At 45.0% G+C, this 115,343-nt stretch carries 90 protein-coding genes, 2 tRNA genes and 1 pseudogene; 39 read left to right on the forward strand and 54 right to left on the reverse strand.

Annotated elements, in window-relative coordinates:
• Window positions 1–22: 22 nt before the first annotated feature.
• Window positions 23–961, forward strand: coding sequence for a flagellar motor protein MotB (gene motB / locus CPG39_RS05880; protein WP_096292487.1), 939 nt, complete (start codon window positions 23–25; stop codon window positions 959–961).
• 17 nt (window positions 962–978) lie between these two features.
• A complete protein-coding gene (locus CPG39_RS05885) occupies window positions 979–1,731 on the forward strand; it encodes a class I SAM-dependent methyltransferase (protein ID WP_231990408.1) in 753 nt (250 codons plus the stop codon).
• Window positions 1,732–1,749: 18 nt separating this feature from the next.
• Here CPG39_RS05885 and cysS read toward each other — a convergent pair whose 3' ends face one another.
• Window positions 1,750–3,129 (reverse strand): cysteine--tRNA ligase, encoded by a 1,380-nt coding sequence (gene cysS, locus CPG39_RS05890; protein ID WP_096294264.1) that lies wholly within the window; start codon window positions 3,127–3,129, stop codon window positions 1,750–1,752.
• Between the two features lie 141 nt (window positions 3,130–3,270).
• Here cysS and CPG39_RS05895 point away from each other — a divergent pair, with 141 nt between their 5' ends.
• The gene (locus CPG39_RS05895; protein ID WP_096292489.1) at window positions 3,271–3,855 is read left to right on the forward strand and encodes a peptidylprolyl isomerase; all 585 of its coding nucleotides are present in this window, start codon (window positions 3,271–3,273) and stop codon (window positions 3,853–3,855) included.
• A gap of 27 nt (window positions 3,856–3,882) precedes the next feature.
• Window positions 3,883–4,374 carry a peptidylprolyl isomerase gene (locus tag CPG39_RS05900; protein ID WP_096292490.1) on the forward strand — a complete coding sequence of 164 codons (492 nt, stop codon included), beginning with the start codon at window positions 3,883–3,885 and terminating at the stop codon, window positions 4,372–4,374.
• Between the two features lie 58 nt (window positions 4,375–4,432).
• Here the strand turns inward: CPG39_RS05900 and CPG39_RS05905 are convergent, their stop codons facing one another.
• From CPG39_RS05905 to CPG39_RS05980, 16 genes are all read right to left on the reverse strand, one after another.
• A complete protein-coding gene (locus CPG39_RS05905; protein WP_096292491.1) occupies window positions 4,433–5,611 on the reverse strand; it encodes an O-succinylhomoserine sulfhydrylase in 1,179 nt (392 codons plus the stop codon).
• A gap of 105 nt (window positions 5,612–5,716) precedes the next feature.
• Complete coding sequence (gene purF / locus CPG39_RS05910) at window positions 5,717–7,237, reverse strand: amidophosphoribosyltransferase (protein WP_096292492.1); 1,521 nt, start codon at window positions 7,235–7,237, stop codon at window positions 5,717–5,719.
• A gap of 110 nt (window positions 7,238–7,347) precedes the next feature.
• Window positions 7,348–7,854 carry a CvpA family protein gene (locus tag CPG39_RS05915; RefSeq protein WP_013646964.1) on the reverse strand — a complete coding sequence of 169 codons (507 nt, stop codon included), beginning with the start codon at window positions 7,852–7,854 and terminating at the stop codon, window positions 7,348–7,350.
• An 83-nt stretch (window positions 7,855–7,937) separates the two neighbouring features.
• Window positions 7,938–8,645: an SPOR domain-containing protein gene (locus CPG39_RS05920; RefSeq protein ID WP_096292493.1), complete on the reverse strand. Its 708-nt coding sequence runs from the start codon at window positions 8,643–8,645 to the stop codon at window positions 7,938–7,940.
• Between the two features lie 16 nt (window positions 8,646–8,661).
• Window positions 8,662–9,960: a bifunctional tetrahydrofolate synthase/dihydrofolate synthase gene (gene folC / locus CPG39_RS05925; protein WP_096292494.1), complete on the reverse strand. Its 1,299-nt coding sequence runs from the start codon at window positions 9,958–9,960 to the stop codon at window positions 8,662–8,664.
• A gap of 20 nt (window positions 9,961–9,980) precedes the next feature.
• Complete coding sequence (accD, locus tag CPG39_RS05930; protein ID WP_096292495.1) at window positions 9,981–10,850, reverse strand: acetyl-CoA carboxylase, carboxyltransferase subunit beta; 870 nt, start codon at window positions 10,848–10,850, stop codon at window positions 9,981–9,983.
• Window positions 10,851–10,877: 27 nt separating this feature from the next.
• Complete coding sequence (gene trpA, locus CPG39_RS05935; protein WP_096292496.1) at window positions 10,878–11,741, reverse strand: tryptophan synthase subunit alpha; 864 nt, start codon at window positions 11,739–11,741, stop codon at window positions 10,878–10,880.
• Window positions 11,742–11,947: 206 nt separating this feature from the next.
• Window positions 11,948–13,147 carry a tryptophan synthase subunit beta gene (trpB, locus tag CPG39_RS05940; protein ID WP_013646959.1) on the reverse strand — a complete coding sequence of 400 codons (1,200 nt, stop codon included), beginning with the start codon at window positions 13,145–13,147 and terminating at the stop codon, window positions 11,948–11,950.
• The gene (locus CPG39_RS05945) at window positions 13,144–13,761 is read right to left on the reverse strand and encodes a phosphoribosylanthranilate isomerase (RefSeq protein WP_096292497.1); all 618 of its coding nucleotides are present in this window, start codon (window positions 13,759–13,761) and stop codon (window positions 13,144–13,146) included. The genes trpB and CPG39_RS05945 overlap by 4 nt, the downstream gene beginning before the upstream one ends.
• Before the next feature lie 26 nt (window positions 13,762–13,787).
• On the reverse strand, window positions 13,788–14,585 hold the full coding sequence (truA, locus tag CPG39_RS05950) for a tRNA pseudouridine(38-40) synthase TruA (RefSeq protein WP_096292498.1): 798 nt from the start codon (window positions 14,583–14,585) through the stop codon (window positions 13,788–13,790).
• A 43-nt stretch (window positions 14,586–14,628) separates the two neighbouring features.
• Window positions 14,629–17,109: a FimV/HubP family polar landmark protein gene (locus CPG39_RS05955; RefSeq protein ID WP_231990409.1), complete on the reverse strand. Its 2,481-nt coding sequence runs from the start codon at window positions 17,107–17,109 to the stop codon at window positions 14,629–14,631.
• 271 nt (window positions 17,110–17,380) lie between these two features.
• Entirely contained in the window at window positions 17,381–18,493 is a 1,113-nt protein-coding gene (asd, locus tag CPG39_RS05960) for an aspartate-semialdehyde dehydrogenase (RefSeq protein WP_096292499.1), read from the reverse strand.
• Between the two features lie 149 nt (window positions 18,494–18,642).
• On the reverse strand, window positions 18,643–19,704 hold the full coding sequence (gene leuB, locus CPG39_RS05965) for a 3-isopropylmalate dehydrogenase (protein WP_096292500.1): 1,062 nt from the start codon (window positions 19,702–19,704) through the stop codon (window positions 18,643–18,645).
• 25 nt (window positions 19,705–19,729) lie between these two features.
• Complete coding sequence (gene leuD, locus CPG39_RS05970) at window positions 19,730–20,368, reverse strand: 3-isopropylmalate dehydratase small subunit (protein ID WP_013646953.1); 639 nt, start codon at window positions 20,366–20,368, stop codon at window positions 19,730–19,732.
• A gap of 60 nt (window positions 20,369–20,428) precedes the next feature.
• Window positions 20,429–21,847 carry a 3-isopropylmalate dehydratase large subunit gene (gene leuC / locus CPG39_RS05975; protein WP_096292501.1) on the reverse strand — a complete coding sequence of 473 codons (1,419 nt, stop codon included), beginning with the start codon at window positions 21,845–21,847 and terminating at the stop codon, window positions 20,429–20,431.
• Between the two features lie 80 nt (window positions 21,848–21,927).
• Window positions 21,928–23,073 (reverse strand): MFS transporter, encoded by a 1,146-nt coding sequence (locus CPG39_RS05980; protein WP_096292502.1) that lies wholly within the window; start codon window positions 23,071–23,073, stop codon window positions 21,928–21,930.
• Between the two features lie 479 nt (window positions 23,074–23,552).
• On the opposite strand from CPG39_RS05980, the gene CPG39_RS05990 reads away from it, so the two are divergent.
• The 3 genes from CPG39_RS05990 (at window position 23,553) to CPG39_RS06000 (ending at window position 26,566) form a co-directional block, all read left to right on the forward strand.
• On the forward strand, window positions 23,553–23,972 hold the full coding sequence (locus tag CPG39_RS05990; RefSeq protein ID WP_013646950.1) for a rubrerythrin family protein: 420 nt from the start codon (window positions 23,553–23,555) through the stop codon (window positions 23,970–23,972).
• Between the two features lie 111 nt (window positions 23,973–24,083).
• Entirely contained in the window at window positions 24,084–26,063 is a 1,980-nt protein-coding gene (locus tag CPG39_RS14925) for a DUF3501 family protein (protein WP_096292504.1), read from the forward strand.
• Window positions 26,060–26,566 (forward strand): CNP1-like family protein, encoded by a 507-nt coding sequence (locus tag CPG39_RS06000; protein WP_096292505.1) that lies wholly within the window; start codon window positions 26,060–26,062, stop codon window positions 26,564–26,566. Before CPG39_RS14925 ends, CPG39_RS06000 begins: the two co-directional genes overlap by 4 nt.
• A 110-nt stretch (window positions 26,567–26,676) precedes the next feature.
• Here CPG39_RS06000 and CPG39_RS06005 read toward each other — a convergent pair whose 3' ends face one another.
• A complete protein-coding gene (locus tag CPG39_RS06005) occupies window positions 26,677–27,084 on the reverse strand; it encodes a hypothetical protein (protein ID WP_096292506.1) in 408 nt (135 codons plus the stop codon).
• Window positions 27,085–27,134: 50 nt separating this feature from the next.
• A protein-coding gene (locus CPG39_RS06010; protein WP_096292507.1) for an IS3 family transposase occupies window positions 27,135–28,225 on the reverse strand; the annotation gives its coding sequence in 2 pieces (ribosomal slippage) (window positions 27,135–27,964 and window positions 27,964–28,225; 1,092 coding nt in all).
• 785 nt (window positions 28,226–29,010) lie between these two features.
• Here CPG39_RS06010 and CPG39_RS06015 point away from each other — a divergent pair.
• Window positions 29,011–30,384, forward strand: coding sequence for an ammonium transporter (locus CPG39_RS06015; RefSeq protein WP_096292508.1), 1,374 nt, complete (start codon window positions 29,011–29,013; stop codon window positions 30,382–30,384).
• A gap of 63 nt (window positions 30,385–30,447) precedes the next feature.
• Here the strand turns inward: CPG39_RS06015 and CPG39_RS06020 are convergent, their stop codons facing one another.
• Window positions 30,448–30,804: a winged helix-turn-helix transcriptional regulator gene (locus tag CPG39_RS06020; protein WP_096292509.1), complete on the reverse strand. Its 357-nt coding sequence runs from the start codon at window positions 30,802–30,804 to the stop codon at window positions 30,448–30,450.
• A 138-nt stretch (window positions 30,805–30,942) separates the two neighbouring features.
• Between CPG39_RS06020 and CPG39_RS06025 the strand changes: the two genes are divergently transcribed.
• Both CPG39_RS06025 and CPG39_RS06030 read left to right on the forward strand, forming a co-directional pair.
• Window positions 30,943–31,644 (forward strand): glutathione S-transferase family protein, encoded by a 702-nt coding sequence (locus tag CPG39_RS06025; RefSeq protein ID WP_096292510.1) that lies wholly within the window; start codon window positions 30,943–30,945, stop codon window positions 31,642–31,644.
• A gap of 198 nt (window positions 31,645–31,842) precedes the next feature.
• Entirely contained in the window at window positions 31,843–32,694 is an 852-nt protein-coding gene (locus CPG39_RS06030; protein WP_096292511.1) for an endonuclease/exonuclease/phosphatase family protein, read from the forward strand.
• A 141-nt stretch (window positions 32,695–32,835) separates the two neighbouring features.
• On the opposite strand, the gene CPG39_RS06035 is transcribed toward CPG39_RS06030, so the two are convergent.
• From CPG39_RS06035 to CPG39_RS06045, 3 genes and pseudogenes are all read right to left on the reverse strand, one after another.
• On the reverse strand, window positions 32,836–33,177 hold the full coding sequence (locus CPG39_RS06035; RefSeq protein ID WP_096292512.1) for a hypothetical protein: 342 nt from the start codon (window positions 33,175–33,177) through the stop codon (window positions 32,836–32,838).
• A gap of 470 nt (window positions 33,178–33,647) precedes the next feature.
• A complete protein-coding gene (locus CPG39_RS06040; RefSeq protein WP_096292513.1) occupies window positions 33,648–33,860 on the reverse strand; it encodes a hypothetical protein in 213 nt (70 codons plus the stop codon).
• 941 nt (window positions 33,861–34,801) lie between these two features.
• Window positions 34,802–35,116, reverse strand: a pseudogene (locus CPG39_RS06045) (transposase); the annotation flags it as partial.
• A 208-nt stretch (window positions 35,117–35,324) separates the two neighbouring features.
• Between CPG39_RS06045 and aroC the strand changes: the two are divergent.
• The 3 genes from aroC (at window position 35,325) to CPG39_RS06060 (ending at window position 38,338) form a co-directional block, all read left to right on the forward strand.
• The gene (gene aroC, locus CPG39_RS06050) at window positions 35,325–36,494 is read left to right on the forward strand and encodes a chorismate synthase (RefSeq protein ID WP_096292514.1); all 1,170 of its coding nucleotides are present in this window, start codon (window positions 35,325–35,327) and stop codon (window positions 36,492–36,494) included.
• 548 nt (window positions 36,495–37,042) lie between these two features.
• Window positions 37,043–37,684 (forward strand): PEP-CTERM sorting domain-containing protein, encoded by a 642-nt coding sequence (locus CPG39_RS06055; protein WP_096292515.1) that lies wholly within the window; start codon window positions 37,043–37,045, stop codon window positions 37,682–37,684.
• 261 nt (window positions 37,685–37,945) lie between these two features.
• Window positions 37,946–38,338, forward strand: a complete 393-nt coding sequence (locus CPG39_RS06060; RefSeq protein WP_096292516.1) for a DUF3579 domain-containing protein — start codon at window positions 37,946–37,948, stop codon at window positions 38,336–38,338.
• A 52-nt stretch (window positions 38,339–38,390) separates the two neighbouring features.
• On the opposite strand, the gene CPG39_RS06065 is transcribed toward CPG39_RS06060, so the two are convergent.
• The gene (locus CPG39_RS06065) at window positions 38,391–40,457 is read right to left on the reverse strand and encodes a di-heme-cytochrome C peroxidase (protein WP_231990410.1); all 2,067 of its coding nucleotides are present in this window, start codon (window positions 40,455–40,457) and stop codon (window positions 38,391–38,393) included.
• Window positions 40,458–40,936: 479 nt separating this feature from the next.
• Between CPG39_RS06065 and CPG39_RS06070 the strand changes: the two genes are divergently transcribed.
• Genes CPG39_RS06070 through CPG39_RS06080 form a run of 3 tightly spaced genes read left to right on the forward strand, consistent with a single transcriptional unit; the run spans window position 40,937 to window position 46,514 of the window.
• Window positions 40,937–42,196 (forward strand): TolC family protein, encoded by a 1,260-nt coding sequence (locus tag CPG39_RS06070; protein WP_331716189.1) that lies wholly within the window; start codon window positions 40,937–40,939, stop codon window positions 42,194–42,196.
• Window positions 42,193–43,347 carry an efflux RND transporter periplasmic adaptor subunit gene (locus CPG39_RS06075; RefSeq protein WP_096292519.1) on the forward strand — a complete coding sequence of 385 codons (1,155 nt, stop codon included), beginning with the start codon at window positions 42,193–42,195 and terminating at the stop codon, window positions 43,345–43,347. The genes CPG39_RS06070 and CPG39_RS06075 overlap by 4 nt, the downstream gene beginning before the upstream one ends.
• Window positions 43,348–43,349: 2 nt before the next feature.
• Window positions 43,350–46,514, forward strand: coding sequence for an efflux RND transporter permease subunit (locus tag CPG39_RS06080; RefSeq protein ID WP_096292520.1), 3,165 nt, complete (start codon window positions 43,350–43,352; stop codon window positions 46,512–46,514).
• A 62-nt stretch (window positions 46,515–46,576) separates the two neighbouring features.
• On the opposite strand, the gene CPG39_RS06085 is transcribed toward CPG39_RS06080, so the two are convergent.
• From CPG39_RS06085 to purL, 3 genes are all read right to left on the reverse strand, one after another.
• Entirely contained in the window at window positions 46,577–48,565 is a 1,989-nt protein-coding gene (locus CPG39_RS06085; RefSeq protein ID WP_231990411.1) for a M1 family metallopeptidase, read from the reverse strand.
• 67 nt (window positions 48,566–48,632) lie between these two features.
• Entirely contained in the window at window positions 48,633–49,862 is a 1,230-nt protein-coding gene (locus CPG39_RS06090) for a ChaN family lipoprotein (RefSeq protein WP_096292522.1), read from the reverse strand.
• Window positions 49,863–49,903: 41 nt separating this feature from the next.
• Complete coding sequence (purL, locus tag CPG39_RS06095) at window positions 49,904–53,890, reverse strand: phosphoribosylformylglycinamidine synthase (protein WP_096292523.1); 3,987 nt, start codon at window positions 53,888–53,890, stop codon at window positions 49,904–49,906.
• Between the two features lie 71 nt (window positions 53,891–53,961).
• On the opposite strand from purL, the gene CPG39_RS06100 reads away from it, so the two are divergent.
• A complete protein-coding gene (locus CPG39_RS06100; RefSeq protein WP_231990412.1) occupies window positions 53,962–55,521 on the forward strand; it encodes an NAD(P)H-hydrate dehydratase in 1,560 nt (519 codons plus the stop codon).
• A 177-nt stretch (window positions 55,522–55,698) separates the two neighbouring features.
• On the opposite strand, the gene CPG39_RS06105 is transcribed toward CPG39_RS06100, so the two are convergent.
• The 9 genes from CPG39_RS06105 to CPG39_RS06140 all read right to left on the reverse strand — a co-directional run bounded on the left by CPG39_RS06105 (window position 55,699) and on the right by CPG39_RS06140 (window position 68,204).
• Entirely contained in the window at window positions 55,699–57,606 is a 1,908-nt protein-coding gene (locus CPG39_RS06105; protein ID WP_096292525.1) for a GGDEF domain-containing protein, read from the reverse strand.
• 603 nt (window positions 57,607–58,209) lie between these two features.
• The gene (locus tag CPG39_RS06110; protein WP_096292526.1) at window positions 58,210–59,226 is read right to left on the reverse strand and encodes a ribonuclease T2 family protein; all 1,017 of its coding nucleotides are present in this window, start codon (window positions 59,224–59,226) and stop codon (window positions 58,210–58,212) included.
• A gap of 100 nt (window positions 59,227–59,326) precedes the next feature.
• Entirely contained in the window at window positions 59,327–60,382 is a 1,056-nt protein-coding gene (locus tag CPG39_RS14735) for a putative bifunctional diguanylate cyclase/phosphodiesterase (protein ID WP_231990413.1), read from the reverse strand.
• A complete protein-coding gene (locus tag CPG39_RS14740) occupies window positions 60,351–62,228 on the reverse strand; it encodes a cache domain-containing protein (RefSeq protein WP_231990414.1) in 1,878 nt (625 codons plus the stop codon). Before CPG39_RS14740 ends, CPG39_RS14735 begins: the two co-directional genes overlap by 32 nt.
• Window positions 62,229–62,239: 11 nt before the next feature.
• Window positions 62,240–63,685: a hypothetical protein gene (locus CPG39_RS06120; protein WP_096292527.1), complete on the reverse strand. Its 1,446-nt coding sequence runs from the start codon at window positions 63,683–63,685 to the stop codon at window positions 62,240–62,242.
• Complete coding sequence (locus tag CPG39_RS06125) at window positions 63,654–63,998, reverse strand: hypothetical protein (RefSeq protein WP_231990415.1); 345 nt, start codon at window positions 63,996–63,998, stop codon at window positions 63,654–63,656. The genes CPG39_RS06120 and CPG39_RS06125 overlap by 32 nt, the downstream gene beginning before the upstream one ends.
• Window positions 63,999–64,172: 174 nt before the next feature.
• Window positions 64,173–64,958 (reverse strand): PEP-CTERM/exosortase system-associated acyltransferase, encoded by a 786-nt coding sequence (locus CPG39_RS06130; protein ID WP_231990416.1) that lies wholly within the window; start codon window positions 64,956–64,958, stop codon window positions 64,173–64,175.
• A gap of 436 nt (window positions 64,959–65,394) precedes the next feature.
• A complete protein-coding gene (locus CPG39_RS06135; RefSeq protein ID WP_172424086.1) occupies window positions 65,395–66,630 on the reverse strand; it encodes a pyridoxal-dependent decarboxylase, exosortase A system-associated in 1,236 nt (411 codons plus the stop codon).
• Window positions 66,630–68,204: an acyl-CoA ligase (AMP-forming), exosortase A system-associated gene (locus CPG39_RS06140; RefSeq protein WP_096292530.1), complete on the reverse strand. Its 1,575-nt coding sequence runs from the start codon at window positions 68,202–68,204 to the stop codon at window positions 66,630–66,632. The genes CPG39_RS06135 and CPG39_RS06140 overlap by 1 nt, the downstream gene beginning before the upstream one ends.
• A gap of 198 nt (window positions 68,205–68,402) precedes the next feature.
• On the opposite strand from CPG39_RS06140, the gene gltX reads away from it, so the two are divergent.
• The 9 genes from gltX (at window position 68,403) to CPG39_RS06185 (ending at window position 77,868) form a co-directional block, all read left to right on the forward strand.
• Window positions 68,403–69,797 (forward strand): glutamate--tRNA ligase, encoded by a 1,395-nt coding sequence (gene gltX, locus CPG39_RS06145; protein WP_096292531.1) that lies wholly within the window; start codon window positions 68,403–68,405, stop codon window positions 69,795–69,797.
• Between the two features lie 54 nt (window positions 69,798–69,851).
• Window positions 69,852–69,927: transfer RNA gene (locus CPG39_RS06150), tRNA-Ala, on the forward strand.
• Between the two features lie 41 nt (window positions 69,928–69,968).
• A tRNA-Glu gene (locus tag CPG39_RS06155) sits at window positions 69,969–70,044 on the forward strand.
• A gap of 460 nt (window positions 70,045–70,504) precedes the next feature.
• A complete protein-coding gene (locus CPG39_RS06160) occupies window positions 70,505–72,928 on the forward strand; it encodes a BPTD_3080 family restriction endonuclease (RefSeq protein WP_096292532.1) in 2,424 nt (807 codons plus the stop codon).
• Window positions 72,925–74,171 (forward strand): IS3 family transposase gene (locus CPG39_RS06165; protein WP_231990417.1). Its coding sequence is split into 2 segments (ribosomal slippage): window positions 72,925–73,207 and window positions 73,207–74,171, totalling 1,248 coding nucleotides; the frame shifts between segments, so codons are not numbered across the junction. Before CPG39_RS06160 ends, CPG39_RS06165 begins: the two co-directional genes overlap by 4 nt.
• A 137-nt stretch (window positions 74,172–74,308) precedes the next feature.
• Entirely contained in the window at window positions 74,309–74,887 is a 579-nt protein-coding gene (locus tag CPG39_RS06170; RefSeq protein WP_197702903.1) for a hypothetical protein, read from the forward strand.
• Window positions 74,884–75,180, forward strand: coding sequence for a hypothetical protein (locus CPG39_RS06175; RefSeq protein ID WP_197702904.1), 297 nt, complete (start codon window positions 74,884–74,886; stop codon window positions 75,178–75,180). Before CPG39_RS06170 ends, CPG39_RS06175 begins: the two co-directional genes overlap by 4 nt.
• A gap of 4 nt (window positions 75,181–75,184) precedes the next feature.
• A complete protein-coding gene (locus CPG39_RS06180) occupies window positions 75,185–76,033 on the forward strand; it encodes a Bro-N domain-containing protein (RefSeq protein WP_096292533.1) in 849 nt (282 codons plus the stop codon).
• 2 nt (window positions 76,034–76,035) lie between these two features.
• Window positions 76,036–77,868: a site-specific DNA-methyltransferase gene (locus CPG39_RS06185; RefSeq protein WP_096292534.1), complete on the forward strand. Its 1,833-nt coding sequence runs from the start codon at window positions 76,036–76,038 to the stop codon at window positions 77,866–77,868.
• Window positions 77,869–78,011: 143 nt separating this feature from the next.
• Here CPG39_RS06185 and istB read toward each other — a convergent pair whose 3' ends face one another.
• From istB to yidD, 3 genes are all read right to left on the reverse strand, one after another.
• Window positions 78,012–78,821 (reverse strand): IS21-like element helper ATPase IstB, encoded by an 810-nt coding sequence (gene istB / locus CPG39_RS06190; protein ID WP_096291694.1) that lies wholly within the window; start codon window positions 78,819–78,821, stop codon window positions 78,012–78,014.
• Window positions 78,757–80,313: an IS21 family transposase gene (istA, locus tag CPG39_RS06195; protein WP_096292535.1), complete on the reverse strand. Its 1,557-nt coding sequence runs from the start codon at window positions 80,311–80,313 to the stop codon at window positions 78,757–78,759. The genes istB and istA overlap by 65 nt, the downstream gene beginning before the upstream one ends.
• Window positions 80,314–80,882: 569 nt before the next feature.
• A complete protein-coding gene (gene yidD / locus CPG39_RS06200) occupies window positions 80,883–81,122 on the reverse strand; it encodes a membrane protein insertion efficiency factor YidD (protein ID WP_096292536.1) in 240 nt (79 codons plus the stop codon).
• Between the two features lie 489 nt (window positions 81,123–81,611).
• Here yidD and CPG39_RS06205 point away from each other — a divergent pair, with 489 nt between their 5' ends.
• Complete coding sequence (locus CPG39_RS06205) at window positions 81,612–83,177, forward strand: amino acid permease (protein WP_096292537.1); 1,566 nt, start codon at window positions 81,612–81,614, stop codon at window positions 83,175–83,177.
• A gap of 105 nt (window positions 83,178–83,282) precedes the next feature.
• Here CPG39_RS06205 and CPG39_RS06210 read toward each other — a convergent pair whose 3' ends face one another.
• The 5 genes from CPG39_RS06210 to CPG39_RS06230 form a co-directional block, all read right to left on the reverse strand.
• Window positions 83,283–83,915: a DedA family protein gene (locus CPG39_RS06210; RefSeq protein ID WP_096292538.1), complete on the reverse strand. Its 633-nt coding sequence runs from the start codon at window positions 83,913–83,915 to the stop codon at window positions 83,283–83,285.
• A 161-nt stretch (window positions 83,916–84,076) separates the two neighbouring features.
• On the reverse strand, window positions 84,077–85,309 hold the full coding sequence (locus CPG39_RS06215) for an AI-2E family transporter (RefSeq protein WP_013646900.1): 1,233 nt from the start codon (window positions 85,307–85,309) through the stop codon (window positions 84,077–84,079).
• Between the two features lie 1,000 nt (window positions 85,310–86,309).
• The gene (locus CPG39_RS06220; RefSeq protein ID WP_096292539.1) at window positions 86,310–87,404 is read right to left on the reverse strand and encodes a lipocalin-like domain-containing protein; all 1,095 of its coding nucleotides are present in this window, start codon (window positions 87,402–87,404) and stop codon (window positions 86,310–86,312) included.
• Window positions 87,404–89,953, reverse strand: coding sequence for an FtsX-like permease family protein (locus tag CPG39_RS06225; protein ID WP_096292540.1), 2,550 nt, complete (start codon window positions 89,951–89,953; stop codon window positions 87,404–87,406). The genes CPG39_RS06220 and CPG39_RS06225 overlap by 1 nt, the downstream gene beginning before the upstream one ends.
• Window positions 89,950–90,615, reverse strand: coding sequence for an ABC transporter ATP-binding protein (locus CPG39_RS06230; protein WP_096292541.1), 666 nt, complete (start codon window positions 90,613–90,615; stop codon window positions 89,950–89,952). Before CPG39_RS06230 ends, CPG39_RS06225 begins: the two co-directional genes overlap by 4 nt.
• Window positions 90,616–90,908: 293 nt before the next feature.
• Here CPG39_RS06230 and CPG39_RS06235 point away from each other — a divergent pair, with 293 nt between their 5' ends.
• The 4 genes from CPG39_RS06235 (at window position 90,909) to CPG39_RS06250 (ending at window position 95,654) form a co-directional block, all read left to right on the forward strand.
• On the forward strand, window positions 90,909–91,190 hold the full coding sequence (locus CPG39_RS06235; protein ID WP_096292542.1) for a peptidylprolyl isomerase: 282 nt from the start codon (window positions 90,909–90,911) through the stop codon (window positions 91,188–91,190).
• Window positions 91,191–91,204: 14 nt separating this feature from the next.
• A complete protein-coding gene (locus CPG39_RS06240) occupies window positions 91,205–91,759 on the forward strand; it encodes a toxin-activating lysine-acyltransferase (protein ID WP_231990418.1) in 555 nt (184 codons plus the stop codon).
• 344 nt (window positions 91,760–92,103) lie between these two features.
• The gene (locus CPG39_RS06245; RefSeq protein ID WP_096292544.1) at window positions 92,104–93,531 is read left to right on the forward strand and encodes a calcium-binding protein; all 1,428 of its coding nucleotides are present in this window, start codon (window positions 92,104–92,106) and stop codon (window positions 93,529–93,531) included.
• A 398-nt stretch (window positions 93,532–93,929) separates the two neighbouring features.
• The gene (locus CPG39_RS06250; RefSeq protein WP_231990419.1) at window positions 93,930–95,654 is read left to right on the forward strand and encodes an ABC transporter transmembrane domain-containing protein; all 1,725 of its coding nucleotides are present in this window, start codon (window positions 93,930–93,932) and stop codon (window positions 95,652–95,654) included.
• Here CPG39_RS06250 and CPG39_RS06255 read toward each other — a convergent pair.
• From CPG39_RS06255 to CPG39_RS06280, 6 genes are all read right to left on the reverse strand, one after another.
• Complete coding sequence (locus CPG39_RS06255) at window positions 95,637–96,398, reverse strand: phosphorylase (RefSeq protein WP_096292546.1); 762 nt, start codon at window positions 96,396–96,398, stop codon at window positions 95,637–95,639. The genes CPG39_RS06250 and CPG39_RS06255 overlap by 18 nt on opposite strands.
• Entirely contained in the window at window positions 96,395–98,392 is a 1,998-nt protein-coding gene (gene shc / locus CPG39_RS06260) for a squalene--hopene cyclase (protein WP_096292547.1), read from the reverse strand. The genes CPG39_RS06255 and shc overlap by 4 nt, the downstream gene beginning before the upstream one ends.
• 127 nt (window positions 98,393–98,519) lie before the next feature.
• The gene (locus CPG39_RS06265; protein WP_331716190.1) at window positions 98,520–99,308 is read right to left on the reverse strand and encodes a VacJ family lipoprotein; all 789 of its coding nucleotides are present in this window, start codon (window positions 99,306–99,308) and stop codon (window positions 98,520–98,522) included.
• 415 nt (window positions 99,309–99,723) lie between these two features.
• Window positions 99,724–100,332 carry a MotA/TolQ/ExbB proton channel family protein gene (locus CPG39_RS06270; protein WP_096292549.1) on the reverse strand — a complete coding sequence of 203 codons (609 nt, stop codon included), beginning with the start codon at window positions 100,330–100,332 and terminating at the stop codon, window positions 99,724–99,726.
• Window positions 100,333–100,736: 404 nt separating this feature from the next.
• Window positions 100,737–101,174 (reverse strand): GNAT family N-acetyltransferase, encoded by a 438-nt coding sequence (locus tag CPG39_RS06275; RefSeq protein WP_096292550.1) that lies wholly within the window; start codon window positions 101,172–101,174, stop codon window positions 100,737–100,739.
• 249 nt (window positions 101,175–101,423) lie between these two features.
• Window positions 101,424–102,260: a CmcI family methyltransferase gene (locus CPG39_RS06280; protein ID WP_096292551.1), complete on the reverse strand. Its 837-nt coding sequence runs from the start codon at window positions 102,258–102,260 to the stop codon at window positions 101,424–101,426.
• A gap of 218 nt (window positions 102,261–102,478) precedes the next feature.
• Here CPG39_RS06280 and CPG39_RS06285 point away from each other — a divergent pair, with 218 nt between their 5' ends.
• From CPG39_RS06285 to CPG39_RS06295, 3 genes are all read left to right on the forward strand, one after another.
• The gene (locus CPG39_RS06285; protein ID WP_096292552.1) at window positions 102,479–103,183 is read left to right on the forward strand and encodes a TetR family transcriptional regulator; all 705 of its coding nucleotides are present in this window, start codon (window positions 102,479–102,481) and stop codon (window positions 103,181–103,183) included.
• Window positions 103,184–103,195: 12 nt separating this feature from the next.
• Window positions 103,196–104,254 carry a metal-dependent hydrolase gene (locus CPG39_RS06290; RefSeq protein WP_096292553.1) on the forward strand — a complete coding sequence of 353 codons (1,059 nt, stop codon included), beginning with the start codon at window positions 103,196–103,198 and terminating at the stop codon, window positions 104,252–104,254.
• A gap of 169 nt (window positions 104,255–104,423) precedes the next feature.
• Window positions 104,424–104,855: a hypothetical protein gene (locus CPG39_RS06295; RefSeq protein ID WP_096292554.1), complete on the forward strand. Its 432-nt coding sequence runs from the start codon at window positions 104,424–104,426 to the stop codon at window positions 104,853–104,855.
• Between the two features lie 755 nt (window positions 104,856–105,610).
• Here the strand turns inward: CPG39_RS06295 and CPG39_RS06305 are convergent.
• A protein-coding gene (locus CPG39_RS06305) for an IS3 family transposase (RefSeq protein ID WP_231990420.1) occupies window positions 105,611–106,779 on the reverse strand; the annotation gives its coding sequence in 2 pieces (ribosomal slippage) (window positions 105,611–106,497 and window positions 106,497–106,779; 1,170 coding nt in all).
• Between the two features lie 358 nt (window positions 106,780–107,137).
• Here CPG39_RS06305 and CPG39_RS06315 point away from each other — a divergent pair.
• Window positions 107,138–107,548, forward strand: a complete 411-nt coding sequence (locus CPG39_RS06315; RefSeq protein WP_013646882.1) for a nitrosocyanin — start codon at window positions 107,138–107,140, stop codon at window positions 107,546–107,548.
• Between the two features lie 797 nt (window positions 107,549–108,345).
• On the opposite strand, the gene CPG39_RS06325 is transcribed toward CPG39_RS06315, so the two are convergent.
• Window positions 108,346–108,936 carry a cytochrome P460 family protein gene (locus tag CPG39_RS06325; protein ID WP_096292557.1) on the reverse strand — a complete coding sequence of 197 codons (591 nt, stop codon included), beginning with the start codon at window positions 108,934–108,936 and terminating at the stop codon, window positions 108,346–108,348.
• Window positions 108,937–109,004: 68 nt separating this feature from the next.
• On the opposite strand from CPG39_RS06325, the gene CPG39_RS06330 reads away from it, so the two are divergent.
• On the forward strand, window positions 109,005–109,223 hold the full coding sequence (locus tag CPG39_RS06330) for a DUF1614 domain-containing protein (protein ID WP_096292558.1): 219 nt from the start codon (window positions 109,005–109,007) through the stop codon (window positions 109,221–109,223).
• 256 nt (window positions 109,224–109,479) lie between these two features.
• Here the strand turns inward: CPG39_RS06330 and CPG39_RS06335 are convergent, their stop codons facing one another.
• Window positions 109,480–112,521, reverse strand: a complete 3,042-nt coding sequence (locus tag CPG39_RS06335) for an EAL domain-containing protein (RefSeq protein WP_231990421.1) — start codon at window positions 112,519–112,521, stop codon at window positions 109,480–109,482.
• 410 nt (window positions 112,522–112,931) lie between these two features.
• On the opposite strand from CPG39_RS06335, the gene smbP reads away from it, so the two are divergent.
• Window positions 112,932–113,282, forward strand: a complete 351-nt coding sequence (gene smbP / locus CPG39_RS06340) for a small metal-binding protein SmbP (RefSeq protein ID WP_096292560.1) — start codon at window positions 112,932–112,934, stop codon at window positions 113,280–113,282.
• 308 nt (window positions 113,283–113,590) lie between these two features.
• On the opposite strand, the gene CPG39_RS06345 is transcribed toward smbP, so the two are convergent.
• Window positions 113,591–114,235: a helix-turn-helix transcriptional regulator gene (locus CPG39_RS06345; protein WP_096292561.1), complete on the reverse strand. Its 645-nt coding sequence runs from the start codon at window positions 114,233–114,235 to the stop codon at window positions 113,591–113,593.
• Window positions 114,236–114,456: 221 nt separating this feature from the next.
• Here CPG39_RS06345 and CPG39_RS06350 point away from each other — a divergent pair, with 221 nt between their 5' ends.
• Entirely contained in the window at window positions 114,457–114,690 is a 234-nt protein-coding gene (locus CPG39_RS06350; RefSeq protein WP_231990422.1) for a hypothetical protein, read from the forward strand.
• A 20-nt stretch (window positions 114,691–114,710) separates the two neighbouring features.
• Entirely contained in the window at window positions 114,711–115,139 is a 429-nt protein-coding gene (locus CPG39_RS06355) for a DUF2231 domain-containing protein (RefSeq protein WP_096292562.1), read from the forward strand.
• Window positions 115,140–115,343 lie beyond the last annotated feature (204 nt).

The following is a 115,343-nucleotide window of genomic DNA, read 5'->3' on the forward strand; positions in this document are numbered from 1 at the left end:
AATTTAATTTGCGAGAATATTTATGGCTGATGATCTTTCACAGCGCCCCATAGTCATTAAACGAATTAAAAAGGTGGCCGGTGGCCATCATGGCGGTGCTTGGAAAATCGCCTATGCGGATTTCGTAACCGCCATGATGGCTTTCTTTTTGCTGATGTGGTTATTGGGATCATCAACTCAGAGTCAATTGGAAGGTATCTCGGAATATTTTAAAACACCGCTAAAAATTGCTTTCATGGGTGGCTCGAGCATTGGAGAAAGCAATAGCTTAATCAAAGGGGGCGGCACCGATCTTACCCGTCAGCACGGTCAAGTTAAGAATGGAGAAATTATTACTAACGACAAAGCCAATAAGCAGGCAATAAAAGTTATTAAAGAACGGATTGAGTTGGAAAAGCTCGAAGGGTTAAAAAAGAAAATCGAGGAAGCCATTCAGGCCAACCCACAATTGCAAAGATTTGCAAACCAACTGCTGTTGGATATCACCACGGATGGATTAAGAATCCAAATTGTGGATGAGCAAAACCGGCCGATGTTCGCCCTTGGAAGGGCCGAATTGCAACCTTATACCCGAACCATTCTGCGTGAAATTGGCAAAATGCTGAACGAAGTAACTAACAAAATCAGTCTTTCCGGCCATACGGACGCTAAACCCTTTCCGTCCGGTGATAAAGGTTACAGTAACTGGGAACTTTCCGCCGATCGGGCCAATGCTTCCCGCCGGGAATTGATTGTAGGTGGCATGGATGCTAACAAGATGCTGCAAGTTGTTGGATTGTCTTCGGCCGTATTATTTGATAAGGACGATCCCCTTAATCCCATTAACCGCCGGATCAGCATCGTGGTAATGAATGAGAAAGCGGAGAAAGCGATTACTATGGATAATCCCACGGTTGATATCGATATGCAGGAAGAGCCCACGAAAGATTTATTGCAACATCCAGGAACAAACGCTTTATAAACTTATAATTGATGACTATGATGAAATTTCGGCATCCGGTTATTATCGCTTTGCTCACTCAGATAGTCACCTTGATAGGGGTTGGTTTCTTTATCGGAATCCAATCGGTAATCGTTTTAAATATTTTTGCATGGGCTATCGTGCAGGGATTGCTGGCTGGGGTTGTGAGTTATTGCCTCAGAATGCCGCTGTGGTGGATTCCGATCCATTTTATTTTTATGCCCTTAGCGATTGCTGTATTAGCGCTGAATATTTCACCCACATGGTTCTTGATACTTTTTCTCTGCTTATTACTCACATACGGCAAGACTTATAAAACCCAGGTACCGTTGTATCTTTCCAGCAAAAGCGTGGGTCGGGCACTGGCGACATTACTACCCGAGCATGATCGGTTTTCCTTTATTGATCTTGGAAGCGGATGTGGGGGATTAGTCAGCAATCTGGCGAATATTCACAAAAACGGTTCTTTTTATGGCATCGAATATGCACCCTTACCTTTTCTGATCAGTCAATTAAGAAGCATGTTTTCTGCTTCGACCAGTAAAATCGTATGGGGTGATTTCTGGAAACATGATTTCTCAAACTATGATGTTGTATATGCCTATTTATCTCCGGTTCCAATGGCTTCGCTGTGGCAAAAAGTCAGTCAGGAAATGCGTCCCGGAAGTTTTCTAATCAGCAACACTTTTATTATTCCTGATATTCCACCTGATAAATGTATCAAGCTTAATGATTTCTCGAATTCAACATTGTATCTCTGGAAAATTTAATGCCTTGATTTCAATCGCCTATGCACGACGCCACGTCGTTCCTTGCGAACTATCTTCAAGAATGATGCCCTGTTCCTGCAGTTGTTTCCGGATTGTATCCGCATCGGAGTAACGTCCCTCTTTACGAGCGTTTATACGCTCCTGAATCAATTGCTCGACATCGTGGGCTGAGGAATTTAATTCGCTGCTAGCCGCCTTATTTTGCAGATATTCTTGTGGATTCTGCTGCAAAAGCCCTAGCAAGCCACCGAGCGCCTTAAGTAATCCAGCATGTTCTCTTGACCCTGTTTTGTTGATATCGCTGGCAAGATCAAATAATAGAGCAATTGCATCCGGTGTATTAAAATCATCGTCCATTGCCCGTTTAAATTTTTGTGCATAGGGATAATTCCAATCGACCCTAGCAACACCAATGGGCTCAACTTCTTTTAGCGCAATATAAAGGCGATCAAGTGCCAGTTTGGTGTCTTTCAAATGTTGATCTGAATAATTAAGGGGACTGCGATAGTGCGCACGCAAAATAAAAAAGCGCACCACTTCAGGTTGGTATAACTTCAATATCTCACGAACAGTAAAAAAATTGCCTAGAGACTTTGACATTTTCTCATTGTCAACGCGAACAAAACCATTGTGCATCCAGTAGTTGACGAATGGATGATCATGTGCTCCCTCACTTTGCGCAATTTCATTCTCATGATGTGGAAACTGTAGATCCTGGCCTCCCCCGTGAATATCAAAATGCTCCCCAAGAAATTGCTCACACATGGCTGAACACTCAATGTGCCAGCCTGGCCGTCCTGGCCCCCAAGGGGATTCCCAGAATGGTTCGCCGAATTTTGCTGATTTCCACAATACAAAATCCAAGGGGTCTTTTTTGCTTGAATCAATATCTACGCGCTCACCTGCCCGTAGATCATTCAAAGATTTACCGGAAAGTTTGCCATAACCAGGAAAGTTGTGAACAGAGAAATAAACATCCCCATTGTGAGCTTGATAAGCAAGATTCTTTTCAACCAGCGTACTAATCATACCAATCATGCTTTTAACATGGTGTGTCGCACACGGCTCATGAGTTGGTGATGAAACGCCTAATGCCGCAGAATCCTCATTCATGGCTTGTATAAAACGCTGCGTTAGTGCTTCAATCGATTCGTTATTTTCTTGTGCACGTTTAATAATCTTATCGTCAATATCAGTAATATTCCGTACATAGTTGATAGCAAAATCATTCGCTTCGAACCAGCGAACAACCGTATCGAATACAACCAGAACTCTCGCATGACCCAAATGACAATAATCATAAACGGTCATTCCGCACACATATAGCTTGACTTTCCCAGGCGTGATCGGAACAAAGTCTTGTTTTTCACGGGCGATTGAGTTATATATTTTAAGCATAAAGCCAATGGATAAAATTGTGGGATTACTTGTCTTTTTGATAGAATCCAGAACCTTCCCGGATGCAACCGGAATGGTCGATGAGTATAACATAATGTGGATTTGAATCTCTGCGCAACTAACAATGAGGACACACTAACCATGCATTTTCGCCAAATTTTGTTTTTTCTGTTTTTATTCTCATCTCCTCTGTATGCTAATGCAGAAAATATCAAAGTTGAAATGAAAACGAATGTTGGAAATATCGTCCTTGAGCTTTATCCTGATAAAGCACCCAAAACCGTTGAGAATTTTCTACAATATGTAGACGATGGTTTTTTCAGTAAAACGATTTTCCACCGGGTAATCGCTGGCTTTATGATTCAAGGCGGCGGATTCGATACCGCATTAAACCAGAAACCGACACGGGCACCCATTCGAAATGAGGCTGCTAACGATCTGAAGAATGAGCCCGGCACAATCGCAATGGCGCGAACGTCGGCTCCGCACTCTGCATCAGCCCAGTTTTTTATTAATGTCGCCGATAATAAATTTCTTAATTTTAAGGCACCTAATCAAAGTGGCTACGGTTATGCAGTATTTGGAAAAGTCATTTCCGGCATGGATATCGTCAACAAAATTGCATCAATGCCGACCGGATCAAAAGGTCCTTTCCCAAGCGATGTACCGAAAAACAATGTTATTATCGAAGAGATCATTAAACTACCCGTTAATATTCAACAATAAGAACGACAAATAAGCAAAGGATCAACAATGGTTAGATTAAAAACCAATTTAGGTGAAATAAAAATTGAATTGGATAACGAGAAAGCACCTGAAACCGTACAAAATTTTTTGGAATATGTAACCAACGGATTCTATGACAACACACTGTTTCATCGCGTTATCGATGATTTCATGATTCAGGGGGGTGGATTTGAACCTGGAATGAAACAGAAAACACCCCGAGCACCCATTCAGAATGAAGCCGCTAACGGCCTAAAAAATGATACTTACACCATAGCGATGGCACGTACCGCCGATGTGCATTCAGCGACAGCGCAATTTTTTATCAATGTAGCCAATAACGGATTTCTGAATTATAAAGATCCATCCTCGCATGGCTTTGGATATTGTGTATTTGGTAAGGTGGTTGAGGGCCAGGATGTGGTAGATAAAATAAAGAAAGTTAAAACTGGAAATTCTGCTGGACATCAGAATGTTCCTATTGATGATGTCATTATCCAGAAAGCTGAAGTCATTTAGTTACGTATTGAGAATCGTGTTCACTGATTTTGACTCATTGCCTTGCTAAATTCATTAGCTATAGCGCCAAGCCCCGGGCTAAATCAGTCTGAAGATCTTGCACTGATTCTAATCCGACTGCTATACGCAGCAACCCATTAGATATCCCTGCAGCGTCCCGTGCTTCCTGACTGATTCGCGCATGGGTTGTCGTAGCAGGGTGAGTCAACGTACTCTTCGCATCGCCCAAATTGGCAGTAATTGATATTAAGCGCGTCGAATCAATAACGCGCCAAGCGGCTTCCTTGCCCCCTTTAACCTCAAAGGAAACAATACCTCCACCTGATTTTTGTTGTTGCTTTGCCAACTCATATTGCGGGTGAGACATTAAACCGGGATAAAAAATACGCAACACATTTGGGTGTGATTCAAGCCATTGAGCCAGCTGCAGGGCATTTCTCGAATGCGTTTCTACACGAATCTTAAGTGTTTCCAGCCCCTTAAGTATAACCCAGGCATTGAATGCGCTAAGGGTCGGCCCGGCTGTGCGTAAAAATCCATAAATACCACCCTCTATTAATACATCGCGCTTGCCCAGCACAGCACCTCCTAATACCCTTCCCTGCCCATCCAAATATTTGGTAGCAGAGTGAATGACAATATCTGCGCCCAGCTCAAGCGGCTTTTGCAAGACTGGGGTGCAGAAGCAGTTATCGACAACTAACCAGATATTCGATTTCTTCGCAATCTCAGCTAATGCAGAAATATCAGATACTTCCGTCAATGGATTAGAGGGAGTTTCCAGAAAGAAAAGCTTGGTATTTGTTTGTATGGCAGCTTGCCATGAATGTACATCAGTCGCCGACACAAATGTCGTTTCAATATTAAATTTCTTAAGTATGTTATTGAATAAATTTACTGTTGCACCAAATAAGCTCCGCGATGCTACGATGTGGTCACCGGCAGATAACAATCCCATGACACAGGCAAGTATTGCGGACATGCCGGAAGATGTCGCAATACACGTCTCGGCATTTTCCAACGCAGCAAGCCGCTCTTCAAATGCTGTCACAGTAGGATTCGTAAACCGGGAATAGATATTGCCAGGCTCATCCCCGGAAAAACGGGCAGCGGCTTGTGCGGCACTATCAAATACAAAACTCGAGGTTAAATACATCGCCTCTGAATGCTCGTTAAACTGGCTACGATGGATGCCAGTATGTAGCGCAAGCGTTTCTGGCTGTAAGTGATTAGACATATAACGGGAACCTCAAGCAATGATTAATTTTCAGAATTTATGGCGATTTGGCACGAATCATTTTTGAATCGGCTTGTTGGATATCTTTATTTTTTTCTAAAAACACTATTCAGAAAAAACCAAACTCAGATCCAATTGAGTATTGTATCTGTTGTAATGTGATAATTGACTTGAATTTCTTTGAAACTCAAGAGAATTCAAATAATCCGGCGTCACATCCCCAGTAATATAGATTCCATCAAAACATGAGGTCTCAAACTTATTGACAGCGGGTGAAACAACTGAAACCGCACGATTGAGGGCATCCGAGTCTTGGAAAATCAGATAATCTGCGTCGATTTCAGCACAAATTTCATCCGTATTGCGATCGGTTGCGATTAGTTCTTGGCGCGTTGGCATATCGATACCATACACATTGGGGTATCTCACCGGAGGGGCTGCTGAAGCAAAATAAATCTTGTTTGCACCCGCCTCGCGCGCCATCTGTACAATCTCACGACTTGTAGTGCCCCGTACAACGGAATCGTCGACCAGCAAAACATTCTTGCCACGGAATTCTATACTCATTGCATTTAATTTTTGCCGCACCGATTTACGCCGTTGCTGTTGTCCCGGCATAATAAAAGTCCGGCCAACATATCGATTTTTAACGAAGCCTTCACGAAAATTTACGCCCAAACAATTAGCCAACTGTAAAGCGCAGGGACGGCCTGAGTCCGGTATGGGAATAACCACATCAATATTTAAGTGAGACATTGATTTTTTAATTTTCTCAGCCAGATACTCTCCCATATTTAACCGTGTTTCATAAACGGAGATTCCATCAATGACAGAATCAGGTCTGGCTAAATATACATATTCAAAAATACAAGGACTTAATGAAAAAGCTTGAGCACATTGTTTATTATAGAAATTACCGTTTTCATCAATAAAAATTGCTTCTCCAGGGCCTACATCACGTATCAACCTGAATCCCAGTGTATCCAAAGCAACACTTTCGGAAGCAACCAGATATTCATCGCCCATTTCATTTTCCGCAGTTCCAAATACCAGGGGACGGATTCCGTAAGGATCACGAAAAGCGAGTAATCCATATCCGGCAATCATAGCCACAACCGCATATGCACCTTTGCAGCGCCTATGTACGCCAGCTACTGCAGAAAAAATAGCTTCAGGATCAAGTTGACAATTGCGCGTACTTTCTTGTAATTCATGTGCAAGAACATTCAAAAGTACTTCTGAATCGGAATTGGTATTCACATGCCTTAGATCAGTTCTGAACAACTCCTGATTAAGCTGCTCGGCATTCGTCAGATTCCCATTATGACTGAGTACAATACCAAACGGGGAATTCACATAAAAAGGCTGAGCCTCGGCCGGAGAGCCTGCAGACCCGACAGTGGGGTAACGTACGTGACCGATACCCATATTCCCGGTCAGCGCCCTCATATTTCTAGTGCGGAATACATCCCTTACCAGACCCAGCCCTTTATGCATGTGAAAGGTGTTGCCTTGTGCTGTTACTATACCGCTAGCGTCTTGTCCGCGATGCTGCAGCATTAACAAGCCATCATAAAGTAATTGATTAGCCGGTGATTTTGCCACAATGCCGAGAATTCCACACATAGAACTACTCCGTAAATTTTGCCTTAATCAGCTTTAAAAATGGATATAAATTTGCTTATTAAATAATCACTTGCAGATAAGCATAGCAAACTTTACTGATCCAGGACATTTTAAGAACTTTCCCTTCGTTCATAATTGATATGTTTTGATAAGTCATTAGGTAGCCAGGGTAATATTTGTAATGCGATCGCCTCCAGTGGCTTACTTAACACAGCTTGCTGCCAAAAAACCTGGCTAGGAATTGTCGTTAATCCAGCAATCAGAACCAATAGCATTACAATAATTAAGGCTCGTAGAAAACCAAATATTGAACCTAATATTCGATCAATAAACCCCAATCCTATACCCTTGATAAGCGCAGCCAGTAACATGGTTATCAATGCCGTGACTAGCAATACCGCAAGAAAAGTCAAAACAAACGTGATGGAGAATCTTAATGTCTCTCCAGTTATTTCAACCGGCAGAAATTGCTCAAAAAAGGATGTATAAGCACCGGCAACGATAAACGCGACCACCCACCCCGCAATAGCCAATGATTCTCGTACAAACCCACGAAAAATACTTAAAATTACAGATACAAAAAAAATACTGAGAACAACATAGTCAAAAACGGTCATTGATCAAAATTAATACAATTCGCTGAATAATCTTATTTAATTGAAGAAATCCCATTTTAAGGGAGTATTGTTTGGATTAATACTTACCTGGGAATTATTACTCCGTCCAATCCAATATTCTTTAATTTCTTTAATTCGTTATCAGCTGCCCCTCGTGCCATAAAAGGCCCAATGCGCACGCGCGTTACTTCCTTATTATCAACTTTGAGTGTTTCGGTATAAGCATTAAAACCTCTTGACACTAAATTGGCATGTTGTTGTCTGGCTTTCGATTGATCTGAAAATGCACCTAACTGAATAACAAATCCTTTTACTGAATCCGATGAGGGTTGGGAAATCTTGGCTGTTTCAGTCGTACCAGCCACTGCAGGAGGTGTATTTATAGCGCTACGCACTGAGTTTGCATTGTTTGCACTCAATATTTCAGCAGATCGTTTATCAAATTTAGGCTTAATACCGGGAATGGGTATACCTCCGGATTCGTAAGAGTGTGCTTCAATGATTTCCTCGATATCTTGAGTATAAATTTCAGGCTCATTCTGCAATTCAGTGGTTGCGCTCATATCACTAAAAGATTCATGAGTCCTTTGTTCCGCACTGGAAACTATAGTAGTTCTATCAACTCCTGGTAAATTAATAGCAATTTCATGCGTTTCATCGCCCGGTTTAGGCTCATCAAATATGGCTGGTAAAACAATGATGGAAACAAGAACCAGAATTATTGCTCCGACCAAACGCCTCCTGGCACGTTTCCGAAGCAGTAATTCTTCTTCAGTAATATTTTTAGTCATAAGCAAATCCAGATGATTACTTGCTCTGATGAGTGTTTAAGTATCGCAACACATCACCCACCGTATAAAAAGATCCAAACACGCAAATTCTATCATTTTTACCTGCTTGTTCACAGGCAAAAACAAAAGCGGAAATAGTATCGGAAAATTTGCGGATCCTATCATTCGCAACTTCAGCTTCATAAAGCTCATTAATCAAATAATCAGCAGCAGCGGCTCGAGAAGCATCAACAGACGATACGAACCAGTAATCCATATCATTTTTCAAGGCCTGGATAACGCCACGGATATCCTTATCTTGCAGCATAGCCATAATTGCAAAAGTTTGTCCGGTTGGTCTTGTTGCACGTAAGTTTTGTGACAGTACCATCGCAGCACCGGGATTATGTGCGACATCCAAAATTATGAATGGCTGTGTCGAAACCACTTGAAATCGCCCTGAAATAACCGCCTCGATTAAACCCTGACGTACATTACTCATACTGACGGGCAGTGTCTCCTCCAATGTATCTAGAGCCGCCAAACAAGTACTGGCATTTTGTAATTGTTTCTCCCCCCTTAAAGCCGGAAATGGAAGAGAATAGCGTTTATTTTTCGGCCCCCAAAAATCCCAATGCATCTCTTGTTTTAAAAAACCGAAGTGTTTATTAATCCGATACAAGATTGCATCGTTGTTTTCAGCTTGCTGGATAACCGACTGTGGTAAATCAATTTCCGCACAAATTGCCGGTTTGTTTTTTCTAAAAATCGCAGCTTTTTCAAAACCTATTTTTTCCCGTGTATCCCCAAGGTAATCAATATGATCAAGATCGACACTCGTCAGAATTGAGCAATCAGCATCAAATATATTAACCGCATCAAGGCGCCCTCCTAACCCAACCTCTAGAACCGCCGCATTGACGCCCGCTTGGACAAAACAATACATTGCAGCCAATGTACCCACTTCGAAATAGGTTAAGGAGATGTCTCGAACTTTGCAAGCTGAATAGATCTGCATAAAAGCATTGCAAAGCCTCTGATCATCAATGTTTTTTTTACTGATACGTATTCGTTCATTGTAGTGCAGTAAGTGAGGAGAAGTGTAACAGCCAACTTCATACCCTGCACAATAGAGTATGGATTCAAGCATCGTGCAGACAGATCCTTTACCATTCGTTCCACCGACTATTATGATAGGAAACTGAGGATGCAATGCAAGTTCTGATCGAATCAGATTGATTCGATCCAGTCCCAATTCAATCGTTTGAGGGTGAAACGCTTCGAAATAACTTAACCAATCTGTAGCGGAAACAGGAAGCTTACCTGGCACATTCATTGCCTTTGGTTGGTCCAGATTTAAGATACCGGTGTCGGAATACGCATTAATTGCGTGCAAATATTGACGATTCTGTCGCGCATTTGCCTACGATCGACAATCATATCAATCGCGCCATGTTGCAATAAAAATTCAGCGCGCTGAAAACCTTCGGGAAGCGTCTGGCGTACAGTCTGCTCAATCACACGTGGACCAGCAAAACCGATAAGTGCACCTGGCTCTGCAATTACCACATCCCCGATAAAAGCAAAGCTTGCGGATACTCCACCCATGGTAGGATCTGTCAAAACTGAAATATACGGGAGCTTATTGCGGCTCAATTGAGTCAACACGGCCGTTGTTTTAGCCATTTGCATTAGGGAAAACAAGCCTTCTTGCATACGCGCACCTCCACTCGCACTGAAGCAAATAAACGGGATGTGGTTATCAATACAAGCTTTGACACCTCGAACAAATCGCTCACCAACAACAGAGCCCATCGATCCACCCATAAAACCAAACTCAAATACAGCAATAACAACGGGAACTTTCTTAATAGTTCCTTGCATGACTACTAGAGAATCATCTTCATCAGTATTTTCCTTGGCTTGCGTCAGTCGATCAACATAACGCTTGCTATCCTTGAATTTTAATGCATCGGTTGCAACTACTCCAACACCAATCTCAAGTCGTCCTTCGGGATCCAGCAACTGATCGAGGCGATCCCTGGCAGAAATACGATTATGAAAATCACATTTTGGGCAAACATTCAGATTTTTAGCCAGATCCGTGTAGTATAAGACTGCTTCACAAGTGACACACTTACTCCACAAACCTTCTGGCACTATTTTTTTTTCGCCGGCTTCTTTGCGTTTAATTTTGGGCGGAATGATATTCTGAAACCAACTCATAAAAACTGTTCCCTCGAATGTCTTACTCTAATTCTCATTAATAGCATCACGTAGCGCTTTTATCTGATTCCCGACATTTCTTAATAAATCTGACTCAGAAGACTTCTCAATTTCCTCAATTATTCTGCTACCTACAACCACAGCATCTGCCAATTCTGCAATCGCCCTGGCTGTCGCACCATCGCGTATGCCAAATCCAACGCCGATTGGCAAGGAAATATACTGACGCAATTCTTCCAGCTTGGTGCCGACATCCTGCAGATCAAGGTGCGATGCACCGGTAACCCCTTTTAGAGAAACATAGTAAATATAGCCTTTCGCTATCTTTGCCACTTGCTCGATGCGCTGTTGATGCGTTGTGGGAGACAATAAAAAGATTGCATCAATTTGATGCTGCTCCAAACATTGTACCCATTCACTTGATTCTTCCGGAGGATAATCAACAATAAGCACGCCATCAACCCCACAGTCTCTCGCTTTAACAGCAAATGAAATATGACCTAGTGCTTCAACAGGATTTGCATATCCCATCAAAACAACTGGCGTATTTGTATTTATTTTTCTGAATTCAACCACCAACTTCAACACATCATCCAGACTAACATGATGTTTTAAAGCTCGTTCTGAAGATCTTTGAATAGTAGGCCCATCTGCCATGGGATCGGAAAAAGGAACCCCCAACTCAATAATATCAGCACCTGACTCAACCAGTTGATGCATCAATGGAACAGTATATTTTGGATGTGGATCACCCGCCGTAATGAAAGGAATCAAAGCCTTCCGATTTTGTTGTTTTAATTTGGCAAATGTTTTAGCAATACGATTGGTTCTTTTAGCATCGCTTTGCCCGCTAAAAAAATTTAGTAAATTTTTAATACTATCTAGGCTCATCTACTTAATCCGTTCTCGACTCTCTTCAGAGAATTACTATAGAAAAACTCTAAAAATCCATATTTAGTCACAATATATTTTTGCTCATAAGAAATATTTATTTACATATCAACTATATGCCACATCAATATTTTTGTTCTCACTTCATCTATTTAATGACTATGAATTTTTAAAGATGCTCTATAAACAATACAATGGTAAATTTATTACAGAGACAAACCGGACATTTGCGCAACTGTCGCCATATCCTTATCGCCACGGCCAGATAAATTAACCAGCAATAATTTATCTTTGGTCAGGGTAGGCGCATATTTGGCTGCATAGGCCAGCGCATGACTCGATTCCAATGCAGGCATAATACCTTCGTACCGGCACAACGTATGAAATGCTTCCAGCGCTTCATCGTCGGTAACTGCTACGTATTCAGCACGCCCACAATCTTTAAGCCAAGCATGTTCCGGCCCTACGCCAGGATAATCGAGACCAGCGGAAATAGAATGTGTTTCAACAATCTGACCATTTTCATCTTGAATCAGATAAGTACGATTGCCATGCAATACGCCGGGTTTGCCCATCGATAAAGTCGCCGCGTGTTGGTGAGTATCCATTCCTTTCCCTGCCGCTTCGACTCCTATCAAGCGAACATTGACATCATCAATATAGGGATAAAATAAACCAATGGCATTCGATCCTCCACCGACACATGCAATAAGCGCATCCGGCTGTCGCGTGAAATCTTCTTGCATTTGTATTTTAGCCTCATTCCCTATTACTGCTTGAAAATCCCTCACCATCATCGGATACGGGTGAGGTCCGGCAACAGTACCGATAATATAAAAAGTGTTTTCGACATTGGTAACCCAATCACGCATCGCCTCGTTTAACGCATCTTTTAATGTTCGTGACCCCGACTCCACCGGCACCACGGTAGCCCCCAAGAGCTTCATACGATAAACATTAGTCGCCTGACGTTTAACGTCTTCAGAACCCATATAAACGACGCATTCCATGCCATAACGTGCCGCAACCGTAGCACTGGCTACACCGTGTTGACCGGCACCGGTTTCCGCGATAACACGTTTTTTCCCCATACGTCGGGCTAATAAAGCTTGTCCGATGGTATTGTTTATTTTATGCGCGCCGGTATGATTCAGATCCTCCCGTTTTAACAGTATCTGTGCACCCCCTAAATGCTCCGACCATCTTTTGGCATGGTAGATGGGGCTGGGACGCCCTACGTAATGTTTTAATTCTTCGGCAAATTCTGAGTGGAAATCCGCATCGTTACGATAAAATTCATATTGCTTTCGCAAATCTTCCAATGCCGAAATTAATGTTTCAGCAACGAAAATGCCTCCGTAGGGTCCAAAGTGACCGTTCTTACTTGGCAGATCATAGGCGCTCACGATTGTTTTACTCCTCGCATGAAAGCAAAAATCTTCTTTTCATCTTTAATTCCTTTCGAGGTTTCCACACCACTTGAAACATCGACTGCCCATGGTTGGGTTTGTTGAATTGCCACAGACACATTGGCTGGATTTAAGCCCCCAGACAAAATAAGGGGCAGAGACAAATGGCTGGGTATCAAATCCCATTCAAACGCATGCCCGGTACCTCCCGGCATATCGGCCACATAAGCATCAAGCAATAAGCCTTTTGCTGTTCTGTATCGTTCGGCATATTGTAGCAAATCTGTGTCTTGTTTGACTCTAATTGCTTTAATATAAGGTTGGGAAAATTGATTACAGAATTCAGGGGGCTCATCGCCATGAAATTGAAGCAAGTTTAACTGAGCTACTCGAGCAGTTTCCTCAACCCAGGCAGCATCGGGATCAACATAAACCCCTACACTACATATAAAAGGTGGAACATTGGCAGTAATAATGCGTGCAATATCAGGCTCGATATAGCGTGCGCTCTGAGGCCAAAAAATAAAACCGATAGCATCAACACCTGCCCGAATTGCTGCTGCAGCGTCCTCACATCGAGTAATCCCACACACTTTTACACGTACTGACATACTGATTATAAACTTTGAATACTTAATTATATAAAAAACATATTGGGTACAATGGGTATGCTAGATAATTCTGGCATACACCAGCTGGAATCATATTTCACACCCGCTAAATATAAGCCCGCAGCAGAAAAAGTTGGCGCAGCGTACGCACGATTACAACCTTTCAGTAATTCAAACATCCATTCAGAGGAATATTTACCCTTACCAATATAAACCAGGCAACCAATAATATTTCTTACCATGTGCTGCAAGAATGCATTGGCACGTAAATCAAAAATCAATAAATTTCCATGACGAGCAATCTTTAATTGCGTAATTGTGCGTATAGGAGACTTTGCTTGACATGCAGCTGCCCGGAACGAAGAGAAATCATGTTCTCCAATCAGGATATTGGCCGCACGCTGCATAATGTCCAATTGCAATGGTTGATGAAACCATCCAACTTTTTTATGATTAACCCCTGGATGTGTCGACTGATTAAGTAAGAAGTACAAATAACGTCGCTCAAGTGCGCTATATCTTGCATGAAACCTGTCGGACACTTCCGATGCCCACAGAACAGCAATATCATCAGGTAGAAACGCGTTTACCCCACGCACCCATGCATTGAGAGGACGCTGCACGAAAGTATCGAAATGTACCACCTGATAGAGTGCATGTACACCTGCATCGGTTCTTCCGGCAGTAATTACGCGTATTTCTTCATGAGCTATTTTTGATAAAGCAGTTTCCAGTGCATTCTGTATCGAGCAATTTTCCGGTTGACTTTGCCATCCACAATAACGACTGCCATCATATTCTAAAACTAAAATTATTCTTGCCAACAGAAACTGCCTTCCAAATAAACCGCAACAAACTAAAGAATAATCATCGAAGATCTTTTAATATTTTCCTTGCAGCTTTTTTTTGCTTTGTATCACCATCTCGAATGACCTCTTCAAGCATTTCCTTAGCGCCTTCCTTGTCATCCATTTCTTGATATGCTTTTGCCAAATCTAATTTGGTTTCAACTTCCTGCCATGCCTCGCTTGGTGCATTCAGTTCTTCCTTTTTATCCTTGTTATCGCCTACATTGGCATCTTCCAGATCTAAATTAATAGCGGCCAAATCAATCTCAGGCGGTATTGAGGAAAAATTTGACCCTTCCTCGCTCCGCTCAGCACCCGGAGATCGCTCAAACTCCAAAGAATTATCATCCATCAGTGAAGGTTCCTCTGAATTGCGGCTACTCTCCTCACTGAGCACGGGAATCTCAATTTCATTCGGATTTTGGTTATCTGTCAGATCAATTTCTGAATGAGAAAACTCAAAATCATCCTCATTTTTTTCTGCAACCTTATTACTTGAGCCGATAGTATCAAGCGATTGTTCTGGTTCATCAAGGTCAATCTCTACTGCATAATCAGAAACATTCTCGGCTTCCTTTATTTGCTTAGTATTTTTGGATTCTCTTTTTCCTTCCGTTGCAATCTCATCAGCCTCATCGCTCAAATCAAAATCAATTTGATTTGCAAGTTCAGCAGAATTCTTATCTTCTGCAGATGCAATCGGTCGACTAAAGCCTTCCTCAGAGTCTTCCTGTAAGTTTCCATGAATAGCCTGTGAATGTTCCAGAATCGTTTCATCGTTGATCTGTGATTCTGTAGTCGATTCAGCATCAAAATCGGATTGCAAAGTATGCTCGGCACTATCTTCGTAGGATAAATCCACCTCTTTATCAAATTTTTCCGATTCTTCCGCTTGAGAATAGGAATCGACATGATGAAAAGATTGATCATGATCCATATTTTCAGATGGCGAGCGATCTTCCTCAGTAACAGGCGCAGCCTTTGCAGCAGCCATTGAAGCTATTCGAGAACGCATCGTTGAAGAAAAATTTTCTTCTGTATCATCTATCTCCTCATCATCTTGCGATCGATTCCGACGTCTTTTAAGAATTAACAAAATAAGCAACAACAACAGAATTAAAGCCGCGCCAATATATTCTATATAATCATATGCCTGAGCGAGCAGTGATCGATTAGCCTCTTCATCGGCCATTGAAGGCGCATTGATTACCGGCGCTTCTGCGGCCGGTTGAATTACCGGTACTTCTTCCGGTATAGAAGTAGAGTCCAATTCTACGTTTTCGGTAACGGAAACCCCGTCTGGCGGAAAATGCAACTCTGGTTTATTGATTGTTGTGGGAATTGATTCTGCCTTAATCTGCGCCTGAGCCAATACCGAGTCTTTCAATTCTAGTAATTGTTTCAAGTTCTCAACACTTTTTTCCAGCATGGCTACACGTTCATTGGCTTCCTTCAATGCAAGATTTCGCGCAATCGCATCTTCTTCCATCATACGAAGACGATCAATCAGTGAGGATTCAGCAATCTGACCGTCTTGATCAAGCAACTGTGCTCCACTAGATAGTTTCAGAACCTCTTTGGGCGCACCGGGAATTGATGTTGACTTCTTATCAATACTGGTAATCTGACCTTGATCTGATTGACTGATTGCATGAGGCGCCGGGGCTTCCTGGTTAATGGTTGCCAACCGTCCCCGGTAATTACGCCAGTCTGCTATTTGTGTTTTTATTTCGGCTCTAGCTGTTGATGAATCAATTGCTGTTATCTCATTTTTCTCAGGCACTTTGAGAATAGCGCCCGTCTTGAGTAAATTCATATTGTTGGCGATAAAGGCTTCGCGATTGGCGCGATAGAGCGCCACCAGCATTTGATTAAGGTCGACACCAGCTGGCAATACCTGGATCGCAATCGATGACAAGGTATCACCCCGATTAACCGGACCATAGGTGTTACTAGATCGATTAGATGTATCAGTTGATGAAGCCGAGTTTGCGATTGGATTATTATTTTCGATGCGCGGAGATCTTTCTGTATCATATTCTGACGCACCAACCAGGGGGGGAGGATTTGTATTGGGCGCTATCTGATTTTGCGCTGGTGATTCAACAGGATCCAGTAGAACGGTATACTCCCGTAAAATTCGCCCTGAGGACCAGTTTAACTCCATCAACAACATTAAAAATGGATCATTAACCGCTTGCAGCGAAGTTAACTTAATATAAGGATTACCATTTGCCCTTGTTTCGATTGAAACTTTAAAAGCTGATAAGATAGATTCATAATTTATCCCGGCTTGCGTGAATGCTTCACGAGTAGCTACACTAGCCTTAAGAGACGAGAGCTCATCATTACCGGTCGATACGATATCGATTTCCGCGCTGAAAGGCTGCCCTAGCGCGGAATTAAGCGTCAATCTGCCGAGTCCAGCTGCTTGAGCGACAGCCCATGGTAACATCAGAATAATGACAAACAAGCTTACTTTAAAAGATGTTTTATACACCGAAGTACCCTCTCTAGTTTTTTGGAAATAAATATCGAAAGGCCAGTATTGCAACATAATCACAATCGCTGTAATTATGCCCCAGATCACGGGAATTCATTTCAAAAAAACCCATAATCAGTTATGACACCTTACAATACATGCAAGGCTCGAAATATATGTTCTTCAAATTGCCGATTCTGTTTACCCCTATTCGTTAAGTAACGAAGAATTAAAACTCGGAATGACAAAATACATTCGGCTATTTTTTAAGGATATCGATAAAAGACATTTAGTGTGCAATCAATATGCGCAGCATTCTGCGCAATGGTTCTGCAGCACCCCAGAGTAATTGATCACCCACGGTAAAAACAGACAGGTATTCACCGCCCATTGTCAGTTTGCGTAATCGTCCTACTGGTATTGATAGAGTACCCGTTACTGCGGTTGGCGTCAGCTGGGAAGTTGTGGCCTCTCTCTCGTTGGGAACAACTTCTACCCAATCATTCGAATTTGCAATAATTTCTTCTATTTCATCTAAAGGTACATCTTGTTTTAGTTTGATAGTTAATGCTTGGCTATGGCATCTCATTGCACCGACACGTACACAAATGCCATCAACCGGAATTTGCCGATCGCTCGTTCCAAGAATTTTGTTGGTTTCCGCTTGTCCTTTCCATTCTTCCCGGCTTTGTCCATTAGCAACTTCCTTGTCAATCCAGGGGATCAAGCTGCCCGCTAGTGGAACACCAAAATTTTCAGTGGGAAATTTTTTATCACGTAATGTACCAGCAACTTCGCGATCAATATCCAAAATACTGGAAGCAGGATTATCTAGCAAATCCTTCGCCACTCGATGCGCTTCACCCATTTGCTGCAGCAGTTCGCGCATATTTTTGGCCCCGGCACCTGATGCAGCTTGATAAGTCATGGCGCTCATCCAGTCCACCATACTTTTCTCAAAAAGACCGCCAACCGCCATTAGCATCAAGCTAACGGTACAATTACCGCCAATATAATTTTTTACCCCATCATGAAGCGCCTGCTCAATCACAGGTTTATTGACCGGATCCAATATGATCACGGCATCTTTCTCCATGCGCAATGCTGAAGCCGCATCAATCCAATATCCTTGCCAGCCCGATTGTCGGAGCTGCTTAAAAATCCGCTGCGTATAATCCCCGCCCTGGCAGGAAATGATAATATCCATTGCGTTCAGCTGATTAATGTCAAAAGCATCCTTTAACGGCGGTGTTTCTTTGCCAATTTCAGGGCTTACACCCCCTTTCTGTGAGGTTGTAAAAAAAACAGGATCGATCAGAGAAAAATCTTCTTCCTCCCGCATTCTTTGCATTAGCACAGATCCGACCATTCCACGCCAACCCACAAAACCAACTTGCTTCATTGCTTATCTCTTTTTCTAAAATTGACAATCCGTTAATCAAATAAAAAAACCGTATAAATATTAGCTTACTTTATAAAAGGATACAAAATGATTAGTGTATTAATTACACCTTTATTTCTTAAAAATACATTTATTGTTATTCAATATAATTACAGCATTGCCAAAACCATATCTCCCATGGCTTTCGTACCTACGGATTTCATGCCGGCTTCATCAATATCTTTTGTCCTGTAGCCCGTCGCCAAAACTTTCTTAACCGCATTTTCTATGCGCTTTGCTACCTCTTCCTGATTGAATGTGTAGCGTAGCATCATAGCTACTGATAGTATTGTTGCGAGCGGATTAGCGATATCTTTTCCAGCGATATCGGGCGCTGAACCATGAATCGGCTCATATAGCCCTTTGTTATTTTCATCCAAGGATGCGGAGGGTAACATGCCGATGGATCCCGTTAACATGGAAGCTTCGTCAGACAATATATCGCCAAACATATTCCCCGTGACCATGACGTCAAATTGTTTGGGATTGCGAACCAGTTGCATGGCAGCATTATCAACCAGCATATGCGACAAAGTCACTTGCGAATATTCCTTAGCAACTTCGGTAACAACATCACGCCATAATTGTGTACATTCCAACACATTCATTTTATCTATCGAACACAATTTACCCTGACGTTTAACAGCGGCTTGGAATGCAACGTGTGCGATACGTCGTATCTCGCTTTCGCTGTAAATCATCGTATTAAACCCAACACGCTCACCATCGCGGGTTTCAATCCCGCGCGGTTCACCAAAGTAAATATCGCCGGTCAATTCACGCACGATCATGATATCGAGACCCGCAACCACGTCATATTTCAAACTGGAAGCATTGGCGAGTTCAGGGTAAAGCATCGCGGGTCGCAAGTTAGCAAATAAATTAAGCTTTTTACGAATCGCAAGTAAACCACGCTCGGGCCGCTGCTGACGCGGCAAGCTGTCGTACTGCGGCCCTCCAACAGCACCCAGGAGAACTGCATCCGCCTGACTGGTTAAGCGATGGGTTGCGTCAGGATACGGTTCACCGGTGGCATCAACCGCACAACCTCCGATCAATCCGTATTCCAGTTCAATGCCCAAACCATCAGTTTTTAGTGCATTTAATACACGAACAGCCTGAGCAACAATCTCTGGCCCGATACCATCGCCCGCCAACACAGCAATTTTCATTTTATCCCACTTATCAAACGGTCACTCACATAAACAGCCAAGGCTGTTCATTGCGTCGTTTCTGCTCAAATTGACTAATTTTCTCAGCGTGCTGCAGAGTCAGGCCAATATCATCCAAACCATTTAGCAAGCACTGTTTACGAAAGCTATCAATTTCGAATGTAAATTCTTCTCTTTTGGGTGTAGTTACGACTTGATTCTGGAGATCTACCGTCAACCGATATCCCTCTGTTGATTTTACTTCTTCAAATAAATTGTCCAATATCGCCGTGTCAAGAACAACCGGCAATAAACCAATCTTGTAACAATTATTAAAAAAGATATCAGCAAAACTGGGCGCAATAATGACGCGAAAGCCATAATCCTGGAGCGCCCAAGGAGCATGCTCACGACTTGATCCGCATCCAAAATTTGCCCGCGCCAGCAATATCTGAACCCCTTGGTAACGGGGTTGATTTAATACAAACGCCGGATTCGGTTCACGTTGCGATGAATCCATACCGGGTTCACCATGATCCAGATAACGCCATTCATCAAATAGATTTTGACCAAAACCCGAGCGTTTGATTGATTTAAGAAACTGCTTCGGAATGATGGCATCCGTATCAACATTAGCGCGATCCATTGGTGCTACCAACGCAGTAATTGTTTGGAATTTTTCCATTAATTTATATTTAGCTACCGAATTATAGGTGTGATTTGCGAACAGCAGCAAAACTGTTGTTCATCGCTCGTTATTAAATTTACGCACATCAACAAAATGTCCTGCAATCGCAGCAGCAGCAGCCATTGCAGGGCTAACCAAATGCGTTCTTCCGCCAGGTCCCTGACGACCTTCGAAATTTCGATTTGAGGTTGAAGCACAACGCTCACCAGCGGTTAATCGATCATCATTCATCGCCAAACACATGGAACAGCCAGGTTCACGCCACTCAAACCCAGCCGAGAGAAAAATTTGATCCAATCCTTCCTGCTCAGCCTGTTTCTTGACCAGACCTGATCCTGGAACCACCAGCGCCAGTTTGATATTAACCGCGATATGTTTTCCTTTGACAATCTCCGCCGCCGCGCGCAAATCTTCAATACGTGAATTGGTGCAGGAACCGATAAAAATCTTATCCAGGTTAATCTGCTGAATCGGCGTATTGGCACTGAGTCCCATGTAATTCAATGCTTGCTGCATATCGTGACGTTTCACTTCATCAGAAACATGCGCAGGATCAGGCACGACTCCATCGATTGTTGTCACCATTTCCGGAGAAGTACCCCAGGTCACTTGCGGCTCGATCTGTGCTGCGTCCAATGCCACTGTACGATCAAACACCGCATCGGCATCGCTATGCAGCGTACGCCAAAATGCAACAGCGCTATCCCATAATTCGTTTTTGGGAGCAAACGGCCGTCCTTTGATGTAATCGATGGTCGTATCATCTACAGCTACCATTCCTGCACGTGCGCCGGCTTCAATCGCCATATTGCACAGCGTCATTCGCCCTTCCATTGATAGCGCGCGGATAGCGCTGCCTGTGAATTCGATAGCATAACCTGTTCCACCCGCAGTACCAATTTTACCAATAATCGCCAAAGCAATATCTTTGGCAGTAACCCCCAGCCCCAATTCACCTTCCACCGAAATGCGCATGGCCTTGGATTTTTTCATCAACAAACATTGCGTTGCCAGCACATGCTCGACCTCTGATGTGCCGATACCGAATGCCAAACATCCAAATGCGCCATGCGTACTGGTGTGCGAGTCGCCGCAAACCACTGTCATTCCCGGTAACGTCGCACCTTGCTCAGGACCAATGACATGTACGATACCCTGGCGCAGATCATTCATTTTGAATTCGGTAATCCCCAGTTCATCGCAATTTTGATCCAGTGTATCGACCTGTAAGCGGGAAATAGGATCATGAATACCTTGACTGCGGTCAGTGGTCGGAACATTGTGATCTGCAACGGCGAGGATGGAGTTAAGACGCCAGGGCTTTCGCCCAGCCAGCTTGAGACTTTCAAATGCTTGCGGGCTGGTCACTTCATGCACTAAATGACGGTCAATATAGATCAGTGCCATGCTGCCCGGATCATCCGATTCAGTATGTACTATATGTTGATTCCAAAGCTTGTCGTATAAAGTCTGCATCAGTAAAAATAAAATCGATCTTAATATGCAATTATCCCATAAACTTTACTGATTCAACAAACCAACCACACTATCGCGCGTTAGTGATTGAATGACTTCATTTTCCATGCAATTAGAATCATGCCCGCCAGCGCTGCTGCAGCACTCATAAAAAAGGTGTTGTCCGCTCCCAGCCAATCCCAGGTATAACCGCTGAACACCGCCCCCAAAGCTCCGCCCATCCCATAGGCGATACTGGTATAAATCGCCTGACCTTTGGCTTGATGGCGTCCCTGAAAGAATTGATGAATCACCATCATGGCTGCAACATGATGCGTCCCATAAGTCGCTGCATGTAAAATCTGCGCAATGACAATAATCAGCGGCCACTCGACGTATTGACCTATCAATACAAAACGAAGTATGGCACAGGCAAAACTGAAAAGCAGAATGTGCTTTAGCAGAAATCGTTGCATTAGCCATGGCATAATAAAAAAAATTCCAATTTCACAAATTACGCCAATTGCCCATAACCACCCGACAAACCCTTTATCATAGCCATGCTCAACCAGATAAATGGAGAAAAATGTGTAATATGCACCGTGCGCAAACAGCATTAATAAACTGGACAGTAAAAATGCCATCACCTCCGGGCGCAAGCATATCTGCCGTATCGAAAGCAATCCGGTAGCGTAGTGCATGATTTCTTTGTCAGGAATATGATAAGAAAAAATCACAATGCCCAGTTTAAGCCCTAAAAGAATCCAAAGCAGCCAGATAATCTCCACCACTTCCAAAAGATAACCCATTCCGATCACCGCCACGACGAACCCAACCGACCCCCAGGATCGGATCCGCCCATACTTATCGGTATAATCTCCCAAGTGAGACAAGGTAATAGCTTCCATCAACGGCAGTGAGGCACTCCAAAAAAAACTCATCAACAGCATGACGATAAAAATCCAGGCGAACCCAGTGCCTGCAAAAAAACCGCAGAAACTCACAAAACCGCTTATTGCCGCGATCTGCACCACCCAGACTCGCTTGCCGGTATGATCCGCCAACCATCCCCAGGCAGCGGGAGAAAAGATGCGCGTAACCAACAGTAAGGACATCAGAATACCGATTTGCAATGCGCTAAACGACAATGACTGGAGATACAAACTCCAATACGGTGCAAAAGCCCCAATAAAAGCAAAATAGAAGAAATAAAAACCGGAGAGGCGCCAGTAGGGAAGAGAGGGCATACGCTAGATGATGCAGCGATTAAACAAAGAATGGTTGATAAAAATAAAATATGGAACTCACGGAATCAAAACATAACAGAAAATAATCTGCTGCGATCGAATCAATTGATTTTACAGCAATGCAAGCCCGCGATGAATATTAGCAAAGTTCTTTCACTGCTTTTACCCGACAGGATGAATCATTCACAACGTAAATCCGGATTAGGCATCGATCGGATAATTTATCCATCTCAAACGATCTGCAAGCAGATAGTTGACAATCCACAAGCCCTTCGATAGTCTGCCTAAACAGATCGGATTTTGTATTTTATGCATACTCACCATGTCCTGAATAGATTAAGAGAGTGTTGACAAGGTGCTGCAACTATTACCTCATACCTTCATCTATCAGCTAATCTTGATTTTTTTTGCGCAATACATAAATACATTTCTTCATCGATATCAAATATAACTACATATTAATCAAAAAGGAGAAAATGATGGAACTTAAAGGATCTAAAACTGAAGGTAATCTGAAAGCCGCTTTTGCCGGAGAATCTCAAGCCAATCGTCGCTACTTGTATTTCGCAGCCAAAGCGGATGTAGAAGGGCAAAATGACGTAGCTGCCGTATTTCGTTCTACTGCCGAAGGCGAAACAGGTCATGCCCATGGCCATCTGGAATATCTGGAGAATTGTGGCGATCCGGCCACCGGCATGCCCTTTGGCGCTTCTCGCGACAATCTGAAAACTGCCATTGCGGGAGAAACACATGAATACACCGATATGTATCCCGGTATGGCAAAAACAGCCCGCGACGAAGGATTCGATGAAATCGCCGACTGGTTTGAAACCCTAGCCAAGGCCGAACGCTCTCACGCCAATCGCTTCCAGCGTGCGTTGGATGGCTTGGCTGACTGATTCGCACCCTGATACGGTTGCATAGCTAGAAGTCCGGGGGGTATCCGGATTGGCTTTTTGGTTAAACCCCGGCGTCACTTTATTCAAAATTTTTGATATGCCAAACTTATTATGACCACCCGCGAAGGCAGTCTCGAAGCACCCAAGCGCCATCCCATCGATTGGAAAAATCCTGATTTTTATAGCGAAGCCAGCTTGAACCAGGAACTGGAGCGGGTTTTCGATATTTGCCACGGATGTCGGCGTTGCGTCAATTTATGCACGGCCTTTCCACGTCTGTTTGATCTGATTGATGAAAGCACTACAGGCGAATTGGATGGCGTCGACCAAAACCAGTTCTGGGAAGTAGTTGACCGCTGTTATCTCTGCGATATGTGCTTTATGACCAAATGCCCTTATGTGCCGCCGCATGAATGGAATATCGATTTCCCGCATTTGATGCTGCGCGCGAAGTCGGTCAAATATAAGCGCCAGGGTGCAGGGTTTCGTGACAAATTGCTGTCAAGCACCGACCTGATGGGCACGTTAGCCACTATTCCTGTCGTGGTTCAAACGGTTAATGCAGTAAACAAAGCACCCGCCGCACGGAAGCTGATGGATAGCGTGTTGGGAATTCATGCCGACAGAAAATTACCGGAATATGCAGCCCGGAAATTTCGTCCAAATGCGCAATCCAATTCCAGCTTCCCTGTTATTGATGGCACGCGCACGCCCGGAAAAGTTGCCATTTATGCGACTTGTTACGTCAACTATAACGAACCCGGTATTGGGCATGATTTATTAAAAATACTGGCACATAACGAGATTCCCACCTGTCTGGTTGAAAAAGAAGCGTGTTGCGGCATGCCTAAGCTGGAACTGGGTGACTTGGATACGGTAGAGAAACTTAAAAATAAAAATATTCCACAGTTGCTGAAATTAGCCCGGGAAGGATATGCCATTCTCTCCGCAGTGCCTTCCTGCACGTTGATGTACAAACAGGAATTGCCACTCTTATTTCCTGAGGATGAAGCAGTTCAGACCGTCGCCGCTGCGATGTTTGACCCATTTGAATACTTGGTATTAAGAAATCAGGATAAATTGCTCAAAACGGATTTCAAAAAATCCCTCGGCACTGTGGCTTATCATATTCCTTGCCATCAACGGGTACAAAACGTTGGAAAAAAGACGCGCGATATATTGCAGCTTATTCCGGAAACAACCATCAACACTGTCGAACGCTGCTCAGGCCATGATGGAACCTGGGGTGTGAAAAGCGAGCATTTTGCGGACTCCATGAAAATTGGCCGTCCCGTTTTCAAACAAATGGCTGCTTCCGATCCGGATTACATCAGTTCGGATTGCGCCATTGCTGCGCGGCATATCGAGCAAGGTATCGGTGCAAGCAAGGCACAAAAGCTCCACCCGCTAACTTTATTACGCATGGCTTACGATTCTGACTCCACACACCCATCGGTTGATAACCCTTCGCCGGTTACCCAATCCACTACTAATGAAAAATACATGACTAAAATTACCCGCGATGATCTGCTGACACTGGAAGCATATGCAAAAATCCGCAAGGATTTTCGCACTCAGGTGATGGCGCATAAAAAAATGCGCAAAATTCCGCTGGGAGAAAATATCACGCTTATTTTCGAAGACGCCTTAACTATTCATTATCAAATCCAGGAAATGTTGTATGTTGAGCGCATTTTTCAAGAAGATGAAATCCTTCACGAACTTGAAACATACACGCCATTGATTCCGGATGGGCATAACTGGAAAGCCACGATGTTGATTGAATATCCGGATCCTGCTGTACGTGCCGCCAGATTGGCCGATTTGATCGGTATAGAAGATAAGGTGTGGATCAGAGTTGCTGAGCATACACCGGTATATGCCATCGCTGACGAGGATCTTGAACGGGAAAATAGCGAAAAAACATCAGCGGTCCATTTTCTTCGCTTTGAGCTCACTTCCGAGATGATTCAATCGCTTCATCGCGGCGCGGCTTTGAGTATGGGTGTTGATCATCCCGTTTATCAAGCATCGAATACGGTCGACGGCAATATCCGCGCCTCATTGTTGAAAGATTTATCCGGTGCATGAAACGAATTTGTGTTTTACTCTGCCTCTTGCTGCTGGCCTGTGCCAAGCCACCATTCAAGGATCAATTTGAAAGCGACAAGCCGTGGGTCGAGCAATTGGCACAACTCCCTGCTTACCCCGATGCGACAAACCTGATGGAATTCGATGCGGGCGTTGCCTCCGGTAATCAGTATTTGGTGGATCCGACTTCCATTAATATCGGTGAAGATGGGGTGATCCGTTTTACTTTAGTCGTTAAATCATCTGCAGGCGCCCTCAATGTCAGCTACGAGGGCATCCGTTGTGCTACCAGCGAACGGAAACTGTATGCGCTCGGAAGAGATGATAAAACCTGGATACAACCTCGTACACCGGAATGGCAAAAAATTGAATTGGTGCAGCAATTTAACGCGCAACGCGAACTGGCTAAAAATATCTTTTGTCCGCATCGGCAAATCGTAACCAGCACGGAAGATGCTATTCAAGCTTTAAAAGCCGGTATACATCGTACTATTTACCGCTAGGTGAAGCGACTCTTAAGTATCATCTTTTTCCGGCTCAAAATAAATTTGCTCCACGCACTCTACATCTATCTCCACGGCAAGCCCATGAAAAATTGCAAATTAAAAAATAATCAATATATTCTAACTTCAGGGTGCAAACGATTTTGTGAGTTGAGATCTTTGAATAGTTGAATTAAGTTATCTTTATCTTTGGAATATATATTCATATGCCCTCCAAATTCGCATCCTGCATAAATGTTCATTCCATCACTAGTAAAAGATACATTCTTGATATGTTCTAAAGGTGCTCCAATAAAATAAAATAACTCCTTATCCAATCTTGCGTTAAATTGCTGATACGTGGATCTCACCAGCCACTTTTCGAAAACTATCAGTTTATTTCTATCAATATAAGGTGACTTATAATAAGGCACATATGGATTAGGATCTCCAATACCTTTTTCTCTACTTAACCAACTTAATAAAGGTCTTATAACAATTACTGTGGCTGTGAATACTGGCGAAATATCAGAATCCATCACATCGACAGGGTAATCCCCCCATTATTAACCGAAGTTAAAAGTAGAGGTTAATGCGCTAACTGAGCGAGCTTTTGTTTTGGTGTTATTCCTCCAATGGCCGTATTAGGCTGTTCATGATTATAGGTCCACAACCATTTTGTTGCATAGTCCTGAACTTCGGCGATTGACTCAAAGCAGTGCTGGCTTAACCAGTCATAACGTACGGTTCTGTTGTAACGTTCAATGTAGGCGTTTTGCTGAGGTTTGCCGGGCTGTATGAATTCCAGCTGTATGCCGTTCTTTGCCGCCCAGGCAGAGAGTAAGCCGCTGATGTACTCAGGGCCGTTGTCACAGCGAATCCGCTTTGGCTTGCCGCGCCATTCGATCAGGCGATCCAGCGTGCGTATGACGCGCCCTGCAGGTAAGGAGAAATCCACCTCTATTCCCAATCCTTCACGATTGCAGTCGTCCAGTATATTGAGTAACCGAAAGCTGCGGCCATCTTCCAATTGGTCATACATGAAATCCATTGACCAGGTTTCATTGATGGTTAACGGTACCGCCAGCACTTCCGGCTTGTCACGTTTGAGCCGCTTTCTCGGCTTGATCCGCATGTTCAGTTCCAACTCCCGGTAAATACGATAAACACGCTTGTGGTTCCAGAAAAAACCTTTTACATTGCGTAAGTACAGAAAGCATAAACCAAACCCCCAGTTTCGCTGATTGTGCGTCAACCGCAGCAGCCAATCGGCAATGATACAGTTATCAGCATTGAGCCTGGCTTGATAACGGTAACATGTTTCGCTGATATCATAGATCTCACACGCCAGGCGGATACTGATCCTTTTTTGCTTAACAACCTGTTTAGCCATGTCGCGCCGCTGCCAGGGCGCTACCACTTTTTTTCGAGGGCTTCCTTACGTAGCTCGGATTTTAACCGTTCCTCAGCATACATCTTTTTCAACCAGCGATTCTCTTCTTCAAGTTCCTTGAGTCGGGCTATCATTGATGCATCCATACCGCCGTATTTGCTGCGCCATTTGTAAAATGTCGCATTACTCATACCGTGTTCACGGCACAATTCAGGCACCGGCACTCCTCCCTCGGCCTGTTTGAGTATCGCCATGATCTGGCTGTCACTGAATTTCGATTTCTTCATTGCAGAATCTCCTGTCTATATAAATTACAAGAAAATTCTACTTCTGACTCCTGTTATTTTCTGGGGGGATTACCACAGGAAACATTATTTCTGGTTCACCTGCTGAAAACAATTTTGAAGCATGTCTAATCACACTATCACTTCGATATAAATATTCTGAAGTGTATTGACGGCATTCATATTCGTTATTTGTATCGTAAGACATTTTTTACTCACTAAATTAAATTTAGGTCGCTTATTCTACATTTGAAAATATTTAATCTGGTCAACTTTTGATAGAAGAATGTATCATAAAGTATTAGACACATAAGATTACAAAACAAAGGTATATGTAATTCATCAGCAATATTCTCAATTCTCGACTTATCAACCTACATACTCATACATAAGTGATTAAGCCGATAAATCATCCACCGGTCTCGCCAGCATGCAGAGCCACAATCCTCCGATCGACATCATCCCTTACGATACACCGGATGATGCAAGATAATAAGATCGACATTTCAAACCCAGCGAACCAGAGTTCCAGCCCCTGATCCCAAAAACCACATCTCGGTCTGTTGACTATACTAAACCATGATTCTGTAACGCGCCATCCTGCAAAATACGATTGTGGAATCCCCTGCAGTCTGCCCACTTCATAATTATTTCTCTAATCCCTATTGTCTTTGAGGTAATTAAAGCTCACACTCTCGGTGGGGTTTTGTAGCTTCAACATCCTATACCCCTTCCTCTAGATCTCGTCGAGGATTAACCCGAGAAATCACTAAAATAAGGAAAATCACATGAATAAAAGCTTTAATCCGATACTATCAGGAGCAATCGGCATGCTTCTCCTGAGTTTCAGCGGCTTAGTCAGTGCAGAAACGTCCGTTTTAAGTGAAGCGCGTGTGGTCGCGCAGTATAATTACATCATTCATATCTTGGCCATGCTGTTGATTGGTTTCGGTTTTCTAATGGTATTTGTGCGCCGTTATGGCTTTGGCGCGGTAACCGGCACCTATTTGGTTGTTGCCGTGGGACTTCCACTCTACATTCTGTTGCGCGCAAACGGTATTTTCGGACACCAGTTATCGCCGCATACCCTTGACTCGCTGTTGTTCGCGGAATTATCCGTTGCTACAACCCTGATCGCCATGGGTGCGGTATTGGGCCGTTTACGCGTATTTCAATATGCTCTGTTGGCACTGTTAGTTGTTCCGCTTTATCTTCTGAACGAATGGATTGTGCTCGATGATGCCATCGGCTATACCACGGGATTCCAGGATACCGCCGGTTCAATGGTCATTCATGCTTTCGGTGCTTATTTCGGATTGAGTATGTCCATTGTTTTAACCACCGAGTATCAGCGCAGCAAACTGATCGAATCGGATCATACTTCGGATCGATTCGCCATGTTGGGTTCCATGGTGCTATGGTTGTTTTGGCCAAGCTTTGCCACTGCGTTAGTGCCATTAGAAAACATGCCGCAAACCGTGGCCAACACCCTGTTGGCATTGTGCGGCGCGACCATCGCCACTTATTTCCTGAGTTCCAAACTGCATCACGGCAAAACCTCCATGGTGGATATGGCTAATGCCGCGCTGGCCGGCGGCGTGGCTATCGGTTCCGTATGCGATGTCGTATCGCCTACCGGCGCTTTCGGTATCGGTTTGCTTGCTGGAATACTTTCTGTTCTAGGTTATGTGTTTTTGCAACCGTTACTGGAATCGAAATTTAAAATCGTGGATACCTGCGGTGTGCATAATTTGCACGGAATGCCCGGATTATTAGGTGGCCTGAGTGCGTTCCTGGTCGTTCCCGGCATCGCCATCGGACAGTTTAATGGCATCATGATTACGCTTATCATCGCGATTGTCGGCGGTTTGATCGCAGGTGCCATTATCAAGGCAACCGGCACCACACGTGAGCCTTATGAAGATAGCGTGGAATTTACACACCTTGCAGGCCCGGAAACAGAAAAACTTCCGGAGCAGCTACAAACGCGCGTCGAAGCTCTGGAAATTCAAAGTGCTGCGGCTAAACCGCACGCTCCGATGGAATCTCCTGAGACTAAAGCATTAATTGCAAGATTGGAATTGCGGGTTATGACGTTAGAAAGCAACATTGCCGCGACGCAAAACCGTGAGACCGGAGAGAAACCGGAATCCATTTCATAATTCTTTCTATTGAGCGCCCCCGAATTTATTACGGGGCGCTCGACAAGATGGGAAACTACTATTTCACCCGTACGGTTTAAAAACTTCTGTGCCCGGATAGTATGTCTTTCCCCATTCCACTAGCGCTTGCAAGACCTGCCTTAGATCCTCCCCCTTTTTTGTCAGCACATATTCGTGTCGTACCGGGTTTTTCTGATATACCTGCTGCGTTAAAAAACCGGTGGCTTCCAGTTTCTTAAGCCGATTTGCCAATATATTGGTAGCAATTTGCTCAGGTGATTCGAGGAATTCTTGATAACGCTTTTTACCCAACAACAAGTCCCGGATAATCAATAAAGTCCATTTGTCCCCTAAATGATCCAAAGCGCAGGCTATCGGACAACAAGATCGTTCGTGGTTTTGTTCGTCATGATCAACCATCGGTCATTAATCTCTATGATATAAAAAAAGTGAATTACACAATACCTTCGCAGTCACTTGCCATTAACAAGTTTATGCGATAAAGTTACTTGCATTATACAAGCAAACACTCGATTAATCACACTTAAGGTTGTAGACATGCTGAAGCTTTATCAATTTGAACGTACTTGGGGTATCCCGAATTTAAGTCCTTTCTGCTGCAAAATAGAAACTTACTTGCGAATGGCTGAAATTGATTATCAGATTGTACCTGTATTGCCGCTAGGGGCGCCCAAAGGAAAATTGCCTTACATTGAAGACAGCGGCAGATCCATTGGAGATTCGCGTTTCATCATCACTTATTTAAAATCTTCTTATCAAAATCTGGATAAAGCATTGAACAATGCCGAACTGGCAATATCGGTTGCTATGCAGCGCTTACTCGAGGAGCATCTGTTCTGGGCCGCACTTTATTCACGCTGGCAATACACGGACGAAAACTGGCAAATCAACAAGCAGGCTATTTTTGGTGGATTGCCACCCGTCCTTAGGGATGTCATCGCCCATCGCACGCGCCGGAAAATCCAGCGACAAATTTACGGTCATGGCACCGGCAGACACCAAGCGGAGGAAATTTTCGCGCTCGGCAAGCAAGATATCGATGCGTTATCTGCAACACTAGATGACAAAAAATATTTCCTGGGCGATCAACCCACAACACTCGATGCATCCGCATTCGGACTCCTCATCAATATTATCGATTGTCCCATCGAATCGCCGCTTAAAGAATACGGGTTAGCAAAAAAGAATTTGATCGATTACGTTGATCGGATCAAGCACGAGTTTTATCCCAACTTATAAAGCATTTACTCTGAACTCGCAGTAGTAACAGGCCAGGATAAAATTTAAGCTCAGCCGCATTCCGATTGATCGGTATCCGCTGCTGCAAAGGCTGCAAATGGCAGATCAATCCGATTAAAATATTAATAGGATCATTGGCATATTTCCACCAGGACGGGCACAGTTATCGATCCGACAATGTGTACAAGGAGAAAAATCATGAAACTGTTGAGCTGGAACATCCAATGGGGACGTGGCATGGATGGACAAGTCGATCTTGCACGCATCATCCGGACGATCCACCAGATAGGCGAATTTGATGTCATCTGCCTGCAGGAAGTCGCGGTCAATTTCCCCGGCCTGCCGGGCAGCCGGGGCGAGAATCAGGTTGCTGAACTTTCAGCACAATTGCCCGGCTACACCGCAATCTATGGCGCAGCCACCGATGTGCCGGACAGCTTTGGTAGACGCAGTCAGTTTGGCAACGCCATATTCACCCGCTTGCCTATCGGTCAAATTTGGCGGCATCTGTTGCCGTGGCAGGCGGAATTAACCACGCCCAGCATGCAGCGTGTACTGGTGGAAGCGGTCGTAACAACAACGGAATTCGGTCTGTTGCGCGTGATGACGACACATCTCGAGTACTACTCGCACCATCAACGCCAAGTCCAGATAGATGCTATCCGCCACTTGCATCGTGAGGCGCATATCCTATCGCAACGAAAATTTCTGACCGAAGAGCGAGGCGGGACTTTCGAAGTCTTTCCCCGACCCGGGGAAGCGATATTGTGCGGTGATCTCAACTTCCCGGCTACAGCGCCCGAACATGCACAGATTCTCGCACCATTCAGTAATGACACCCCAAACTTTCACGATACCTGGTCGGTACTGAATCCTGACATACCCCATGCACCCACCGTCGGCATTCACCCGGTAGACTTCGTCGAGCGGGCAGAATGCTATGACTTTGTGCTGATTACCGATGGATTAGTAAAGCACCTACAAATACATGGAATTGATGCAGAAACGACAGCTTCGGATCATCAGCCGGTATGGGTGGAGCTCGGGTGACGTAATGCTTGCCTGTTACGATTTAATAGATCAACAAACCCGCCGGAACGGGTATAGTTGCACCCGGCTAGTGGGAAATTGCCTACAGACTTGGGATTAAACCGATTTTTGTGTAAAACTTCTTTCCATCGTCAAGTGAAACTATGGGTAAACCTGATTTGCCCCGGAAGGGGTGCCGGGATTGAATGCTGACGGATTGGGTGAATGTAGACTGGTAGGACGGTCGGTATTAAAACCGGACGGTTGAGTATTGATACCAGGGGGATTAAAAGGGCGTCCGGGTGCGGGTAATCCTGTCGAATCATTGGGGTCGCTTCCAGAAGGACTATTTCCAATTCTGGAATCAATGGATCTTTGCACGGCTTCATTTTCCAAGATAACGCTGGATCTATCACTTTGAGCCAGGGCCAAGCCATTGACTAACAGGCATATTCCACCGAACATATACAGCCATATCCGTATAAAATTATTTTTTTGCAACATAGTAATTCTCCTTTATGACAAATTGTGGTGATGCAATTACTCACGCTTTGAAATAAGCAAAAATCCACCGAAGCGGATCATAGGAAATGTTATTTCAAGTGTGGATCTCCTTGTTGATCGTTCCTTGACTCAGGATTGAGCATTACCTCAACATCATTCTTATCATAATTTTGTTTGTTTGAAACATTATCTTTTTTATCGGAAGTATTAGCTTGTCTTGTCATGTAAATTGTTGTGCGGTTAAAAAGGATCCTCAGAAAACGCATGCGCGTTAACAAACAGAAATCCGCCAATAATAGACATAACCTACAACTTAACCATGATAATACTCCATTCACATTCTATAGAAGTATAAGAATGCTTGATATAAAGTTAAGCATCTGATGTTAGAAATACATATCAATGATCAGATGAATGTTATAAAAAAACATCGAAACAAGTTAGGAGAAATGCAGATGCTGTCTTGAATTTTATTTTTGAGGAAACTGCCGCGCGGGATCTCTCTCGGGAGGAATTCGCTCTGGAGAAATAGGTTGAGGAGGAATTTCTGGCGATGGATCATATTCGGGGGAAATTATCTCTGGCGGTTGTTCTTGGGGCGGTATGATTTCCGGGGGTATGGGGGTGGGCGGAGTGGTTTCTGCACGTAATGGCTTTGTTTCTGCAAGAAAAATTGCATACATAATAGTTTCCCAGTAATTTGAAGGAGATTTATTATCTTAACTTTAAACCAATAGATCTGTGCGCTTTCTCACCAATGAGTGATAGGGACTTTGATGTTTCCTTTCCTCTTTACCAGGGTAGGCATTTATTCCGCCGCACGAAAAATTTGTTTAAATCCACTCATTATTATTTATGTGTGCTAGCGTACAGATTGGTAAACAGATTTAAAGCATCATGTATTCAGATGCTAGCTATCTCCATATAATTTAGCTGTATCTTCCGGTTATCTTTGTTCTTTCAGGCGCAAAGATAACTGGGTTAAATCAATCCTTCTCAGTAGTTCAACGGCGCATTTATTACTACTAAATGCGCTGTTTTTATGGGCAAATGCGGCGCTTTAATCTATTCATTTCAAGCCAGGACCTTTCGTAATTTTGTAATGGAGACAGGGAAATAAGAGTATCCGGCCGATTGGTTTTTAAGATAACATCTTGTAGGCCGCATCACACAAAGATTCAATTTCTGGAACATTGTTAATTCCATGTTTATTCCAATGGCTTCATGTCAGAAGTTAACATTGTCACTCACTTCTTACCATTCGTTATATTCCAATTATTAGCTGCTCAGATATAAAGTGACTGTTTTTTTAATTGGTGTGGAGAAAGTGTAAATTTCTGATGCGCTCTTTAAAGAAATTATTTTCTCCCCTTCTCATCAAATAATGCCAATGCTGATTTGGAGGGATTATTCATTCTCAATCTGCATATAGGTTTGCGATTATTGCCATCGAATAAATCGCGCAGTAACTGTTTGCATCCCTCATAACAATTTTCTTGGGATCAATGGTTTCACAAAGAATTGTTCTAAGGAAACGCTGATTAATACACCGCACCTCAGGGGCTAAGCGAACGGTTTTGGGATATTAGGTTAGAATTTGCCATATTCTGGCTTGAATTGCACTATCGCGCGCCCGTTCCTTGTTCTTAATCGAAGGAGGGGCTGAAATCAGCGTAGCATCAACAATCGTGCCTTCGCGAAGAAATAGTCCGCGCTCAGTCAGGTGTGCATCAATTACATCAAAGATCGATTCCGTCAGAGGATGCGCTTCCAGCAAATGGCGAAATCTCAGCAGAGTCGTCGCATCCGGCGCCCCTTCCCGATTCAGATCCATACCAACAAAGCGACGAATGGCTTGGCTATCGTATACAGCATCTTCCGCGCCTTCATCCAAAAAACGATCTCGTCGGGTTTGTTTCTTCTTTGCCGCATATTCCAGGTCAGAAAAATTTGGCTTTCATTTCATTCCAGATAATATTCTGGATTTTATGCTTTGCAGCATCGGCAATCTAAAGTCTTTTAAAATTCTTGCAGAAAATTATTTCCGCACCCACCAACAAGCCAAACTCAGAAGCTTTTTCAGAGCAAAAAGCTGAGATACATATGATAGACTCACATCATCATTCTAAATACAAAATAGCAATAATATGTCTGGCAATACATTCGGTACGCTTTTTACTATTACCTCATTTGGCGAATCACACGGCGCAGCAATTGGTTGTATTGTGGATGGATGCCCGCCAGGTTTAACTATCAGCACCGAAGAGATACAACTTGAATTGGACCGGCGTAAACCCGGTACGTCGCGTCATGTCACGCAACGACGCGAATCCGACACGGTAGAAATTCTATCCGGCGTGTTCGAAGGACAAACTACGGGTACGCCCATTGCTTTACTGATACGAAATGAAGATCAGCGCAGCAAGGATTATAGTAAGATCATGGACACCTTCCGTCCCGGCCATGCGGACTATACCTACTGGCAAAAATACGGTATCCGCGATTATCGTGGGGGTGGCCGTGCATCGGCGCGTGAGACTGCAGTACGTGTTGCAGCCGGTGCGATTGCAAAAAAATGGCTGCACGAGAAATATAGTATTATGATCCGCGGCTATATGGCGCAGCTGGGACCCATCGAAATTCCATTCAAATGTTGGGAAGATATCAGGCAGAATCCCTTCTTTGTCGCAGACAGCAACTATGTCGATCAACTGGAAACGTTCATGGATCAATTGCGTAAATCCGGCGATTCGGTGGGTGCCAAGATTAGCGTAGTAGCACAGGGGGTACCAGTCGGCTGGGGCGAACCGGTGTATGATCGATTGGATGCAGAAATCGCCTACGCCATGATGAGCATCAATGCAGTAAAAGGTGTTGAAATCGGCGCCGGTTTTTCCAGCGTAACACAAAGAGGTACCGAACATTCGGATGAGATGACACCGAATGGCTTTTTAAGTAACAATGCCGGCGGCATCCTCGGAGGTATTTCAACCGGTCAGGATATCGCCGTTCATATTGCGATTAAACCGACATCCAGCATCCGTCTCGGACGGCATTCAATCGACAAGAACGGCAATCCGGTCATCGTCGAAACGCACGGCCGACATGATCCTTGCGTTGGCATCCGCGCCACCCCAATTATCGAAGCCATGCTCGCCCTGGTATTGATGGATCATGCTTTGCGGCATCGTGCACAGAATGCCGATGTACAGTGCCAAACACCCAAAATTCCCGGCAATGCAAATACAATAGAAAAATCTGCGACAACATTTCAGGCATTGTCGAGAGAAGACCCGGAACCTGAAGAGGATGTCTAGGCACTAACGAGACAAAAATTTTTTTATCAAACAAGGCCTTGGATATATTAGGCTGAGTTAGCATTTCCTACCGCTGCAAACTTTATTCTTAACAATACCATCTCTCTGCACACTCTTTATTCTGCTGATTCTTAGCCAACTTCTTGTCTCAGGAATAGGGAATAACCTATAGAGGTTAAAAACGCACCTTTCATTAACGATGGAAAACTTCCTATATCGATATTGCTCGTGCAAAAGGACATATATCCTATCGCTCAAACCAAAAGCATAGTACGGATGTACTAGAAAAAAAGGAACTATCTCTTATTACGCTCGCGAGATTCTCAGTTTATTTTACATACGACTATGCAGAATTTTTTCTTCATTTAAATTTAGAGATAATAAAGAAGAAAAACGAATTATCTGCAAGTCACTACACATCAATTCCATTTCTCTGCAAACATGCAGCCCCATTAAATTCGCTGCAAGTAAACAGAGCATATTATTGACACGTGTAGATGAAATTAACAAACTGTAATGTAATTTTTATTCTTATGGGAAATTTTATAATGCGTATTATATCTATGATGGCTTTACTTGCGCTGATGAGCGGGCCAGTCGCAGCGGCTTCCTGGCAAATTGGTGACAATGACGGTTATGGTGCCGGTGTTTGTGACAACTGCCAACACCCATTCAATGGCTTCACGGCAAACTTTGATGGCCGCAGTGCTGCAGAAACGGCGGCGACCGATGGCACACAATACACCGATACCTATAGCACTGCCCATCCCGGCTTCAGTCCACATGGATCAGAAACCGTAGCAACGTTCAGTTTCACAGGATTAGGTAATAATTGGACAGTCGGTCATCTGGAAATCGACATGGCCGATTTCCAAGCTTCGACATTCGGTTCAGTAATCACCACATTTAACGGCATTACACAAAATTTTAACTACAATGATGGATTCCCGAACACATTTATTCGTTTCTATACACTAACTGGTTCGGTGGTTGATTCAATCAATGCCACAGGTGAACTGGTTATTACCATCGATCGCAACAGCTCCACTGATTTTTATGGGTTTGACTACTTAAAACTCAGTGATATCGCAGCACCAGTACCCGAACCAGAAACTTATGCCATGTTACTTGTTGGTCTCGGTTTACTCGGTTTTGCTAGTCGACGCCGGATGCAGAAACCAGTTGCATAATCCGGAAACTTAAGTGTTGCTAAGAGAAACCCGCTCCAGCGGGTTTCTCTTTTTCCGATCGACTATTTTTGTATCTTTATTCAACATTCTATTCATTTTTCTCAGTCTTCGCCGATATATAGCAGCATAAATCCAAATGAAAACAAAATCTAACGATGAAGTCTTGGCATACTGACAAAAATTATCATTCTAGCTTCCCTCGTCTCAAGTCAACAAAGATCGATTGCATAGTATTTTATCTTCCGTACTGCTGCTGCGCTCATGAAAATCAAATATGAAGAATTACTGATTCTGGGAATTACCAGAGAAGGTCGCCCCTTCCGCCCAAGTGACTGGTCGGAGCGTCTTTGCGGTGCACTTGCCACCCATAATCGCAATAACCGCTGGGAATATTCGGAATATGCTCAGCCTGTCATTCATGAGGGAAAGACATGCGTTCATGTAAAAACCGCGTTAAAAGATATCAATCCAGTCATCTATCAATTTATGATGGATTTTGCTTACAATAATCAACTCAAAGTAATTCCAACCGGAAAAATCATTTATTGGGAAGACTCCCCTGAAGAAACAGAAGTCGCATGGTCTATAAAAAGATTCACCCTGGCGCTGTTATTGCATCAATGGAAAATGAAATTTAAGAATAACGGATATTAGTTGCCGCTTAATCTTATTAGATACACATTGTTTGCGCATATACGCTTACATTTCAAAGCGATTTAAGATATTCAACGAGATCAAGCCGCTGCTCCTTGGTCAAGGCTGGAAGGAATATCCCATCAGGCTGAGGCATTCTTCCGGAGGCGAACTCGTGACCGCCATTATTGTTACCCCAAATATGTGTTCGAAACAGAAACCCATCATAATCTGTTGATTTTAATCCAACTTTTACAGGATCAAACGCACGCGATCCCACCATAAATTCATCAGGACGATATTCTCCTTCAACAGGATCACCAGGCTGTCGTTTGGGGAGAAGTAAATCATACAAAGTTGGAACTGAACCATTATGCAAATAAGGAGCGGTAGCCCAAATGCCATTGAGCGGACGAGCTTTATAAGCCAAGATTGAAGCAAAAGGATTGTCGCTGGTATCGGGAGTATAATTGCCGTGTTTCAGGGAAGATTGCACTTCATTATCAAAAAATGTATACGCAAAATCCAACGATCGTTCAACCCATCTACGTACAAACCATTTGTCTGGATCAGGCGTCGTGACCACATTGCGCGTAGCTGAAGTTAATAACCCTGCTGCTGGCGCTTGGCGTTGCAGTAAAAGATTACCTGTACTGACACCGACATACTGATTCCGCAAAATACCGCTATAACCGGCATACTCAATACCGTTAGTAGCCATTTTAGAATCCGTCCCAATAGACGAAGTATCGATCATTTTAGCCACAACACGACGATCCGGATCAATGCGTTCAATGTGTCCATGACATGATGCGCAATATTGGGAAAATAGCTTCGCACCATTAACCATTCGCGCTCTATCGATCTTCGGTAAAATATGCTCAGGCCATTGCGGCGAGGTTAGTTTGCGTAGATGCTTCTCCACCCGGCGCAAATTTCGAATATCGATGGAGGACTGGAAATCAATATGTTTTGGACCAAATCCTTGTCCACCAATGACGGAAGACAACGTAAAACCATCTCTTTCTTGCCAATCCAACGTGCCAAATACGCCAATCATTTGGCCCGCATTCCTGGCCATAGGGCCTAATCCACTATTGTCGACTCTACCATTCCATTGAACATAGTCATGTTGCGGTATATCCCACAGAAACGGATAACTCACCGGTGCATCGGCAGGATTATAGATTCTGTTACGCAGCCGGATGATCTGCTTACTGGATAAATATATTTGAATCCTTTCAATAATATGATCGCGATTTGTGCTGCTGAGAACGGGTTCCACATTTGACATTATCTCGGTCAATTCCTCGGCGGTCAGAATCTCAGTGAGCAACTCACGTAATTGTTGTGCGCTCATAATGTGCTCAAGCACACGATTATAGATTCTCCCGAATGCATCCAGCCGTGCGTAGCCGTAGCGGGTTAATGGTCGTGTAGTATCTCTGGGAACATTGATGATGGTATAAGTTTTGATTCGCTGTGCGTATTTTTTAAGATCAATTAATACATCCACGTGATTCTTATAGTGACCTTTCTCCAATACGTTAACAACAAAACGATCACGTTTTTCCGAATTCTCCAGGGTGGCATACAATGCGTCTGCCAAATCAATCATAAAAGTTTCCATATCCGAATTTGCCGGACCACCATCAATGCGGATTCCTACCCCCAGATAATTGAGTTGGGTCGTATGGCAAGCTGCGCAGGTAAATCCCATAAATGCTTTGCCTTGATATTCATCTCGCACCATGCCAACCGGCAAACCATCCGGATTGCTCATGGTCGGGCGTTGGGGTAGATAACCATAACGATCAATATTTTGGTTATCGCGAAACAAATCCGATGAATTAGATTGCTCAAGTACTAGAAAAAAGCTATAGGGTAATAAATTAGAGCCTTGTGTTGTATTATAAAACCACAAGCTGTCGGATGCCGACCAACCTTGATCAAGGTAAACAGTTTGAAAAAATTGATCGCCAAATTTATCGGTGCCACTCGAAATGGCACCACGGCCAGAATCATTATCACGAAATTCATACAGTCTTAACAAGACTCCTGCCAATAGCCAAATAACTGCCACCATACCCCATACAAGCAGAAATAGTTTGATCCATTGTAAAAAATAATTGAGTGACATGGATTTATTCAAATTTACTATCTGTTCAGCAAGCATTCAGGAATGTTCTGTTTAAATCGCGCACAACCAACTAAAAATCAGCTTACTACAGTTTCTTCAAAGTAATAAATAAGGCGTTATGATGGCTAATTTTTGTATTGGCTCATTATAAATTTCATATAAGATTAAGCTATTGCGAATCAATTTTGATGTAAATGATCTGTGAAATAATTGTCATAAGTTTAAGTGAATCGTGATTAAATTGCTCTTCGCTTTGTATCTGTCAAAGGATTAATCAGAGTTTTCTTCTTAAATACCCTGACAAGATTAAATTAAAGGATTCTATGCGAATTTCCCAAGTTAACCTTTTATTACTGAGTATAACCTTAATATTTTGTTCGATAACCTTAGCACAACCCACGACTCCGCTTCCAATTGGAGCTGATTCATTAAGACCACCAGAGCATTCATCGCCTTCTGCACGTGAATTATCTCCCTCTATGGCACCATTTAAAAGTGAATTGCCCAGACTGCAAGAGCCTACACCGGTGGGGGAAACACAAGGGCCGGTTGTACTTTATACGATTGAGGAACTACAACGATTGGGCTTACAAGCCAACGGTCTGGTGCTTGCAGCACGGTCACAAGTTGGTATGGCCAAAGGCGGAGTAATTGCCGCTACTGCATATCTCAACCCGGAAGTCATGTTCATGATGGGGCCTATGGATCGACGACTGCCAGAGAATCTGACAGGACCCGCTAACGATCAACGCTCGATTACAGTTATCCAACCGATTGAAAATCCTTTTATGCGCAGTGCGCGTATTGCCGCATCGGAAGCCATCGTCGATGCCAGCAGGGCCAGCTTGGGCCAGGTCAGTACCGATCTGGCCGCACTATTACGTGTTCGTGCCTATGAGTTATTGCTGCGGCAAGACCAGGCCGCCTTGGAGCAAAATATTTATGACTTGATAAACACTGTACGACAACGTATCGCAGTCAACGTCGAACGCGGTGAACTTGCCCGCTTTGAACTCATACGTGCAGAAACTGAATTGCAAAGTGCGGCCAATCGCAAGGCAGCGGCAGTACTTAACGCGGAACGTGCCAAAGTATTTTTGATGCAATTAACCGGAGGAGCTCTACCAGTAAATTTTCAAATTAAAGGATCCTTAAAAGATCCGATCGATCTTCCTTCACTGGAAGAGCTACGCCGCCAAGTACCTATCGTCAATCCGGATATAGTTCGTTTAGAGGCGGAACAAGTGCGTGCCAATCAGCGGATCAGCCAAGAACGCGCTTCTATATTGCCATCTGTCAATATCATGTACACCAATTATCAGGATCAGCAATTTACCTCCAATACTGCCGGGCTCAGCGTCAGAATCCCGATCTGGTATCGCCGTCGTGGTGAAATCGATACGGCTATCCATGATTCTGCTCGAATTCGAGAATCGCTCGAATACCGCCGTTACGAAATGGCCCAATTATTCGAAGCAGCATGGCAAGCTTATCAAATTGCCCAGCAGCGGGTAACAATGTTCGAGGGCGGTTTGATCAAGGAAGCGGAAAATGCAGTGAGGGTGGCTGAGGCAGCTTACAAATTTGGTGAACGTACTTTGATCGAGTTTTTAGATTCGCAGCGTATTCTCAGAGGAATCCTTTTTGACTCTCTGCAAGCCCGCTTTGAACTCCACTCAGCGGTTGCCGAAATCGATCGTTTACGCGCATATTATCCCAAGGAGTTAGTTGCAGAATGAAAATTATTTACTCGACCTTCAGTTTCTTATTTATTGCCACATTGCTGCTGGCAGGATGCAACAGCACATCGGACGAACAAGTTTCCAAGCAGCCTGAAGAAGTGCGCGATATCAATAGCATTACCGTTCGCCCGGAATTGATCGACCGATTAAAAGTCGGCAATCCATCCCTCATTGATCTTGCCGATAGAATACTGGTACCCAGCCGGGTTCAAGTCGATGAAGAGAGAACATCACAAATTGGTTCTTACGTTACCGGACGTATCATTAATTTATTTGTCATCCTGGGCGATTATGTCAAAGCAGGGCAACCGCTGGCCCGCATTACCAGTCCGGATTTAACGCAATCGCAATTGGCCTACCTCCGTGCCGCCTCGCGTGTCGTAGTCACGCAAAAATCACTTGATCGCGCACATCATTTATTAGCCGCCGATGCTATTCCGGTTGCCGAAGTGGAGCGGCGCAAATCCGAACTGGAAATTGCTCAGGCTGAATTGGGCGCGGCCAGTGATCAATTGAGACTGTTTGGTATGAATGAGGCCGATATAAAAGAATTGTCCAAGAAAGGAAAAATTCTTCCGTGGCTCGACATCAAAGCCACCCGAGAAGGCTACGTCATTGCACGTAACGTGATTGTAGGTCAAGTTGTGCAACCTTCCGATCCACTCTTCCAGATTGCCGATCTCTCTTACGTCTGGGTCGTTGGCGATGTACCTGAGCAAATTGCACGCGACGTACGATTGGAACAACATGTAGAAATCAACGTGCCCGCGATAGGCGGCACTGATTTTGATGGCATCATCATATTTGTTTCGGATACGGTTAATCGCTTGACCCGTACCGTGATGACCCGCGTAATGGTGGAAAACCCGGAACGGAAATTGAAGCCGGATATGCTGGCCAATATGCACATCACCGATACGCAACACAAAACCCTGGTTGTTCCGGAAGCAGCGATTGTACGGGAGTTAAACCAGGATTATGTTTTTGTTGCCATCAGCGATAACCAATTTCAACGCGTACCTGTCGAACTGGGCCCTGAAGTGGCCGATTTCCGGCCCGTGCTTGAGGGACTCACAATTGATCAACGCATTGTAATGGAAGGTGCCTTTCATCTGGATAGCGAGCGCAAGCTGGCTGAATTGGAGTAATCATGATGGCTGCTATTGTTCGTGCAGCATTAAATCAGCGTTTGCTGGTATTGATAATCGGCTTGATGTTGTGTGTAGCCGGTGGATTCGCGGCAAAAAACCTGTCGGTGGATGCTTTTCCTGATGTCACCAATATTCAAGTACAAGTCGCTACGGTCGCCATTGGCCGCAGCCCGGAAGAAATGGAACGATTGGTAACGGTGCCGGTTGAAATCGCCATGACCGGTTTGCCCGGATTGGTCGAGATGCGCTCAATGAATAAAAGCGGATTATCGCTGATTACCCTGGTTTTTACTGACAAAACGGATATATTCTTTGCGCGCCAGTTAGTCATGGAACGAATTATTGATGTCACCCCGCGCTTGATACCCGGCATTACACCTGTACTTGGACCAGTTTCCACTGGATTGGGCGAAGTTTATCAATATACCATCGAGCATCCGGATGACGGTAAACGCGCTCTCACGGTTGAAGAACTCACCGAACGCCGCACCATTCAGGACTGGGTAGTACGTCCATTGTTACGATCCATTCGCGGTGTCGCGGAAATCAACTCAATGGGTGGGCACGTCAAGGAATATCAGGTTTATGCCGACCCCAACAAATTGCGGCATTACGATCTGACACTCACCGATGTGGATCGCGCTCTGGCCAGCAACAATGCCAATGCCAGCGGAAATATACTGGCGTTGCATTATGAGCAATACCTGATCCGTGGTGTAGGCCTGATTGCTACGTTGGATGATATTCGCAACATCGTGCTTAGGGAGTTGAATGGTGTACCGATTTATGTGCGCGATATCGGTGAAGTCACTTTTGGCGGGGAAGTTCGCCAGGGTGCCAGCATCAAAAACGGCTACACCGAATCGGTTGCAGGTATCGTGATGATGCTGCGTGGCGGCAATGCCAAGGAGATTGTCGGTCGAATCAAGGAAAAAGTTGCTGAAATCAACGAACGTGGAATATTGCCGGATGGTTTACAAATCGTGCCCTTTTATGATCGCACCGATCTGGTGGATGGTGCGCTATCTACAGTACAAAGCACACTGATGGAGTCCCTCATTCTGGTTATCGTTGTACTATCGATTTTCCTGGGAACCATTCGTACCAGCATCGTTGTTTGCTTTACCCTGATTATCACGCCGTTAATTACATTCATGATAATGAATTACAACGACCTGCCTGCCAACTTGATGTCATTAGGCGGATTAACCATCGCGCTAGGCATGATGGTTGACCCCACTGTGGTCGTCGTTGAAAACATTTATCAACGCCTGGGTGAGGCAAAAGGCACCGGCCAATCCAAGTTTGATGTTATTGTTAATGCTGTGGCTGAAGTCGGCACTCCGGTTATTTTTGGCGTATTTGTCACGATTCTGGTTTTCCTGCCATTAATAACGCTCGAAGGTATGGAAGGAAAAACCTTCAGTCCATTGGCTATAACAATCGCCATTGCACTGCTGGTTGCGCTCTTTGTGTCATTGCTCTTATCCCCCGTATTGAGTGATTATCTTCTACAAGGTGGAAGCGAACAGGATACAAAAATTGTTGCTGTATTGAAAAGCAGCTACCTGCGTTTTTTTGACTTAGCCATGCGCAATCAGAAAAAAACCATGATTATCGCAATCAGTTCGCTGATGTTTGCTTTTGCATTATTTCCCTTCCTTGGTACCTCATTCATCCCGATTATGAAAGAAGGCGCAATAACACCGGTCATTATCCGCGCACCTTCTATCTCATTAGCTGAAGCTATCAAGATTGAAACTGAAGCGATGCAGCTCATTGCCGCGGTGCCTGGAGTTAAAAGTGTCGTATCAAAGCTGGGACGCGGTAATACTCCCGCGGATCCTGCGTCACAAAATGAATCCGATCCGATTGCCGACCTGGATTTGGAAGGATCAGGCCGGACTCAAATTGAAATTGAGGAAGATATTCGCAAGGTATTAGAAGTATTACCCGGCGTGAATGTTGTCCTGTCGCAACCGATTGAACAGCGGGTGGATGAGATGGTAACCGGGGTGCGCTCGCAAGTAGCCATTAAAATTTTTGGTGATGACTTGGAGCAATTGAGAATGTTATCCGAACAAGTGGCGCGAATTGTCAAATCCACAGCGGGCGCCAGAGACATCCGTATTGAACGGTTATCCGGTCAACAAGAATTGACAATCAACATTGATCGGCGTGCCATAGCACGGCATGGTATCAATGTTTCCGATGTCAACGAATTAATTGCCACAGCGGTTGGCGGTAAATTTGTCACCCAGGTTTTTGAAGGTGAACGCCGCTTCACCCTGCTCTTAAGATTTCCGGAAGCATTTCGCCATGATGTAGAAGCCATCAAAGACCTCTTGTTAAGACCTGTCAATACGAATGTACAGAATGGCATGGCACAGGGCGGCATGCTGGTGCCCCTCAGTGCTGTGGCAGAAATAAAGGTGATTGATGGTCCGGCGATTATCTCACGTGAATTCGCCAAGCGCCGCGTTGTAATTGGCGTTAATGTGCATGGGCGCGATATGGGTGGATTTGTGGAAGAACTACAGGAACGTACCGCCAAGGAAATCAAACTACCTTCGGGCTATTATTTTGTCTGGGGTGGGCAATTTGAAAACATGCAGCGTGCGATGGCAACACTTTCAATAATCGTTCCGATTACGCTGGCAGCTATTTTCTTCTTGCTGTTCATGTTATTCAATTCGGTCAAACAGGCTATTTTGATCTATTTGGTATTACCCTTTGCGTCTGTCGGTGGAGTTGTCGGGCTTTTCGTTACCGGTCAATATTTATCGGTACCGGCATCGGTAGGTTTTATTGCCGTATGGGGGACATCAATTCTGAATGGCGTGGTCATTATTTCTTTTATCCGGGAATTGCGAAATAAAGGCTTAACCGTCGAAGAAGCGGTCAGAAAAGCCTGTGCACAGCGCTTCCGTCCTGTCATGATGACGGCAGCCACAACTGTTTTAGGCTTAGCACCGTTTCTAGCAGCTACAGGGTTGGGTTCTGAAGTACAAAAACCTCTGGCTATCGTGGTCATATTCGGACTAACGACAGCAACCATGATGACCATGGTAGTCATGCCCATGTTGTATCGATGGTTTGATGATAAAACTGATACAGCACCGTTATCGGCCCAACCCGAAAAATTACCTCCTCCGATGGCATGACAGTATTTTATTTTAGCCGGGCGCGAGCAACCGATTATTGGTGGCAGGGTTCAATACACATATTATTTAACTACTATTTTTTGGACTCGTATTGGCCAAACACCTTTCTCTATCACCTGTCGGCCATCAAACGCAAGATAGCTTTGCCGTCCATAATGCGGCAACGGACGGATCAGTGCTTCAAGTGATGCAGCATCCTTTGCGGCAATAACTGTCAAGGATCCCCCCTCGGTGCGGGGCAAGGTCCAAACTTGCGCGGTGCCTTTGTTGTTGATTTCATCCGGTTTTGCTGGTAGTCGGCTGGCAGCAAGCCAGACATCGACTTCCGAATCCAAACCGATAACCAGCACCGGTACAGTGGAAAATGATTCATCTGAGGTAATAATTTGCGGTTTGCGATCTTGCAATTTGCTGGCAAGCGTTCCGGCAATTTTTCTAATCCCGGCATCCATGGACAATAGAACTGTTCGCGTAGCGGCATTAATCATCGCTTCGCGCAGGATTGGCGGCGCTTCACCATGCGCTAATTGACGAAACAGGTGCAAATCCGGATCCAATGAAACCGTTAACGGCTTATCCGCTAATTTCAGCTTAAAAAGCTGTTGCTCTTGTTGCAAATCCAGTATGTGTGTCGTTGTGCCCTGCAGGCTTTCAATTGCAACCGGGATGCGCAATTGATATACCGGATCGGATTGTTTCAAAGTAATTGATAATTCATAACCGGAATCCATCGCAATATTTCTTACTTCGTTGATCATGATAGCCGGTGCACCGGTGCGTTCCAACCATTGAGAAAAGAATGGCTGCAGATTCTGTCCTGAAATCATCTCAAACATTTTTTGCAGCTCTTGCCATGATGTAATTCTGAAACGCTGCACACGCCACAATCCCTGAATACCGCGTTGAAAAACCGCGTCACCCAAATGATCTCGTAACATAAAGAAAAACATTGCGGCTTTGTTATAGCCAACAACTTTAGACGCGCCACCGTGCATGCGTGAAGTAAATGCGGTCAATGGCACATCCTGGCCCGGTTGCAATGCGGCAAAATCACGCACCCACCCTAGTCTCATTTCACGTGCAGCCTCGCTGCTCTCTTGTTCTTTATAGGCATAATCGGCCATGAACGTGGTCAGGCCTTCTGACCAGTTGCCGCTTGCATAATCCGGGTAGACTCCATTGCCCCACCAATTATGCAGCACTTCATGACCAAGTGAAGTATCGCGAATAAATGGCAATTGCAACACATCAATGCCAAGATAAGTCAATGTAGGCATGCCAAATCCGGTCGGCGTAGGGCTCGAAACCACGCTGAATTCCCTATAGGGATACGCGCCGATCCAGGATTCGTAAAGGCTCAAATAACGCTTCACCGCATCCAGATAGTCTTTTGATAAGCTACTAATTTGTGGATGGAAATAGGTGCGCAGCTGAATCGGTTGGTGATGTATGTTTTGATGCGTCTGTGTTTCAATCACATATGGTCCAGCCATCAGATCAATTCCTTCAGCCGGATGAGAGAATTCAAAAGAAGCATGATAACCCTGCTCCGATTCGCTTTCCTCCACTAACCGGCCTGCCACCAAGCCTTTCTGACCGGACGGTAGTTCAATACTGACCTTATACCGCGCCAGATGCCCGACTATTCGCGGATACCAATTCGATCCATCCGGCAGAAACACGCCGGATTCTCCACTTACCGCGACCGGTCTTTCCAATGTCTGCTGATGATCCAAAGAAGTATCCAATGCAGCCAATGTTCCTTTCCACTGTATCAGAAACTGGATTTGATGCCTGAAATGAAACGGAATGTTCCAAATATGCGTTTGGTTGGCTTGCTCACGGCCAATGCCCAATGGCCCATCATTAAATTCCGCCTGAGTCACTTCGTATGCCGCTCCCAGCATCAGTTGCAACTCCCTTGGTTTATGGACGGTAATCAGGCTTTTCCCTTCAATAGTGCGATTTACAGGATCAATTTTTACCATGATATCGTATTCGACGTCATTAAACTTGATCGGTACAGGCGCCGATAGAATCTGTTCCGACATCAAACAAAAAAACAAAAACAAACAACAAGTTCTGATTAAACTATCCACTGTCATAGATTGAAATAAATTAAAGACTCAAAGTAGGGAATTTAGCGATAATCAGCATCTCTATGCCGTCTCGTTTTATTTTGATCGGCAACCAAGTTCCGGGCGCTTGGCGTTTTACAACATTGATCACATCTTCGGTAATTTTAATCGGCACACCAGCCATTTCCAGAATCACATCCGAAGCCATGAGTTCCGAGACTTCTGCGATGCTGTTTCTTTCTACTTGCAGTACCACGGCACCGCCCCGCCCCATTTCGTAGCGAATCCCCAAGCGCTGGAATTGCGGCCTGAAAGATTCAGAAACATGCGGCATTACGCCAAAAACGGCATCAGCCACCCCTTTAACTAACTGCTGACAAGATTTACTGCTATCCCATGGCAACAATGCAACCACGTTTTGAATACCCAAATCATGTAATTGATGCGCTACCCCAAAACCATGCAATACATGTCCCGAACCCATGACACCTACGACCAGCGGCTTATCCGGACTAATAGATGTTGTCACAGCTTGCTGCAGTATCTGTGCCATGGCGCGGTCCCACAATTGTTGCCCACCGATAAAACGCCGGAAATCTGAATCATCTTGCGTAATTTCCCCTGCTTTTTTGTCTTTACGGTCATGTTGCTTATAAATCGGCAATAAGTAATCAATATATGCTTGACTGGGCTCCGCCGGGCGCGTCAATCCTTCCCGCTCCTCCATGGGCACACCATAAAAGCCTTTTTCAGCCACCTGGTGACGCAGCTTTGTTTCAATATTCAAGGCGACCATCGGGATACGATTCATACGCGCAAAATGAAACAACGGTAAATAAAGATTGGCATCGGTATTCCACACCCGATCCCACTCAGCTACACGAAGAAATTCTTTTTCACTTAATTTACCAGCAATCCATTTATCCAATGCTGCCTGCACACGACGAGGAAACATTTCAAATCCGATCACCATATTGGGACGCGCAGCGTGCAAAGCCACCAGTGTTTGCAACTGCCAGCGATGATGATCCGCATTGACGTGGGTCTCACCTAATAGCACCACCGACGCCTTCGCCGCGCGTGCGATAATTTCCTGTTGTGAAGCTTTACCCAAACCTGGAACAACCCAATCCCCCAACGGGACGCAGTCTTTAGATGCCGGTTTTTTTGCCGGAATGATGGTTGCCGTTGCATTATTTACGCACAACCCCATTAGCATAAGAATCACGCTAATAACTCTGCTACAACGGCTTACATTAAAATTTGTCATTTTTTCTGGTTATCCTGTTAACAGATCCATAAAATAGTGAGTTATCCAATCCATTTACGTGCATTCCGGAATAAACGCATCCAAGGCCCATCCCCACCCCAATCTGAACGAATACCGGGATACCAGGAATGCTGCGTCACTCGAAATACCCGTTCCGGGTGTGGCATCAACACATTAAATCGCCCATCCGGTGTAGTCAATCCGGTGATCCCTTGAAGCGATCCGTTCGGGTTATAAGGATACTGCTCAGTTACTTGTCCGTGATTATCGACAAATCGCATCGTCACCAGTGACGCAATTTTGTCGGACTGGCCGGAACACAGCTCAACCTTGCCCTCGCCATGGGCCACCGTGATCGGCATCCGGCTCCCGGCCATGCCATCAAAAAATAACGATGGGCCGTGTTGTATTTCCACCATGACAAAGCGTGCCTCAAATTGCTCCGACAGATTACGTTTAAAACGGGGCCAAGCTTCGGCACCTGGAATAATCTCATGCAAATTGCTCATCATTTGACAACCGTTACATACACCCAGCGCAAATGTGTCGCTACGCTGAAAGAATGCTTCGAATTCTTCTCGTGCACGTGGGTTAAATAAAATCGATTTGGCCCAGCCTTCGCCCGCACCCAGCACATCACCATAAGAAAATCCACCGCAGGCAGCCAATCCCATAAAATTTTTTAAAGACAATTGACCTGATAGAATATCGCTCATATGCACATCGATTGCGCTAAAGCCGGCACGGTCGAAAGCCGCGGCCATTTCCACATGCCCATTCACGCCTTGTTCACGCAATATGGCCATACGCGGACGCACCCCGGTTTGAATAAAGGGTACAGCAATATCATCACTGGCATCAAAACACAGCTCGACCTGGAGTCCTGGATCGGCAGTTTTAAGAATCCGATCATATTCCTGTTGTGCGCAATCCGGATTATCACGCAGCTTTTGCATCTGATACGTTGTCTCCGACCAAGCACGTTGTAAATCTACCCGTTTCTCTGCCAGCACTGGTTTATTATTACGCATCAGGCGGACTTCATCGGTTTTGTTTAATTGGCCGATGATAAAACTGACATCACGCAATCCGGCTTCGGCTAGCACTTGCAACACTTCCTGGCGCCGTGTGGCTTCGATTTGAATCACAGCACCCAGCTCTTCATTGAAAAGCACCGTTAAAAGGCGTTCCAGAAAACGTCCATGCAATTGCTCAGGCTGCAATTCCGATCCGTCGATATCACAGCTGTGCGAATCAAAACACAGCTGATCCAGATTCACGGTCAAACCAGTATGCCCGGCAAAGGCCATTTCACATAATGTCACGAATAATCCGCCATCGGAACGATCGTGATATGCAAGCAGATGGCCCACTTCATTGAGCTGTTGAATCGCATTAAAAAATTTCTTCAAGTGCTGCGCACCCGTTGCGCCGTCAATATTCGGCGCAACATTGCCAATCTGCTTGTACACCTGAGCCAGTGCTGAACCGCCCAATCGATTTTGCCCTTGTCCCAAATCAATCAGAATAAGTTCGGTATCACCACAATCGGCACGCAATTGAGGCGTCAGGGTTTTGCGCACATCCATCACCGTTGCAAAAGCGGTGATAATCAACGATAGCGGCGCCGTAACATCTTTGCGCACTTCCGATTCTTCCCAAGTGGTTTTCATCGACATTGAATCTTTTCCAACCGGTATGCTGATACCCAGTTGCGGACACAATTCCATGCCGATGGTATGCACTGCATCGTACAATCCGGCGTCTTCACCTGCGTGTCCGGCTGCAGCCATCCAATTCGCCGATAATTTAATCTTTTCGAGATTACCGATTGAGGCTGCGGCAATATTGGTAATCGCTTCGCCTACCGCCATGCGTGCGGCTGCCTTGCAATCTATCAAAGCTAACGGTGTGCGTTCGCCAATAGCAAATGCCTCGCCCAAATAGGTCTGATATCCCATACTCGTCACCGCAACATCGGCAACCGGAACTTGCCATGGACCAACCATCTGATCACGCACGGATAAACCACCGACACTGCGATCACCGATAGTAATTAAAAAAGTTTTATCGGCCACTGCAGGTAAATGCAATACCCGATAGACAGCTTCGGTCAAGGTTACGTCCCGCCAATCAAGTACCGGAAGTACCCGGTTACTGTGAGTAACGTCGCGCATCATTTTCGGCGGCTTGCCAAGCAGCACCTGCAGCGGCATATCGACTGGCGCAGTGGAAGACTGCGCATCGGTTACCACCAACTGCCCGTCACTCGTGGCTTCACCCACTACTGCAAATGGACAACGTTCACGCGCGCAAATACTTTGGAACAACGCTAAAGACTCCGGTTTTATTGCCAAAACATAACGTTCCTGGGCTTCGTTACTCCAAATCTGCATGGGTGACAAACTGGTTTCTTCGCAAGGCACATCGCGCAAATTGAAACGTCCACCGCAGCCGGAGTCGTGCACCAATTCTGGAAATGCATTGGATAAACCTCCTGCACCCACATCATGGATGAATAAAACTGGATTCTCGACACCACTTCGTTGTAGTTGCCAGCATCGGTCTATTACTTCCTGTGCGCGTCGTTGCATTTCCGGATTACCACGCTGCACCGAATCAAAATCCAATGCTTCGGCATTGCTGCCGGTATCCATGCTGGAAGCCGCGCCACCGCCCAGACCGATCAACATACCCGGCCCACCCAGTTGGATCAGCAAAGTGCCCGCAGGAAATTTCTCCTTACGCACGTGTGCACCTGAAATCTGTCCGATACCGCCCGCCAGCATGATTGGCTTGTGATAACCACGCATTTCTCCACTCAGACGCTCTTCAAATGTACGAAAATAACCTGCCAAATTGGGGCGCCCGAATTCATTGTTGAATGCAGCTCCGCCAATCGGACCTTCCAGCATGATCTGTAGCGCCGATGCAATGCGTCCGGGCTTGCCGTAAGTCGTTTGATTATCGCTTCCCTCATACTCCCACGGTTGTACAAACCCATTAATATTCAGATTGGATACCGAGAAACCGCATAACCCCGCCTTTGGTTTAGCGCCTCGGCCCGTAGCGCCTTCATCGCGAATTTCACCACCGACTCCGGTTGCAGCTCCTGGGAACGGTGAAATCGCGGTCGGATGGTTGTGCGTTTCCACCTTCATCAATACATGTGTTTCTTCTTCGGCGTAACCATAGGTTTGCTGATTGCCGGGATAAAAGCGGTTTATTTTCGCCCCTTCTATCACGCTGGCATTGTCAGCGTAGGCCACCAGAGTGCCCTGTGGATGCATTTGATGCGTATTACGAATCATGGCAAACAGGGATTTATCCTGCGGCTTGCCATCAACAATCCAGTTGGCGTTAAATATCTTGTGGCGGCAATGCTCGGAATTGGCTTGCGCGAACATCATCAATTCGACATCAGTCGGATTACGCTGCACGGTCCTAAAATGATGTAACAAATAATCAACTTCATCGGGTGATAAAGCCAGTCCCATGTTTCGATTCGCTTGTAACAAAGTCTCAATGCCACCGTGCATTACATCAATCGTGTGGAGCGGTTTCGGGGGAAAATGCTGGAATAGTTTGACAGCCTCATCAAAAGAAGCAAAAACGGTTTCTGTCATGCGGTCATGCAACATGCGTGCGAGACGATTCTTGTCATTAATCGCAAGCTGTACATCGCATTGAATATAATACGCAACTCCGCGTTCAATACGTTCGACAGCGGTTAAGCCGCAATGATGAGCAATATCCGTGGCTTTTGTTGACCATGGGGAAATTGTGCCTGGACGTGGCAAGACTAAAAAAAACTCCCCTGGATGACATTTATCTTCCTGTGTTTGATCAGAATTAAGTATTTTTCTCAGCCCATCCAGATCACTATCTTGCATAGTGGGCGTCACTGAACAAAAATGCCAATATTCTGCATGGATAGCTGTTACTGGCAGACTAAAGGCTCTAATTTCTTTGAGTAACTTTTCCAGACGGAATGGAGAAAGCGCACGACCACCACAAAATTGAAGCATCTGAAGAAATAAAACTATTATTTAAAGATTGCAATTTTACACGAGAAGATGTACTTATCGCTGATCATCCCATGAGTGTGAAAAATATGATGATTGCTGATCCGGTTTTGCTTACTGCAGAAATGCGCGCAATAGAGCATTTAACCACTCTGCTGCCTGAACCTCCCCGGTTAATGGAGAAAGCGGGATTAGCCGCAGCCCAAATCATCTGTGATCAACTGCACAAGAAAAGCCATCACATATTGGTACTCGCCGGTCCCGGCAATAACGGTGGCGATGCCTTCGTTGTAGCACGTTATTTGAAAGAATGGGAAAATACCGTTACCGTGGTTTTCCACGGCGATCGTAATCGCGTTCCACCGGATGCCAAGCAAGCAATGCAAGCCTGGCTCGAAATCGGCGGTGAAATACTTGCTGACATACCCGACGGCAAGCAAGACTGGGATGCGGTAATTGATGGCATATTCGGCATTGGCCTGAATCTATCTCAAAGCCGACCCATCGATGGTAAATATCGAGAATGGGTGGATACCGTCAACCAAATGAATATTCCTATTGTAGCGTTGGATATTCCTTCCGGGCTCGGCAGCGATGACGGCTGCATTTACGGTACGGCAATCCGCGCCACCCTCACCGTAACCTTTATTGGATTCAAACCGGGCCTGTTCACGAACTTCGGACCGGAATGCTGCGGCACGATCGTTTTACGCGACCTGAATATCCTATTACCCTCACCCCCCGAACCACGTATCTGGCTGTTGAATCATAGGCTTGCGAATTCCCTTCTGCCACCGCCTCGCCCTCTCAACAGTCATAAAGGTTCATTCGGCAACGTGGCGATTCTCGGCGGTTCTACCGGTATGATAGGCGCTGCGCTGATGGCAGGTCGTTCTGCCTTGCATTTGGGCGCGGGACGCGTATATCTCGGCTTACTCGCAGAAAACGCACCGTCGGTCGATTTCTCCCAACCGGAATTAATGCTACGCACTCCATCTGAGTTGTTCTCATTGAATTCATTAAGTTGCCTGGTGGTTGGCCCCGGTCTGGGACAATCCACGCAAGCATTGTTGTTACTGGAGACTGCCTTGCATAGTGAATTCACGCTGGTGTTGGACGCCGATGCCCTCAATCTGATTGCTTTATATCCTGATCTAGCCAGAAACCTCAGCCAGCGCAATATACCGACTATTTTGACCCCGCACCCTGCCGAAGCTGCGCGCCTTCTGCATATCGACACCGCCACCGTACAAAACGATCGAATGCATGCCGTGCATCAAATCTCGCGCAGTTTTAATTGTTATGTCGTACTGAAAGGCGCTGGCAGTATATGTTGTTTTCCGGATGGAAAACGTTATCTGAACACCAGCGGTAATCCTGGACTGAGTACTGCTGGCACCGGCGATGTATTAGCCGGAATTATTGGGGCATTGATCGTTCAAGGTTTAAATCCAGGCCAGGCACTACTGCTTGCTGTTTATTTGCATGGCGCTGCAGCAGACCACCTGCTGCAGAAAAATCATGGACCGGTGGGAATGGTTGCATCGGAGGTTATCGGTGTCGCCCGGCTGTTGCTAAATCAGTGGATCTACCAAAACGAGAATTCTTCAAACCCTTTACATGATTCCGTATGAAACATTAACAAACTTCGTCTTTCATTGGCGAATAACCCGGGCCATCTTCTCAGTTGAGGCAATCCAGGTGTGAGGCGATAAGAATAAAGAAACGGACAAAATAACACGCCACGGTGGTGCAGCATGTAATATTCGAACTTATATTGGAGTCTTGGCGATTTGCGCCACCACACCGAATCAAATGGCGTTAACCGGATTTAAATGACTTTTACAAATTTCGCCGGCTGACACAGCCTCCTCAGCTGCAACAATCTGATTCTTACCATTTCTCTTAGCAAAATATAACGCTTCGTCAGTACGTTTAAACAAGCTTTCCTGAGATTCCCCGGGCTGATATTGGGCCACGCCGGCGCTAAATGTAATTAACAATCGATTGTTTCCATGCAAAAAGAATTTCTTGGTTAGATAGCGCCGTATCCTCGCAACTGTTGATATCGCCGCTTTTAACCCGGAATTAGGCAACAAAATTGCAAATTCCTCTCCACCATAACGTGATATCACATCATCCCGACGCACAGTTTCTTTGACCGCTTCAACCAAGTATTTCAATGCATCATCACCCACATGATGTCCATGCGTATCGTTTAACTGCTTAAAATTATCAATATCCAACAGAGCAAAACAAAGTGTTCCCTGACTGCGAGCCAATTGTGTAATCTCGCGTTCGAATGCCTTATCAAATCCTCGTCGATTAAGTGCACCCGTCAGATGATCTTCTTGCACTTGTTCGCTCATTTCCTGCAATTGCGTTTCTAGCTGATTGATTTGATTTTGTGCTTCATTAATTTCTGCACGCGCAAATACCAAGTCATTGCGATATTTCAGCACATTATTCTGCACTTTCTGGGTATCTTGCATTATATCTGCAAGCAGCTGATTTATATCTTCAATATTATTGATATGATTGATTCTTTCGGAGTAGTATTCCAATTTTTCATGATATCCGCCTGTAGCATCTGAAAGTTCCTCAAGATTGGAAATTAGGGAAGTTACCATTTGCCGCATAGTTTCCCTGGCTTTGCCCAGGCTTTGTTTTACTTTGATCTGCCTTTGTATTATTTTTCCAAGCGAAAATTCAGCTTGCGCTATTATCTGCATATCCAGTGGCCTAGACATAGCTTTCTTTAATTTGGAAACCTGTAATTTAATCCACTGATCTTCCGACAACAATTCGCTTGTGCTATCCATCAGCATACTTAATAATTTAAGCAAACCTTGTTGTATGTTCGATTTGTCCTCATTACCCAATTCCAACTTGACACAGAATCTCTGAAAGCTCGCCATGAATTGTTCCATTCCCAGCTTACTTTGAATTTTTTTAACCTGCTTACCCAGAGATCTGGCCTCGCCCGCCAGAATTTTATCTTCAATCTGATTAGCAATAACTTGCTCCAGAATCTGCGCCAGCAATTCCAGCAATTGGTCTGTATAACCGCTGATTTGATATTCTTGTGCCAGAATATCTTCTTTGGGTTCAGATTGTTGCTTAAAAGAGTTTGCATCTGATACCGATATCGATATGTTTTCTATACTCTCTTCAGACTCTTGAGAAACAGAATTCGAACCTTTCCATGACTGAACCAATGCCATTAATTTGCTGTAAGCAAGTTCAGGATCATCAGAAAATTCATCCAATACATATTTTAATTCTTTTCTTTTATTTACATTCTCAGAAAAATTTTCCGAATCAACGAGATCATCGAATAAGCTGTCAATAATTTTTACCCAGGATGCTCCTGGTATGGATTTTGCAGTTTCAATCGGTGGAACAGTCTTATTAGAAGCCGTTACGGTTGCAACAAATTTTACCAATACAGATTTAAAATCAGACCAACTCTTATCTTTCACGGCCTGTTCTAGGTTATTGGCACAGTTGAGTAAAGGCGGTGTATGACGCGGAAATTCTTTTGCCAGTTCCATTAGTAATTTTGCCGTAACAGCACAAACCTGACTATCTGGATTACCTGCTATTTGGTTGTACAGCTTAAAATAACTTTCAGGAGTAGGTTGTATTTTGAGTATAGCAAGCTGCTTTAATGTCTCCCGTGCAATCACGGATGGGCTAGCATTAGCAAACTGATTCATATAATCGCCCCCTACGATTACCGGACAAAAACTTTAGCGATACAAATATCAGCAATAACATAATCTTAATGATCTCAAATTGATTATCAACAATAAACATCAAGCTTGTCACCCTATTACTCACAGCCATTTGATTCTTAGATGCTAGAAACCTATAGTAAACTCACCTCGTGAATTTATGATTACGGAATTTTGAGAGTTCCATTGATACTTAATCTTACAAATCAATTTCATCGTGGATAACCATCTGAAAATTATTTGCTGAACCGCAACAATCGAAAAATCATCCCCCCCCTCACTTTAATTTATTTTGCATTATAAGATATTCATATGACAGCAAGTAGGAAAAACTAACGGTATTTACGGCCGCATTTCCCAACAAGTAAATATAAGTATCAATAAATAAATGTTTTTTCTTATAGTATATAATTATTCTTTCACACCAAATTCAAACAACCCCTCAACTCTTCCTACATACACTTATTCCTTGTGCTTTCAGCCGAATAATTCCAAACTGCCTGATCAATCAAATATAATCTTCTTCCAATACTGGAATTAGAATAAAACCTGAAGCGGATAATTCTTGTATTTCTGTGGATGGAATTACTGTCCAATACGATCAACCCGGAACGTTTCTCCGCAATTGGATTTTTCCTGAACTGGCGCATTCATGATCAATTTTTCAAGATCAGCACCTGCAATTAAATTACCCGACAGACTCAACTGAATCTCCACCATCATTCCTTGCTGATTGCAATTCAGTTTAATTCGATCTCTAGCAGCGGAACCCAGTACCGCCTCCAAGCGATTAAGAAAATCTTCCGTGCGTACCTGCTGGTTAATTCTGCGATTCATAAAATAAGCCATACCGGAATCATTAAACTGTCGCGCCAAATCAGCAGATAGATCAAAAAATTCACTTATCGACCAGTTTTCCTGACAACTGCCATGTTTGTGCCACTCATGCCGCTCAAGGCAGGAACCAGCTATCACGCTGGGCATTACTTCTGCCAACGATGCTTGAGAAGCGGTATCCAATTGAATTGCCGGATAATCACAAAATTCATCTTTCTTCTTTTTTACAGTACCGCAGAATGCATAATTTTTATTGCAGTTTTTTTTGTTCGGCCACAAACCATGCAATGCAAAATGTTTGGCGTGATATGCATTCGGATCAGTTATTTCACATTCCGGCTTATCCGGTTTAGTCTCACAGAAGGCAGGCTGCCATGATAATGCCAGCACATAACTATCCGCTTGACCTGCAGTATTGCAGTTGTTATCACTTTCACCACTTTCATTATCTCCCGTGTCTTTGCCTGTTATCTGGGCCTGACCGCAGGCCGCACTTACCCACCGCGCTTCAGGATTCACCCCTGGCAGAACAATCCGATACCAGGCCGGAGGGTTTGGTTTGGTAACCTCGATAATATCGTACCGGTTACCCGTCAGAATTTGTGCATTACCCGGATTGGTTAATTTATTTTTTGATACAAAGGCCGGACAGGACTGCTGTGCGGAGAAAATTCCGCGCACTTTATCCGCACATGCGGGATGAGCAAACAAGATCGTCAGTCCGGTCAGAAAAATTAGAAAAACGCTATTTTTACGAAATTCCATGCTGATCCTGCTCCATTACTCTGCCACTATTGAAATAACTGTCTGTCAATAACCTATTGATATTTCTACCGTAGTAAGCCGAATCCTACTAAGCTACCGTTTATTTCACCAAGAACTGATTTGCAGGTGCTGGTTTTCCTATGTAATAGCCCTGAGCATAATCAATATCCATTTTCTCTATTAATAATAATATTTCTGCACTTTCGACAAATTCCGCTGTAATTTTCTTGCCAAAACCCCTCGCAACACTACAAAGTGCATTCACCAGAATAAGATCATCGCTGTTTTCGGATAAGTTACGTATAAATGACCCATCAATTTTTACCACATCCACCGGTAATTCTCGCAAATAATAAAATGATGAGAAACCAACACCAAAGTCATCCAGCACAAAACCGCAACCCAACTCTTTAATCTCCACCATTAATCCGCGTGCTCCGGGCAAGTCTTCCAGGGCCGCAGTTTCGGTGATTTCAAACATCACACATGCTGGATCCATCTGATGTAGTGCCAATTCCGCCTTGAGAATGGGCAATAATTCCGGATCATTGAAAGCATGCGCAGATAAATTGATCGAGAAATTAACTTGAAACCCAGCTTGGTAAATTTCGGCTACTTGCGCTATAGCCTTGCGCAGCACCATATGATCAATTGCATGGATTAGCCCGGTATGCTCTGCAGCGGGGATAAAATCTGCCGGCGATAACACCGTGCCATCGATATCCTGCATGCGCAACAATACTTCATAATGTGAAATTTTTTTCGATTTAACGTGCATAATCGGCTGCAAATACAATATGAAGTTATCATGTAAATGCGAATACTCGATTTTTTCCTTCCAATATACCAGTGTATGAATACGTTCGCGGCTGCGGTCCTTATCCGAGAACAGATACCAAGCGTTCCGTCCCATTGCTTTTGCCTGATACATGGCGAGATCAGCAGCTGCCAGCAAATCATGGATGTTGGCACCGTGTTCGGGAAATAAGGCAATCCCGATACTGGCTGAAATTTTGTGAGTACGGTTATTGATCGTCAATTGTGCCAGACCCAGTTGATCCAGCACCTTCTTGGCCACGCCTATCGCTCCGTTGGCATTAATTTCCGGCAAAATGATCGCAAATTCATCCCCCCCCGAGACGGCCGGTAATATCATCCGCTCGAATGTTTTGCGCCAGCATACTCGAAACCATTTTAAGCAATGTGTCGCCGGCTTGGTGCCCGCTGGTATCGTTGATATACTTAAAGCGATCCAGGTCAAAAAATAACAGAGCACCCGGGTGGTTATACCGCTCCGCGCGGCTAAGTACCTGCTCCAGTTCCTCACTAAAACGGCGCCGGTTAAACAAATTAGTCAACGGATCATGATCAGCCAGCCAAGCTAAATGTCCTTCAACCCGTTTATACTCGGTGACATCCAGACCGACTGATAAAATTGATGGCTCACCAGGAGATTTCCAGGATAAATGCGAGTGCAACCAAGCGACATGACGCGTTGTTCCATCCTTACAATGCGTTATAGCCTCATGACGCAATTGCATTCTCTGTCCGGTATGAATTTCTTTAATGTGAAAAAGCAGATCGTGTGATTCATAATCAGGAATCAAAATATCCAGAAAAGATTTGCCATACAATTCACTTTCCGAATAACGCGTCAACATTTCTCCATAAGCGTTTAATGACATAATTTCGCCGTTAGAATCCTGCGTTAACACGATTGCCTGTGCCGTATCCAGCAAATTCTTCACAAAATCCCTTTCTTTACTGAGCTCATTCTTTTGTTCAATCAGCATTTCAGTCCGGCTTGATACTTCCTGTTCCAGCTTTTCCAACTGTAGCGACAAAGATACGGCTGCTTCCGAAAGCGTATCGACCTCATCTCTAAAACGTTGTACGCGCCCTGTAGAAACCAAAGACAAGCGGAATTTCTCAAACTGCCCATTAGCAAGGAGTGGAAGCACAAACACCACATCTTTTAGCTTTGCCAGCAGTCGGGTAAAAATAAGAAACAACAAAATCTCAGAGCAAATTAGCCCCAGCAAACCGATTAATGCAATTTTCCAGATAGAATCATAAATATTATTTACTGCGGCCGTAACATCCGTGATAATGACCAAATAGGCTTTATCCGGCTCATATGAATTGAGCGGGAATATTTTTAATTGAAAATGCTGATCATTCCAGCGAACTTGAATTCCATCGCTCAACGCAGACATATCCGTATGGTTCTGAGCCGCTTTATTGAGAATTTCAAGATTTCTTTCTTTGCTGGTTAGGGCTGAAATATAGATATCCCAATGCCAGAAATCAGAATCGCCTTGTTTCAGATTATCCTGCTCTTTGATCAACAAGCCCATATCGGCGCCGGAGAGTCGCTTAAATGCCAAAAACACATCCGCTAGGGAAATTCCCATAACCACGACACCCACCTTCTTTCCTTCTACCAGTAGAGGCGCAACAATGTATTGGATGCAACTTTCCCGGCACAGTAGGGGGTTGATCGGCCGTTCGGACTGATTAACCTGACGCACCCAATTTGACAGTAAAATACTGTCATCTATATTGGTAGCCAAACTGTCCCAACTGGCACTCAATTGATTCGAGGGATTATAGAAATGAATAAATTCAACACTATTATGAAATTGCAACAGTGCCCAATGCGAATCAAAAACATTACTGATCGCTTCTTCATCATTCATCAGCAAGGGTTTTTTCATACCGTCCAGGAACGGAATCATTTCAGCCAGCTGATATAAATTCTGCGAAGTGTTCTGGATGAGGCTATTAACTTCTCTGGAATAACGGCGGTAATTATCTTCTCGTTGATTGTCAAAATTAGCCATTAAACCCAGATAGCTAACAAAACAAAACAGCATTACAACGGCCAGCAATATCAAACTGCTGCTTAATGAAATTTTCCATCTCAGACTGCGGAATCTACGGCTCTTATGATTCGGAGCAATAGGTGCTTTCTCCAATTTAACCTCGGAACTAGTTCCCATCAGAAACCTGCCTAAAAGCGATAAGAGGCCTGTATTGCGTAAAGATGCCAGTGTTGATCAGTATCAAATGGTCGCCCCGTTTTTAGATCAATTGGATTATCTAAACCTGATAACCATGCCGTTCCGTTCACATAATGATATTCAGCTCGCAACATGAACGCTGGCGTAACATTCCACCGTAAACCCACCGTGATATCTTTGGCAAAGCGAGTATGCCCCAAACCATTCCGCCCTACAGGATTTTGAGCAACCCAATCACTTCCATTGCGATCCGAGCGATCAGTAAATAGCGCATCATACCGCAAAATACCTTCCCATTTTGGAGTAAAACGGTATTCCCCCTGGAAGTAATAACTCTCACCAACGAAATGTAATCCATTGAGGTTTCGGTTCTGAAAATTATTATCGTACTGGAAAGGACGTATGGCATATTCAGACGTCAATGTCCAGCGCTCTGCATTATATTGCGCAGAAAAAAACAGAGGGGTAAATTCTAGTCCTCCAGGCCCTAACTCCCGCGGATTGAGCGAAGAAATCGGATTTCTTGGATCATAAGATGTATTCAGCCATATCCCACTGATACCCAGGCGAAGTCGCTTATCATTCGTTTCAAAAATTCCACGCCCTATATACGAAACTTCCCGATTCAAACTTCCGTCCCGCACTAACCCAAGCAATGAACTTTCAGTATCCCTGTTATCCACAACCGGCAGCGTCACCCCGAATTGGGCGGAAAATGTACCCCAATCAAATACCGCCGCATCGCCGTAAACTTGCACAGAATCACTTGAAAGCCCCAAATTTCGGGTGCGATCAAAATATATCGACTGTGGCAATAGAATGCTGGGACGCGTAAACGCCACGTCCCGGGTTTCATTGTAAAAACCGAAGGGATTCTTCAATCGACCCACTCGAATACCAAATTGATTTGCTTCATGAGAATACACCTGATAATCCAAGATGGCGTAATCCAGGCGTGGCATACCTGAATTTCCCTCTCCGGCGCGACGTGACAATACCTGAGCCGATAACTGCAATCTCGGGAGGGGTCTTACCGAAGCATTAAGCCCTGCTTCTGTAAGACCGAAGCTACCCCCGTTATCGCTATTTCCAAAAACATTATTATCGGAAGTCGTAATATAGGCCTGACTGACGAAACCATGAATCTGCAAATCTCCCGGACGGTCTGTTGAACGCAACCATTGCATTGCAGTGCCTACCAATCCAGGCTTCTCCGTAACGCGACTAACCTCAGTTTCGTTAATCTGAGCAAGTAAATCCGTGCTTGGCAGTTTTTTATTGAGCGGTTTGATCAATTCAGATTGTTTGTGCGATGGAAGCTCCTGAGCCTGCACAGAAATATTTCCCACCACAAATAACAAAATAATCCCCCTGGCAATCCATTGTGAAGGATTGACAAAGCAACTATTTAATCTGGAGCACGTTAACATTTTCATCAATATTGGCTCTCCACAAATAACCTATCGCTCCTGGGGTATTAGCAACCTTGTCGCGCATTTCTTCTATTGAATTAACTCTAATAGGCGCTTGACCTGTGCCCGAAAATACTAAGCGATCCCAGGTAGACCTTAACTGATAAGGAAATACGTTCAATTTTTCCTTCGAGACCGCCTTATGTAACTTATCCTCATCGGATAATACAAATACCCGAATCTTGGTTCCATCCGGCCAGGTTTTCAGACTCATGCTAAAAATGGAGCGTAATGAATTGACCGTAAGCGCGGTTTCGCTAACATTCGGATTAGTCACAATCTCATAGTGATCATTTGCCCTGACATCTGCCTTAACACCCAAAAAACAGATAAATAGCGCAAACCCAAAGTATGATCTGGCTCTTGACAAACAGTAGAGTAATATTCGAATTTCTATTGAGAAATGAAATAAATTCAAGAAGCAAGCCCCTGATTCAAGGCAGATATTGCATTAGTTGGTATGGGCAAGGTTATACTCGCCACAATCAGTTACAACCTCCCACGCGTCACGATGCTCGTTATACATTTTTTCCAAGGCATCTTCCACTTTCACATAATAAGGCCTACGAATGCCGTGGTAATTAACCGGGGGACCAATCGGATTAAAATTCAAACCATAAAAACCCATTAATTTATTCAATGCGGGATCCGCTACTGACAACCAATGCCTGATATTATATTTGACTGACATGCGCATTACCCCTGCCATGAGTACCAATCCGATACTAAGTGATGAACGGCGATCTGAAGAACGCCGATCTTGTTGCGTCCCTCTTTGCTCCCTTTCGTGATGCACCTCTCTTTTTTCCCCTTCAGTCTCTTCCACTTGCTTGCGACGATCTCCCTTACGCCGATCAAACCGACTAACAACCAAGAAACGTGAAATTTCAGCAGTTTGTTGACGAGGCAACGCCTTGACATCACACAATTCCGGATCCAATTGTCCATATAACTCTACCGGTAGAGGCTTTTCAGGCCTGGATGAATCGGGCAAAATCAGTCTTACGGTACCAATAAATTCTCCGGAAGGGCGATAGCGCAAAAGAATGTGTGACGAGTGACTGTCGTAACCATCCCTTTCCATTTGATCCGGGCACAGTACCGGATCAAAACCGGGCAAACGTTGTTCAACACATAATACTTGATAGCGAATTCTGTAAACATGCTCCAGCAGTTCAGCAGTATCAGCGACAACAAGTTCAAAGAATTTCTGAAAGTTTTGATACAAATCACTCATAGAATCACCTAGTTCGGGTTCAAAATCCACTCTATTCATATTTAAACAAATTCTTAAAGCAATTTGTAACTATTCAGAAAATGAAGATGTAATGAATCAGTTAATAGCATGGGTAGAAATCATATACCGCATCTACGCTATCTCATCAGTGAAAAAACGCAACCACTGTAGTGTATTTTCTATTTTATCAGCATAAAACAAACACTCTTTCATGCAACAAGTAATATCTATTAATTACCCCTAGCCATTTAAGTATATTTAAAGCGAATATTCAACTGCTTTGCGCAATTTATCGAAGAAATTCAGCTATGACCCACCCCCCTACACAATATAAACAACATTTAAACTGAGTGCAAAGAACTTTATCGATATGAATCGTATGGATTAGCTCTATTTTATTGCAGACAAAATAATAATTTCTGCCGCAAATCATTGCTCAAACCAACACTTCGATCGGCGGAGGATGATCAAGAAATGCTGTCGGACTCGCCGTCAAACCATAAGCACCTGATTGTAAAACAACTACCAGATCGTTTACGGATGCCCGGGCCAGGGCCATTTGATCCGCCAGTACATCCAACGGTGTGCATAGCGGCCCTACGACGGAAACAATTTCCCTTGCGGTACCTTGAACTTTGTTACCGATAACGACAGGATAGTTTTTGCGGATAACTTGACCTAAATTCCCGGAAGCCGCCAAGTGATGATGCAACCCACCATCCGTTACGAGAAAGACTTGCCCACGCGAAGCTTTACGCTCCAGAATACGGCAGACATAAATGCCTGCCTCGGCAACCAGATACCGTCCCAACTCAAGCGCCACCGTGGTTTCCGGTAATTGCTGCTTTATTCTCTTTATCAGGCGCTGTAAATTGACCCCAATCGCTGCAATATCCAACGGCTGGTCACCCGGAAAATAGGGCACTCCGAAACCGCCGCCGATATTTAGCAACTTCACCGGTGAAGGTGCATATTCAGCCAGTTGAATGGCAAGCAAAACGATTTTTTCATGCGACTCCTGAATCGCTGCCGCATTCAGATTCTGTGAGCCGCTAAAAATATGAAAACCAACAAAATTTAAGTCAAGTAAATCCAGCCGTTTCAACACATCGGGCACACATTCGGCGTCGATGCCGAATGGTTTGGAGCCGCCACTCATTTTTACCCCGGAAGACTTGAGCTCAAAATCCGGATTAATGCGAATGGCCACTTTGGGAGCCATCCCTAAATCTACGCCTTGTTGTGCAATCAACTCCATTTCCTGCGGTGACTCAATGTTCAGCACCACGCCTGCGGCAATCGCACTGCGCAGCTCATGCACCTTTTTCCCTGGACCGGCAAAACTTATCTTTTTAGAGGCTAGGATGGTATCCAATGCAATCCTCATCTCTCCTGCCGAGGCCACATCCATGCCATCGACCAAGCTTGCCAGATGCTGCACCACAGCCGGCATGGGATTGGCTTTTATCGCGTAGTGCAACAAGACTTCTTGGGGCAAATTCTGGCGTAGCAGTTCAACCCGCTCAGTAATTTTTTTCCGATCATAGGCATAAAACGGCGTCGTGCCCACCCGATCCACCAATCGGGTCAATGCCATTCCGCCTATCTGCAAACAATCGTCTTGCACAGAAAACTGCGCAAGCGGTGCATGTTCCAAGGGTTGGTTGATCATCAGTCGTTTTCGCTAAATAGGAGTTGTAACTGCCGGGAAAGGAATTTACGGTCAATTTTGCCGTTTGGATTGAGCGGTAGTTTTCCTTCGCGCACTTCGAGATGACTGGGCACCATATAAGCGGGCAATTGTTTCTTGCACGCGCCTAACAGTCTATCAACATCCAGCTGGATACCTTCCCTGGCCGTAACAATCGCAGCGATCGCCTGTCCCAGTACCGGATGCGGAATACCAAAGGCGACTGCCTCAGCGACACATTCCGTGGCGTAGATGACCTCCTCGATTTCGGTCGGGCTGACGCGGTATCCGGAAGTTTTGATCATTTCGTCACGGCGTTCAATGAAATACAAAAAACCCTCTTCGTCCATCTGCACCGTATCGCCTGACCACGCAGCAATTTCCGTGAGCATCAACCCTGCCTGTCGTGACTTAATGGGTTTAAAACAGGTCACGGTCTTTTCCGCATCATTCCAATACCCCATGGCCACCAGAACACCCCGGTGCACCAATTCACCCGGCTCACCCGGCACGCAATGCGATCCATCTTCCCGCAGCACCATGACCTCGGCATTCGGTATCGCTTTACCAATAGAATCAGGACGCCGGCTGATTTCTTCCGGCGCCAGATACGTTGAGCGGAAAGCTTCGGTAAAACCATACATCAGAAAAATTTTCGTATCCGGCAAAGCATGACGTAACTGATCCAATATTGTACGGGGTATGGCGCCACCCGAATTGGTGATATAACGCAACGCAGGCACTTTATCCCAATGCAGACGCGCAAGTTGAGCCCACAAGGGTGGTACAGCGGCTAATCCGGTGATGCGCAATTCCTTGACAACACGGAGGATGTCATGCGGCAACAAGTAATTCATCAATATGTTTGCTGCACCTGCGTAAAAAGCCGTCGTCAGCTGGCTTAATCCGTAATCAAAACTCAACGGCAGCACGGTTAGAATGCGGTCATCAGAACAATTCTGTAAGTAGTGCGCGACACTTTTAGCGCCGGCAACCAGATTACGATGCGAAAGTACGACACCTTTGGGTTTGCCCGTACTGCCAGAGGTATAAATGATAGCCGCCATATCGCTATCGATCGTTAACACAGCCGTATTGACACCGCTCATTTCTTCCCAGCAAACGACAGAAAAGCCGGGAATGACCGTAAGTTTATCTTTACCGTCCACCAGCACAATCGTATGCAAATCACGACAGGATAACAAAACAGCTTGCAATAATTTCAACCGTTCCAACGAAGTGATCAGTACCCTTACATTGCAATCGATCAAAATATAAGCGACCTGTTCCGGTTTTAATACCGGATTGACCGGAACAAAAACACCCCCCCCCGCCGCCGCGGCAAATAATGCAATCACTGTCTCGAAACGTTTCTCGAGATACACTGCAACCCGCTCCCCCCGACTTAAGCCCAGTGCCCGCAAACCACCCGCTTTTGCCTTGACTTGCCTTGCCAGCATGGCATAACACATGGATTGATCCTGATACCACAATGCTTCAGCATCTGGTGATCGTTCTGCGGTTGTGAAAATCAAATCATGAATTAAATCGGTCATTTATCACACGCATGATGCTCATACATACTCGTTAAAAATCTTATTGGAATTAAATTGCGCACATTATAATCGGCTTTAAGCCGCAAGCCTCGATGAAGATGCATCCTACTTGAACCGGGGTAAAAGAAACACTGGTTTTACGGAATCGCGTAAACTACCCCCTTCTCAACATTCGGTCTTACAGTTAATACAACAATCATGACAGTACGTACACGATTTGCACCCAGCCCAACCGGTTATCTGCACATTGGCGGCGCGCGCACCGCGCTCTTCTCCTGGGCTTATGCACGCAAGCACGGCGGGCAGTTCATTCTGCGCATTGAAGACACTGATCTGGAACGCTCCACCCAGCAATCGATACAAGCGATTCTCGACGGCATGGCATGGCTGGGATTGGATTACGATGAAGGACCGTTTTATCAGATGCAACGGCTGGCGCGCTATCATGAAGTGGCTGAACAATTACTGGAAAATAATCAGGCCTATTATTGCTACGCCACTAAGGAAGAACTGGAACAGATGCGTGAGCAGCAATTGGCCGCCGGCTTAAAACCCCGCTATGACGGACGCTGGCGTGATTCCCGAAAAACCCCGCCGACCGACATAAAACCGGTGATCCGACTGAAAAATCCATTAGAAGGCCATGTCGCCTTCAACGATCAGATCAAAGGGAAGATCACGGTCGCCAACACTGAACTGGATGACCTGGTATTACTGCGCAGCGATGGCGTGCCGACTTATAATTTCAGCGTCGTGATCGATGATCTGGATATGAATATCACCCATGTGATACGCGGTGATGATCATGTCAACAATACCCCGCGCCAAATTAACATTCTTAAAGCTCTGAATGCGCCGTTACCTGAGTATGCTCATGTCCCGATGATCCTGGGCGCGAACGGTGAGCGTTTGTCCAAGCGCCATGGCGCTGTCTCGGTGATCCAATACCGCGAAGACGGTTATTTACCCGAAGCCTTGCTGAATTATCTGGCCCGACTGGGATGGTCGCACGGTGATGAAGAAATTTTCAGTCGCGAGCAATTGGTCGAATGGTTCGATTTGGCCGCAATTAGCCGCTCCCCGGCTAAATTCAATCCGGAGAAACTGCACTGGATCAATCAGCAATATCTCAAAGCCACGGATAATGCGCGTTTGGCTGAATTGGTAACACCTTTCCTTGCAAAAGACCATTGTCAAATTGAGGGCGGCCCCGATTTAGCGCTGGTTGTCGATTTGCTCAAGGAAAGAGTCAATACCATTGAAGAATTGGCTGATGCGGCGGTGTATTTTTATCGTCCGTTGGAACCCGCCGATGAATTGAAAACGCTACACCTAACCGCGGAAGCAAAGCCGCTCATGCTCGGTTTGCTGGAAAAATTCCGGCACATTGAATGGACACGCGAATCAATTCATCAGGAAATAAAAACCGCCGTGAAGGAACACAACGTTAAATTTCCGAAAATTGCGATGCCGTTGCGCGTCATGGTAACCGGAGAGATTCACACGCCTTCCATCGATGCAGTGCTGGCGCTGCTCGGACGCGAGGAAACGCTCACCCGCATGAACAGCCATCTTGGCAATTTTCAGGATTGATCTTTTCTTTACAATGAATCAAGGCATCAGTATAATCCCCCCTTCCTTTGCTCAGGGGGTATAGCTCAGCTGGGAGAGCGCTTGCATGGCATGCAAGAGGTCAGCGGTTCGATCCCGCTTATCTCCACCAGTTAATTTTAGCAACGCGAAGCTGTACCGACATAACACTTTGTCCCCATCGTCTAGAGGCCTAGGACATCGCCCTTTCACGGCGGTAACAGGGGTTCGAATCCCCTTGGGGACGCCAATAAAACAGATACTTAAACAAATTTAAGTTTTTTGTTTCTTCCGTGCATAATCTATGAAGGCGAAAATTGTCGCTGTCAATATGGACTAAAACTTGCCTGCAGTCCATCCACCCCCACCTCCGTCAGTACGAACTGATAGCCTATAAATAGAACACGACTAAGTTCTAACACGGCTTGTTTCAGCTTGGTGCATAAAGCTGACATCCAATTTTTTACATATTCTCCTTATAAATAACCGTTAGCTTACAATTTTTGTGGTTCAAAATATTAACTGGCATGATTATATTGTCTTAGGGACAATTAAGAAAAAGTACCTTTAACTTAAAGTTGGGATATCTCGGCGTAATGCGTGATACAGTCATGAATGGCGTAACCAGGGCGTAGTGGTGCAGAACACTGGGATGCGATGAGTGAAAGAGAACTAAAATAACAGCCCCTGTAGGGAAATAACTAATAATCATGTCTGATGCGTTTTTTAAGAAATCAATCCTGAATTCGCCCTACGAATACCCAGCAGCTCACTGGGAAATGGTGGAAGGTCTTCCGACCCAAAATATTGTAAATTCTCGCCGCCGCGCAGAGTTCATCACTCCCATTCCAAAACCAAAAAAGCGTAAAGAAGCGAAGCTCCAGGATTTGTTTGATGAAAGCATGGGGTTGGGCGATGGGCGCCAAAAATACGATCCGATTTCCATTATCAATGAACTGAGAAGCCATATTGATGCTTGGCGTATGCTACCTAGCGAACGTGACTGGATGGTGGCACCCGATACCGCGCGGCTTTTGAAGCATTGGCGGCATCATGAATTCAATGGTATTCGCCCCTTCTTTTGTCAGGTCGAAGCAGTCGAGGTTGCAATTTGGTTGACGGAAGTAGCACCAAAGCTTGGTGCCAGAGGCAAAAAGTTTCTTGATTACCTCGACAATGTCAATACGGACGCCAATCCCGGCTTGATTCGATTGGCGCTCAAGCTTGCGACCGGAGCAGGAAAAACAACTGTTATGTCCATGCTCATTGCATGGCAGACAATCAATGCGGTGCGTCAACCCAGCAGTAAGAGATTTACCAGAGGGTTTTTGCTTGTCGCTCCTGGCTTGACCATCAAAGACCGCCTGCGGGTATTGCAGCCCAATGACCCGGACAGCTACTATAAAAACCGTGAGATCATTCCAAACGATATGCTTGCTGATTTGGAGCGGGCGAAGATTGTCATCACCAACTATCACGCTTTCAAGCTGCGCGAGCGCGTTGAAATATCTGCCGGGGGTAGAGCTTTACTGAAGGGTAAACGCGGCGAGGATTTGAACACACTTGAAACAGAAGGGCAGATGCTCCAGCGCGTCATGCCTGAGTTGATAGGCATGAAGAACATCATGGTGCTCAATGACGAGGCGCACCATTGCTACCGTGAAAAGCCTGGCGATGATGAAGAAGGCGATTTAACTTCCGACGAGAAGAAGGAAGCAGAAAGCAATCTGGAGGCAGCCCGCCTTTGGATTAACGGACTGGAAATCGTTGCCAAAAAGCTCGGCATCAATCGCATCATTGATTTGTCTGCGACGCCATTTTTCCTGCGCGGTTCAGGTTATGCCGAAGGAACGCTGTTCCCTTGGACAATGAGCGATTTTTCCCTCATGGATGCCATTGAATGCGGCATTGTGAAATTGCCCCGTGTTCCGGTGGCTGACAATATCCCTGGCGCTGAAATGCCCAAATTCAGGGAGCTGTGGAAGCATATCGGCCCGAAAATGCCAAAGAAAGGTAGAGGCAAAGGCGCACAACTTGACCCACTAAGCATTCCGGTCGAGCTGCAAACAGCGCTCGAAGCATTGTATGGTCACTACGAAAAGACTTTTACACTTTGGGAAAAAGAGGGCATCAAAGTTCCGCCGTGCTTCATCGTTGTTTGTAACAACACGGCAACGTCCAAACTGGTCTATGACTATATTTCCGGCTTCCACCGTGTCAATGAAGATGGATCAACCGAGCTGGAAAACGGCAGACTAAAGCTATTCAGAAATTTCGATGACTATGGCAATCCGCTGGCGAGACCAAATACACTTTTGATTGATAGCGAACAACTGGAATCCGGCGAAGCATTGGATACCAGTTTCCGCGAAATGGCGTCTGATGAAATCGACCGCTTTCGCCGTGAAATTATCGAGCGAACAGGTGACCAACGCGCCGCCGAAAATCTCACTGACCAGGATTTGCTCCGCGAAGTCATGAACACCGTCGGTAAATATGGTGCACTCGGCGGCAATATCCGCTGCGTTGTATCTGTGTCCATGCTCACCGAAGGCTGGGATGCGAACACAGTGACCCACGTTCTCGGTGTTCGAGCATTTGGAACGCAGTTGCTTTGTGAACAGGTGATTGGACGCGCCCTGCGTCGGCAATCCTATGAGCTCAATGAAGAAAACCGATTCAACGTCGAATATGCCGACGTGCTGGGTATTCCATTCGACTTTACGGCCAAGCCAGTCATCGCGCCGCCCCTGCCGCCGCGTGAGACCATTCACGTTAAGGCCATTCGCCCACAGCGTGATCACTTGAGAATCCGCTTCCCTCGCGTGACAGGTTATCGGGTAGAGTTGCCAGCTGAGAGGCTCACTGCGGAATTCAATAATGATTCCGTTCTTGTGCTGACACCGGATTTGGTTGGCCCGTCTGTTACGCAAAATTCAGGGATTATCGGCGAAGCGGTTGACCTGAATCTTGTTCATACAGGCGATTTGCGCCATTCCACGCTTCTTTTTCATTTGACGCAGCGCTTGCTCTATACCAAGTGGCGCGATCCAGGCGAAGAGCCAAAAATGCATTTTGGAGTTGCCCCCTTTGAACGGACACATTATGTTCTGTTTAAAGGAGAAGAAATATGACACAAAACTACAAACCTGCCTACCCGGCGGAGTTTCGCCAACAGATGGTGGAATTGGTAGCATTGGGCAAATGCCCTAAGCAATTATCCAAGGAATTTGGTTGCCACTACACTTCGATAAAAACTTGGTGTCGAGCAGCAGGTGTACCAATTAGATCAAGCCAGACAATTGCTTCGGCTGCAATATCGAGTGGTCTCCCCTTGAATGTCAACGAGCGACAGGAGCTGATGGAATTGCGCAAGAAGCTCAAGCGTGTGGAGATGGAGCGTGACATATTGGCAAAGGCTACGGCCTGGTTTGCAAACAACAAGGATTGATTGGGAAGGTGTACCAACTAATCAAGGCAAATCAGGCGCAATTTCCGACTCGTATTCTATGTGAAACATTGGGTGTATCGCACAGTGGTTACTATGACTGGACTAAACGCACGCCTAGTCAGCGGGTCATTGCCAACTGTCGATTGATTGAGCAGATCATGGCTATATACCGTACAAGCGATTGTACGTATGGCCGCCCCCGCATTACTGTTGAATTAGTCGATCTTGGAATCAGGGTCAATCACAAGCGCGTAGACAGGTTGATGCGTGAAGCAGGAATTAAGGGAGTGAGCCGCAGGCGCGGCTTTATAATCACGACTCATCGGAATAAGCGTGATCGTCCTGCAGAGGATTTAGTGCAACGTCATTTCAAGGCAACTAGCATCAACCAGCTATGGGTTGCGGACATGACTTACATTCCTACCTGGGCGGGGTTCTTGTATCTGACCGTGGTCATCGATGTATTCAGCCGTAAGGTAGTGGGCTGGGCTTTCGGTGAAACCATGACAGCCAACCTGGTGATCAATGCTTTGAACATGGCGTTAATCACCCGTAAACCAGGCAAAGTGATTCACCACAGCGATAGAGGCAGTCAATACACCAGCGTTGATTTCGGCAAACGATGCAAGGAAATGGGCGTGCGTCCATCCATGGGCAGTGTAGGTGATGCCTATGATAACGCAATGGCTGAGAGTTTTTTTGCTTCCCTGGAATGTGAAATGATCGACAGGCGTTCCTGGAAAAACAAAACTGAAGCAAGACTGGCCATATTCACCTGGATCGAATCTTGGTACAACCCCACTCGCAGGCATTCCGGGCTGGGATACTTATCACCAAACAATTTTGAGAGAAAACTGAATGAGAAAAATCAAATCGCGATAAACTGCAATCCGCTTTCACAAGTTGAGACTCTCTCGACTCCATGAAAAAAATGTCCGTCAAATTGGGGCAATTCCATTTATTCGGCCAGCTCAAGCGTATTACGAAGCAGTGGCTTGATACTTGTCTCGTTTGCAAAGGCGGTACATATCCGGCGCAGCTCATGTATCAGGAACTTGCGGACATGGCGTGCAACAGAATTACCGCAGCGATCACGCAATCCGAGCAGAACAAGAGCCGCCCGATAAAAGCTTTGCTCGATCCCTATAATCCTACGGGTTCGACGACGCACGTTAACTTCAATACATCCAAGACGGATCGCTGGGAAACCAGCCCGCTGAAATCGCACGTTAACTGGGTGATATTGGATAGCGATTGGGAAGGCGAGTTCTGCCGTGTAGCGGAGTCTCACCCGCAGGTTATTTCCTATGTTAAGAACCACAGCCTGGGGCTGGAAGTTCCGTATCGTTATGGATCGGAAACTCGAAAATACAGGCCGGATTTCATTGTTCAGATTAACGATGGCAAAGACGATCCATTAAATATGATCGTCGAAATCAAAGGCTATCGCCGCGAAGATGCGAAGGAAAAGAAACTCACGATGGACACCTATTGGATACCTGGCGTGAATAACTTCAAGAGCTATGGACGTTGGGCGTTTGTTGAATTTGCCGACGTATTTCAAATGCAGCATGACTTTGCTCGACAAGTCCAGGCACACTTTAACCAGATGATCGAAACCGCAATGGAACGCACAAAATGAAAAAGGAGCTCATACACAGCTTGACCGACACCTTTGAAGGCCACGCCCAAGAGACAGAAACCGGCGTTAAATTCTGGCTGGCCAGAGATCTGCAACACCTGTTGGGTTATGCAGAATGGCGTAATTTCATGCAGGTTGTCAGCAAGGCAAAAACCGCCTGCGAAGTAACTGAGCATGCAATTTCCGACCATTTTGTTGACGTCAACAAAATGGTCGAACTCGGTTCCGGTGGGCAACGCGAGGTGGATGACATCCTTCTCACCAACAAGCGATTTTTAAAATTTCTGGGGTGATGCCATGAGCAACATCAAACTGTTTGAATCGAAGCAGATTCGCTCCATCTGGAGTGAAGACGATCAGAAATGGTATTTCTCTATCATTGATGTGGTTGCGGCGCTGACAGAAAGCCAGAATCCAAGGGACTATTGGTATCGTATCAAGCAGCGCGAAAAAATCAGCGGCATGGAACTGTCGACAATTTGTCGACAGTTCAAACTCGAATCGCCGGATGGGAAATTGCGTGAAACGGACTGCTCGCACACGGAAGGCTTGCTCCGCATCATCCAATCCATTCCTTCGCCCAAGGCAGAACCCTTCAAGCGCTGGCTGGCCATAGTCGGTTATGAGCGACTGGAAGAAATTGAAAATCCAGAACTGGCCGCTGCACGGATGCGCGCCCTATACAAGGCCAAGGGCTACAGCGACGAATGGATCGAAAAGCGCGTGCGCGGTATTGCCATCCGCGACGAGCTGACCAACGAATGGAAAAAACGCGGCGTGAAGGAGCAGCGCGAATATTCCATCCTCACCGCTGAAATCAGCCGCGCCACGTTCGGCATGACCCCCGCCGAGTACAAGGCATTCAAAAGCCTCGACAAACCGGCGGACAATCTGCGCGACCACATGAATGACCTGGAACTGATCTTCACCATGCTGGGCGAAGCCTCCACCACCGAAATTGCGCGCAATAAAGACGCGCAAGGCTACGGCGAAAACCGCAATGCCGCCGTAGAAGGCGGATCAGTATCCGGGCGTGCGCGACGCGACCTGGAGAAAAAATCCGGCAAGCGCATCGCCAGCAAAGAAAACTACAAGGCGCTGCCTGAAGCTGTGGCGCGCAAGCGGCTGAAGAAAAAGGACGACTGAACATGGCCAAGAAACCACCTACACTAAAATTCGTCGAAACGCTGATGCACAATGATGCCTCGCGTAAGAATATCCCCACGGCGGAATATGAAGCGGTACTCCATGAGAAAGATAAAAATTCAATCCGCGTGGCGTATGAGCGCCGCAATCGTGACCTTGACCCGCAATTAGTTTGGCGCGGAAAGGATGAACAGGATTGGTCTGACCTCGTTGTTCACGCACCGCCGCTCTACATTCAGGAAAAAGTTCACCCCAAAGTTCTGATTGATGATTTGCGCCGACAAACAGAACGCGCGAATGCAGAAGCCGCCGCGCAGGACGCTGGCTTCATGGGCGATTTGTTTGCTGACTTTAATGGATTGCCGAGCGAGGAAGCCAAGACCGAGTTTTATCAACATGACGCACATTGGTCCAACCGTATGATCCTGGGCGACAGCCTTCAAGTTATGGCGTCGCTCGCCGAGCGTGAAAGCCTGCGTGGGCAAGTACAGTGTATATATTTTGATCCACCCTACGGGATCAAATTTAATTCCAATTTTCAGTGGTCAACGACCAGTCGGGATGTGAAGGATGGCAGTGCTCAGCATATAACGCGTGAACCAGAGCAGGTTAAAGCCTTTAGGGATACTTGGCGTGATGGAATTCACTCTTATCTCACCTATTTGCGAGATCGATTAACTGTTGCAAGAGATTTATTAACGGATTCAGGATCGATATTTGTGCAAATAGGTGATGAAAATGTTCATCGTGTAAGAACTGTTCTGGATGAGATTTTCGGTGATAAAAATTGCATCTCACAAATTTCAATCCAGAAAACTGGAGGATTTTCTCAATCAAAAATCGGAAATATCCTTGATCACGTTTTATGGTTTGCGAAAGACGCGAGTTTGGTGAAATACCGGCCTGCAACAAATCTAATACCAGAGCCACCGCTAGATGACCCGAATTACGTATTACTTGAAGCCCAAGATCATACTTTTAGGCGAATGACTACCGATGAAAAACAAAGGAAATGTCCATTGCCGGAAGACACAAGAGTTTTCAGATATGGCCCTCTTCAATCGGACGGTGCTAGCAAAAGCGAGCAAAGTGTTCACTTTGAAGGCGAGATATTTAAACCAACTAACAATAGCCATTGGAAATGCACTGTTGATGGAATGCACCGAATTGGCAAAGCTGGAAAACTGGTGCGTGCAGGAAAAACAATTTATCACAGACTATATTGGGATTCGTTTGCGGCAAAAACATTAGATAATATTTGGCTCGACACACAATCTGGAGGGTTTAATGACCCCAAAGTTTATGTCGTTCAAACTACTACGAAAGTAGTTCAGCGCTGCATACTGATGGCATCTGATCCTGGGGATCTCATTCTTGATCCAACCTGCGGCTCTGGTACTACCGCTTATGTGTCAGAGCAATGGGGGCGGCGTTGGATAACCATTGACACATCTCGTGTTTCGCTAGCATTGGCCCGAGCACGCATTATGGGGGCGCGTTACTCCTACTATCTTTTGGCAGACTCTCAGGATGGCTTTCTGAAAGAGGCTGAGATTACTCGTACTGCACCGTCGTCCAAACCAACATCCAATAACATTCGATATGGTTTTGTGTATGACCGCGTTCCTCACATCACACTGAAATCCATAGCCAACAATACCGAAATTGATGTTATTTGGGACAAGTATCAGCTTGAGCCATTGCGCGAGGCCTTGAATAATGAGCTAAAAAAATCTTGGGAAGAGTGGGAAATTCCCAGAGAGATTGAAGATAAATGGTCTGATAAAGCCAAAGAGCTTCACCGGGAATGGTGGGATAAGCGCATTGCGTGTTGATACCGGTTTAAAATTGACCACCCATTACGGTTGAAATTTGACCAGGGGAAAATAGAGCGCAGGATACTACGCATCTGTGGATAAGTCGACCAGACTGGATTGGTAATTTGCCTCCTGTTGATGTTTTAGTTTGTTGTAATTGACTACGAATCGACCAGATTTTCTTCTGGAGAATATTTTTCTTTTTCCCGCTGCTGTATTCTGATCTTTGCATTGGCTGTACTTTGTTTGTAGCGGAAAGACTCGTTGCCGGTTTCGATGATGTGGCAATGGTGTGTGAGTCGATCCAGCAGCGCTGTAGTCATTTTGGCGTCGATGAATACGATGCTCCATTCTGCGAATGCGAGGTTGGTGGTGATAATGATACTGGTACGTTCATACAACCTGGAGAGTAGATGAAACAATAGTGCGCCACCGGCTTGTGAGAATGGCAGATAGCCCAGTTCGTCGAGAATGACCAGGTCGATCTGCAACAGCCGCAAGGCAAGCCTGCCTTGTTTGCCCGCTGATTTTTCTTGTTCCAGACTATTGGCCAGATCGATGGCGCTGAAGAAGCGTACCTTTTTATTGTGATGCTGGATGCCTGAAGTGCCGATGGCAATGGCCAGGTGTGTTTTGCCAGTACCGGTGCCGCCGACCAACACCAGGTTCTGTGCAGCGGCTGTAAATTCCATTGTAGCCAGCTGATGAATCAGTTGCTGATCGACTTTGGACTGACTGAAGTCGAAGCCCTGTAAGTGGCGCTGCACCGGGAATCTGGCAGCTTGTGTCTGATAGCGAATGGAACGGAGGTTGCGCTCGGTTGTTTCAGCCTGGAGTAACTGGTTTAGCAGTGTGTCTGCGAAATTAAAACTGTCAGCGACATCGGGCGTATTCTGTTGCCTCAGTTCAGCATAGGAGCTGGCCATGCCATATAATTTCAGCGCTTTGAATTGCGCAAGTATGTCTGACATGCGGCACCTCTTTGGTGTTCAAACGATCATAGCGCGCCGTATCGGCCTGCGGTTCTTCATTGAGTTTCAGTGTTGTTTCCACTGACGCTGGTACGTCGGTGTATTTCAGCCGTGCCAATACATTGGCAACATGCTCGGCACTGGGCACGCCGGATTCCAGCACCAGTTCAACAGCGACCAGCACAGCTTCCAGCCCATGCGTCGGCACCAGGCTGAGCACTTTTGCCATGATTCGATCGGCCTGCTGACGTTCTCTGCGCCTCAGTGCAATCTGCAGTTGCAGCAAAGGTGCCGGTAGTTCGGCGAATGGCGCACCGTTGCGCAAGGCCCCCGGTTTCTTCTCAATGACCGGGATATAGTGCTGCCAGTTATAGCTGACCTGGTCGCTATCCATCAGACGACTATGACAGGCTGCTACGGCATTGTCATGGACGATCTCGATACGGTCGGCATACTGATGAACGACCACCACCTGATTGACCAGACGACAGGGAACGGAATACCGGTTGCGCAGTAATGTAACCAGACACGTGCTGGATACCCGCGCCAATACTTCGATATAGCCATCGAACGGTGCTGGCATCGGCATCAGGTACAGTTGTTCTTGTTCCAGTGCATCGGCAAGGGTAATGCCCGCATAATCCGGATGCTCGATTTCAGACCACAGTCCGCGACAGCGCGTTCCAAGCCATCTGTTTAAGTCATCGAATGAGCCAAACTGTTGTTGCTTGGCTTCATTCCATATGCGGCGGCGCATATCCTGAACATTCTTCTCGACAACACCCTTTTCCCAGCCGGAAGCCACATTGCAGAAATCAGGATCGAACAGGTAATGTGCCGTCATCGCAAAGAAGCGCGTATTCACCACACGTCCATTGCCCTTAGACACCTTGTCCACGGCGGTCTTCATGTTGTCGTAAATGCCGCGTTTCGGCACACCACCAAAAGTAGTGAATGCCCGGGTATGCGCATCAAACAGCATTTCGTGACTTTGTGACGGATAAGCCGACAACATGAAAGTACGGCTGGCGCATAGCTTGGTATGGGCTGCCAGTACCTTGCGGTGGATGCCGCCGATCACCAGCCATTCTTCGCTCCAGTCAAACTGGAATGCTTCACCCAGCGCAAACTTCAGCGGCACATACGCCGCTTTACTCTGATTCCCTCGATTGCGCCAGTTGCGAACAAAGTCACATACAATCGTATAACCGCCTGTATAACCCTCGTTCAATATCTCTTTGAACAACATCAACGCCGTGCGCCGGTCCTTCTTCGGACGACGCGCATCCGCTTCCAGCGCTAACATTAACCTGGATTCAAACGGTGTCAACTTGCCAGGCTTCTTCGCCCTTTGATATTTAACCGCGCTGTCGCTTGGCACTTTCAACCACTTCTTGACCGTGTTCCGCGACAAACTCGTTCTTCGTTGAATCTCATTAATTGACAGATGTTCACGGTAAAACATCCGTCGTATCTTTGCATACATAACCATGGTAATCACCTCTTAAATTCTCCTGCCTAAAATTTAAGCAGGATACGGAAATTACCTGGTCAATTTTCAACCGTTACAACTAGCCTTTTCTGGTCAATTTTCGACCGGTGTCAACACTTTAGGTCAGTCAGTTGTTCCATATACAATTTATCCCGGATTTCCCATTAAGGAGAATTTTCTAATGCAACCATTAGAAAAAACTATTGAATATACCTGAGCTTTTCTGAATTATCATTAAACACACTCGCAACCCTTTATTCTATAAACAGATTAGCATAATAGGGATAGTGGAATTGAGCAGGCTGAGTGATCCGACAAGATGCGAAATCGTTACTTAAGTGACAAACAACAGAGGGATGATACAGAAGATTATCTGCGATAAACGCCGACACAGTTAAAGATGGATTTTGAATTGTAGCAGCGAGAAGCAATACCGGAATTATTCAAATATTCTTCAGAAGAAAATTTGATACCCAAAGAGTAGGGGCAGCCGGTAAAAAAAGCGTAACTCAAGCGTACGTCACACCTCGAAACAGCAAGCAAAACCCCATGAAGAATGGGGCACCATTCTAGCGCTCCGTTTTATCCTGCGGCACCGGATCAAACCCGCCGGGATTCCAGGGATGACACCGCGAAATGCGCTTGATCGCAAGCCAGCCGCCACGAAAAATACCATGAAGCTCTAGCGCTTCAATGGTGTAATTGGAACACGTCGGATAAAAGCGGCAGCTTTGCCCTAACAATGCGCTGATCACAATTTGATAACCTTTAATGACCCCAATCAGGATTCGCCGGAGAAATATAGCCATCAACGCCTCCTTCTTGTTTTTCTTCGTTATGATTAAATTCTAAGACTATCCGCAGTCCATCCATTTGGTGCGCAGAAGTATAGCTTTTTTCGCGTTTTAAACAAACCAGCGCCAACCTGGATGGTCTTGCAAGGATGGTGCGGGTAATATTGATCTGCAAAATACCTCTTATATTCTATTCCGCTCTAAGGAAGCGCTGATTAATTGGCTGCACAAGCGAATCACTGCGCCACAAGCCCATGATCCACTTCCTGATATTAAGTATGATATATTTATCAAATTGTGCAACCCTATTGTAGAAATCACTTAGGAAATACTGTTCTTGCTAATTAATACGTCGTGTTATAAATAACAATTCAATTTGAAAAAGCATTTTCTCAAACTGGTTTTTGTTTACCATAATTTTTCGGCACCACCAATGTTTGTACACTGTCTCCCAAAGAATATCCGGACTATCAAAAACAATTGCATTAACAAAAGGAAGAACTCATGATTTTCTGGCGCGTAAAATCACTTGACGCCATTCTGGCTACAGCAGAAAAGAAAAGCCTTCATCGATCCCTGGGGCCCTGGCAATTGACACTGCTGGGTGTCGGAGCAATCATCGGCACCGGTATTTTTGTACTCACAGCCGAAGCCGCACAGAAAGCCGGGCCAGGCATGATGCTCTCCTTCATCATTGCGAGTTTCGTTTGCATCGTAGCGGCCCTTTGTTACTCTGAATTGTCCTCAATGGTACCCGTCTCAGGTTCAGCCTATACTTATTCTTATGCGGTACTGGGAGAACTGGTAGCTTGGATGGTGGGCTGGGCGTTAATCCTCGAGTACTCTGTCGCCGCAAGCGCAGTAGCAGTCGGTTGGTCTGGTTATTTTGTCGGCCTTCTCGATAACTCACTAGGAATCACAATACCCTTCGAACTGGCCAATGGCCCCTTCGCTGGCGGCATCATCAATCTGCCCGCAGTTTTTGTCTGCATCCTGGTAGTCGGATTATTAGTTGTTGGCACGCGTGAAAGCGCTTCATTTAATGCCGTGCTTGTTACGGTCAAGATCGCAGCTTTGACACTGTTTATTGCCCTGACACTACCCGTGGCCGAGATGGAAAATTTCCAACCTTTCTTGCCGTTGGGCGAGGCAGGAGTGATTGCTGCCGCATCTTCGATTTTTTTTGCCTACGTCGGATTCGATGCGGTTTCAACCGCTGCTGAGGAGACCAAGAATCCGCAACGCAATGTGCCGATTGGACTCATCAGTTCGCTTGTAATTTGTACCATCTTCTATATATTGGTTTCAGCCGGTGCGATAGGTTCTATCGGTGCACAACCCATCCTAGATGAAACCGGCAAAGGCCTGATGCCCGGGTCAATCGCCCTGGCTGAAGAATGCCAATCGCTTGTCGCAATTGGCCAGCAGCCGCTAGTGTGTTCGCGCGAGGCTTTGGCATTGGTTTTACGCGAGATCGGATGGGAAAAATTTGGCAACTTACTTGGTCTCGCTGCATTCCTGGCATTGCCCTCGGTCGTTTTGATGATGCTGTTCGGACAAACGCGAATTTTTTTCGTTATGGCACGCGATGGATTGCTTCCTGAAATATTAAGCCGCGTGCATACACGATTTAAAACACCTCATATCGTGACTTACGTAACAGGTATCGGCGTCACCATTGCCGCCGCTTTCTTTCCGGTTGGCAAGCTGGCGGACATTTCCAACTCCGGTACATTGTTTGCTTTCATGGTGGTTGCATTGGCAGTCATGATCCTTCGCACTCAAGATAAACATCGCGCTCGGCCTTTCAAGGCACCGATAATCTGGCTGGTGGGTCCTCTTGCCGTAATTGGCTGTATTACACTTTTTTGGTTTCTACCCAATGATGCGAAACTGGTATTCCCGATTTGGTCTGGAATCGGATTGATTTTCTATTTTCTCTATGGTTACCGCAAAAGTCACCTCGCGCTCGGCATCGACACCTCATCGGGCGGTGAAGATATCATCAGCCCGATTCGACCGCTAGCGGATCGCAGTCAAGACTCCACAAAATCAAAAAATAAAGACTGAGAATTCTGTTTCCGAGGAAGTAAACATGGATGCTAATTATCCGGCAAATAGACCATATGGCAATAATAGCGCTTTGATTCACCGATAAGTAGCTACAGCAGGATGCTATTTTCCATATCGATGTTTCAGATATTCTATTATGGGAGGGGTTATCGATAAGATAATAATAGCCAGGATGACCAGCTTGAAGTTTTGTTGAATCATCGGAAGTTGTCCGAAGTAAAATCCTGAATAAATAAATATGCCAACCCATAATACGGCACCGATGATGTTATACGTAATGAAGGTGCGATAGGGCATCGTTCCGATGCCGGCAACAAAGGGCGCAAACGTTCGGATAATGGGAATAAAACGCGCGATAATTATCGTTTTGGCTCCATATTTAAGGTAAAAAGCGTGCGTTTTATCCAGGTATTCGCGTTTAAAGAAACGAGATTCCTGCGAAGTAAAAACTTTGGGGCCGGTCTTTTTCCCGATCCAGTAATTCACACTATCTCCCAGAATACCTGCAATACACAAGCCGAGAAACAGGACATGGGGGCTAAGTTGCGAATCCTCAAATGAAGCCAGAGTACCCGCCGCAAACAAAAGCGAATCCCCTGGTAAAAAAGGCATGACAACCAGCCCGGTCTCACAGAATATGATCAGAAAAAGAATACCATAAACCCATAGGCCATATTCTGAGGATAGTACATAAAGATGCCGATCAATATTAAGTATAAAGTCTATAAGAAACATGGATATGGAGTGAGCGCGTTATAAAATATAATGTTGTGTGCAAAAATGATTGCTCTACGTTAACGGCATAAGTTTATTTATTTGACAAATAAAGACGCAAATTTTTAACACCAGTGGTGAATTTTTCCTCTGCAGGGCTGCACAAGGCTTTAAAAAAATGATTAATTAGCTACTCTTGGCCCTAACCGATGCCTGTCCCATAGCGGCACGCCAAATACATCATGTATAAAATAATATGCAACCGGAACGCCCAGTATCATTCCCCACAAACCAAAACTGTGATAGGCAATCAGTAAAATAATAAGCACCAGCACCGGATTAAGCTTGAGGTGTTTACCATAGATCATCGGATTAAGGCCATAAGCTTCAATAATATGAATAATAGTTATCATGCCAACTATTCCTAACGCCAAAGTCAAACCGCCCGTATTCAACGCAACCAGTACCATTGGTGTAGTAGAAATGAATACCCCCAGCACCGGAATAAAACTGCACACAAAAACAATGAGTGATAACAATGCAACTGACGGAATTCCAAGTATTACCAAGCCTATCAAAGTCAGGAAAGTATTCACGCAGGCAATCATTGCTTGCGCTTGAATGGCACGACCCACGACATAAGCAAAGCGGATTACCGGTTGTGCGGTTTCCTGATAAAAATCCTTTAATCTCGACTCATGCAGGCTTTTCATCAAACCACCCAGGCGCACGCTGTCAAACAAAATCAAAAAACTGAATAACAGTGCCAGTGACATCGTGCCGATCGCTTTATAAAGATAATTGATGAGCTTGGGTAATTCCTCGCGAACCTTACCCATCTGTTTGGTCATAAGAAGTTCCACCAGCAACTCGGTTTCCTTGTCATAGTACTTTCTCAGCTTCTCATAGGTATCTTCGGTAACTTCATTTTCTCTGACGTCATCCAAGTGCTCAATATCGGAAAAATTGAGCTTTTGCCGAAACCGATTAAGTTTTGCGTCGATTACACGCAAACTATCCTCATCCAGAATACTGCGGGCATAACCATGCACAGGGCGTTCGATACCCGGATATTTTCCGATAACGTCTCGTTTCATCTCTATCAGCTTTAGCTGCACTTCGCTGAAGTTATTAATAAAACGATTGGCCTCACCGATGACACTAGGCGTTACATAACGAAAAAAACTACCCAGTACGACCAGAAAAAAAATATATACCAGCACTAGGGAAGCACGATGCGGCAATTTCAATTTGTTCCGACCAATATGCACCAATGGTGTCGCAATAAAAGTAAGAACAAAGGTGATAAAAATCAGTCCAAAGAAATCTTGCAAAAGCCATAATATACCTATCAGAATAAGCCAGATCAGTATACGACGGTTGGCCTCATAAAAACTATCAAAGCTAAATGACATTATTTTCAAATTCTCTGTGTGGTTAACAATTAAATTAACTAACCCGTATCAAGAGATTACTTGATAAGTATTATGGAAGTATTTCAGAAACGTTATTGCATTTGCAAATGCTTATCAGACGCCCTGCCCCCAGTGTACCAAAAAATATTTACTGAAAACTATGCGTTGCCCTGAGTTTATAAGGGTTCGTTTGCATTTGTTATATTAACACAATGATTCTATGTAATTATTCTGCAATTTTATTCATAACTTCTCTGTTGGGTAAGACGATAGAATAGAGGTGCAGCTACGTAGGTTTTATTGAGCAAAAAATTCTATAGCAGGATAACACTATCTTTACATTAAAACTCGACTGGTCACCATTGATTCAAAAAGAGAAGGAAGACTACAGCAATAATGCTGTATTGATATAAATAATGCCCGTCTAGTAAACTAAATTACTAGACGGGCATTTTTATTTTTCGCATGCATTGACTGATACCGCCCTATTTTTCAAATACTGAAAAGAATTAAGTTTTCGATAGAGAACTAAAAAAACTTAAGCCTATAAAGGGCAGTGACAAGCTTCTCAGTCTAGAATACGCCGTATACAATTGCTCCAATAACAATAAATACTGCTGTTGAGATGAAGAACAATCTCAGAACTTGCGCATCTGTTTCTCTTCTGTTGATTTCGCTCATAGTTTATCTCCTTATTTAAGGTACATTCTTTGATTTAGATTTAAAGCCGACAAATTATCGACCCCCCTTGCTCACACAATCACAAAATTTGTAATCGTGAATCTTATCTCCGCCCCTCAGATTCACTGCTACAGCGATCTTTATGTGTGGAGCCGAGTAATTTATTCGCAATCATCTTGTACCACTTAGATTACTGCGCCATCGAATTCTAACTCACATTTAACAACAATGAAAGTGTTGAAATTAAGTCCGCTTTATTATTTTCCAGAAAATTGCATGATTGAAAATTCTTCACCAGTCATCGGATGTGCTTTAAGCCTCATAATGCCAAAGGTTTCACGTAGCCCGTCAACTCAAGATAGCCTCGTCCCGCTGGTTTATTATCCTTCGTCAGCATCACAGCACCTTCCCAATATACCGCTGCAGTGGATTGGCGCGCATCCAGTTCCTGATCGTCCAGCAATGGTGTAAGCCGCCATTCAATCTCACCGGTGCGAACATGCATGGCAACCGGATAAACCGCTTCGGTATGCGGTGATCGCCAAGTACGTATCGGCGTAAATTCCACCTGCTCGGGATCGAAAAAGGTCATATTTCCCTGCGCATCACGCAGCGCTGCATAAGCCCATACTTTCCCATTCTGTTTCGCACGTATTTGAAATGCTATCAATGCAGAGCCGTCATCCAGATTGGCTCCTACCCAATCCCACCCCTCGGCATCCGGATCCAAAAAGGCCGTTGACCATTCATGATCCAGCCAAGCGCGTCCTTTAACATTTACTGGTTTATTTTGCCTGAATACTGTTCCGGTTACGCTCAAATGCGGTTCGCTATAATAATAACTAGCCTGTTCCGGCTTTGGGCCTTTACGGGAAAAACCGTCCATATCTTGCAACATCATGCTTTGCGTGGGTGTTAATATCAATTGCAAACCAAAATCGCTGGCTTGCATATCCACCTGATAGCGGCCATCCTCCTCGCGCACCAATGTCCAATCTTCTAATTTAACATTGGTATTCCCTGGCTTGGCATAGGCAAGATCAAAACCTTCACGCGCAGTTCTTTCAACATGCATCACTTTACCAACCGCAGGATCCGACAATGCCAAGTGCGCGATAATTAAGTCCTTTGCAGCAAAGCGGCTCGGATTATCATGATTACGATCAGTGGCATAACGGAAAAAAGTAACCTGAAAACCTAATGGTTTCTTATCTTCTGTCTCCAGCCAACCCGTGATATACCACCATTCAATGCGAGAATCCGGGTGTGCGCCATAATCCGCAGGAAAAGAAAGCTTGTAATCGGGAGTAACCGGTTTTAATCGGCCCGACTCAGCATATACACCGGTAATGAGCAAGCTAAAAAACAGCATGATAAAAACGTTAAAATTACTGCCGAATTTATTCCGTTTCATCACCAATCCTCCCGTACCACGCGAATAACCTGAACGGAAACCGCTTTACGTCCGAAAAACAGAGCTGTCAATGCCGCCGAAATCAACATAATTACGGCAATCGCCAATAACCAGCCCCACGGCAAATGCAATTGCATCGTCCAGTGAAAGGACTGTGGATTGACAATAAAAACCAGAATCAAACTGATGCCCCAACCCAATACAAAACCTAACACAACTCCTAGTGCAGTCAGTAAACCACCTTCCGCGGTCAACATCACAAGAATCTGCCGACGCATTACGCCGATATGCCTCAGCATGCCAAATTCCTTAGCGCGTGCCAGTATTTGCGCAGAAAAACTAGCCGCCACACCCAGCAATCCAATAACGACTGCCACTATTTCCAGCAAATAGGTTACCGCAAAGCTCCGATCAAAAATTTCCAAACTCAAGGCCCGCATATCACTCGATCTCGATATTCCAAGAGCCGCACCAAAAGGCAGCTGACGCAAGCCCGCAACAGCGATATCTGACGACGTTCCGGCTTGCAACCACAGCGCGACGTTATTGACGCTCAAATCCCCCGTTAATCGCTGATAATCCGTCAGCTGCATCTGTACCGCACCAAACTGCCGGCCATAATCACGCCATACCCCGGCGATCAGAAATTCGCTGGGCACTGCGCCAATCGGCAGAACCACTTTCTCGCCCACCCGATAACCATATAAATCGACCATCGCTTCGGATACCCAAATCGGCATTACATCTTCAGGCAATAATCCGCGCGCAATCACATCATTCGTCAGCGGCAGCGTATTGCGCGGATCCTCCTTATCCACCGGCCTGGCAAACAAGGTGACATCCGGACGATTAATATCAAGCGTCAACTGCTGGGTACGGAAAAAATCCACTCGATCAAATCCTGGCAACGCGATGATCGCATTTTGCGCATCCGATTGAAAACCACCCTGATCACCGATTGCAGCAGTTCGCACATACAAATCGGCCGGCAATACATGCTCAAGCCACGCATCGATCGATACACGAAAACTGGCCACCATAATCCCCATGGCAACCATCAAGCTAAAACTGGCCAGTATACCGCCCAATGCAATGGCGGCCTGATTCGGTGCATTCGCCAAACGTGCCAATGCTAATGTAAAAACAGCACCTATCCGCTCATGAGACGATCGGTTTGATAAAGACGAAAATGTCCAGGCAGCCAATCGCGGCATTAGCGTAATACCGCCAATCAACAATAATGCAATCGCAAGATAACCGAATACCGGCAGCTCGAAAACAGGGGGTAATTGCGTGAACAGCACTGCAAGCAATAAACAAATCAGCGCAAACCAAGGTGATGACAATTTTGCCATAACCGCATCTTCAGTGCCGGAGCGTAATGCCGATGCAGGCTGGGCTCGAACGGCTTCCAATGCCGGGGCGATACTTCCCAGCAACGTCACACTTAAACCTATAGTAAAAAAGATTACCGCATCCCAAGGATCAAAAAAAATACTCGGTTTAACGCCGGGGAAGAAATTCGTTCCTAAATCTCCCCCCAAAAACTGAATGGCCATCGCGGCAACGGCATACCCTAATCCCAACCCCAATAGCGATCCCATTATTCCTAGCAATCCGCCTTCAGTGATGATCTGCCGCAACAATTGCTGCCGCGTGAAACCCAGTACGCGTAACAACGCAAATTGCTGACGCCGCCGTATTACCGATAAAGCCTGTGTGGAAAACACCAGGAATGTACCTGTAAATAGCGCCACCAGCGCCAGCATATTCAGATTAATGCGATAAGCGCGCGACATATTGGCAATCCGCGTTTCCTGATCCGCTGCTTCCATAACCCAATAAGATTCACCTAATTCCTCCGCCAGGCTGGTTTTAAATGCCGCGTGATTAATGCCATCTTTGAGTTTCAGTTCAATTCGTGACAATTGCCCGATCCGTTCAAAACGCCACTGGGCTGCACCAATATCCATTACTGCTATGCGCTGACCCGCACGCGCGCGGACTAAACCGCCTGCCACCCGCAACGTGATCGCTTGCAATCCAGCCTGTAATTGCAGCGCATCGCCCTGCTCGACCTGCAGCCATTCCATTGCAGCAGGGGATAAAAATATCGTATCGCTGGCGATACGATCCAGCGTTTCTCCTTCTTTGGGTAATCCCAGCAAATCGGGAGAAATTTGTGCCGCCTTGAACGGATCGATACCGATAATTTTCAGCTTGTGATCATTTCTGCCTTGCTGTTTCCCAGGTATCGTCACATCCAATTCCAAAACAGGATTCGCTAATGCAATGCTTGGATGTTTAGCCAGTAGCGGATAAAGCGCCTCATCAAAAAATGATTTGCGGCCACGTACCTGCAAATCCGATTGCCCGGAAAGGCTCTTGCTGGCGGCAGAAAATTCATTGAAAGCAGCGCTGTTGATCAGATGAATTGAGAATGCCATAGCAACCCCGATGGCTATAGCGATGAGGGCAACGGCTATTTGCATAATATGCGCGCGCCATTCACTAATCAGCATCCAGCGAAATATCGATGGCGCTTTCATGGCTTATGCCCTGACTGCGCCGGATGCAATCCATCCCGGGTCAAATTCAGCACTTTGTCGGCCGTGGCAGCCGCTATATGAGAATGCGTCACGATAATGCCGGTCGCACCATTCGCTTTGATTTCCCTGCGCATTAGCTGAAGAATTTCATGCGCGGTGTCCGGATCAAGATTACCCGTAGGTTCGTCCGCCAGCACCAATCGTGGCCGATGAATTAATGCACGTGCAATGGCAACACGCTGTAGTTCGCCACCGGACAACTGGCGCGGGAAATGATGCCCGCGCCCATGCAGACCCACTTGCTCCAGCATCTGACTCACGCAATCCGTGGCTATATCATTCAACAACAGTGGCAATGCGATATTCTGTGCCAGCGTCAAATGAGGCAGCACGTGGAAGGCCTGAAAGATAAAACCAAACTGTTCGCGCCGCAATAGCGTCGCGGCATCATCATGCAAGGATGAAATGGCAACCCCGTTAATGCGAATTTCACCGGAATCCGGAGAATCCAAACCCGCAATCAGATTCAACAACGTCGATTTGCCCACACCCGATTCGCCCATAATCGCGACGTACTCGCCCGCATTCAAGGTGTAGCTCAAGTTGGCCAGTACTTTCCGATCTTCGGCGTAACCTTTGGTAAGGTTGCGTAACTCCAGCATATTCGATAATACCCCGACAATTCATTGAAAATAGATGGCCAGCGATACTGAAAAAAGCAGTGCATGTATCGCCCGACCCAGGTATGCTTTAACTGTACCACGATAATTAATCAATCGCGGGCACTTCTGGAAACCCAAAATACTGAACAAGGCCGATACGAGCAAAAAAGCAAAGAAATAGCGATGCCGCATAATTCTATATATGCCTTATTCAGGTTTTTTTTACGACTTATTTAGCATTGTAAATGCATTGGGATTTTCAGAAGAGTTCGCTCAATAATAGGAGAAAAATCATGGCACGAGCCAGCGCACGTCATATTTTGGTTAAAACTGAAGAGCAATGTAACAATCTGAAAGCAGAAATTGAAAGTGGCGCCGATTTTGGCAAACTGGCCCAGGAACACTCGTTATGTCCATCCGGGAAACAAGGGGGTGAGCTGGGTGAATTCGGCCGTGGACAGATGGTGCAGGAATTCGATACCGTCGTTTTCAGCGCGCCGGTCGGTGAAGTGCAGGGTCCGGTTAAGACACAGTTTGGTTATCATCTGCTGGAAGTGACTCAACGCAGCGATTGATGTCTACAGCATAATTGATCGCGCCTTCCAATCGGAATATGCCGGATAAATCATCTGCGACTCAAATTGACGCTTCCAAGATTCGTCTTCTGACGGGAATCAATCCTGCGCAAGCGCTTGGATTCGCGGTCAGTTATTTGATGACTAAACCGGCTTTTGCGCGTCTGCCGTTCGGGCACTGGTCCCGTATATTGGTTGGACAAATTAACCGGGGTCACTATCTGATCGCATCGGATGACGGACACATTGCCGGATTCCTTGGCTGGGCGCTAACCACTCGGGAAAAGGGTGAGATATGGCTTGCGGAACAAGGGGAGCTTTCCTTCGAAGATAGTAAAGCCGGTGAGATCTTGCTGATCAATGCATGGGCATCGGAATCGAACGAGGTCACGCACCTGCTGCTCGAACGCTTACGCGAGATCGGGCGCGCCCAGAAAATGGTTTATTTCAAGCGTCATTACCCGGACGGGCGCACCCGCCCCGGACGCCTCAGCGTCAATGCATTCGTCGATGCGCATATTCGTGCCACCCGATCCAGCGAGAAATCCGGCATTCCAACCTCTCAATAGTATGAAAGCTTCAACAACATCGGTATAAAACTGCCTCAAGGCAAAAAATACTTTCGTTGACAAAACCAGAAAGGCAATTAATTTTTATTTACCAATTAAAATAGTATGTTATATTACTATTCAATTACTCAGAATTGTATCTTAACTGCAAACTGTTCCATAATAACTAAGCTGGAAATTGCTCTAGCGTTGTGACTTTTCTCACAGTCAATATAGTCAGTATTTAGTAATACTGTCAGCTGATGGTCTTCAGCTATTGCATCATGATCATCCATTTAATGGCAATTTATCTTTCAGCTAAGAAGGAGATTTATTTTTAACTCTAATATTTAAGGAGATTCAAAATGGCTATAGTCAATGGAACAGCTAATAATGACATCATTTCGGTAGCATTCATCTCGCCGGGGGTATCTAATTTCCCCACACAATCGGCCGATACAGTAAGAAGTTTCGGCGGCAACGACACTATCAGTAGCGCCGGCGGTCCCGATACTGTTTTTGGCGGCGGGGGTGCTGATAATATCAGCGGCAACGGTGGCAACGATACGCTGAATGGCGATGACGGCAACGATACCATCGACGGTGGCGCCAATAATGACACCATCAATGGAGGTAGCGGCAATGATGTCATATTTGGCGGTTTTGGCAGCGACATATTACGGGGAAATGCAGGCGTCGATCAATTAAACGGTGGTGGTGGCAACGACAACATTCTCTCCGATGGCGATGGCGGTACCTATAATGGCGATGCAGGCAATGATCTGATGTTCTCAGGCCTTGGCCCAGAAACCATGAATGGCGGAACAGGCATTGACACCATTGATCACACAGTTTTTAATGGAAACTACGAATTCAATATGGCGACCGGATTGACAAACTTTGGCGGGGAAAGCTATACCAATTTTGAAATCGCCAGAATGGGAGGAGGCAATGATACCGTAACTGGCAATAATGCAAACAATACCATCTTTGGTGGCTTGGGTAATGACACCTTGGTAGGTGGCGGAGGTATCGATACATTAAATGGCGGCGGCGGTAATGACACGATTACCTCCGATGGCGATGGCGGAACCTATAACTGCGATGCGGGCAATGATTCGATGAGTTCAGGCCTTGGCCCAGAAACCATGAATGGTGGAACAGGCGTCGACACCATCAACCATAAAGCCTTCAATGGCAACTACGTATTCAACATGACAACCGGCCTGACAAACTTTGCTGGAGAAAGTTATACCAATTTTGAAAATGCCTTCATGGGAAACGGCAATGACAATGTCACCGGAAATGCTTCCAACAACACGATCAAAGGCGGTGGCGGCGCGGATACCCTGAATGGCGCAAACGGTAACGATACGATTCTAGGCGAAGCAGGCAATGACATCCTTTTTGGCGGATCAGGGCAAGATACCTTGATCGGGGGTGCTGGCAGGGATGTAATGTCCGGCGGTGGTGGTAACGACACTTTTGACTTCAATGCACTCAGTGAAAGCGCTGTCGGTGCAAACCGGGATGTCATCAATGGATTTGCTGCCGGCGTTGATGAAATCGACCTGTCATCCATCGATGCCTTGAATGGTGGTGCTGATAATGCATTCATTTTCCGGGGTACGGGCAATTTTAGCGGCGGTGGTGAGGTTCGATATTTTCAAGATGTGGTCAATAACAGGACTATTGTCCAAGCTGAGTTTGAAGGTGATGGCAATCTAGTTGTCGATATGGAAATCCAATTAAATGGGCTCCATGTGCTCGCTGCCACCGATTTTGTACTTTAGTTAATAAAGATAATGGATTTGTTAAAACACTCAACAAATCCATTATCTTACTCTCATCCGCTCAATTCTTCTGACACTTCACGATCATTTCTCACTATAACGTTTTGCTTTATTACCATTGGCGAACCCAATTAGTAATTCCATTTCTCATTTGTTACAATCATTAATTACAATCTATTGCCACAAGACACGCTTTAGTAAACCCGATAAAGTATTATGTGGCACGTAACTCCGAGTTGCTCCAGCAAGTGTCCATAGATCCCAACAATTAACACACAATATCACATCGTTTCTTGGTGCAATATCGATTGCACATGCAATGATTCCCTTTGAAAAATAATTAATAATCTATGCAAAACTCTCAGAAAAGCACTCAAACACGCTGGCAAGCTGTCAAAATGGCAGCAAGCTTTATTACACCCTATAAGCGCCAGGTCATCTACAGTCTGTTGGCTTTATTATTCACAGCGACAATTACGTTATCGATCGGCCAAGGCATCCGCTTATTGATAGACCAAGGATTCGCAACGCAATCCAAAGACCTTTTGAGCCAATATGTAGCGATATTTCTATTATTGGTAATTGCTTTGGCTGCGGGCACATTTACCCGCTACTATTGGGTCACCTGGCTTGGGGAACGGGTGATTGCCGATATCCGGCAAAAAGTATTCAATCACTTGATTCATCTGCATCCCGGCTTTTTCGAGCAAAATCGCAGTCTCGAAATCCAATCGCGCCTCACCGCTGATATGACGTTACTACAAACGGTTATCGGGTCTTCGGTTTCATTCGCGCTGCGCAATTTGATTATGATGATAGGCGGTATTATCTGGCTATTCATTTCCAATGCAAAACTCACCGCCCTGGTGATGATCTGCGTGCCATTGGTCGTAGCTCCGATTCTGATTTATGGTCGCCGGGTACGGCATTTATCACGCCAAAGCCAGGACAAAATTGCTGCAGTGGGCGCTTATGTCGGCGAAGTGCTCGGGCAAATCAAAACCGTACAAGCTTACAATCACCAATCCATTGACCAATCCACATTTCACGATCAAGTCGAGGCAGCATTTGCAGTTGCCAAGCAACGCACTACCCAGCGCGCGTTACTGATCACTATCGTCATAATTCTGGTCCTCGGCGCTGTTGGATTAATGCTATGGGTAGGCGGTATAGATGTCATCGAAGGTCGCATCAGCGCCGGAGAGTTGGCTGCTTTTGTTTTCTATAGCGTCATCGTCGGCTCAGCCGTTGCCTCCATTTCCGAAGTGATTGGTGAATTGCAACGTGCCGCCGGTGCCGCAGAGCGGACAGTAGAATTATTGCAAGCACCGAACCTGATTCAATCTCCTGAAAAACCTCACCCATTACCAAAAGTATCCGGAAATATCACTCTTGATCAATTGTGCTTTGCCTACCCTTCGCGCCCCGAAGTGTTGGTTATCAATCAGCTATCACTCACAATCCGCGCAGGTGAAACATTGGCGCTGGTGGGTCCTTCCGGTGCAGGAAAATCCACATTATTTGACTTGCTTCTGCGCTTTTTTGATAGCCAGTCCGGCGGTATCAAACTGGAAGGAATTGATATTCGGAATGTGGATCTTCTTGCATTACGACAGTGTTTTGCCTTGGTATCACAAAATCCGGCGCTATTTTACGGCACAATCAGCGAAAATCTTCGCTATGCCCGCCCCAACGCTACTGATGCCGAAGTCGAAGCAGCTGCCAAATCAGCTTTTGCACATGATTTCATTTGCATGCTGCCACAAGGCTATCAGACACAGTTGGGAGATTCCGGATTAGGCTTATCCGGCGGTCAGAAACAACGATTGGCGATTGCACGCGCGGTATTAGCCGATACACCCATTTTGCTACTGGATGAAGCCACCAGCGCGCTGGATGCACAAAGCGAGTTTTGGGTGCAGCAAGCATTGCAACATCTGATGCGCAACCGCACCACACTGGTCATTGCTCATCGTCTGGCCACGGTGCAATCCGCCGATCGGATTGCCGTGCTTGATCACGGGCGTCTGGATGCATTGGGAACGCATGCGCAATTGCTACAATCGAGCCCGTTGTATTCACAGTTGGCCACACTGCAGCTTCAATCACATATTACCGGCTGATTCACCGCCGTCATCTGCATGGTAAATTTCAAAAATGGATTCGCTGGCAAATGCCGCTCCGGCGGTTTGCACGACTTTTGTCAATGTAGCGCGGGCTGCGTGCATTCCTAATGCCAGATGAAACAGTGTCTTGATTGAAACCGAGCGGCCAATCAACAATATGATGAGACGCATAAAATCAACACCGCCATCCGGATACACCGCGCTCAGCAATGCCTCCGGTGGAGAAAAATCGACCGGATCGACAATCACGCGGATGGCGACAAACGGTATGCCTGCGTCAGCCGCTACTTTTGCCACAGCCGCGCTTTCCATATCAGCCGCACAAGCGCCAATTGCCTCACCCAACGCAAGCTTCTCCTGTCTGGATGTCAAAGGTGTTTCACTGGATACGAGAATCCCACCGGTAACAGTCAAGTGCGCTGACAGCAAGCGCTCCAGGCGATTACGCCACTCCAGACTTACCGGCAGGCTTTCTCCACCCGCTGCAATGGATTCAGGCAACACCAGATCGCCGGGAATCAGTTTATCATCCAATGCGGCAGCAACACCAAAACTCACCAATGCATTAACACCAAACTCGCGCAATTTCAGCGCTGCTCCCCGTGCTGCATTGCTTCCCATGCCGCTGAGGCACAAACGGATTCTCTCTCCCGCATTCACCACCTGATAAACAGGAATGCGCAAATTCACTATACAAGTTGCCTCAGACTTTAACGCTGAAACAACACCTATTACGTTCAAGCAACCCTCTCCTTTGTTAGAGCACGATAGCGCACCAGTGCCCAAATCGGAAAGAATTTTGAATACCCGTGATAACGAAGATAAAAAACCCGGGGAAAACCAGGTGCAGTAAACCAAGGATCTTCCCACAAATGATCATCCGCTTGATTATGCAATAAGTAATTGATACCTCTGCGTACCGATTTACTATTGACTTCTCCAGCCGCCATCAGGCCCAGCACCGCCCAGGCGGTTTGAAATGTGGTACTGGTCTGAGGAAACTGTCCGGCCAGCTGTGTATCCAAATAGGAATCATTCGTTTCACCCCAGCCGCCGTCGACCCTTTGGACGGATTCTAACCACTTAACGGCGCGGCGCACCGATGTATGCTGCATATCAAAGTTCGTCAGCTGAAAAGCTTCCAGCACTGACCAGGTGCCATAAATATAATTCGTACCCCAGCGCCCGAACCACGATCCATTTTTCTCCTGCTCCCGCAGCAGAAAACTGATGCCGCGCCAAACTTCACGTTGATGCTTCCCATATTTTCCCAACAAGCCGACACAACGCGCCGTCACATCGCTCGTCGGAGGATCGATCAATGCTCCGTGATCGGCAAAAGGAATTTCATTCAAATAATGATAGGTATTATCAATATCGAAAGCCGCAAAGCCACCATTACATGATTGCATTCCCGCCAGCCAATTCGCTGCGCGATCCAGGGGTTTCTGATAGCGCTGCGCATCGCTTTGATCCAGTGCCCAGGCCACGGCAGCGGTGTCATCAAGATCAGGATAATGCGGATTCGCATATTGAAATGCCCAACCGCCTCCCGGTAAATCCGGCCGTTTGTCGCGCCAATCACCCGGCTCATCCAAAACCTGTTGATCAACCAGCCAATCCAATGCTTTTAGCACAGGCCCCTGATCCGCTGCTAGATCTTCCTGCAATGCCAAGCATGTCAATACCGTATCCCAAACGGGTGAGGTGCAGGGCTGACACCAAGCACGCTCCCCTTCGTCAACTAATAAACCTCGTAGCGCATTACGGCATTGCACGCGGCTCGGATGATCATACGCGTAACCCAACAATGCCAGCGATTCATGCGCGTTAACCATTGCAGGAAAAATAGCCCCGATCCCACACTCGCCATTCAAACGTTCAAGTGTCCAGTTTTCCGCTTTACGTACCGAATATTGACGTATAGCCTGAGGGAGCTTGGGTTCGACACGTGACAAAACTCGTTCGACCAGCATAAAAGCACGCTTCAACCAGGTATCCGCTTGCGGAAAATAATTCTTTTCCTGTTCTGGCGGCACAACAAATAATTCACGGATATCCACATTACGCGGATTGATTGCACGTGCTTTGATCGTACACAAAATAGACAAGGGGATCATTACAGTACGTGACCAGTAAGAAACCTTGCTGATATGAAACGGAAACCAACTGGGTAGCAATATCAATTCCGTAGGTACAACCGGCACTCCGCTCCATGGAATCTGCTCATACATGGCTAACAGCAAGCGAGTAAAAACATTGGCTTTAGCCGCACCGCCCCGTTCCAGAATAGCTTCACGGGCACGTACCATGTGCGCTGCATCGGGAGAATCGCCCACCAGCTTCAAAGCATAGTAAGATTTAATGGTACAGCTGATATCAAATGCACCGCCATAATATAATGGCCATCCACCATGGGTTAGATCCTGCTTTTCCCTAATGAAACGGGCAATTTTATTTTCTAGAATGACATCGATTTCATCCATGAAGTGCATCATCAGAATATATTCTGCTGGAATTGTACAATCCGCCTCCAACGGGAAACACCAATGTCCATCGGGCTTCTGTAGCGACAACATGGCCGAACGAGCTTGGGTAAACTTATTTTCCAGCTCATCAACATTGATTTCATCTTGATTCAGACTGGATACTGAATACGCTGAAGACATTTCATCACTCACAGCAAACCCCTCCGGCTGCTGCGACATATCCGATACTCTCTGTGACCCGTCCATATATTCCTAAGCGCTCATATCTATTGTAAATTTGAAATAAAAGTGTGTTTGTTAACAAAATCGACTGTATTAATGTTCAGGCACTCAATGCCTCATGAAGTAAAATAAAACCAGAAAAACGAATATATTATTTCTTGATTTTTACATTGTTATCAAAGGGATTATCCTGAAAAGGATCGTAATAAAGGTCTAGGGGCAGCTTGCCATCATGTACCAGGAATTCACGCTGTTGCATGGATGCTTCACGCACGAACAAGTACGGATCCAATGCCGCCTCATCCCGAATTTGCATCGGACCAATCAAACGCGCACGTTTGTCAATAATGCCCAGGATGGTCAATGGCGCGGCAAAGTACGTACCTATCGCAAGACCTGCGTAAAAAAGCACGTTAGTAACAAGACCCACCGGAATATTGGTTACGTCACGTTCACTACTAGGCCCCAGTAGCGGAACAAATAAATAAGAACCCGGATTAACTCCCCAAACACCTAACGTCTGGCCAAAATCTTCATCATGTTTTTGCAATCCCATATGGGTTGCCATATCAAACAGTCCAGCCATACCAATCGTTGAGTTAATAATAAAACGTAACGTATCTCCAGCGCCCTGCTTTACCTTGCCTTGTAAAAAAGAGTTCAGGGCGACATTCGGATAGGCCAGGTTATCATAGAAATTTCCAATGGATCGTTGCGCGGCATCGGGAACATAATCCACATAAACATTCACAACGGGCTCAACGATAGCCCGATCGACTCGGTCCGTAAAATCATAAGAAGCACGATTAATTTTCTCATGCGGATCAATCGGATCAACTTCTTCATCACTACTTTTAGGTGTCGTCGCGCATCCTTGCAAGATTGTCAGACAGAGAAAAAATACAATAAGAATCAAATTGCGATAGTTAATATTTCTCAAGATCCCGGAATTCTCATTCATTTACTTTAATACAGCCCATTTTCACGTTTTCTTCAATAAGACCAAATAACATGCAACAGACTCATCAATTCTTGATTCAATAATCACTTAATCTCGACGAATTGGCAGAAAAATACCTCACATCCCATTCGTCATACATTCTACAGTATCTCATCCATCCATCTATACGACGAAAATTGTCGGCCAAAGTATAATTCTAATTCAGCGGGAGTATACACTACTAGCTCAGCATCATGATTTGTACTCCGGTTAGAAATTTCTCGAACTTTCCAAAGCTCACACAATTGAAGTCTCGAAGTCACTTTTAATTCGCGTCTATAAGTTGGATTTTGCTGCACAGCGAGATAAAGTCATAAACACCTTCAAGCACTCTACAAAGGTCATATAAGAAAAATCAGCCTTCTCTCTCACCATGCACAATTTCTACCAATTTTAACGCTTGCAATTCCATTTCTATCACAAAATCATCAACCTTTGCTCTAAAGTGGCGATAAAAAATCATGCTGGGAATAGCGACAAGTATGCCAAATGCAGCATTATATAGTGCAACGGAAATTCCATAAGCAAGCTGTGCAGGATTGCTACCGGTAGGAGAGTTTGATCCGAAGATCTCAATCATACCCACCAATGTACCAAACAAACCCATCAAAGGGCTCAGTGCGGCAATAGTTCCTAGCGTAGTCAGGTAACGACTTAAATCATGCACAATCACTCGGCCGGATTCTTCAATCGACTCTTTCATTACCTCGCGTGTACTTTTGACATTTCTAAGGCCGGCCGCAAGAATCTGCCCCAAGGGCGAATGCATCTGCAAGCGTGCCAGCATTTCAGGGTTAACGCCATTACGCTTATATTCGCTTAACACCCTGGGTAACAGCTCTTTCGGCGAAACAACACTCAAACGCAATGTCCACATCCGTTCCCCGATAATAGCCAAGGCAACTATGGAAGCAATGATGATTGGCCAAATCGGCCAGCCCGCAGCTTGAATTAAAGATAACACGAAACAATCTCCTCACTCACTTTAGATCCGAATATTTTATCCGGTCATTATTTTTCAACCTGTTATGTTACCCGATTTCCGTATAATATTACCAAGCAGTTATTTCGACACCCACGGTGTCTGGCTCTTACAATTTTAACACTCCATTTTCTATCCACAATTTCTGTGGATAAGTCTGTGTGTATATTACAGAAAGGAAAATTAAGTGGCCAAATCCAAACATCTTTTCTAACCTGATTATTTATTAATCTTACATCTATTCATTAATAAACATGATGTTAATGTTTGTTAGACTTATTCGGATCTTAATACATAACTCTCTTACGAGATCGACAAGTCCTCTCAGCGATCGCGCATTATCAAAACGAATCGAACGATTACAATCAATAACCTGCTCAAAAAAATCATCTTATTTCCATCACATGGTGGTGCTTTATTCCGCCGATCCGCAGAAAACCCAATCTCTGATAAAGCCTGTAAGCGCCCTGGTTCGCATGCAAAACTCTTAATCGCAGTGGCAAATAACCTGCACGTGCTCTGGCAATTAATCGTCCAATCACTTCAGTACCGATGCCCTGATTTTGATAACGAGGATCAATTTGAATTTCATCCAGCCAAAAATGATCCACATGCGTAACTACGATGAACATACCGACAGGCTTGTCATTCTGTAAAAGAACTTCGATTTGCTTCGATTCCCATGCATTCTTGAACAAACTTAATTCCTCATCACTATCCCAATAACCGAACTCTTGTGTTATCAAGTCACGGTACACGGTATGATGCAATTCAAGCAACCATTGATAGTCAGAGTCTCGAGCGGGCCGTATCCGGATATTCATTGAAAATTTACAGGTATTAGAAGAATGGTTTCAACTGACAAGTATGCTGGTCTCTCATGATGATTGATTCGCACTCACAGCCCGGCATCATTACGCCATCGGGATACCGCATGCGGCATGTTATACATGCATTACATCAAGCTGTCCGCATTTCAAACCACGCAACCCGCGTTCTTCTCGCTCACTCTTCAGCATCATTTGACACGTAACAATCTAATGTTCAATGAATTCTTAGAATAATCCAGAAAGTCACAATCTATGCTTTAAGTAATTGATAATTCTTTGATAACCTGGAATTGATGTAGCGAATTGATCGACTGAACGTCGATAGATATGTTCTTTCAGATTGAAGGATGCCGGATCTTCGATAATTCGCGATCCTCGCTCGATAGCAACAAAGCCCTGATATATGGCAATGTCGTTGATGATATTGGTCCACGAGCCGACGGATTCGGTCAGCTCAATGATCAGTTGCGTGAGCGGTTTCCTTCCCGACCATTCAGGAGGAGCAATGAAATCCCGCCAATGTTCCCACGCCCAGTCTTCGATAATGTACAAACCGCCCGGCGCCATGAGTGGAAACAAAGCCTCAAAACTAGCGAGAGTAGGTTCGTATAAATGCGAGGCGTCATCAATGATCAGATCCGGTGCAACATCAAACATGGTTCTCATAAGATACGAAAGTTTTGATTTGTCTGCTTGATCAGTTTTCCAAACAGTCTGAATCCGATCCGATAAGTCGCGTGACGTCAGGTATTTCTGGAAATACGGGCTATCCATGCGATCTGCCAAGTCCACTGCAACATGTTTCTGAGGTTTGAATAGCTCATGCCAGAATACAATACTGCCGCCATCAAAAATCCCTAACTCAAAGATATTCTTTGGCTGGAAATCGTAGCGGCGCCGGAAGTAGTGGGCGTACTGCTCAATTAAGGGTTGAATCTTATAAAAAATGAAATGCTCGCCACCACTCCATTTTCCGGTCTTCTGATGCATCACCCGAAACACGAGATCATCAAGGAGCAAACAATCATCCGATTTCCAGATCAGGCGATCAAACATGTTTTGTTGTGGAACCTGCAGCATCTCAATCCCCTTCGTTTTTTATTCGTGTTAGGAAAAAAATAACTTCGATTAAATTAAAGAAACCTTAACATAATCTTGAAAAGTTTCCAGGCATCGGTTGATATTGAATCACCCTGGATCTCCTCTTAATTTACCATTTTTCGGATGATTCCTTGTATGTTATAGTGAAAATGACATCAAATTGCACTACTCCTATCAATACCCTGAGGAGAATCAAGATGAAAAAAAGCAAGCCTGAATTACGCGATGCAATCGTGGATACGGCGGTTGCCTTCGCCGAACGTTCATCCTGGGAAGCGGTGCGTTTGTTTGATGTTGCCACTGAATTAAATATTTCTCTGGATAATATTCGTCTTTATTTCCGTGAAAAAGAAGATTTGGTTGACGCCTGGTTTGACCGGGCCGATGGTCAAATGCTCAAATCTGCAGAAACCGTGGAATTTTTGTCGTTATCACCACGCGAACGTTTGCTGCATCTCATCATGACCTGGCTGGATACATTGGTTGCGCACCGCAAGGTTACGCAGCAAATGATCGGCGCCAAACTTGAACCCGGTCACCTGCATATTCAGATTCCCGCCATCATGCGCATCAGCCGTACAGTGCAATGGATGCGTGAAGCCGCACAACGCGATGCCACATTTCTGCGGCGCGCACTGGAAGAAGCCGCGCTCACTACAATTTATTTAGCGACATTTGCTTACTGGATGCACGATGCATCAGAAAATTCACAATGCACGCGCGATTTCCTGGAACACAAACTGCTCGTAGCTGAATCGCTGGATCATAGAATTTATGGTGTTCCGCGCAAAGAAGCCGCAGCCGATGATGCTGCACCCTCTGTATCCGGAACTCCCCCCAGAACCCAGCCTTCTCCACTAACAGAACCGATTACTTCTGAGATTCATGCAAAATCCGGCTGATAATAAAAAATCATGGATCCGCTCACGCATGCCTTAAGCGGCGCCTTGTTGGCACGGGCTGTAGCACAATCACCGCCGCCATCGCGATCAGAACACATTACCGTATTACCATTGCGCGTACAAATTGCCGCGGGCTTTGCCGCAGCCGCATTCCCGGATGTAGATTTTGCGCTCCGCCTGATCGACACGCTCACCTACCTGAATTGGCACCAGGGCCCAACGCACTCGCTGATTTTATTACCGCTGTGGGCATGGTTATTGTCCAGGCTGTTTGCCTGGTTGACTCAAAGACGCGGTGACTGGAAATTGTTTCTTCCTCCCATATGCCTCGGTATTGCCATTCATATCGCAGGAGACTTTATCACTTCGTATGGATTGATGTTGTTCGCGCCTTTTTCAACCCAACGTTTTTCTTTACCCCTGGTATTTGTCATCGACCCTTGGTTCAGTCTGATCATCATTGGCGGTCTGATCATTTCGAGGTGCTATCCGCGACAACGAATTGGGGCTATGGCGGCTTTAGCTTGTTTATGCGGATATGTGATTTTTTTATGGACTTTGTACCAACAAGCCATCGAAATCGGCATCCGCCATACCGATTCCCAAGCTATTTCACAAGCGCACGTCACCGCATTACCACAACCGCTGTCACCGTTCCACTGGAAGATCATCATCCGGCACGATGAAGCCTATCATCTTGCCGATATGAATTTACAGCAATCCTTAGGGCAACACCGGACAACCTCGCTCCTGTCAAAGATGGCGTCTGCTTATCGTCCCATTTCGGAAAATAATTGGCATATTCAGCAACAATTCGGTGACGACTTCACACAAAAAACACTCGCCCGTGAAGCATGGCTCAGTCCCGTTTTTGAACCTTTCCGAGCTTTTGCCCGATTCCCGGTACTGGAACGTATTGATACTCTTGAGTCGGATTTGTGCATCTGGTTTTACGATCTGCGCTTCCAATTCCCGGAATTACCACCCTCTTTTCGTTACGGTGCATGTCGGCAAGATAAACTTTCTGATTGGAAAATTGTTCGGCGGCATGGATTATTTTATATTGACTGATCTGTTATGTCCTCCGAGGCCAGTTATCATTCAAACTTAATCCAGTCATCCCTCAACCATCAATGAAAAATTTATAATGATTAGAATAACAGACAAGAATTATCAGGATAATATTTATATCAATAGCTTAAACACATCTAACCATACTTTATGAAACGCACATAATGCCATGAACTCGTTTGCCGATAAAACAGAGAATCCAACGACTGACGAATATCTGAAAGTTAGCCTGAACGAGGTTTTGGATAGATTAAATAAAAACCCAAACGCCTTGCAAAGTGAGGAGGCATTCGTTCAAGCTGTCATCACTGTGCGCAATGCCATGATTAACGAGAAACTGACCAAGTGGTTGATTGGCTTAACTGCGATTGTTGCAACCGCTACCGCCTTATTAGTGATTGTCCCATTCTTCACTCCTTCATTTGAAGCCCAAAAATTAGAAACTGAACTGAGTGCAACCAAGACTGCCTACAATGACCTAAAGATTGAAATAGAAACATTAAAGAATCAATTGCTTGAGTCACAACAAACCATGTTGATCCTGAAGAATCAGATTGAGAAACACTATCGTGAAAATGATCAGAAGAATCCGGAAGAGTGAATATAGCATCATTCATCACGAGCACAGGAAACATGTTTCCTGTCAGTAAAACTGCAAGATCCAGTCTGAATTGCTACAACTTAATTATGAATATTTATGTAATAACATCATTATGGACACAAATAAATTTACAGAATCGGCACAAGGCTTTACAAAAAGTCCATTAGGAATAATTGCGCTTTTTATAGTCCTTGTATATGGCTTTGCGTCACTTGTTGTAGGTTTGGGGCAAGGAATCTCAGAGCATATCACCCCTTTGGCCTACTTCATGGTTTTCTTCCCAGTAATAGTATTTTGTGGATTTCTTTGGCTTGTTGCCAATCATCACAATAAACTTTATGGACCTTCCGATTTTAAGAATGAAGATAATTTCATGAAATCCAAAATGACATCCGTTGCATCCCTCGCTGCCGCAACTGTCAAACATTCTGGGCATGAGGGTGAATTACCCGAATCTCAACTTCGAGAAATTGTGAGCGTTGTTTCTAATGCGAGTAAAAGACAACTATCAAGCAAATGGAGAAATCGGGTTTTATGGGTTGATGACTGCCCGGAGAATAACGTTCATGAGCGTCAAGCCTTCGAAGCACAAGGTGTTGAATTCTCTCTAGCCTTCTCCACCAATGAAGCCCTTGATATTCTTAAAACCCACAAGTTCGCCGTTATAATTTCCGATATGGGACGCAAAGAAGGACCCCAGGAAGGTTATGTTCTTCTTGACAAGCTGGAGTTGCCCCAATTTGACGGACATTTTTTCATGGAGTCGAGAGAGTCTCAACTTGTGAAAGCGGATTGCAGTTTATCGCGATTTGATTTTTCTCATTCAGTTTTCTCTCAAAATTGTTTGGTGATAAGTATCCCAGCCCGGAATGCCTGTCGATCAATTCACATTCTAGGCTGGCAAAAAAGCTTTCAGCCATTGCGTTATCATAGGCATCACCTACACTGCCCATGGATGGACGCACGCCCATTTCCTTGCATCGTTTGCCGAAATCAACGCTGGTGTATTGACTGCCCCTATCGCTGTGATGAATCACTTTGCCTGGTTTACGGGTGATTAACGCCATGTTCAAAGCATTGATCACCAGGTTGGCTGTCATGGTTTCACCGAAAGCCCAGCCCACTACCTTACGGCTGAATACATCGATGACCACGGCCAGATACAAGAACCCCGCCCAGGTAGGAATGTAAGTCATGTCCGCAACCCATAGCTGGTTGATGCTAGTTGCCTTGAAATGACGTTGCACTAAATCCTCTGCAGGACGATCACGCTTATTCCGATGAGTCGTGATTATAAAGCCGCGCCTGCGGCTCACTCCCTTAATTCCTGCTTCATGCATCAACCTACCTACGCGCTTGTGATTGACCCTGATTCCAAGATCGACTAATTCAACAGTAATGCGGGGGCGGCCATACGTACAATCGCTTTTTCGGTATATAGTCATGATCTGCTCAATCAATCGACAGTTGGCAATGACCCGCTGACTAGGCGTGCGTTTAGTCCAGTCATAGTAACCACTGTGCGATACACCCAATGTTTCACATAGAATACGAGTCGGAAATTGCGCCTGATTTGCCTTGATTAGTTGGTACACTTTCCCAATCAATCTCTGTGATTTGCAAACCAGGCCGTAGCCTTTGCCAATATGTCACGCTCCATCTCCACACGCTTGAGCTTCTTGCGCAATTCCATCAGCTCCTGTCGCTCGTTGACATTCAAGGGGAGACCACTCGATATTGCAGCCGAAGCAATTGTCTGGCTTGATCTAATTGGTACACCTGCTGCTCGACACCAAGTTTGTATCGAAGTGTAGTGGCAACCAAATTCCTTGGATAATTGCTTAGGGCATTTGCCCAATGCTACCAATTCCACCATCTGTTGGCGAAACTCCGCCGGGTAGGCAGGTTTGTAGTTTTGTGTCATATTTCTTCTCCTTTAAACAGAACATAATGTGTCCGTTCAAAGGGGACAACTCCAAGCTTCGTTCCCTGGGAGATACAACTCCATTCGTTATCTATGGCAGCTCAAACTTTCCGGAACACAAGAAACAGGCAAAAAAGCACGGTGCAATTGGCTCAACCAACCGCGCAGACGAACTCTTTCAGCTGGTTATGGAAATTATTGCAAGTGGCGTATAACGGAGAATCTGCCTCAAGCGCTGGGAAAATTCGATATTGACATATGGAATTATCCCCTCTAGAGTAAATGCCGCTTACGTGCTAAAAAGTACGAAGCAAGTACCATAATACTAAAATATATAATTTAAGAGGAAATATATACTATGAAAATAACCAAAATCATGCTCATAAGCTCTGTTCTTGGGTTGCTATTATCAGGCATCGCGCAAGCTGCAGAGCAAAATTTTAAAGTGGTTATCAATGCTTATGACACTACCATTCCAGAACTCAAAGTCGAAGGTGTAACGGTTACCAATATTCGTGCTTTTAATGTTCTCAATGAGCCCGAAACATTAGCTGTCAAAAAAGGAACTGCAGTTAAAATCACTGTAGAGAACAAATCACCCATTAGTGAAGGATTCGCCATTGATGAATACGAAATCAAAGAAATAATTAAAGCAGGAGAAACAAAAGTTATTTCTTTCGTAGCCGATAAAGCTGGTGCCTTTACTATCTGGTGTCAACTTCATCCAAAAAATATCCATTTACCAGGTTCTTTGAATGTCATCGAATAAAGAGCTTTAATATATTACGAAGTGCTTACTTTCTGCTTCTCAATGAAATGAGATCTAACAGTTAAATTGAATTTTGAATTCAACTGAATGATTCTTGCATCCTTAGTTACAAGTCACAAAAACAAACATGACTTGTAACTAAGGATAAAAATCGGGATTAAGATAATGTTTAACTTAACAAAAAGTCCAAGATAAAAAAAGCAATTTGCAGACTCTTTATTCATCACACATCAAATTGCCTAATTCCTCGAAATTTTCCGTAGCAAATTTGTAACCGTCTTTTCTCTTGCGCTAATTCATGCAGGCATTGCTTATTGCGTTCAATATAATGAGATGCTCGCAAAAATAAGCAAAGAAGCAACAATCCTTTTTAAGCGCTTGTTGAATGCATTTTTCTGAGCAACTCTTGCTTGCTATTTCTCAACAACAAATGGTTTTTAGGCAATTACTTGGTATGCCATATGGTCAGCTCCTCGTGCCACATGGATTTTTCAACGGCTTGATCTTCAGGAAAGCGTGTTCAGACTTTATCGTATACCCGCAAATGATAGATCATGTAGAGCAGCTTTTCACTCTCGGATCAGTAGCTTCAAGCTGAGCCAACATTCTCTTCTCCGGCATATTTTACCTCGGCCACACTAGAAAACTAAAGTGCCTCCAAATAACCGCCATTTCACGTGCGGTAATGAATCTAATGATGATTCTAAGAAATTTCCACTATATCCGAAATGGCAAAGAAGGTTATTCAGAGGCTCCTAATCACACCTCAGGTCAAAGCTGGATACACATCATTATTTTTATTTACTGGGCTTACCTGCACGTAATACCGGATAGAATTGGGTAAAGACCATATCGTGTGCGGCATGTTCCGTGTGGCAGGCCGCACATGCCTCATCAGCTTGGATGATACCTTGTTTGGCTTCATACGATTCAAAACCAAAAAATGCCCAGTTGCCGGGTCTTTCAGGATAGCGTTTGGAATCTTTCACCATAGCGGCAATACCATTGAATTCACCTGGGAAATAACCATTTCCGCTGGGTGATGCTTTGCTTCCAACGCCAGCTAACTCTTTAACGATAACTGTTCCGTCACGGAATTCACCTGTTTTCTTCCAGTGACCCCAGCTGGTAGGGTCAATATAGACATTATGAAATTCTGGAAAGGCTGCTTTATCATCGTTTAATTCATTGGGTGTCACAGATGCACCAATAAAAACCCATTCACGATAGCCTTTAGGAGTTAGCAATACATGTTCTTTAGTAAAGCTACCATAATTTAGCCCTTTATGTGCATGATGTGCATCAGAAGCAATCACTGGGTTCGCCAACACAATGGACAACAATACGGGAGCAATACTGCTTAATAACGTTTTTTTAAACTGTAACATAATAAGCCCTTAAGTTAGTTAAAGAAACATACAGAAAACAGCACCAACTTGTACTGCCTTCCTTTTTTATGGTAGTTAGACAAGGTGTCTTCGTCAAGGGATTATCAATCCGTGTGGAACAAAGTGCTTCGTTCGCGTATATCAGCGGCACATTGAAATTATTGATCGGTGCAGATTTATTACGCATAAAAGATATTTCCCGGCTCGCCACCTCGTATGCCTCGATCGGCGGGGCAGGTACATTGGGAATATTTTTCACGGGTATTGTAGCGGCTCTGCTGGCCTAACCAGCCATTGAAAACGTTTTCGAAGCAGCTGATCAAGACAAAAACAAGTGAAGGAATGTAATCTACAAAACCCCAAACCCAGAATCGCAGCGTCATCGCATCACTGCTCGCTCTTTCCACTGGCTGTAACCTTGTCACACAGGACACCTTTCGGAATCAAACTAACCGAATAATATGGATGCATCCACCGTAAAACATCTTCTCAGCTTGCTGCAGGATATTTATTTAACCATCAAATTTTTAAATGTAGCCTAATTTATTTGGGTAATATTTTACTGGGTCTACCGAAGTTATAACCTTGCACCAGATCGATACCCAACTTTTTAACCATTCTAAAAGTATCTTCATCTTCCACGTATTCTGCCACGGTTATTTTTCCTAATCCGTGCGCTACATCCACCATAGCTTTAACAAAAACCTGATTATCTCTATTATTGTGCAAGTCACTGATAAATAATCCATCTATTTTCAGAATCTCCACGCCTAAATACTTAAGATAGCCAAAGGTGGAAAAACCGCTGCCAAAATCATCCAGGCAAACCTTACAACCTGACTGATGAATGGACTCGATAAAGCGTTGAGCATCCTGAATATCAGAAACGGCAGCGGTTTCGGTTAATTCAATAATCAAGCGACTAGGCTCAACACCTCGTTCCATCAACAATTTTCGAATATAAAGCGGCAAGGAAGGCTCATCGAATGTCCGCCCGGAAATATTGATCGCCAGTGGCGGCATACTAAGATCATTGGCCAATTTCTCGATACACTCTTTTACGACCCAACGATCAATATCCAGAATCTGACCACTTTTCTCGGCAATTGGAATAAATTGACCTGGCATGATCAAGTGACCCGATCGCTCCAGATCACGCATTCTGATCAGCGCCTCGATATGACTGAGCATTTTATCACTGGTTAAATAAACGCCTTGAAAATGCAATTCGAACAGATCGTGTTCCAATGCTTGAGCGATCCTGCTACGCCATGTCATTCGTTGTAACATAACCTCGGAATCATCTCGTGTCGAATCATAAATTGCCCAAGTGTTCTTGCCTTGATTTTTGGCCTGATACATGGCCGTATCCGCATGCGCAATCAAATCTTCGGTGGTTTCGCCGTGCTCTGGAAAGATCGCTACACCCAAACTGCTTGTAAGACGAATATTTCTACCGTGAAAACGCAATGGAATCGATGAAATAGCAGTGATAATGCGGGAGGGTAAAACATTTATATCCTCATCCGGTTGAATAATGCTGAGTATGGCAAACTCGTCACCACCGAGCCGGGCGAAAATTTCGATCTGCCGAATGATGCTGGATACTTCCCCGGCGGCTCTGACTAATACCGTATCGCCCGCGCTATGCCCATACGTATCATTGATATATTTAAAATCATCCAGGTCGAAATATAGCAAAGCAAATTTGCCCCGGCTACGCAAACAGTTTGCGATCAAAGATTCGAGTTGCTCCTGAAAGCGATGCCGGTTGTAAAGACCGGTTAACGGATCACGTTCGGCTAGATACAACAATTGCTGAGCGGTTTGACGTTCCTGAGTAATGTCCTCATAAATCCATAATCGCCCTAGTATTCTCTCTTCTGTGTCAGTAACCGGGTAAGACAGCTGGGTTAGCATACGACCGTCGCTTAGCTCCAACTCGAAGCGCTCGCTAATTTCATGCGTATGCAGGATATTAAGGACAAATTTAGAAGCATGAGCCGGTTGTGCAAAACGTTCCGTCGATCTTTCCAGAACGGTTTTCGTGGGCAATCCTGTCAGATCGTCATGTTCATTAACTAGCCACATCCGCAAAAAAGCCGGATTCACGTATTCAACCCGACGTTCGTTATCTTCAAACAAAATACCAATGTTCATGGCTGCAAGCAAGGCACCCATGCGACTTTGTTCACGCTCCGCCAAAATACGTAGCTCGCGCTGATGCTTTTCGGATACCTTTAATTCTTCCAAAGAGTGATTCAGCGCTTCCTCACTTCTTTTCAAGGCAATTTCTCTGGTTTTGCGTTCTTCAATATCAGTGTGTATACCCAGCATACGCAACGGACGATTTTGATCGTCGTATTCCACCAGCTTACCCTGTGACAATATCCATTTCCAAGTGCCCTGCTGGGTAAGCTGGCGAAACTCCACCTGATAATCATCGCGCAAACCGCTAATGTATTCCTGATAAATTCGACCGACTCGTTCCTGATCATCCGGATGCAGGCGCTCCCGCAAACTACTGTTAGTTTCTACAAATGTATCAGGCGCATAACCGAGCATTAACGCATATTCCGGATTTACTAATACTTCTCCCGTTTGTACATTAAGATCCCACAGGCCCTCATTGGCAGCAGTCAGCGCCAGACGCAGACGCAACTCACTATTCATTAAATCTCGATGAGCATTCTTGCGCGCAGTCTGTAGGCCGGTGATTGAGCATGCGATCAACATATTGGTGGCGACAAAAACGCACAAAATAAAATGATCTAGCGTTAAAGAGCCATTTACAAAAGGACCCAGACCTTGTGCAGTACCCCAGGCTGCTATCATGGAAATAGTCGTTGCTGCTAGCACAGCATCAAGCGTACCTAAACGTAAACATGCCCAGATCAATGGCGGAAACACCAGAAAAGCGAGTGATAGTTGAAGATCTCCGAGTGCAAAAGCACTTCCGAATACTACCCACGCAATTACAACGCAGATAATGATAATGAAGATGGACTCGGCGTTTAAAGTTTCAGGACTAGTGGATTTATTTTTATAATGAGTCCACCAAACCAATATTAGCGGAGCAAAAATCCATATGCCCACAATATCGCCAAACCACCATCCTAGCCAGGCTTGTTGTATCTGATCCGCGATCAGGTTATCACTAATAAATAAGGCCAACACACCGAGACTGGATGGCAATAACATACAACCCGGCACGATGAGGGTAAACGCCAGCAAATCGCGGTTGCGCGAAAAATCATTTTTGAAATTGACCACTTGCTTAAGCAATATCGCACCTGATATCGGTCCCAGAGTGTTACCTAATGCAATGAGGCTAGCCGTGGATAACGTAAGATCACCCGTGGTTAAATTGACTAGCAATGCACCCAAAAAAATACCCGGCCAGCACCAAAATCCCCAAACCATGAGTGCCGCAAGCGCTATTCCCGCGGGTGGCCAAAATAAAGTAATGTTCGATCCCATATAGGGAAAAATCAAACCCAATTTTCCGGTTGCAAAATAGACTATGGTTAATAAAGCAACCCCTAAAACCTGAAACGCCAATGATGCAGTTTTCTTTTTTTTCATTTGCTTCAGTATTAAATTTTGAAAATCAAATTTGAACACAAGAATCATTATCTTACGTTACACCAAGATGCCTTCGGGACTAGGGCTCATATTTGTTATTGCGGACTATACAGCTTATGAGGTTACATAAAAATAGTTATCATGTACTGGTGGTGGAAGTTATTCTGAAAATTGTGACAAGTAATCTTTGGCATTGCGGAAACTCAGCAACGCGGGCCCATTGCACCTCAATTTTTAGTGTTATTATTTTGTAGCGATGTATGATATAAAGAAAGAATGTGCTATGAGCTATGTGAAATGTCCAGCAAATCGGCTCTTTCCATGATCGCTGCTATATGCAGTCAAATAGCACAATCTTTCTAAGGATGTTTTGGTATTATTTATCTTCAAGATCACAAGGAGTAATAGTCATGAAAACGATATCAAATATTATTGCAATTGGAGTATTGGCGCTTTTCTTGAGTACCCAGGCTATAGCATCGGATGCACCTGAGAAAATGAAAGCCATGGAACATATTGATGAAGCTATCAAGCATGGGAAAATGGGGCATGCCAAAGAGTTGCTTGAGCATGCCAAAGAAAGCAGGGACCAAGCTAATGCGGCATTGGCAGCAGGTGCCGATGCTCATATGGATCAAGCTGTCAAACATTTAGATGAAGCCATCAAGCATGCGGAAATGGGACATGCCGATGAAGCGACCAAACATGCCGAAGAAGCCCATAACCATATGCATCAGTCCGGTGGCAGAGCTCATAATTAAATTTTAACTTTGACACAGAATATGTACCCTCAGCATCACTGGGGGTACATCATAAACAAGGCATTCACTAAGAATTTCATTCAATTGAGTTTATTCAATACCAGTCACACCATTATCTTTCTTATTGCAAGTCAAGTGTTCATGCGCAATCTCGACGCAAAATAATGTGACGAAATCAATGCTTCAACCTGGGTACGGCAAGTGCCAAATACGATCAGCCTGAGGATATTGACTCCCAATGAAATTCGATTACCAATATGGCTAAAAGTATTTCTAAAATATAAGCTTCATGCGCTTCATGCAAATTTCTAACCAACAGGGCTTGCAATCGCAAAACAGCAGTAATTCCCTTTTTTCACTATACATTCTTTATGCTCGATATCAACCTTTAACAGCGAAGCCAAGAAACTCAAATCAAGCGCACAAAACCCCTGATACTCTTCCGCAAGCTTATAAAAAATACAGTTATTAGCGATAATCTCAGTATATCCCTCCGAAATCTGCCTCGCGCTTGCATCATAACCAAGCTCACACATAATGGTCACCACTTCACGCAATCTGTCAGCGGATGACAATTGTTTTGTCATCCGGCTTTCAAATTCTCCGGCCATTTGCTCTCCCAGCGAGCGTAAACACAGTTGTGACTCCTGTTCACCCAAATTTTTCTCAACCCAGGAAAGCAGCAGCTTTGCAATAAACGAATAGCGCCTTTGGAATAGCTCTAGGCCGCTCGGGGATAATGAATAAATTTTGCACGGCCTACCCCCTGTACTTTCCAGCATAGCACTCTGAATAAAACCACTACTGCCAAGACTGGAAAGATGCTGATTCACTGCGTTGCGGGAAATACATAACAAATGTGACAGCTCATCCACCGTAAGTCCATTGCGGTGGCGAAGTAAAGCGGTGACTAATGATTGTTGACTCTGACCTAGCAATGATAAAGAGAACATTCTAGCTTTTTGTAATAATTATTCTTAAAAGTTTTGGCATATTTTTATTGCAAAAGCTCCAAAATATAAAGTAAAGTACAAGTCCTCATAATATTATAGGAAGAGAGGAGAAATTAATGCTTACATATTTAATCATAGTTTTAGCAATTGCAGCTGTCGGTGGCGTTGTATTAGCCATGAAAATATTTTCCGGGCAGTTAGCACCGTGACCACTGTCCATCGTGCATGCTTTATTAGGTGCAACAGGTCTGGTCATGCTAATTTTGCTGGTTCTGGAAGGCTCAGGAGACGGACGTCTGACGGCCGCACTTGGTTTGCTTGTAGTGGCGGCATTAGGCGGATTCTATCTCGCTTCGATCCATGTAAAGGGTAGCATTGCACCGAAAAATGTCGTGCTCATCCACGCAGGCGTAGCGGTAGCCGGTTTTCTCACATTACTGAGTCTGTTTATTTAGCTTATCAGGAAATAATCCACATGAAACACCCTATCCACCCAATGTTAGTTCATTTTCCAATAGCAACCTGGTTTCTTGCAACAATGGCAGACATTGCCAGTCTTTTTACAAATGAACAAGTAGGTTGGGTAGCTGGGGTGTTGCTTGTCATCGGAACGATCACCGCATTGCTTGCGATGATGACCGGCCTATTGGAACTTGGAAAAATCGATCAACAGAGCCCTGCACTCAAGATTGCGAATCAGCACATGATACTTATGATGATCAGTTGGTCTTTTTATGCGGTCAGCTTATTTCTACGTCTAGATGGAACACATCTTGATCAACCAGGTTTAATGGCCATTTCCTTTTCGATAATTGGATTCATCTTTCTTTGCAGTGCAGGTTGGATGGGAGGGAAGCTCGTGTATGAATATGGTGTAGGTATTCAGCACCTAAAGAAAATTTAAATCAATAACCTGACCATCCTCTTTTTTGTAATGCAACTTATGACCTGTCGATAGTGCCTCGTATCAATTAATCTCGTATATCTTTCATCCAAAACTTTTAGTTTCTGATTAAGCTAAAACTATCAAAATGACCGTTTCTCTCAATTTAACCATGAGGGAATCCGTTCGCCGCTACCAAACCAAACCTAAATGACCAGGAAATCA

It is taken from the genome of Nitrosomonas ureae (assembly GCF_900206265.1).
Taxonomy (GTDB): Bacteria; Pseudomonadota; Gammaproteobacteria; order Burkholderiales; family Nitrosomonadaceae; genus Nitrosomonas; species Nitrosomonas ureae_C.

Coding starts and splice junctions, on each gene's coding strand:
- CPG39_RS06275 (WP_096292550.1), bottom strand. CDS start 101,174: ATGAATATCCGGATACGGCCCGCTCGAGACTCTGACTATCAATGGTTG.
- CPG39_RS14740 (WP_231990414.1), bottom strand. CDS start 62,228: ATGGGAACTAGTTCCGAGGTTAAATTGGAGAAAGCACCTATTGCTCCG.
- CPG39_RS05920 (WP_096292493.1), bottom strand. CDS start 8,645: ATGACTAAAAATATTACTGAAGAAGAATTACTGCTTCGGAAACGTGCC.
- CPG39_RS06185 (WP_096292534.1), top strand. CDS start 76,036: ATGGCCAAGAAACCACCTACACTAAAATTCGTCGAAACGCTGATGCAC.
- CPG39_RS06030 (WP_096292511.1), top strand. CDS start 31,843: ATGAAACTGTTGAGCTGGAACATCCAATGGGGACGTGGCATGGATGGA.
- CPG39_RS06070 (WP_331716189.1), top strand. CDS start 40,937: ATGGCACCATTTAAAAGTGAATTGCCCAGACTGCAAGAGCCTACACCG.
- CPG39_RS06215 (WP_013646900.1), bottom strand. CDS start 85,309: ATGTCATTTAGCTTTGATAGTTTTTATGAGGCCAACCGTCGTATACTG.
- CPG39_RS05900 (WP_096292490.1), top strand. CDS start 3,883: ATGGTTAGATTAAAAACCAATTTAGGTGAAATAAAAATTGAATTGGAT.
- trpA (WP_096292496.1), bottom strand. CDS start 11,741: ATGAGCCTAGATAGTATTAAAAATTTACTAAATTTTTTTAGCGGGCAA.
- CPG39_RS05990 (WP_013646950.1), top strand. CDS start 23,553: ATGGAACTTAAAGGATCTAAAACTGAAGGTAATCTGAAAGCCGCTTTT.
- CPG39_RS06065 (WP_231990410.1), bottom strand. CDS start 40,457: ATGTCACTCAATTATTTTTTACAATGGATCAAACTATTTCTGCTTGTA.
- motB (WP_096292487.1), top strand. CDS start 23: ATGGCTGATGATCTTTCACAGCGCCCCATAGTCATTAAACGAATTAAA.
- CPG39_RS06140 (WP_096292530.1), bottom strand. CDS start 68,204: ATGACCGATTTAATTCATGATTTGATTTTCACAACCGCAGAACGATCA.
- purF (WP_096292492.1), bottom strand. CDS start 7,237: ATGTGTGGAATTCTCGGCATTGTGGCAAAATCACCGGCTAATCAATTA.
- CPG39_RS06105 (WP_096292525.1), bottom strand. CDS start 57,606: ATGAATCAGTTTGCTAATGCTAGCCCATCCGTGATTGCACGGGAGACA.
- CPG39_RS06015 (WP_096292508.1), top strand. CDS start 29,011: ATGAATAAAAGCTTTAATCCGATACTATCAGGAGCAATCGGCATGCTT.
- CPG39_RS06120 (WP_096292527.1), bottom strand. CDS start 63,685: ATGAAAATGTTAACGTGCTCCAGATTAAATAGTTGCTTTGTCAATCCT.
- CPG39_RS06060 (WP_096292516.1), top strand. CDS start 37,946: ATGAAAATCAAATATGAAGAATTACTGATTCTGGGAATTACCAGAGAA.
- CPG39_RS06130 (WP_231990416.1), bottom strand. CDS start 64,958: ATGAGTGATTTGTATCAAAACTTTCAGAAATTCTTTGAACTTGTTGTC.
- CPG39_RS06285 (WP_096292552.1), top strand. CDS start 102,479: ATGAAAAAAAGCAAGCCTGAATTACGCGATGCAATCGTGGATACGGCG.
- CPG39_RS06075 (WP_096292519.1), top strand. CDS start 42,193: ATGAAAATTATTTACTCGACCTTCAGTTTCTTATTTATTGCCACATTG.
- purL (WP_096292523.1), bottom strand. CDS start 53,890: ATGCTTCAATTTTGTGGTGGTCGTGCGCTTTCTCCATTCCGTCTGGAA.
- CPG39_RS06040 (WP_096292513.1), bottom strand. CDS start 33,860: ATGTATGCAATTTTTCTTGCAGAAACAAAGCCATTACGTGCAGAAACC.
- CPG39_RS06090 (WP_096292522.1), bottom strand. CDS start 49,862: ATGACAAATTTTAATGTAAGCCGTTGTAGCAGAGTTATTAGCGTGATT.
- CPG39_RS06225 (WP_096292540.1), bottom strand. CDS start 89,953: ATGAAAGCGCCATCGATATTTCGCTGGATGCTGATTAGTGAATGGCGC.
- CPG39_RS06210 (WP_096292538.1), bottom strand. CDS start 83,915: ATGTTTCTTATAGACTTTATACTTAATATTGATCGGCATCTTTATGTA.
- CPG39_RS06180 (WP_096292533.1), top strand. CDS start 75,185: ATGAGCAACATCAAACTGTTTGAATCGAAGCAGATTCGCTCCATCTGG.
- CPG39_RS06355 (WP_096292562.1), top strand. CDS start 114,711: ATGAAACACCCTATCCACCCAATGTTAGTTCATTTTCCAATAGCAACC.
- asd (WP_096292499.1), bottom strand. CDS start 18,493: ATGAAGCAAGTTGGTTTTGTGGGTTGGCGTGGAATGGTCGGATCTGTG.
- CPG39_RS06290 (WP_096292553.1), top strand. CDS start 103,196: ATGGATCCGCTCACGCATGCCTTAAGCGGCGCCTTGTTGGCACGGGCT.
- CPG39_RS06100 (WP_231990412.1), top strand. CDS start 53,962: ATGAGTGTGAAAAATATGATGATTGCTGATCCGGTTTTGCTTACTGCA.
- smbP (WP_096292560.1), top strand. CDS start 112,932: ATGAAAACGATATCAAATATTATTGCAATTGGAGTATTGGCGCTTTTC.
- cysS (WP_096294264.1), bottom strand. CDS start 3,129: ATGCTTAAAATATATAACTCAATCGCCCGTGAAAAACAAGACTTTGTT.
- CPG39_RS05905 (WP_096292491.1), bottom strand. CDS start 5,611: ATGTCTAATCACTTACAGCCAGAAACGCTTGCGCTACATACTGGCATC.
- CPG39_RS06315 (WP_013646882.1), top strand. CDS start 107,138: ATGAAAATAACCAAAATCATGCTCATAAGCTCTGTTCTTGGGTTGCTA.
- CPG39_RS06020 (WP_096292509.1), bottom strand. CDS start 30,804: ATGGTTGATCATGACGAACAAAACCACGAACGATCTTGTTGTCCGATA.
- CPG39_RS05980 (WP_096292502.1), bottom strand. CDS start 23,073: ATGCCCTCTCTTCCCTACTGGCGCCTCTCCGGTTTTTATTTCTTCTAT.
- CPG39_RS06085 (WP_231990411.1), bottom strand. CDS start 48,565: ATGTCGGAACAGATTCTATCGGCGCCTGTACCGATCAAGTTTAATGAC.
- folC (WP_096292494.1), bottom strand. CDS start 9,960: ATGAATGTGCCAGGTAAGCTTCCTGTTTCCGCTACAGATTGGTTAAGT.
- CPG39_RS06280 (WP_096292551.1), bottom strand. CDS start 102,260: ATGCTGCAGGTTCCACAACAAAACATGTTTGATCGCCTGATCTGGAAA.
- CPG39_RS06005 (WP_096292506.1), bottom strand. CDS start 27,084: ATGGATTCTGATATTTCGCCAGTATTCACAGCCACAGTAATTGTTATA.
- CPG39_RS06220 (WP_096292539.1), bottom strand. CDS start 87,404: ATGAAACGGAATAAATTCGGCAGTAATTTTAACGTTTTTATCATGCTG.
- CPG39_RS06025 (WP_096292510.1), top strand. CDS start 30,943: ATGCTGAAGCTTTATCAATTTGAACGTACTTGGGGTATCCCGAATTTA.
- CPG39_RS06325 (WP_096292557.1), bottom strand. CDS start 108,936: ATGTTACAGTTTAAAAAAACGTTATTAAGCAGTATTGCTCCCGTATTG.
- istB (WP_096291694.1), bottom strand. CDS start 78,821: ATGTCAGACATACTTGCGCAATTCAAAGCGCTGAAATTATATGGCATG.
- accD (WP_096292495.1), bottom strand. CDS start 10,850: ATGAGTTGGTTTCAGAATATCATTCCGCCCAAAATTAAACGCAAAGAA.
- leuC (WP_096292501.1), bottom strand. CDS start 21,847: ATGCAGACTTTATACGACAAGCTTTGGAATCAACATATAGTACATACT.
- CPG39_RS05945 (WP_096292497.1), bottom strand. CDS start 13,761: ATGTCAGTACGTGTAAAAGTGTGTGGGATTACTCGATGTGAGGACGCT.
- CPG39_RS06170 (WP_197702903.1), top strand. CDS start 74,309: ATGGCGTGCAACAGAATTACCGCAGCGATCACGCAATCCGAGCAGAAC.
- shc (WP_096292547.1), bottom strand. CDS start 98,392: ATGGACGGGTCACAGAGAGTATCGGATATGTCGCAGCAGCCGGAGGGG.
- CPG39_RS06330 (WP_096292558.1), top strand. CDS start 109,005: ATGGTAGTTAGACAAGGTGTCTTCGTCAAGGGATTATCAATCCGTGTG.
- CPG39_RS05895 (WP_096292489.1), top strand. CDS start 3,271: ATGCATTTTCGCCAAATTTTGTTTTTTCTGTTTTTATTCTCATCTCCT.
- CPG39_RS06230 (WP_096292541.1), bottom strand. CDS start 90,615: ATGCTGGAGTTACGCAACCTTACCAAAGGTTACGCCGAAGATCGGAAA.
- CPG39_RS06205 (WP_096292537.1), top strand. CDS start 81,612: ATGATTTTCTGGCGCGTAAAATCACTTGACGCCATTCTGGCTACAGCA.
- CPG39_RS14735 (WP_231990413.1), bottom strand. CDS start 60,382: ATGATATTACCGGCCGTCTCGGGGGGGGATGAATTTGCGATCATTTTG.
- CPG39_RS06135 (WP_172424086.1), bottom strand. CDS start 66,630: ATGATCAACCAACCCTTGGAACATGCACCGCTTGCGCAGTTTTCTGTG.
- gltX (WP_096292531.1), top strand. CDS start 68,403: ATGACAGTACGTACACGATTTGCACCCAGCCCAACCGGTTATCTGCAC.
- CPG39_RS05885 (WP_231990408.1), top strand. CDS start 979: ATGATGAAATTTCGGCATCCGGTTATTATCGCTTTGCTCACTCAGATA.
- leuD (WP_013646953.1), bottom strand. CDS start 20,368: ATGGAAAAATTCCAAACAATTACTGCGTTGGTAGCACCAATGGATCGC.
- CPG39_RS06175 (WP_197702904.1), top strand. CDS start 74,884: ATGAAAAAGGAGCTCATACACAGCTTGACCGACACCTTTGAAGGCCAC.
- leuB (WP_096292500.1), bottom strand. CDS start 19,704: ATGAAAATTGCTGTGTTGGCGGGCGATGGTATCGGGCCAGAGATTGTT.
- CPG39_RS06345 (WP_096292561.1), bottom strand. CDS start 114,235: ATGTTCTCTTTATCATTGCTAGGTCAGAGTCAACAATCATTAGTCACC.
- CPG39_RS06035 (WP_096292512.1), bottom strand. CDS start 33,177: ATGTTGCAAAAAAATAATTTTATACGGATATGGCTGTATATGTTCGGT.
- CPG39_RS06080 (WP_096292520.1), top strand. CDS start 43,350: ATGATGGCTGCTATTGTTCGTGCAGCATTAAATCAGCGTTTGCTGGTA.
- CPG39_RS06110 (WP_096292526.1), bottom strand. CDS start 59,226: ATGGAATTTCGTAAAAATAGCGTTTTTCTAATTTTTCTGACCGGACTG.
- CPG39_RS06235 (WP_096292542.1), top strand. CDS start 90,909: ATGGCACGAGCCAGCGCACGTCATATTTTGGTTAAAACTGAAGAGCAA.
- CPG39_RS06295 (WP_096292554.1), top strand. CDS start 104,424: ATGAACTCGTTTGCCGATAAAACAGAGAATCCAACGACTGACGAATAT.
- CPG39_RS06245 (WP_096292544.1), top strand. CDS start 92,104: ATGGCTATAGTCAATGGAACAGCTAATAATGACATCATTTCGGTAGCA.
- CPG39_RS06160 (WP_096292532.1), top strand. CDS start 70,505: ATGTCTGATGCGTTTTTTAAGAAATCAATCCTGAATTCGCCCTACGAA.
- CPG39_RS06335 (WP_231990421.1), bottom strand. CDS start 112,521: ATGAAAAAAAAGAAAACTGCATCATTGGCGTTTCAGGTTTTAGGGGTT.
- CPG39_RS06250 (WP_231990419.1), top strand. CDS start 93,930: ATGGCAGCAAGCTTTATTACACCCTATAAGCGCCAGGTCATCTACAGT.
- istA (WP_096292535.1), bottom strand. CDS start 80,313: ATGGTTATGTATGCAAAGATACGACGGATGTTTTACCGTGAACATCTG.
- CPG39_RS14925 (WP_096292504.1), top strand. CDS start 24,084: ATGACCACCCGCGAAGGCAGTCTCGAAGCACCCAAGCGCCATCCCATC.
- CPG39_RS06055 (WP_096292515.1), top strand. CDS start 37,043: ATGCGTATTATATCTATGATGGCTTTACTTGCGCTGATGAGCGGGCCA.
- aroC (WP_096292514.1), top strand. CDS start 35,325: ATGTCTGGCAATACATTCGGTACGCTTTTTACTATTACCTCATTTGGC.
- yidD (WP_096292536.1), bottom strand. CDS start 81,122: ATGGCTATATTTCTCCGGCGAATCCTGATTGGGGTCATTAAAGGTTAT.
- CPG39_RS05915 (WP_013646964.1), bottom strand. CDS start 7,854: ATGACCGTTTTTGACTATGTTGTTCTCAGTATTTTTTTTGTATCTGTA.
- CPG39_RS06000 (WP_096292505.1), top strand. CDS start 26,060: ATGAAACGAATTTGTGTTTTACTCTGCCTCTTGCTGCTGGCCTGTGCC.